A 115343-nucleotide genomic window follows, 5' to 3' on the forward strand; every position below is an offset into this window, starting at 1 on the left:
ATTGATTGATTCACCTTTTATCCACCTCGATTTTATCAGTTGCCGAAATGTTCTGATGTACTTTGAGCCAGAAGTACAAAAACGAGTATTATCCCGATTCCAATATGCTTTAAAAGATCAAGGGGGGTTAATCTTAGGGCCAAATGAAACTGTTCCCAATATTCCTCTATCGTTTCAATTGTTCAATGAGAAGTGGAACATTTACACCTATTCAAATATTCCTGCATCCAGTGTCCCTTGGGTATATGACGCTCGTGATGCCGAGTTAAAAAAGCGAGCTGCACAATATATGGAAGAAGTGAGCGGAGAATATGACGCATGCATGGTGATCAATGATTGTGACAAAATTCTGGCGATGTCAAATGGGGCCTATTCCTTCTTAGACCGTACAGAAGTGTCAGATCAATCATGTGAATATGTGACACCTGATTATTTGAAAGAGATGTTGAGTCAAACCTTTCAAAAGGTGTGGACGGACGAGACAGAGGTTGTGTTTCAGCATGTCCTCATTTCAGAAAAAGGAAAAAAGCAGTATGCAGATTTTATTGTAAAGAGTTTTGATCACCGTTTTAAAGGGGTATACGTCATTCTCATTCGAATGAATGAGAGAGGGAAAAATCAAAAGAACAGCAGGGAAAAAGAGATGCCAGATCAGAATTCAGTTTATCAACAGCGTATTGTCGATTTAGAAAACGAACTCAATGAAGTTAAACAAAAAGAGCAGGAGGCAAGGGCTCAATTAAAAGCGAAAAACACGCAAATAGCGGAGCTTGAGAAAAAACACGAGCATTTTATTAATATCATAAACAACTTAAGGGTAACAAGGGAAGAACTGTATAGACCTTCTGTTAAGCCCCAGCTTGCGACGTTGTTTGTGGACCGGGACATGAATATTCGCTATTACACTCCTACTGCCGCCTCTTTATTTACTTCAGCTCAAATAAGGCAACAGCAATCCTTTCAGGCGATGGCTAAGAAGCTTACGCAGGAAACGCTCTATCATGACATACAATCGGTTATCTCGGACAGGCGCGTCATCGAACGAGAAATTGAAACGAATGAAGGAGAACAATTCACTGTCCACATCACACCTATCTTTGATCAAGATCATGAGGGAGCGGTGATGACATGGATCAAAATGACGGAAATGACAAAAATCAAACAGTCACTCCATCTAGCGATAACAGCACTGGATAACAGCCATATTCATATTGTTGTTGCAACAGAGGAAGGGGTCATTCAATGCGTGAATCAGCGCTTTTGCCAGTTTGTACAGCAGCATGAATATGACCTGATCGGCAAAGATATTTTTTCTGTCTATCATTCGCTGTGTCAATGTGATGATTTAGAAAAGCAATGGGACGTTTGTTTAAAAGAAGGCAGCTGGACTGGTGAGCTGTACTTTCAGGATTTATCAGGCCGTGAACGATGGGAGAGGGTCTCTTTACACCGAATTGATGATCCTGACAAAATGCAGTCAACCGTGATGCGGATTTCAGAGGACATCACCAACCAAAAGCAGTCAGAGAAAATGCTGATGAAGTCAGAAATGCTGTCCGCAGTTGGTCAGCTTGCAGCCGGCATCGCCCATGAGATACGGAACCCGCTGACATCGTTAAAGGGATTTTTACAGCTGATGATTCAAAGTAAGAAATATCAGAAGGATTATGCAGATGTGATGATGTCTGAATTTAATCGGCTTGAAGCCATTATTAATGAATTCCTTGTGCTCTCTAGAAGCAAATCGGTGAAATTTGAGCCGGTACATGTCAATCTTCTGCTCGAAGAAGTGATCATGGTCGTTGAATCACAGGCGGTTTTAAAAGGCGTGTCTATTCAGAAGAATTTGTCTCCGTCGCTGCCAAACATTCAAGGTATACCGAATGAGCTGAAACAAGTTTTCTTAAACATTCTTAAAAACGGTATTGAAGCGATGGATGGTGTGACAGGTGTCATTCAAGTCACATCCGTATTGGAACATAGTCAGATGATGCTGATTTTTGAAGACCAGGGAAAGGGCATACCAGAAGATGAAATAGGGAAACTGGGTGAACCTTTTTATACAACGAAAGAAAAAGGGACTGGCCTTGGTTTAATGATGACGATTAAAATCATTGAAAGCCATGGCGGCAGCATTCGTTTTGAAAGCAAAAGCTTTGAGGGGACACGAGTGATTATTACGTTTCCAATAAGTTGACAGACATAAGATTTACAAGAAATCCATCTACCATCAATATTTACTTCGTACACTATGAGAGATGAAGCTCTGAAGGGGAGATGTCTAATGAAACGTGTTCGATCCATTCGAATGATCTGCTGTTTGGTTTTGGTGATCTTTAGTCTGCAATCCTTGCTGCCTGGCATAATCACAGCAGAACAAGCCATTGCGTCTGAAAAGCATGAAACGATTTGGAACCAAAAGAAGCCAATGAAAATCAAGAAAGCCCGTCAGCTGATCGGAGAGACGGTGACGGTGAGCGGAATTGTGACTGCTGACCAAGCTGCTATAGGCAATGGGAAACTGTCAACGTACATTCAAGACAAAACAGCTGGAATCAATATTTATTCAGCACAGCAAAGCAATTTCCCAGAACTAAAAGCAGGCATGAAGGTGACAGTAACGGGGAAGATCACGTCTTATAAAGGACTGATTGAAATTGTGCCGGATCGAGATCGTCTGAAAATCGATGGTGTGAATCAAACTTTGCCAAAGCCGAAGCGAGTCTCCATGAAACAACTAGAAACGGATCAGGCACGTAAACATGAAGGAAAACTTGTGAAGGTCAAAGGCTATGTTGAATCAAAACCAGAGCAGCCGGCTGGCGGTGGATACAATGTAGTGATCATTGATAAAACATATCACAGCACCATCCTTAGAGTGATGGTGGATACAAGTGCCATTGATGAAGTAAAGACAGGGAAATGGTATGAGTTTACAGGAGTGTTAAGCAGATATGATATGCTGCAGGTGCTTCCAAGACACAAAGGTGATGTCAGTCTGCTGAAACGCCAGCCGAAGCCGCCAAAAATCAAGAAAGAATACGAGGCAACGGTTGACCGGGTAGTGGATGGTGATACGATTCATTTAAAAAAGCCTGTGCTTGGTACAACAAAGGTGCGCTTTGTGAATATGGACACGCCGGAAACGTACCATAAGCCAAAAAATGAATTAGATCAAAACCAGCTGCGTTTTGGACAAAAGGCGGCGGACTATTTAAACACACTTCTTTCAAGCGGAGATAAAGTCACATTAAAGATTGGTCCTGAAGCGAAGGACGCCTATGGACGTCTTTTAGCTCAAGTGAAAACTAAAAAAGGGGTCAATACGAATTTAGAGCTTGTGAAAAAAGGATATGCCCCTACGTATTTCATCTGGCCGGTTGGAGATGAAAAGGACTATCAGATGTTCCAAAAAGCTGTCAAAGAGGCAAAAGAAAAAGGGCTGGGCATTTGGAATGAAGCGGATCCGCTGCTGGAACAGCCGTTTGAATTTAGAGCACGTGAACAGAAAAAAGGACTGACACGCTACGTCGGTGATTCATCAGCGAAAACGTACGTATCGCCTGACAGCTGGAAAGAAATCGCTGTAGATAAACGCATCTTTTTTGCTTCAAAAGAAGAAGCAGAACAGGCTGGCTATCAGCCGGCAGAGGATGCTGGGGAAGTACCGTTAACCATTTTAAGCATGAATGATTTACACGGAAAAATTGATCAACAATACGAGCTGGATCTAAAAGGTGATGGCAATAAAGGAACGTACGGACGGATGGATTATGTGTCGGCTTATATGAAACAGAAACAAGCAGCAAACAAAAATACGATCACAGTCCATGCTGGAGATATGATAGGCGGCAGCTCTCCAATATCGTCTCTTCTGCAAGATGAACCAACAGTTGAACTCATGGAGAACATTGGCTTTGATGTTGGCACGGTCGGCAACCATGAATTTGATGAAGGGGTGGACGAGCTATTACGTATCATAAATGGCGGAGATCATCCTAAAGGCACAAAGGGATATGACGGGCAGAATTTTCCGCTCGTTTGTGCAAACTGTGAATACAAGGATACAGGCAAACCACTTTTACCTGCTTATGAAATCATGGATGTCGAAGGAATCCCTGTAGCATTTATCGGTGTTGTAACAAAGTCAGCCGCAGGAATGGTGATGCCAGAAGGGATTAAAGACATTCAGTTTACAGATGAAGTCAAAGCTGTAAATGAAGCCGCGAAGGAATTAAAACAAAAAGGGATCAAAGCCATTGCGGTCTTAGCTCATATGACGGCCTCTCAAAATGGAGATACCATCACTGGAGAAAGTGCGAAACTTGCCAAAGAAGGCGATGATGAAATTGATGTCATCTTTGCGGGGCATAATCACGAAGTGGTAAACGGAGAGGTCAATGGGAAATTAATTGTGCAAGCCTTTGAATATGGGAAGGCCATTGGCGAGGTCAATGTAACACTTGACCGCAAAACGAAGGATATTGTCAAAAAGAGTGCAAATATCCAGTATGTAGACCAGTCTGGTATTGAAAAGGACAAGGAAGCAGCCGGCATCCTAGCTCATTACGGGAAAGAAGTTGAGCCGATTATTAGTGAGGTAGTTGGAGAAGCTGGTGTTAAAATGGAAGGCGGCTATTCAAATAATGGAGACACGCCGCTCGGTAATTTGATTGCTGATGGCATGAGGTATTCTATGAAAAGTGATTTTGCCATGATGAATGGCGGCGGCATCAGGCAAAACCTTGAAAAAGGGCCGATTACGTGGGGAGATCTGTTTAATATTCAGCCCTTCGGCAACGTGTTAATTAAACTGGAGATTAAAGGGAAAGACTTAGCTGAGATCATTGAAGCGCAAATTTCTCCTCAATTTGGACCAGATTATAGCATTTCGGGCTTTTCATATTCCTATGATCCGGTAACATATAAAGTAGTCGACTTAAAGCTGCCAGATGGATCAGCCGTTGTGCTTGATCAAACATATACACTCACGGTGAATAACTTTATGGCAACTGCAACTGGCAGTAAGTATGCACCGATAGGAAGACTGGGGAAAAATCCTGAAACAGGTCCAGAGGATTTAGAAGCCACTGTCGCTTTTGTGAAGAGCTTTGAAGGAGCTTCCATTGTGTATCAAAAAGAAGGACGCATCCAAAAAGCAAAACAAGAAGAAAAAGCAGCAAGCTAAAGAGCGTATCATCTAAGAGAAATGTAACAGGTAAAGGAGTTTAGGCATGAAAAAGTGGCTTGCACTTACTGTGATGACAGCAGGAATTGTCTTGCTCGTCTGGGGAATTTGGCAAATCGCCTCTACGCACCTTCAAACAGCACAATCATTAGAAGACGCGAAGAAAGCGGTAGCGGACGATCAAAGAATGTCAAAGAAGCAGTTTTCTGCTGAAGTGGGGAAAGCCTCTGGCATCCTGACGATTCCGAAATTAAAAGCAGACCTTCCCATTGTCGAAGGGACAGATGCGGATGATCTTGCCAAAGGAGTCGGGCATTACAAAGGCAGTTATTACCCTGATCAAAAGGGACAAATCGTCCTATCTGGCCATCGCGACACGGTATTTCGCCGAACAGGGGAATTGAATATTGGCGATCAGCTGAAAATCACTGTGCCGTATGGTGAGTTTGTTTATGAAATCACACATACGAAAATCGTGGATCAGCATGATACTTCCATTATTACTTTGCAGAATAAAAAGGAAGAGCTCGTGTTAACGACATGCTATCCATTTCATTTCGTCGGCAATGCACCAGAGCGGTACATTATTTATGCAAAAAGAGCATCTGTCTAAAGAAAAAGAGCCTGCATCAAACAGCAGGCTCTTTTTTAATGAATGATCTCGTCCATGAGCTGAGCCATATCTGGTGGAAGCGGTGCTTCTATGCTCAATTGCTCACCTGTAAAAGGATGTGTCATGTCTACTTGTTTGGCATGGAGCGCGCATCTGTTGATATGATGACGAGCTCCGCCATAAAGTGTATCTCCGGCTAAAGGGTGCCCAAGACTGCTAAGATGGACTCGAATTTGATGTGTTCTTCCCGTCTCAAGCTGCAGCTTGACGGCTGTCATTTGCAGGCGTTTATTGATGTCCATGACCTGAAAGTGAGTCACAGCATTTTGACCAGTAGGAGAGATTCTTCGTCTGACGGCATGATGCTTGTCACGGCCGATCGCTGCCTCGATAGTGCCTTTCTTTTTCTTGAAAAGTCCTTCTGCGATAGCGATGTAGGTTCGGCTGATCGTTTTTTTAGAAAGCATTTGATCAAGCACAGCTTGAGCTAATCTGTGTTTGGCAAAAATGACCGTGCCGCTTGTGTCTTGATCTAGTCTGTGAATATGTCTCACTCGCTTTTCCTCGCCATTTGCTTGAAAATGAAAGGCCACAAGGTTTGCCAGTGTGCCCGTTTGTCCCTTTTCATTCGGGTGCGTTGGTCGTCCAGCGGGCTTTTGCACAATCAATAAGTGCTCGTCCTCAAAGAGCACCTCTAATTCACCATATTCTGGCGTCACATCACTTTCTTCCGTTTCAAATAAATCGATCAGGATGTGATCGCCTGTACTGACTTTTGCCACGTGATGGGCAGGCTTTTGATTTAAACGTATTTTTTGATGCTCCATCCAAAAATGGATAATCGGTTTTGAGGCCGACACGGCTGTTTTTAAAAACTGACTCAGTGAAGTGTCATGATCCTGCTCACCTGCTTTTAGCGAGAGCGTGTGTCCGTTAATGTTCATGATATTCGTTCCTCTCTTTGGGTATATATAGGAAACACTTACCTTGGCGAACGCCTTTTTTTCTGTGCTATTCTGAATGGAGAAATAACGACAGAGAGGTAGATGCCACGTGAGAATAATGAAAGCTGCTACAGACCTGCAAGAGCAGGCAATTGAAGAAATATCAAAGGATGTTGAAGATCTTCTATCCCATGCTGTCGGTGAAAACCCAGCTGCGCGTCAACAAGAACGCCCGCTGACCTTTGTTGAAGGGGTTTATAACGGAACGATGGACGATGCTTTTCGTATTTTATCGGGACTTCAGCTATTACATACCATTATTGTAAAACCTAAACGCCATATTACAAAGCGTGATCGTGAGCTATTCGAGCGAAACCGTAAGCAGGTCAATGCATGCGGCTTTTCTTTTCCATTTGATTTAGACGATTTTGCCAGCCGCCGTCTTCAAAATGCGTAAAAGTTGGTGTGAACTTCCTTGTTAACTTATAAGGCTGCCGCACATACTATTTTTAAGGGAACGGAGAAACCTTTAGATCTGTAATACCAAACCCGCTCTTTTTCAACTTTGCCTATTTCTCCACGAATCGGAGCGCTTGGATCTCTTGCAGAATAAACCGAACACGGGTAGGAGCCTGACAAAATTGGTACAGGCTCCTTTTATACATAATTATTTTAGCAGACATTCATCTTTGAAAGTCAATTTTATTCACGATATGATAGCATTGAGTATCATATTAAAGACTTTCGTAAAAAAAAGGAGTGGCCTCGTTGGTAAAGGCGATTATATTTGATTTTGACGGATTAATTTTAGATACAGAAACACATGAATATGAAGTTTTACAAGAAATGTTTGCAGAGCATGAGTCGGAGCTGCCTCTTTCTGTATGGGGCAACGTCATTGGGACGCAGGCAGGCTTTAAGCCTTTTGAATACTTAGAAAAGCAGCTAGGAAAGACGCTCGATCATGAGGCACTCACAGCGGACCGGCGTTCTCGTTTTCAAAAGAGAATGAAGGATGAATCAGCACGACCTGGCGTAGAAGCTTATTTACAGGCAGCGAAGGAGCTTGGGATCAAGATTGGCCTTGCTTCCAGCTCAGACTATAAATGGGTGTCTGATCACCTGAAGCAAATTGGTCTTTTCGATTACTTTGAATGTATTCGCACGTCAGATGATGTGGAAGAAGTCAAACCAAATCCAGAGCTTTATTTGCAGACCGCAAGCTGCTTAGGTGTAGAGCCAAAGGATTGTGTGGCATTTGAGGATTCAGTGAATGGATCAATTGCTGCCAAACGCGCAGGCATGAAATGCGTCATCGTCCCAAACAAAGTGACGAGCACGCTGCAGTTTGAAGAATATGATGTCAGATTAGAATCCATGGCTGAAATCGAATTGCTCCAGCTATTCCATCAGCTTGAAAAAGAGGATCAGTAAGGGGGCAAAAACATCATGGCAGAAAAACTCGATTTAACGCGGTTTGAAAAAAGAATGGTGATCCGTAATATCCGGGAAGAAGATATTGACCGAATCATCGCCTTGCAGGAGGTATGCTTTCCGGGCATGGACCCTTGGAAACGAGAGCACCTTGAAAGTCATCTTGAGCATTTCCCAGAAGGTCAGTTTTGTGCTGAATTTGAGGGAGAAATCATTGGCTCTTGTTCAAGTTTATTAATTAACTTTGATGAATACGATGACCGTCATACTTGGCAGGACATCACAGATGATGGGTACATCACTAACCATAATCCAGATGGGATGAATATGTATGGAATTGAAGTGATGGTTAGTCCTGAATACCGCCGCATGAAAATTGGCCATCGTTTATATGAAGCAAGAAAAGACTTAGCGAGAAGATTAAATTTAAAAAGCATCATCATTGGCGGACGCATCCCGAATTATCATAAATACCAAGAGGAAATGACGCCTCGTCAATATGTGGAGCAGGTCATGCTTCACCAAATTTATGATCCTGTTTTATCTTTTCAGCTGTTAAATGAATTCAGCCTCATGCGGATCAATCCGAATTATTTGCCGGATGATAAGGCATCGAGCACATATGCGACGTTAATGGAATGGAACAACGTCGATTATCGTCCGCAATCGAAGAGATATTATAAATCGGCATTCCCAGTTCGTATTTGCGTCATTCAATATGCGATGAAACAAATTCATTCCTTCGAGGAATTCATGAATCAGGTGGAGTATTATGTTGATGTCGCATCAGATGCGTCAGCTGACTTTGCCGTATTCCCAGAAATTTTTACAACGCAGCTCATGTCTTACTTAGAGGAGCGCTCCCCAAGTCTTGCAGTACAAAGGATCACAGAATATACCGAGGACTACATTAATTTGTTCACAGACCTTTCTGTGAAGTACAACATTAACATCATTGGCGGATCCCATTTCGTTGAAGAGGAAGGGAAAATCTACAATATCGCTTATTTATTTAGACGTGATGGAACGATTGAAAAGCAATATAAGCTCCATATCACACCGAATGAAAGAAAATGGTGGGGGATTTCAGCAGGTGATCAGGTTCGGGTATTTGATACAGACTGTGGTAAAATTGCGATCCAAATTTGCTACGATATTGAATTTCCTGAGCTTGCTCGGATTGCAGCTGATAAAGGAGCGAAAATTATTTTTACTCCGTTCTGTACAGAAGACCGTCAAGGCTATTTAAGAGTGCGTTACTGTGCACAGGCTAGAGCGGTTGAAAATCAGATTTATACCGTTATCTCAGGAACTGTCGGAAACCTTCCGCAAACCGAAAATATGGATGTCCAATATGCACAGTCAGCGATTTTTGCCCCATCTGACTTTGAATTTGCAAGAGATGGGATTGTAGGAGAGTGTAATCCGAATATAGAAATGGTTGTCGTTGGCGATGTCGATTTGGAAATTTTAAGAAGACAGCGGCAAGATGGAACGGTACGTCAGCTCAAAGACCGAAGAAGAGACGTGTATCATATTGAATATAAGAAATAATGAAAGGAAGCGCCTGTCACAAGGCGCTTCTTTTTGATTAAGAGACATAGTGGCAGCACGAGCGCTGCTACCTGTTCAAGATCAACTATTGCCTAAATAAGACGGATCGCTTATTTTTTCATGTGATAAAGGGATGCCGGAGCAAAATCCGAATATACTGAAAGGAGATCATGTGTTCAAAAAGGAGAGGAACATGGGACGACAAGCTAAACATTTGTATATCAATTTGCCGGTAAAGCATGTCAAGGAATCAAAGGCTTTTTTTGAGCAGCTGGGTTTTGACTTTCAAGAGCAGCTGACGAATAATCAGGCAGCTTGTTTGATCATTGGTGACACCATTACGGTCATGCTGTTATCCCATAAGCATTTTCAAACCATCTCAGAGAAACAATTGGTGGATGCAAGGCAGGGATCAGAGGTCATTGTCTCTATGCGGGTTGATTCACGAAAAGAGGTCGATGAGCTGGTGGAACAGGCGATAGCAGCAGGCGGTTCGCCGTTTAAGGAAAAGCAGGATCATGGGTTCATGTATGGCTGGAGCTTTCAGGATCTTGATGGTCATTTGTGGGAAGTGTTCTATATGGATGAGGAGAGAAGCGGCCTTTCATAAGGGTGCTTCTTTTTTATTGTTTAACAGTGGTATGATAATGAGGAAGAATAGGAATTCATCTAGAGAAAAGTAGGTGCAGCATGGAGTTTTTACTTGTCTTACTGCCAGTGTTCGGTATCTTTCTTATCGGGTATATTGGACAGAAGGCCATTGGTTTTGACATACATACGCTCTCATCAATGTCTTTATATTTAATGTCACCATTTCTTGCGTTTGAAACCTTTTATCAAAACAAAGTATCGATGGACTATGTGTATCTATCTATTTTTGTTGTCGGACTCTGTCTTTCGCTTGTTTTATGTGTTTTTATTTTATCTCGTATTTATGGTTATTCGAATGAAATGTATTGTGCCATGATTCTGTCGTCAGCATTTATGAACAATGGGAATTACGGTACGCCCGTTGTCCTGCTTGTCTTCGGAGCAGCTGGTTTAGATATAGCCATCGTTTTAATGGTGCTGCAGCAGCTTGTCATGAGTACAATCGGTATGTATTATGCAGCAAAGGGCGGGGAGGATGCAGGAGATGGAAAGGTTGTGCTGAAAAAAGTGCTGCGTATGCCGGTTGCATATGGGGCACTCCTCGGTCTATTATTTCAGCTGATTGATCTTTCATTACCTAAAGAGGTGATGACGGGTGTCCAGCTTGTGGGGGATGCCGCCATACCAACGATTATGCTTATTTTAGGCATGCAGCTCGCCGTCATTTCTTTTAAGCAAGTGGATTATCGTCATATTTCTTATGCTGTATTGCTGAAGCTGTTTATCTCACCACTCATCGCATTTGGTTTTACACTCATTTTACCGGTAGATGATCTAGTGAAACAAATTATGATCTTAGTTGCAGCCATGCCGACAGCAGCAAATACCACGCTGATGGCTGTACAATTTCGAACGAAGCCTGAGTTTGTCTCAAGCACGACATTTCTCAGTACCGTTTTAAGTATCGTGACATTACCAGTTATATTATGGATTTTATCTATGCACCCTCTGGGATAGGGGATGGACGGCAAACAAAGGGGGACATTTCAGTGAATGCAGATGTTCATTTTCAAGTGAGTGATGTGTTGAAAACAAAGTATTTTGCCCATGCAAAAGTGTTAGCAGGAGAAAAGGGATTGTTTCGGCAGGTCAAATGGGTCCATGTGTTAGAAGTGCCTGCTGTAGAAGATTTGTTAAATGGGGGAGAGCTTATACTAACAACTGCCGCAGGCTTTCATGATCAATTGGATGTGTTTCAAGCATTTTTAAAACAGCTGATCGATTCTGGTGCGGCAGGCTTGTGTATTGAATTTGTTCCGCTCAGATTCGATGTGCCGGAAGAACTGATAGCGTATGCAGAAGAAAGAGATTTTCCGCTGATTTTGTTTACAAAAGAAGTGAAATTCGTCAACATCACACAGCATCTCCATACGATGATGATTGAACGCCAGTATCAAATGATGGCTGATTTAGAAGCACTGTCATCAAAGCTGAATGAGCTTTTGCTGACTCCGCATCCGCAGATGGATATTTTGGATCAAGTGTATCAGCACGTAAGGGGCATTCTTTTACTCATTCCTGTTCAGGGGGAGCCGATTATTTTATGTGATTCCTCCAAACAAACCGAAGAGCTGGTCATGAATTATTTACAGTTTGCTTCCTTGCCAAAAGGATACGAAGTGACCAAAAAAGAAGTGCTTGCACTCAAGCAGACATTTGCAGACCTTGTGCTCATTCATCAAACAAACACACTCTCAGAATTCGAACTGCTCGTAATGGATAAAGGGGCAAATGCTCTTGCCCAGCAAACGCTAAGAGAGCTTTATACAGAAGAGCTGAAGAAGACAAAAGAGAACGAATGGCTGCAAAAATGGTTCCAAGAAGAGCATACAGAAAGAGATATTTTAGAGCATCTTGAAGAAACAGAAGGATTGAAAAAGCCAACCGGCTGTGTGGTGATGCTCTTTCAAAAGCATCATCAAATCGAAGAAATCGCAGGAAATCTTTATTTTCTCGTATCTTGCCGCTCTATCTTTCAGCGTGCGGGTTTCCACTTGATTCCGTATGAGCATCAAGGACAAACCTTGTTTATTTTATTGAACACGAGAAAGAAGGAGGACTGGAAAGAGCGTGCAGAAAAGGCTGCGAGTGACATCAAACAATTGTATGATCGGGAGCAGCCCCGCGGAACTGTGATCAATTTTGGCATAGGTCCATATTGTGAACAGTTTCAGCATATGAGAAAAAGCTTTCAAGCAGCCAAAGAAGTGCTGCATTTAAAGAAAGTGATGCCCCAGCGTGTGGAAAGCCCATTTTATCAAGATTTGCATATGCTCCGTCTCATGCCTGTCATGAAGGAAAGCGGACTGCTTGAATGTATGGTGAAAGAGTATTTGGAGCCTGTCATTTTATATGATAAGCAAAATAGCGGAAGACTTTATCAAACGCTGAATATCTTTTTACAGACAAACGGTTCTAAAAAGGAAACTGCAAGCCAGCTCTATATTGTCAGGCAGACGCTTTATCATAGACTAGATAAACTGCATGCATTGCTTGGCGAGGATATGATGCAGGCACCGAAAAGACAGGCGCTTGAATTTGCGATTCTTGCATATGAATTCCTGCAAGGAAATGACCGTTAACGAGGTGTGTTAGATTTGCTAAGCATCCGAGTAGTGTGTCTTATGGTTCTTTTCAATCAGTTGACGATCTGTCTAATGTAATGGGCCCGGCCCCTTTTTTATAATGAAAGTAATGGCTGGTTCTCTCTTACGGGCGGCCTAGTTTCAGTTTCATATGCCTCCCTTTTCAGCCATATAATGAATAGAAGGGCAATGTGCTGCTGAACCGGTTTAAGCTTCTTTAATGATGAAAACGGATACATGGGGGTCGGGAAGATGAAAATACATGAGCAGGCTCAAAATCTTCAGGCGAAAGATGATCAGTTGATCTGGCATCATATGAAAGGGACAAACAAGGAAAATGAAAGCATGGTCATTCACAAGGCAGAAGGCGCATGGGTGACTGATATTCATGGGAATCGCTATTTAGACGGGATGTCAGGTCTTTGGTGTGTAAATGCCGGTTATGGCAGAAAAGAGCTTGCAGAAGCGGCATATGAGCAGCTAAATACAATGCCTTACTATCCGCTGACGCAAAGCCATGTGCCAGCGATTCAGCTGGCTGAAAAGCTAAATGAATGGCTTGGCGGGGACTATGTCATCTTCTTTTCTAACAGCGGTTCTGAAGCCAATGAAGCCGCTTTTAAGATCGCCAAACAATATCATGCGCAAAAAGGAGAGAGCACAAGAACAAAGTTCATCTCCAGGTATCGGTCGTATCACGGTAATACCGCAGCAGCTCTTGCTGCAACGGGGCAGGCGCAGCGTAAATATAAATATGAGCCATTAGGTCAAGGCTTTATCCATGTCGCACCGCCTGATATGTATCGTCATCCTGAGGATCAAGAGACTTTGGCAAGTGCAGCGGCAATCGATCAAGCCATGACGTGGGAACTAAGTGAGACCATTGCTGGGGTCATTATGGAACCGATTATTACAGGCGGCGGTATCTTAATGCCGCCAAAAGGGTATTTGAAGAAGGTCAAAGACATCTGTGAGGCTCATGGAGCGCTTCTCATTGTGGATGAGGTTATCTGCGGCTTTGGCCGGACAGGGAAGCGGTTTGGTTTTATGCATGAAGATGTAAAGCCGGATATCATCACAATGGCAAAAGGGATCACAAGCGGCTATTTACCTCTTTCTGCAACGTGCGTGAAACGAGAAATCTATGAAGCCTATGCAGGGGAAGATACGTATGACAGGCTGCGCCATGTAAATACATTTGGCGGTCACCCTGCTTCCTGTGCGGTTGCCCTAGCGAACCTAGAGCTCATGGAAAACGAGAAATTAGTAGAACGGTCTGACACGCTTGGGCAAGACATGCTTGAACGTTTACAAGAGTTAAAAGAGCATCCATATGTCGGTGATGTCAGAGGAAAAGGTCTGCTGTTTGGCATTGAGCTTGTCCAGGATCAACAGTCCAAAAAACCAGCTGATCCACAGGTTGTCGGTCAATTGATTGCAGAATGTAAAAAACGCGGACTGATCATCGGGAAAAATGGTGATACGGTTGCCGGTTATAATAACGTTGCCCAGCTTGCACCCCCGCTAAATATAACAGACGAAGACGCTTCATTTATTATCAACACGCTAAAAGAAAGCATGGCACAGTTATAGCAGAGAGATTTCTCTGCTTTTTTCTATGGGAAGAGCACATACATTAAGTGAAATCGTCATTGGATACACTAGGTGTATTGAAAAATAGAAGAGATTCTATTACTGTTAGGAGAAGACTGAACCAATACACTTTAGAAGGAGACGGCATATGAGTTTTCATGATCAACCCATTCTACCTGCTGTTCGCAATATTAAGCAATTTGAGGAATTTTTAAAAAGTCCATTTACATATGGGGTCTTACTTGATGTGCATTTAGGCCGGCTAAAGGGCATTATGAATGAGGCAAATGCCCATCATAAAAAAATGTTTGTCCATGTCGATCTCATTCATGGGATCAAACATGATGAGTATGGAACGGAATTTATTTGTCAGGAAATGAAGCCGGCAGGAATTATTTCTACTAGGTCTTCTGTCATAGTAAAAGCCAAGCAAAAAAAGGTATATGCCATTCAGCGAATGTTTTTACTTGATACAAGTGCGATGGAAAAAAGCATGGAGTTCGTAGGAAAACACCGCCCAGATTTTATTGAAGTATTGCCAGGGGTTGTGCCGGATTTAATTACAGAAGTGCGCGAGCGAGCTGGGATTCCAATATTTGCAGGGGGGTTTATCCGTACAAAAGAAGATGTAGAAAGAGCGCTTGAAGCGGGAGCTACAGCTGTGACAACATCGAATACAGCCCTTTGGAAAGCGTTCCAAAAGTGAAAAAGATAAAATGTGAAAATTGATTGACAACGTTTTCATCCTCTGATACTATAGCACTAAGTTAATATCATGTGATGGAGAAACGGAGATCCACAACAGCGCTTTACTAGGTGACAAATGACCCTGATGTAAAGTATGTTTGTTGTGGATCTTTTTTCTTTATCTTTTTTTACACATTCATAGGGGATGGCAACTGAACCAGAGGAGGAATTTTCATGACACCATTTTGGGGTGAAGTCGTAGGTACAATGCTTCTCATTATTTTTGGAGGCGGTGTATGTGCGGCAGTCAATTTAAAGAAATCGCTCGCATATCAGTCCGGCTGGATTGTAATCGCTTTCGGATGGGGATTTGCAGTAGCCATAGCAGCTTATGCAACAGGTGGAATCAGCGGTGCACATTTGAATCCAGCACTAACAATTGGGCTTGCGCTAGAAGGAAGTTTTCCTTGGGCTGATGTACCAATGTATATTGCCGGTCAAATGCTTGGCGCATTAATAGGAGCTATTATTGTCTTTTTACATTACTTACCGCACTGGAAAGCAACAGACGATCCAGGTGCAAAGCTGGGTGTATTCTCAACTGGTCCTGCGATTCCGCATACTTTTGCAAACGTACTTAGTGAAGTCATCGGTACATTTGTATTGGTTCTAGGAATCTTAGCGATTGGTGCAAATAAATTCGCAGACGGAATCAATCCGCTGATTGTTGGATTCTTAATTGTCGCAATTGGTCTTTCTTTAGGCGGAACAACTGGTTATGCAATCAATCCTGCACGTGATTTAGGTCCGAGAATTGCACATGCGATTCTGCCGATTCCAGGTAAAGGTCCATCGAATTGGAAGTATGCTTGGGTGCCAGTCGTTGGTCCAATTTTAGGCGGCGCATTTGGCGGTGTTTTCTACAATGCAGCCTTTAAAGCGAACATCACACCAGCCTTTTGGATTGTAAGCGTTATTTTAGTTGTGGTATTGTTAGGACTCTATGTCTCTACGAAAAATCAAACAAATGCTGTAAATGAAAGTATGTAAGGGGAGGAAAACACCATGGCAAAAGAAAAATATATTCTTGCTTTAGATCAAGGGACAACAAGCTCAAGAGCGATCTTATTTGATCAAGAAGGCAAAATTGCACATACAGCTCAGAAGGAATTTAATCAATATTTTCCGAACCCAGGCTGGGTAGAACATAATGCAAATGAAATTTGGAGCTCTGTTCTATCTGTTATTTCAACTGCTTTAATTGAATCAGGCATTGAAGCAGATCAGATCGCCGGTATCGGAATTACGAACCAGCGTGAGACAGCTGTTGTTTGGGATAAACATACAGGCGCACCCGTTTATAATGCAATTGTTTGGCAGTCTAGACAAACGTCGGGCATTTGTGAAGAGTTAAAAGCGCAAGGACACAATGAAACGTTTAGAAATAAAACAGGTCTTCTCATTGATGCTTATTTCTCAGGGACAAAAGTAAAATGGATTTTAGACAATGTAGAAGGTGCTCGTGAGAAAGCAGAAAATGGCGACTTGCTGTTTGGCACAATTGATACATGGCTCATTTGGAAGATGACAGGCGGTCAATCACACGTCACAGATTACTCCAACGCGTCAAGAACGTTAATGTTCAACATTTACGATCTGAAATGGGATGAAGAATTACTTGAGATCCTTGGCGTACCTGCTTCTATGCTTCCAGAGGTGAAACCATCTTCACACATCTATGGTGAAACAACAGACTATCACTTCTTCGGCAGAAATATCCCGATTGCAGGAGCGGCGGGAGACCAGCAGTCTGCACTATTCGGTCAGGCTTGCTTTGAAGAAGGAATGGCGAAGAACACGTATGGCACAGGATGTTTTATGTTGATGAATACAGGGGAAAAAGCAATTAAGTCGGATCATGGTTTATTAACGACAATTGCATGGGGCATTGACGGTAAAGTTGAATATGCTTTAGAAGGAAGTATTTTCGTAGCTGGTTCAGCGATTCAGTGGCTGCGCGACGGACTGAGAATGTTTAAAGACTCAAAAGACAGCGAAGCCTATGCGGAGCGCGTTGAGTCAACAGAGGGCGTATATGTCGTGCCGGCATTCGTTGGTCTAGGCACACCATACTGGGACAGTGATGTCAGAGGCGCTGTATTCGGATTAACACGCGGTACTTCTAAAGAGCACTTTGTCCGTGCAACGTTAGAATCACTTGCTTATCAAACAAAGGATGTTTTAGATGCGATGGAAAAGGATTCAAACATCTCATTAAAAACTTTGCGTGTGGATGGCGGGGCTGTAAAGAATGATTTCTTAATGGGCTTCCAAAGTGATTTGCTGGATGTACCAGTAGAGCGTCCAGAAATTAATGAAACGACGGCACTCGGTGCGGCCTATCTTGCGGGAATAGCAGTTGGCTTCTGGAACGACCGTTCAGACATTGCAAAACAATGGAACCTTGACAAGCGCTTTGACCCTAAAATGGAAGAGGACAGCCGTGACTCGTTATACAGCGGGTGGAAAAAGGCTGTAAAAGCAGCTCAAGCTTTCAAATAAACCAAAAGTATGGTATACTTCAAGTAAGTTAATAGAACGGTTGGAGAACTGGAGAGACCGCAGGCACCGAAGTGTAGAAATACGCTTTGGGTGTTTGCGGTCTCTTTTTCTTTACCGTACAACATGGGAGGAACAAGAGATGACTTTTTCTAGCTTAGAAAGAGAACAAATGCTGCAGGGAATGACAAAAAAACCATATGATGTGTTTATCATTGGTGGGGGTATAACAGGCGCTGGTACAGCACTTGACGCGGCTTCACGCGGAATGCGTGTCGGTCTTGCAGAAATGCAGGATTTCGCAGCAGGTACGTCTAGCCGCTCAACGAAACTAGTGCACGGCGGGCTTCGTTATTTAAAACAATTTGAAGTGAAAATGGTCGCAGAGGTCGGTAAAGAGCGTGCCATTGTATACGAAAATGGTCCTCATGTGACAACGCCAGAATGGATGCTTCTTCCGATGCATAAAGGCGGGACATTTGGTAAGTTTTCAACCTCTATTGGACTGAGAGTGTATGACTTTTTAGCTGGCGTAAAGCATAGCGAACGCAGAAGCATGCTAAGTGTCAAAGAAACACTTGAAAAAGAACCGCTTGTCAAAAAGGACGGCTTAAAAGGCGGCGGCTACTATGTTGAATACCGTACAGATGATGCACGCCTCACAATCGAAGTCATGAAAGAGGCTGTGAAATTCGGAGCGGAAGCGGTCAACTATGCGAAAGTAAAAGAATTTATTTATGATAAAGGCAAAGTGGTTGGTGTTGTCATTGAAGATGTCATGACGCAGAAAACATACGATGTGTATGCGAAGAAGATCGTCAATGCGACAGGTCCATGGGTAGATCAGCTGAGAGACAAGGACCACTCAAAAGAAGGAAAACACTTACAGCATACAAAAGGAATTCACTTAGTATTTGACCAATCGGTCTTCCCATTAAAACAAGCGATTTACTTTGACACGCCGGATAAACGGATGGTCTTTGCCATTCCAAGAGAAGGCAAAACGTACGTTGGAACAACAGATACAGTGTACAAAAAACAGCTGGAGCATCCACGTATGACAAAAGCCGATCGTGACTATGTCATCCAAGCGATTCAGTACATGTTCCCTGATCTCAATATTACAGAAAAAGATGTAGAATCCAACTGGGCCGGTCTTCGTCCGCTCATTCATGAAGAGGGTAAAGATCCTTCAGAAATTTCTCGTAAGGATGAAGTGTGGACATCATCTTCAGGCTTAATCACCATTGCTGGCGGTAAATTAACAGGCTACCGTAAAATGGCTGAGCATATTGTCGATCTAGTACGTGATGGATTGAAACAAGAAACGGGCAAAGATTACGGACCATGTAAAACAAAACATATGCCAATCTCAGGCGGCCATGTAGGCGGATCTAAAAACATGGCAGCCTTTGTTCAAGCGAAAACAGCAGAAGGCGCATCTGTTGGTTTAACAGAACCGATTGCACAAAAACTAGCTGAAAAATATGGTTCAAACGTCAGCAGTGTGTACAAACGAGTAGAGCAGCTTCAAGGGGAAGCAGACAAACGAAACATTCCAGCATATGTGCTGGCAGAGCTTGTCTATGCGATCGAAGAAGAACTAGCTGTAACACCTGTCGATTTCTTCTTAAGAAGAACAGGAAGCCTATTATTTAATATCAATTGGGCAAAAAAATACGCACAGCCTGTTGTTGATTACATGGCAGAGCGTTTTGGCTGGGATGAAGCAGCAAAACAGAAACATCAAACAGAATTAGATCAACTATTCCATGAAGCAGTCGTACCGCTTGATGCAGAATAAAAAGAAGACAAAGGGTTAAAGCAAGATCATTTTAGCCCTTTGTCAACAATCTGAAAGCCGATCATGTATCGGCTTTTTTTATTTGTGCAACATTTTTTCCAACTGCTAATGATATAGCATGACATAAAGGGTGATTCCATATAAAATAACAGTAGATGTTATTTTATTGATGATAAGAGCTGGGGAGGACGACCATGAGTTGGAAGACGAATTATGAGCGATGGATCAATGAGAAGCACCTGGATACTGAACTAAAGGAATGGCTGGAGACGCATCAAGATGACCACCAGACACTTGAAGACTGTTTCTACAAAAACCTTGAGTTCGGCACTGGAGGAATGCGCGGTGAGATTGGTGCAGGCACGAACCGAATGAATGTGTACACTGTTCGTAAAGCATCAGCAGGTCTTGCTGCGTATATTGCGAAACATGGAGAGGATGCAAAAAATAGAGGCGTCGCCATTGCATATGATTCACGCCATAAATCGCCTGAATTTGCGATGGAAGCAGCCAAAACACTTGCTTCACAAGGCATTCAAACGTATGTATTTGATGAATTGCGTCCGACACCAGAGCTCTCTTTTGCGGTTCGTGAGCTGCGTGCATTTGCTGGAATCGTCGTGACAGCAAGTCATAATCCACCAGAATATAATGGCTATAAAGTGTATGGTGAAGATGGCGGGCAGCTGCCTCCATTTGAAGCAGATCAAGTCATTCAAGAAGTAGATGCAATTGAAAATGAACTGGCGATTTCCGTTGATTCTGAAGAAACGTTGAAACAGCAAGGGCTGATCAAAATAATCGGAGAAGAAATCGACCATGCTTATATTGAAAAACTAAAAACCATCAGTGTGCACCCTGAGCTGGCACATGAGGTCGATGTCAAAGTCGTGTTTACTCCGCTTCATGGGACAGCCAATCACCCTGTCAGAAACGGGCTGCAGGCTCTTGGATATCAGCATGTCACTGTTGTGCCTGAGCAGGAAAAACCAGATCCACAATTCTCAACAGTGACCTCGCCGAATCCAGAGGAGCATGCCGCATTTGAGTACGCCATCAAGCTTGGTGAAAAACAAAATGCAGATATCCTTATTGCCACAGACCCAGATGCTGACAGGTTAGGCATTGCGGTCAGAGATCACGAAGGAGAATTTACCGTCTTAACAGGCAACCAGACAGGCGCCCTGCTGCTCCATTATTTATTATCTGAAAAACAAAAGCTGGGTCAGCTGCCGCCTCGTCCCGTTGTGATGAAAACCATTGTCACAAGTGAGCTTGGGCGTGCTGTAGCATCAGCTTTTGGTGCCGACACGATAGACACACTCACAGGCTTTAAATTTATTGGAGAAAAAATTAAACAGTTTGAAAAGAGCGGAGAATACACGTTTCAATTTGGTTATGAAGAGAGCTATGGCTATTTGATCGGTGACTTTGCCCGAGATAAAGATGCGGTGCAAGCGGCACTTTTAGCCGTTGAAGTCGCTGCTTTCTATAAAAAGCAGGGCAAGTCCTTGTACGATGCGCTTGTCGATATTTTCAAGCAGTTTGGATTTTACCGGGAAGGATTAAAGTCGTTAACCTTAAAAGGAAAAGAAGGAGCAGAGCAGATTTCAGCGATCCTTCATACCTTTAGAACAAATCCGCCAGCTGCCATCGCAGGGCAGCGCATCACAGTGATTGAGGATTACCAATCAAGTCAAAGACAACTTGTGGCTGAAAAGAAAGAGGAAACCATTCACCTGCCAGCATCAAATGTGCTGAAATATTTCCTTGAGGATGGTTCGTGGTTCTGCTTAAGACCTTCCGGCACTGAGCCTAAAGTGAAATTTTATATTGCAGTCAAAGGCACGTCTTTAACAGATAGTGAAGAAAAGTTAAAGCATTTGTCAGAAGAAGTGATGAAAGTCGTTTATGAGATTGTGGAAGAAACAGCGAAATAACGAAAGACAAGGCCATCGTGTGTGAATGCATGATGGCTTTTTTCTCAGCCAAAAGGATGAGAAGAAATCATTCTTTTGGAGAAAGAGCGACGAGGGGGCTCATGGTATAATGAGCGTAATGAGAAGTGATGGCTGCAAATGCCGGGGGTAAACAGTATGGGAGAATACCAAGAGAAGGTTGAAACATTAAAAACGTTAAAAGAAATTGCTGAAAAGCTTAATGAAGGCATGGAAATGAAAGAAACGCTCCATGAAGTGCTCCATATGCTGATGGATGTGACAGGCTTTCATTCAGCATGGATTTATTTTATAGAAAAAGACGGGTCATATGAACTGATGGCAGAGGTTTCCTTACCTGAAGCCCTCGCAAAGCATCAAAAACAGCTCATGTGTCAAAATGATTGTTATTGCATCAACCGATACACAAAAGGCTCGCTGCAATCAGCCACAAATATTATTAACTGCAAACGGATTGAAACGGCAATTGAAGAAAAGCTCGGGGATACAGAAGGAATTACTCATCATGCGACCGTACCGCTAAAAGCGTGTAAGCGGACATTCGGCTTATTAAATGTGGCGGCAAAAGGAAAAGTTACGTTTACGCAAGAAGAGCTGAATTTGCTTGAAAGCATTGCACTTCAAATTGGCACCGCCATTCAGCGGATGAAGCTTGTACAAAATGAACAGCAGCACGCACTTCTGGAAGAAAGAAACCGGCTCGCACAGGACTTGCATGATTCTGTCAACCAAATGCTGTTCTCTGTCAGTCTGACTGCTAAGGCTGCAAGGCAAATGACAAGCGATCACAATCTAGGGGAAATGATTGATTTTATACAGCATTTGTCACAAGATGCTCTGATTGAAATGCGGTCACTCATTTGGCAGCTGAGACCAAGAGGCCTTGAAAAAGGGTTTACGACAGCAATTGAAGAGTATGCACAGCTTTTAGGATTACGCTGCACTTTATCTTTATCAGGCTGTATAGAAATGGATCATTCTCACAATGAAACTTTGTTTCGTGTATGTCAAGAAGCGCTGAATAACTGTCTAAAACATGCGGAAGTAGAAGAAGTCGAGGTCAAACTTGAGCAGTCAAAAGACACGTTGGAGATGAAAATCATTGACCACGGAAAAGGTTTTCAATATGACGAGCAGATGAGCCTTCCTTCACTTGGGCTGAAAGGGATGTCTGACCGCATCCGAAGAGCGGGTGGTACATTTTGTATCCATTCAGAGTTAGGTAAAGGAACTACGATTCATGTAAAAGTGCCATTTTCACAAGAAAGGAAGGGATCGTCATGAGAGTTGTCATTGCAGATGATCATCATATTGTGAGAAAAGGGCTTGTGTTTTTCTTACAGACACAGCCTGATGTGGACATCGTTGGTGAGGCGTCCAATGGGAAAGAGGCATTAGAGGTTGTCAGAGAAACTCAGCCTGACATTGTCTTAATGGATTTGTCTATGCCTGTCATGAATGGCATTGAGGCAACGAAACAAATGACGCTGGAAATGCCGGACACCCGCATTGTGATCCTGACAAGCTATGCGGATAAAGATTATGTCATTCCCGCCATTCAAGCAGGGGCGAAAGCCTATCAATTAAAGGATGTAGCACCAGAAAAGCTGCTTTCGACCATGATTGAAGTTCAAAATGGCACCTATCAGTTAGATGGTCATATCACAACCTTTCTCGTGCAGCATCTGACAGAACCAAAAGAGCAGAAATGGGCATTGATGAAAGAGCTCACCAATAGAGAGCGAGATGTCTTATTTGAGATTGCAAAAGGCAAAAGCAACAAAGAAATTGCCTCATCGCTGTTTATTTCTGAAAAGACTGTCAAAACGCACGTATCTCATGTATTATCAAAATTAGATCTGGCAGATCGAACCCAAGCGGCTCTGTATGCAGTGGATTATCAAAAAAATCAGCCGAAAGAGCTGCTATGACAGAAGGGGATCTAGTCGTTATGCTAAAACTTTTAAGCGCATATTCAATTCAATGAATTGAATAAAAAAGATGTTGGTTATTTGACGTGCCTTTTGCGTAAAAAGAGAAGCATGAACAGTCTAATTTCTAATAGAAAAACCATAAAAGACTTGATAAGTGTATGCTCATCAAGTCTTTTTTTATTTTAAAGGGAGTGATGAATTGAAATTCCTTATTCCTTTGTACAATAACGGGAAGGTAATCTCTAACGCTGTCTATCTCATGTGAGCCACTTTATGTTTCCCATCACAGCGCACTGCTAATTGTATGTAAAAGGGAAGGGCTAAAAAATTCATTTTAGCCCTTTTCTTTATGTGTACATCGGTTGTGAATAAACTTCAGAAGCAGCAGCCTCTGAAGCATGGTCAATGTACTGCAGGAGCCCATATAAACATTTTTCAACATCTGCATCGTTCCGGTTAAATTGATACGCATGTAAGAAATGCTCAATACGTTTCGAGAGCAAATCATCTTGCGTACGTACCATAAGAATAAGTAAATTATCCCATTGCGAGCGATGCGTATAATAAAGTGCTTTATCATAATCCGCCACATTCATTAAACCTTCTCCTTTCCCTTGAGAAGTCCTCATTAGTTTGCTCGAATCATATCGACTTTTTCAGGGGAAAAGTTGGTGTCCGCATCAATCGTGTACCGGGAATTATAGGCTGAATAATTGCTTCATGTATGAAAAAGGACCGGCCAGTTAAACCTAAACAAAACATATATGAAAGTGAGTTCAATGATATCATGCAGCCGAAATTGTGGATGCTTATTGCAGCAGGAATCGTTTTGCTTGGCAGTTTGATGATTCATCCTGCATCAAAAGCAGCGGTGCAGCCGTTTGAAAATTGGGAAAGACTTGCGTACACAGCATTGCAAGATGAATATAAAGGTGCCGCTTTAAATGATTATCATTACATTGGCCGGACAGAAGTGAATGATGAGCAGACAAAAGATGTGTTTCGCGTCACTGTAAAGGAAGGATCAACTCGCTTTGCCGCACATGCCGAAATTTATTTTCATCCGGTGACCGGTCATTTGATTAGTATTAACGTGTTTCGACTATAAAGAAGTACCTTATTTTGTAAAGGGTTCAGTAAAAAAAAGACAAAGGGCTAAAATAAAGATCATTTTAGCCCTTTGTCCAAACAATTTATTTCGAGATGGGATTATTTCATGCTTCCTTGAAGATAAGCGCGAATATCCACACCTAGTGAATCCGCTAATCGCTGGCCGTAATCTTCATCGGCACGATAGAAGTTGCAGATTGCAAGTAATTTTGTTTGGTCATTAACATCTTTCAGATCAGCTGTTAAGTTTTTAATCAATGCTTGTTTCTCTTCTTCAGAGTAGCTTCGATATTTTTCTCCAGCTTGTTTGAAATCGTTCGGTTTTTCAATTTTTTGTCTCACCATACGGTCACCGTGAAGAACTGGCTCACTTTCTTTGTAGTGAGGGTTTTCTTTTGGCTGATCGGCATAACGGTTTGGTTCATAGTTAATATGACCGCTTGGACGAGTCGTTGTCATAAAGCCATCCTGCTGGTTATTGTGTACAGGTGCATAAGGGCAGTTCACCGGAATGCGCATGTAGTTCGCACCAAGACGGTGGCGCTGAGTATCAGGATATGAGAACAGACGGCCTTGAAGCAGTTTATCTTCAGATGCCTCAATTCCTGGAACAAATGCACTTGGCGTGAAAGCAGACTGTTCTGTTTCAGCAAAGAAGTTCTCAGGATTGCGGTTGAGTGTCATGCGTCCTACTTTTTGAAGCGGGTAATCTTCCTCGCTCCACGTTTTTGTTGGGTCACATGGATCATAATCAAGGTCATCATAATCGCTAAGCGGCATAAGCTGAACATATAAGTCCCATGCTGGGAAGTTGCCTTTTTCAATGCGGTCATATAAATCTCTTGTCGCATGCTGGAAATCGTTTGCTTGAATTTCCGCTGCTTCTTCCATAGATAAGTTGCGAATACCTTCAGAAGGTCTCCAGTGATATTTCACATATTTTGCTTCGCCGTATTTGTTCACCCATCTAAATGTATGCACACCAGAACCGCGCATTTCAGCGTAGCTTGCAGGGATTCCTTCGTCAGAGAAAAGCCATGTGAGCATATGAGTGGATTCAGGCGTTAAGGTCATAAAATCCCAATAACGGTCAGGATCTTGAATATTGGTTACAGGATCTGGCTTGAGAGAGTGAACCATATCAGGGAATTTCAATGCATCACGAATAAAGAAGATCGGCAAGTTGTTACCAACGAGATCATAGTTGCCTTCTTCTGTATAAAATTTGACAGCAAAGCCGCGCGGGTCACGCAATGTTTCAGGTGAACCTTTCGGATGAATAACGGTAGAGAAGCGAACAAAAACGTCTGTTTGTTTTCCTTCTTCACTTAGGAAGGCTGCTTTTGTATGTTTCTCCATGCTGTTTTCTACTTCAAACACACCGTAAGCGCCGGCGCCTCTTGCATGAACGACGCGCTCTGGAATACGTTCACGGTCAAAGTGTGCAAGTTTTTCAATCAAATGATAGTCATCAAGAAAGGTAGGTCCGCGGTGACCAGCTGTTCTTGAGTTTTGGTTATCGCCAACTGGCACGCCTTGGTTCGTTGTCAAATTTTTATGATTTGAATTTGTCATTCTTTTCTCCTCCTGTAAACAAAAAAGTGTTTTCTAGCAATCTATATACCCTAATTATATTGAATCAAACATGATAGTCAATATTTATTTATAATAATTTTAAATAAATTATTATTACAAGAAGGTAAAGAAAAAGACGAAAGAATAAAATTCTTTCGTCTTAAAGCAAGAGCTCTCTGAGAGCATCTTTGTTTTGTGTTAAATCGTTTAGTGTGTATCGGTCAAGAACGCTTAAATAAGCAGTGAGTGCTTCATGAAGTACATGCTTTAATGAACAAATTGGGGAGATAATGCAGCTGTTTTTCTTTGGATCAAAGCATTCAACCATGACTAAATCATCCTCTGTATAACGGACAACCTCTCCAATATTAATGCTTTCTGGGCTTTTTCCAAGCCTGATCCCGCCATTTCTTCCGCGAATCGTTTCCACATACCCGCGTTTTCCAAGATGATAAATCACCTTCGTCAGATGATTTTTAGAAATGCCATAAACATCGGCGATCTGCTGAATATTTGACAGTTCATTATTTTCTCTCGAAGCTAAATAAATGAGTACCCTTAATGAGAAATCTGTGTAATTCGTAAGTTTCATTTTGACGACCTCTAAACCTAATAGAGTTTTGTATCATCGTAACACATTTTAGACAAAAACTGTTCGAGAAAGTGTAAAATGTGACAACATTTAAAACATGTATTATAAATATTGCTTTTAGAGACTGTCATCTATTACGATAAAGATGTATTTAAAATACTTCTTTTGAAAGAAGGAATGACGATGTTATCTAAAGATCAAATGAATGCAATAAAGCAATCAGCACCTCTACTAAAAGCCGAGGGAACCAAACTTGTCACTGTTTTTTATCAAAATATGATTCGCCAGCACCCGGAGCTGCTCAATCAATTTAATAAAACAAATCTGATGAACGGAAGTCAGCCAGAGGCACTTGCTGCGACACTATATCAAGCTGCACTGCACATTGATCGGTTAGAGGAATTACTTCCTGCGGTCAAACAAATTGCCCATAAGCATGTCAGTGTCATGGTCAAAAAAGAACAATACCCAATTGTCGGATATCACCTGATGGAAGCGATGAAAGAGGTGTTTGGCTTAAGAGAAGAAAATGCCACTTTATTAGCTTGGAAAGCTGCATATGACATCATTGCGAATATTTTCATGACCATAGAAGCAGAAATGATGGATGAAAATGTGAAACAGACAGGCGGATGGGCAGATGTGAAGCCGTTTGTGATTAAGAAAAAGAAGCAAGAATCTCCATCGCTTATCTCTTTTTATTTAGTACCAGAAGATGAAGCAGAGCTGCCAATGTATAAAGCAGGCCAATACATTACGGTTCAGGCAGATATGCCAGGAGAAGCCTATATGTGCAGCAGACAATACAGCTTATCAGACGAGCATCATCCATCTTATTACCGTATTACAGTGAAGCGTGACGGTCATGTGTCTACATTTTTGCATGATGAAATGGAAGAAGGTGATGTTCTTCAAGTGAGTATGCCGCAGGGAATGTTCTGCTTGCAAGATGACATAAAAGTGCCTGTTTATTTCATCAGTGCTGGGTCTGGTGTCACACCAATGATTGGTTTAGTGAAAACTGCCGCACAAAACAGCCAGACATTCACGATGATTCATGCAGATCGATTAGAGGATGTAAACGCTTTTGAAAATGAGTTTGAACGCGTTCTAGCTTCAGCTTCCTATGGACGCATCATCCTATGTAACGAACAATTTGCGCAGTCTGGAAAGGGTGAACTTGTTGAGAAAGCGGCTTCCCGCATTGACCGTCCATTTCTTCAATCGGTGATCGGAGAAGGGAAAGGCCAATTTTATCTATGCGGTTCACCGGTGTTTACACAGGAGATCATTCATCATCTAAAAGAGCTGGGAATTCCAGCACAACATATTCATTTCGAATCATTCGGCGGGCAATCCACGAAAGAAATAGAAGTCGTCTAAACGATTGGCGGAACATCATGTTTTTTTACATACGCTCATATAGTAGGGATAAGTCCGATGAGGAGGGATGGTTTCCTTGAGCGTATCTGAAAAACGTCTTTTACAAAGAGCGATTGATGAAATTACAGAAATTGCAGAAGGATTTGGTCTAGATTTTTATCCGATGAGGTATGAAATCTGTCCCGCGGAAATTATTTATACGTTCGGTGCATATGGAATGCCAACACGATTCAGCCACTGGAGCTTTGGGAAGCAATTTCATAAAATGAAGCTTCATTATGATTTAGGGTTAAGCAAAATTTATGAACTTGTCATCAATTCAAATCCTTGCTACGCCTTTCTACTTGATAACAATACGCTCGTTCAGAATAAATTAATTGTGGCTCATGTATTGGCACACTGTGATTTCTTCAAAAATAATTGCCGTTTCCAAAACACAAAACGAGATATGGTTGAAAGCATGTCAGCAGCGGCAGAGCGGATCAAAGAATATGAGCATATCCACGGGACAAAAGAAGTCGAATCCTTTTTAGATGCCGTATTGGCTATCCAAGAGCATATTGATCCGTCTCTTGTTCGATCAAAACTAAGCTGGAATATGGACGATGAAGAAAGTGAAGATGATAAACCAAAACGTCAAACGCCATATGATGATTTGTGGGGAATGGATGAGCCGAAAACGCGTGAGAAAAAGAAAACCGTTAAGCAGTTTCCGCCAAAGCCGGAAAAGGATCTTTTACTCTTTATTGAGGCGCATTCCCGCGAGCTGGAGCCGTGGCAGCGGGATGTCCTTACCATGCTGAGAGAAGAAATGCTCTATTTTTGGCCGCAGCTGGAAACAAAGATTATGAATGAAGGCTGGGCATCGTATTGGCACCAGCGGATTATGCGGGAGCTTGATTTGGATTCAAGTGAATCGATAGAGTTTGCGAAATTAAATGCAGGTGTTGTGCAGCCATCTAAAACAGGCATCAACCCTTACTATTTAGGGCTGAAGATTTTTGAAGATATCGAAGAACGCTATAACAACCCGTGTGAAGAATTAAAAAAAGCAGGGGTCACAGAAGGATCTGGCCGCAGTAAAATGTTTGAAGTCAGGGAAATTGAATCAGATATTTCCTTTATTCGAAACTACTTAACGAAAGACCTTGTGATGAGAGAAGACTTGTACTTGTTTCAAAAGCAGGGGAGAGACTATAAAGTCATTGATAAAGAATGGAAGGCGGTTCGTGATCAGTTAGTCAGCATGAGAGTGAATGGCGGCTTTCCGTATTTGACCGTAATCGATGGCGACTATTTAAAAAATAACGAACTTTATATCAAGCATTGGTATGAAGGCATTGAACTTGATCTGAAATACTTAGAAAAAGTCCTTCCGTATTTATATCAGCTGTGGGGAAGAAGTGTGCATATCGAGTCAGTTCTTGAAGGAAAAGAAGTGATGTTTTCTTATGATGGAAAAGGGGTTCATAGGAAATATCTTGCTTAATGATCAAAGAAAAGATGTCCTAAAACGGACATCTTCAGCGTGTAGACAAACCCTCGCATTCGGTGTCAGGCCTGCGTGCCGGTGCTCACGAATGTCAAATTCGCTCCGCGCCGGTACTCGTCCTTCCTAGACTGCAAAGGTTTTCTATCACGCTGAAATGAAGACAAAGGGCTAAAATCAACATCATTTTAGCCCTTTGTCAACAATCTGAAGATGTCCTAAAACGGACATCTTCTTTTATGTGACCGGGGCTGGGTTAAATAGGCACAGATCGTTATGAATCCCCCAATGATCGGCCCAAGTTTCTTTCCGGCCGCTGGCGACATCTATTATATAGTGAAACAGATCTGTACCGACTTCCTCGATTGTTGCTTCTCCGGTTGCAATACGGCCGGCATCAAAATCAATAAGATCAGGCCATTGTGTCTGTAAACTGGTTCTCGTAGAAACTTTTACTACGGGTGCTGCTGCTAGGCTGTATGGAGTTCCTCGGCCTGTTGTGAAAATTTGTAGATTCATACCAGAGGCGAGCTGCAGTGTTCCGCACACAAAATCGCTTGCCGGCGTAGCAGCAAATATCAATCCTTTGGTGGCTGCTTTCTCACCAGGCCCAATTACGCTAGATATTGGACTTGTTCCAGATTTGACGACAGAACCAAGCGCCTTTTCTACGACATTGGATAAACCGCCTTTTTTATTTCCTGGGGAAGGATTTGCACTTCTATCTGCTTGACCTCTGTTTAAATAGTCGTCGTACCATTTCATTTCCCGTATAAGTGCCTGCCGCGTTTTTTCATTCAAAGTCCTTGGAGTTAATAGGTGAATGGCATCACGCACTTCTGTCACTTCTGAAAAAAGAACCGTTGCACCTGCTTTGACAGGAGATCTGCTGCATATCCAACGGCGGGGTTTGCTGTTACACCTGAGAATGCATCGCTTCCTCCGCATTGTAAGCCCACCACTAAATCCGATACAGGACATGGGACGCGTGTCCGTCCATTGAGCTTTATTAATTTGTGCTCTGCAGCCTTCAGAATGGAGGTAATCATTGAAGAAAATCCTGATTCCTCCTGTAATGTTAAAATATCGTGTTGCCGATTTTCTGAAACAATGCGTGAAGGTATGAGCTTTTCACAGCCTAATCCAATGACAAGCACTTCTCCGCCAAAGTTTGGATGTGTGGCTAAGTTTTGAATGGTTCTGATGGGAATGACCGCATCTGGTGCATGAATGGCCACACCGCAGCCGTACTGGTGGTGGAGGGGAATCACGTCATCCACATTTGGATATTTCGGCAGCAGCTCTTCCTTGATTTTTTTAACTGCATAGTCAAGAACCCCAACGACACATTGCACGCTTGTTGTAATCCCGAGTATATTTTTAGTACCAACAGATTGATCTGAATTTCGGTATCCTTGAAATTCATAACCATCAAGCTTTGTAAGAGGAGAACCGCTGTATGTTATGCATGATAATTCTTCTAAAGGAGGAGGAGCTGGCATTTGAACGAGCTGCTCTTTCACCCAGCTTCCTTGTATGATGGTTTCGTTAGCGTATCCAATGATTTCACCATATCGCACAATTGGGGCATGCTGTTCAATTGTCTTAAGTGCAACTTTATGCCCTTGAGGGATGCGTTCAGTTAACGTCAATCCACTTGAAAAGCTGGTGCCAGCTGGTAGTCCGCCATCATTCACGATGATCGCTACATTATCCTTTGAACTTACCTGAATATATAGGGGTGCTTCCTGTGCTTTTTGATTCAAGAGATCACTCCTTTGAAAACGCTGTCTTTTTAAGAAGAGAGGAAGCATATCCGCTTCCATATCATGGTGTTTGATTTAATCCTTTTAAAATTTTATCCCGTACAAATTTCAAATGTTCATGCATATGGAAGTGTGCTTGATATGGATCTCTAAGCTGAAGCGCTTCATAAATTTTCTGATGATAATTGACGGTCACATTTTTTTCTCGATAAGGAATTTGGCTGTCAATCTTGGCGTGTGATACTAAAAGTGCCTGAATCATACCTTCCACAACTGGATTATTTGCACTTAAGGCAATAATTCGGTGGAATTCTTTATCTGCTTCACCATAGTTGTTATCTGTACTTTCCTTAATCATTTCAATGGTTTTTTCTAATTTTTTTAATTCTTCTTCACTGATTTTCTCAGCAGCAATGGTGACAAGGCCTAGTTCTAGTACCATCCGAGCCTCTAGAATGGCTGGTAAATTATCTTGAGCCAGTGCGAGCATAACTGAAAAAGGCTGGTTGCTAATTTTATCATTAAAATATGTACCGCCTCGTGTTTTTCTTGTGATGACGCCTAATGTTTCAAGAGAACTTAAAGCTTCGCGCAACACAGGGCGGCTTACTGATAAAATATCCATGAGTTCCATTTCTGTCGGCAGTTTGTCACCAGCTTTTAATTGTCCGCTAGACAATAAATGAACGATACGTTCTATGACTTGTTTTGCTAATGTTTTTCGATTCACTGTTTCAAATTTAAGTTCATCCATACTTTCATTCACGAATCATTCTCTCCCTTCAGTTGTTCAATTGTAAGACAAAATGAAGGGGAATACAATCATTTACAGTCAAACTACCGAATCAAACACGGTTTTTTCGGGTCGAATGTCCAGCCATTCATGAGATATTGCATCTGAATGGCATCATTTCTTGCACCAAGCTTCATTTGTTTATATAAACGGTTTGCTTCCTCTATCTTTTCTAGATCAATTTGAATACCCAGCCCGGGTTCTTGTGGTACTTTTACACGACCTTCTTTGATTGAAAGAGGGTTCTTGGTTAAATGCTGACCATCTTGCCATATCCAGTGGGTATCAATCGCTGTTATATGACCTGGTGCAGCAGCGGCAACGTGTGTAAACATGGCCAGGGAAATATCAAAATGGTTGTTTGAGTGCGATCCCCAAGTCAAGCCGTTATCATGACACGTTTGAGCGACTCTAACTGAACCTTCCATTGTCCAAAAGTGCGGGTCCGCCAGTGGAATATCAACTGCATGTAATTGGATGGCGTGTGACAATTGACGGAAATCAGTTGCGATCATATTTGTAGCCACTTGAATGCCGGTAGCTCGTTTGAATTCAGCCATAATTTCTCTTGATGAGAATCCGTCTTCTGCTCCACATGGATCCTCTGCATATGCAAGCACATGTTGTTTTCCTTTGCAAAGCTGAATGGCTTCATCAAGAGACCACGCTCCATTAGGATCAAGTGTGATGCGCGCATTTGGAAAACGTTTTGAAAGAGATTCTACAGCTTCCATCTCTGTTTCCCCGGAAAAAACACCGCCTTTTAACTTGAAATCCTGAAATCCATACCGTTCATAAGCTGCTTCAGCCAAACGGACAATGTCCATCGGTGTTAGTGCTTTTTGTCGCCTTAGCCGGAACCAGCTGCAAGATGAATGATCTTCTTTCAAATAGGGGAGAGGGGTTTTCATTTGATCCCCTATATAAAATAAATAGCCAAGCATGTCAACGTCCTGTCTCTGTTGACCTGTTCCTAATAAAGAGGCAACCGGTTCTTCTAAAAATTGACCTAATAAATCCAAGAGAGCCGCTTCTATCGCTGTAACAGCATGTATTGTTGTCCGTAAGTCAAAGGTTTGATTGCCTCTCCCGCTTCTATCGAGGTCTTGATATGTTTGCTGCACCGATTGCAGGATGGCATGATATTGTCCAATTGGTTTTTGGAGGACAAGTCTGGCGGCTTTTTCAAGTGTTTGACGAATGTTTTCACCGCCGGGAACTTCTCCGATTCCTTGACGACCACTGCTGTCAGTTAGTATGACAACATTTCTTGTGAAAAAAGGTCCATGCGCTCCGCTTAGATTCAAAAGCATACTGTCATAGCCGGCAACAGGAATCACCTTCATGTCAGTAATGTAAGGGAGATTGTTTGCTCGTTCCTTTTTGACTTCTTTTAAGTTTTGATTCATATATATCCTCCTTTATATAAAGCGCTTTCAAATAGAGCTGGATGGAACTGGGGCCGGAGGTGTTGAAGGGGGTTCTTTTAACTTCACACGTTTAATGGGACCCACAAGGATTAAATAACTTAAGATTGCAATAACGGCATTACTGCCGACAAAGACGAGCGCACCACTGAAAGAGCCTGATGCATTGACAATATATCCAATGATAATGGGGGTTGTAATGGACGCAATGTTGCCAAAGGTATTAAATAAACCGCCGCTTAACCCGGCACATTCCTTTGGGGAGGTATCTGATACAACGGCCCAGCCAAGTGCACCGAATCCTTTTCCAAAGAAAGCGAGCGACATAATCGCAACAACAATCCATGAAGATTCTGTATAGTTGCAGATGATCATACTGCATGAAAGAAGCATGCCGATAATAATGGGTGTCTTTCGTGCGAAAGTAAGCGATCTCCCGCTTTTTAATAAAAAATCGGATAACAAGCCGCCAAGGATTCCGCCTAAAAAACCGCAGAGAGCTGGCAGGGAAGCAACAAAACCTGCTTCGAGAATGGACATTCCTTTTGCTTGAACAAGATATACGGGAAACCACGTCAAGAAAAAATAAGTGAGGGTGGTAATGCAATATTGAGCAATATAAACCCCGATTAACATTCGATTTGAAAGTAATTGTTTCACGTATGGCCATTTGGATTCTTTGTTTTGCTGGCTCTTTTCATCGTCCATTGAGATCAAAGCCCCGCCTTTTGATATGTAATCGAGCTCTGCTGCGTTAATTTTTGGGTGTTGTTTAGGATTATAGACGGTTTTTATCCAAAGAAAAGACAGCAAAATACCGAGGATTCCCATGACAACAAAAACAGAATGCCATCCTAAAGAATGTGTAAGCCAGCCCATAATTGGAGAGAAAATGACAAGGGCAAAATACTGAGCTGAATTAAAAAAAGCAGAAGCTGTTCCACGTTCAGCACTAGGAAACCATGCAGCCACTACTCGACTATTGCCTGGGAAGGAAGGAGCTTCTGCCAGCCCTACTAAAAATCGCAGAGCGAAAAGGAGAATAATCGCAGTACCCGCTGTAAAAAAACCTATGGCACCTTGAAATAATGTAAACAAAGACCAAAAGAAAATACTGCAGGCAATCACCATTTTAGAACCGAATTTATCCAATAAATAACCGCCAGGCAGTTGGCCAATGACATATGCCCATCCAAAAGCAGAAAAGACATAACCCATTGATACAGAACTAAGACCAAGATCATGTTGAACAGAATCTCCAGCAATCGATAGGGTAGCACGATCTGCATAATTGACAGAAGTGACAAGAAACAGCATGAAGACGATAAACCAGCGGACAGACGTTTTTTTATCAGTTTGTGAAGCATGGAAGAGTTTATTTATCATCATTTCTTCTCCTTTTCTAAAATAGAGGATTGAGGAGGGCAGATGCCCTCTCAAATGCTTCAATTACGATTTAATGAAAATGGTTTGAATGGCTGTAAAGAATTCCTTTGCCGCTTCCCCTTGTTCACGAGAATGAGAGCTTGATTGTTTCATTCCGCCAAATGGAGCCTGTAATTCTACACCAGCACTTTCTGCATTAATTCTAATGAGCCCTGCTTGGATATTCTGAATAAAGGACAGCATACGGCCGATGTTTTGTGTGAAAATAGAAGCGCTTAAGCCAAAAACCACATCATTGGCAATGTGAAATGCTTCATTGATATCTTGCACTTTGATTAAAGCAATGACAGGACCAAATATTTCTTCTTGAGCGATGGTCATATCTGAGGTGACATGTTCGAAAATAGCAGGCTCAATAAAATAACCATTCTGATAATCACCATCTGTTAATGGTTTCCCGCCAAAGAGGAGGGTGGCACCTTCTTTTTTTCCAGTTTCAATATAGGAAAGGCATTGATCAAGCTGCTGTTTGCTTGCGATCGGACCCATCCATACGTCTTTTTTTAAACTGTCCCCAATAGTGATCTCTTGCGTTTTTTGAACGAGCTTTTCTTTAAAGGCATCATAGATGTCTTCTTGGACAATGACTCGGCTCGTTGCTGTACATTTTTGTCCAGTTGACCGGAAGGCTCCTGTAATGGCTGCTTCTACCGCAAGATCAAGATCCGCATCATTGGCTACGATAACGGGGTTTTTTCCTCCCATTTCAAGCTGATACTTAATCCCGCGATCAAAGGCTTTTTGACCGATGGATTTACCCGTTGCATTTGATCCAGTAAATGTAATTCCTTGGATATTTGGATGTTCAATCATTCCTTGACCTACGACAGCTCCCGACCCTGTGACCATATTGACTACTCCTTTTGGAAGGCGGGCATCTGCAAAGCAGGCCATGATTTTTGCGCAAGTAACGGCAGTTTCTGTCGCAGGTTTAATGACGACCGTGTTCCCATAAATGAGTGCAGGAGCCATTTTCCAAATAGGGATGGCAATAGGGAAATTCCAAGGAGAGATGACGCCTACAACACCTAATGGAACTCTTTTAGTGAACATGAGTGCCTCTCGGTCAGTAGAAGGAATGACATCGCCTTCTTTGCGCATTCCTTCGCCGGCATAGTAGCGGAGAATGGCTACACCGCGTGCCGCTTCTCCCTTTGCCTCAGGCAGAGTTTTACCCATTTCTTTTACAGCAGTCATGGCAATGTCATCGAGACGTTCCTCTAGCAAATCAGCTGCTTTATAAAGATATTGTCCTCGTTCTGCACCTGATAAATCTCGCCACACCGCCTTTGCTTCATGAGCTGCAGTGATGGCTGTGTTCACATCTTCAAGACTTGAGCGCTGCACATATCCAGCAACCTCGTCTTTGTCGGCTGGATTTTGAATGGGGATCACTTCTCCTGTCGAAGCCTTCACCCATTCACCATTGATATAATTGAAGTACGTTTTTTGTTTCACTGAATTGGTCATCATATGAGCTCCTTTCTTTCGTTAATTCACAGCCGCTTTTTTCGGGAAGCGTTCCATTGCGTGCTGTAAAATGTTCTCTAGTTCTTGATAGTGTTCTTTTTCTACAGGAACAACAGGCGGTCTTGCTGAATTGCGGACAGAATGTCCCATGATGTTCATGCCGGCTTTAATGAGTGAGACGGCATAGCCCTTTCTCTGTTGGCGAATCCGGTTAATCGGTAGAATAACAGTTGTGTAAATGTCCTTGACCATTTCTTGATCACCCGTTTTTAGTGCGTGATAAAACATTCTTGAGATGTGCGGGATATAATTTGAAATTGCGGAGGAATAGGAATGAAAACCAATCGGTAAGTAAGCCGGCATTGTGACCTCTGCCATAGGCAATCCATTTATATAGCTGAGCCTGCTGCCTAATGTATAGGAAAGATTCACGTTTAAATCCATATCACCGACCCCATCTTTTACACCAACAAGCTGTTCAAAAGAAGTGAGCCGTTTGATTTGCTGCACAGAAAGTACGGCATTATCTCGTTGATATAAGATGGCATTTAGGTTTGTACTTTCTATAATGGTTTTGGCGTATTCATATAGTCCTTCTTGTTCACCATGAATTAAATACGGAGGGAGTAATAAATAACCATCAACGCCTTTTTCCTCGGAAATTTTCGCCCATTCCAGTGCGGTATTTAAATTTCCGCCAACTCCTGAATAAACAGGGACTTGACCACCAGCAGCTGCAAGTGCCACATCAATCATTTGCTCGTATTCTTTTTGACTAATAGACTGAAATTCTCCCGACCCACATGCAATAAAAATGGCATCGAGCCCTTCGTCTAGTAAGAATTGAATGTTTTGAAATAGTGCTTCCTCAGAAAGCTGCCCATTTACTTGAAAAGGAGCGATAGGAAAACCTAATATGCCTTCTGGTGCTTTTCTATCTTGAATCATTGCTAAAAACCTCCTGTGATTTGTTAAAAAGAAAGGTAAGCGCTACCAAAAACTCTTTTGTTTAATTGTAAGACAAATAAACAATTTGTCAATATCTTTATTTTCAGAAATTTCAACTGGAAGATTGAACGATAAAAAGAGCAGGCATTTTCTGCACCTGCTCTTACAATGTTCTTCGTTTTATGGATGAAGTAATTTAAAGATATGTTTTGCTTGATCGGTATTTTCCATCAGACCTTTTAGCTGCTGGCTTGTTGGGCCATACGCAAAGAATGGAACTTCATCACCGGTATGACCAGATGTTGTCCAGCCTGTATGTGATCTTGTATTGATCACTTCTTCAATCGCATCATCAATTTTAACAGTATCCTTTGTTTCAGCGGCCTTTTGAATAGAGGCTATTTCTTCTTTTGTGAAATCAAGATTGATATATTGTTTCAGTGCTGACTCGACAGGCATGCCTTTGACAATTTTGTTTGCGATAAAGTCAGGCGTTTTTTTCGCTGCTTTTACCGGTTTGTAATCCCAGCTGCCTGAACCGTCTGCTCCGAAGGAAAGTCCGCCAGTTGAATGATCCGCGGTCGTGATGACTAACGTGTTTTTATCCTTTTTCGCAAAACGAATCGCTTCTTCAAATGCTTTTTCAAAATCCTTCATTTCACTCATCGCACTGACAATATCATGATCATGTCCAGCCCAGTCAATTTGACTGCCTTCGACCATAAGGAAAAATCCTTTTTTGTTTTTAGACAGCTGTTTAATGGCTGAAGATGTCATATCTTGCAGGGAAGGGGTCGTTTGATCACGATCAATGGCTTTATCGAGACCTCCATCGGCAAAAATGCCTAACACTTTTTCATTTTTGTTTTTTTGTAAGGCGGCTTTATTGGTGACATAATCATAACCGGCTTGTCTGAATTCCTTCGTCAGATCACGATCCTTTCGGACAAAGTCGACAAGTCCTCCGCCAAGCATGACATCGACTGTATGCTGTTTTCCGATTTTCTCATCGAAGAAATCATCAGCGATGGCTGCAGTGTTTTTCCTAGACACATCATGAGCGGCATACGTAGCAGGCGTAGCATTTGTTAATTCAGATGTCACGACAAGACCCGTCGATTTTCCTTTTCGTTTGGCTTCTTCTAAAACGGTTTTTAATTTTTTGCCGTTTTTGTTTACACCAATGGCATTGTTGTATGTCTTTTTACCAGTAGCCATGGCTGTACCAGCTGCTGCTGAATCGGTAATGTTATTTTTAGAGTCGTCAGGGTATGTTTTGTGCATGCCAGTGAGGTAAGGGTCAAACGCTGTTTGCTTTGAAAGGTCACCGTTGTGTTTAAATGAGCGGTAAGTTGAAAGATAAGGTGTTCCCATGCCATCTCCAATGAGCACGATCACATTTTGCACGTCATTTTTCGGCTTCTTTTTAGCCTCAGCTTTGTCAGCTTGTCCAAATTCAATCCCTGAAAAAATGCCAATCGATAGCACAGATGCTGCTGTCACTGCAGCGATTTTCGTTTTCGAGCTTTTCAACACACTCATTCATTTTGCCTCCTCATTGTTTATGTATCGCTCTTACATTTACAATGGTAGAGCAGAAGTATGGATTCCTTTTTACAGCACCGTAAAGTTCACTTTAAAATTGTAAAGGTCCACTTTACATAGAATGAACCAAAAAGAGAAATGAATGTATCATTTATCCATGACAAGATGCGATTACTTTGTCATGATTGTGTAATAAAAATGAAATAAAAAGAACCCTAAAAAAAAATAAATTTTGCCGAATTAATAAGCATAATGTCGTAGGAAGTCAAGACTATTTCTTCTGGTATTTGATCCTTATAATAGGGAGTAGATAAAAATTCGGATCAGATAGATACATACAGGAGGAACAAATGAAAAAACAATTGATCACAGCTGCAAGTGCAGTTCTACTTGGGACGACATTATTTGCCGGAGCTGCCTCAGCACAATCAGTAAAAGTTCAAAAAGGTGACTCTCTTTCTGTTCTAGCGAAAAGATATAAAACAAGCGTGAGCAAAATTAAATCGGACAATAAGCTGAAATCTAACGTGATTTATGTTGGACAAACCTTAAAAGTGAATGGCACTTCTTCGAAAAAAGCAGTGAAGACATCAAAAACAACAACAAAAGTAAAAACGGCTTCAGCAACTGCCACTCATAAAGTTGTCAAAGGTGATACATTATCGAAGGTTGGCAAAAAATATGGGATGACTGTGAAAGAGTTGAAATCGTTAAATAAACTTAAAACAGACCTCATTAAAATCGGGCAAAAGCTAAAGGTGAAAAAGACGTCTAAAGTAAAGACAAAACCTGTGAAAGAAAAAACAGTTTCTACTTCTTCCTTAAACACGTCTAAGCTCATAGCAGATGCTAAAGCGCAAAACGGTACTCCATATAGATGGGGTGGAACGACACCGAAGGGCTTTGATTGCAGCGGATTTATGTGGTATATCATTAACAAACAAAAAAAGATTTCAAGACAAACAACTGAAGGTTTCTGGGGATCGATGAAAAGTGTATCCAAACCAAAGGTTGGAGATTTTGTCTTCTTTACAACGTATAAATCAGGTCCATCTCACATGGGTGTCTACCTTGGGAACAATAAGTTTATCCATGCTGGTTCTGACGGTGTTACGATCAGTGATATGACATCAAGCTATTGGAAGCCTATTTATCTTGGAGCGAAAACATTTGTAAACTAATTCATTTTAAGAGACTGCTATGAGGCAGTCTCTTCAGCGTGTAGACAAACCCTCGCATTCGGTGTCAGGTCTGCGCTCCGGTGCTCACGAATGTCAAATTCGCTCCGCTCCGGTACTCTCCCTTCCTAGACTGCAAAGGTTTTCTATCACGCTGAAAGGAAGACAAAGGGCTAAAATAAAGATCATTTTAGCCCTTTGTCAACAATCTGAAGAGACTGCTATGAGGCAGTCTCTTTTTTCATATATCATTTGTGCCGCAGAACTGGTCTTTTTCTCATGGATCACTATCGGTCTATAGGCTTTAAAATAACATAATTGTGGTCCCGCTTTTAAAAAAGGGTCTTATTTTTGTTGAATAATAAGTATATGAAAAAAATATATTCTTCTGTGTTATATAATAAATAGAGGAAGACAAGCTATCAAATGAATAAGAAATGGAGAAAATCTAACCCGCTTATTGACAAATATTTTGTTGATATATAAGAATTTTCACTCTATTTTTAAAAAAAGTGTTTTCATTTTTTAATTTTCATATATAATAATTTTACGCCACCAATTTATTGCGCTAAATTTAATCTAAATATTCAGAAAATATTGTGAATTATATGAATGTGGCGTCTTTAGACTGATACTAAGTTTTGGGAGTGATGGTATGAGCAATTCGTTGTTTAGAAAAAAGAGCATTTCCGATCTCATTGCGGCAACACAAGGGGAAAAAGCATTAAAAAAGGAATTGGGTTCATTTGATTTAACCATGCTGGGCATTGGAGCCATTATCGGGACAGGGATATTTGTTCTAACAGGTACAGGAGCCGTCACTGCGGGGCCAGGACTTGTGCTATCATTTGTTATCGCAGGTCTTGCTTGTTTGTTTGCAGCACTGTCATATGCGGAATTTGCTTCCACAGTGCCTGTATCAGGGTCTGTGTATACATTTACGTACGCATCAATGGGGGAATTTCTAGCATTCATCATTGGATGGGATTTAATATTAGAATATATGCTGGCCGCTAGTGCCGTTTCAGCGGGCTGGTCAGGCTATTTTGTGTCTTTTTTAAATGGGATAGGGATTCATATACCAGTTGAGTTAACAGCAGCACCAGGTGGTTTAAAAGGGCAAGTGACATATTTTAATCTTCCTGCATTTATTATTTTAATGGTCATCACCTTCCTGCTGTACTTTGGTATTAAAGAATCAAAACGAGTAAATAACATCATGGTTATTATGAAAATTGCTGTGATTCTGCTCTTTATTTTAGTTGCTGTGAAATATGTAAAACCTGAAAACTGGACACCATTTGTTCCATTTGGTACATCAGGGGTCTTAAGTGCAGCAGCCCTAGTATTCTTTGCATTTATTGGGTTTGATGCAGTAGCTTCTGCGGCAGAGGAGACAAAAAATCCATCACGCAACCTGCCTAGAGGGATTATTACTTCCTTATTGATTTGTACACTGCTTTATGTCGTTGTCAGTGCGATTATGACAGGCATTGTTCCTTTCATGAATTTTGAAGGAGTATCCCATCCAGTGTCTCTCGTTTTACAAGCAGCCGGACAAAACTGGGTGGCTGGTATTGTGGATGTCGGAGCGATTCTAGGGATGACAACCGTAATGCTTGTCATGCTGTACGGCCAGACACGCGTGATGTTTGCTATGTCTCGTGATGGTTTGGTGCCAAAGGTATTATCAAAAGTTCACCCAAAGCATAAAACACCTTACATCAATACACTGTTCTTCGGTACATTGTCAGCATTAATGGGTGGATTTATTCCACTTGATGAGCTGGCAAGCTTAGTGAACATCGGGACACTTTCAGCATTCATTTTGATTTCAGTGGCGGTCATTGTGATGAGAAAAACGCAGCCGGACTTACCAAGAGCTTTCAGATGCCCAGCAGTTCCGCTTATTCCGATCTTAGCTATTTTATCTTGCGGATTGCTCATTTATAAGCTTGGTGCAATCACCTTTGTTCGTTTCTTAATCTGGCTTGCCATTGGGCTGGTTGTGTATTTCTTATATTCAAGAAAGCACTCAGAATTGAATAAAAAGTAAATGAAAAAAGCCCGTGTCGCTTGGCATTAGTCAAGTAACGCGGGCTTTGCTTTTGAGTGCTGATTAAAAACCTAATTGAAGATCGACATCGATTGATACGATGGCATAGACACAAACAATGACAAAGATATTCAGTACGACACCGAGGAAACCTGGACCCGTACGGCCTTTTTTAATGAACAGTTCAATAATGCCAAATGGAACTGCGGCCATTGCAAAAGGAAGCATTTGAAAAGAATAAAATGTCACGTTGCTGATAATGGCGAGGTTTAGCATGAGCAGGGATAATATCGCTGTGCCGACAGAAATCCAGCCAAATACATTATGCTCTTTAAAAATTCTTACCAATTCCATAATTCCACCTCGCTCACTTTTGCCGTTTTAATGCGTTTTGTCTTTACAAATTTCTCAATTTCTTTAGAAGGTCCAGTGACCACAGAGCCATAAACTGTGACGCCATTTTGATCGATATAGCGTATACGATTAGACAGATCAAGATCAGGTCTGCCAGAGATCGTTGTTGCCCATGTCGGGTGCTGATTAACATAAGCAAGGGCATCTTTGAATTGATCTACCTCAGTTTTTGATGTATGCTGAAGCTCTTTTAAAAATTCAGAGTCCTTCCCAGGAAAGCCGATTGGCCGCTGATTTCCACTTAATGAATCCTCTGTTTTAATCGCATTCCACAGCACTTTCATATCGTATTTTTTAGCAAAGGAATAAATATCCTTTGGTGTGTAAGCTCTGTCATAGGATACATACACTTCACTTACTGTTCCTTCAGGAAGCTTGTCTAACGTAGTGAGTGTTTGTTTTTTTGAGGCATCTGCCTGCGCCGAAGGATGGGTAAAGAAACCCTCCGTTTCGCGTGCGCTGTCACCATAATAAGAGATGGTAGGCTGCTTTAATTTATCGAAAAACATCTCGATTTGTTCACTGCCAATGGCTTCTGTTTTATTTCCAATTTGCTTTTGCAGCTTCAATTCGGTGTTCATCCCAAAAAGTTTGACCTGACCTTTTAAATCCTTCATATCAATGGCCACGTTTGGTTTGGTCAAAGCGACGGTGACAGCGGCTGTTTCCATGAAGTGATTGCCTTTGCTCTCGGCTCCGCCAACGCCGTAGTATAGATAACTTCCTAATGTACAAAGCGGTAAAATAATGAGTGTCGATATGACAGCAAGTACGGAAATACGTAAATATGACTTTCTTTTTCCGTATTGTAAAATGGCTTTTTGCTTCTCAGGACTGATGGAAAAATCTGTCCAATCCGAGTCGTTCAGTTCCTGGCTTAAGCGTTTTTCGTTTTCTTCAAGTTCTTCTTCAAACGCTATCATTTCTTCCTCATTCATCTCACCATTATTATATTGTTCCCATCGCTTGTTAAACTCTTCATTCATCATTAACACCTCTGTTGTAAAGTGCTTTTAGGCGCTGCCTTGCACGAAATAAAACACTTTTAAAATTTGCTTCAGTAATATTCATGACCTTGGAAGCTTCCTTGTAATTTAGCTCTTTTAAATAATACAATGTCAACGCTTCCTTGTAGTTATCTGGAAGCTGCTCTAAATACATGGTGAGGACTTCCTTTATTTCAACCTGTTCAGCAGGGCTTTGGACAGACGTTTGTAAAAGACCGCCAATGAGGTCATCCGATATGGTCACTTCTTTTTTATGTTTCCTGACATAATCAATAAAAGCATTTCGTGCCACCTGAAATAACCAAGGTTTCACTTTGCTATGGTCGTAGGAATGAATATGTATATACGCACGCATAAAGGTTTCCTGCAATAAGTCTTCTGCCAAATGTTTGTCTTTTGTCATGGAGAGCAGAAACCTGTAAACATCGTTCATATACATTTGATAAATTTCATCGATCGTCACTGATTTTTCTCCCCTCTATGTTATACACGCATAAGAAAGGCATAAAGTTGCACGAAACTTCTCATTACCGTACATTACTCATTTCTTTCGCCGAATCAAATCATTTCTCCTTATCATAGCGAAATTTGCATCATTTATAAAGTATTTTCAATAGAACAAATCAGGAAAAAACATCGAAAAACGACAAAATTAGACACAATTCCTATTCTCCCCTAAAACCTTGTGCTTGAATACAGTCAGAACGTTCATTTTAAACGAAAATAAATAGGGAGGATTGGGCTGCGTATAAATTTTTAGTACCAGGTAATAAAAAATTTGTTATAATAGAGACAAATCCTTCATTCTTCAAACAAAGGAAGTGCACTATGTATAAATTTTCAGGCTATACCGTCAAACTATTATTTGGTCTCCGAGGTGGAATCAAAGTATATCAAAAAGAGAATCTGCCAACTGATCGGGGTTTTGTCATTGCTTGTACACATGAGGGTTTTGTGGATGTACTTGCATTAGGCGCAGGAATTCTTCCGTTTGAGATCCACTACATGGCGAAAAAAGAATTGTTTGCAAATAAATGGATTGGTGGATTTTTGAAAAAGATTCATGCCTTTCCAGTTGATCGAGAGAATCCTGGGCCAAGCAGTATTAAAACGCCCATTAAATTATTAAAAGAGGGAAAAATCGTTGGGATTTTTCCAAGCGGAACACGTACAACAGAGGATGTTCCTTTAAAAAGAGGGGCGGTTACCATTGCGCAGCTCGGTAAAGCACCAATTGTTCCAGCCGCATACAAAGGACCTTCAAATGCGAAAAGTCTTTTCAAAAAAGGGAAAATGCGCTTAATCATCGGTGAACCGATTGAGCTGTCTGAATTTGACCATCTGCCGTCAAAAGAAAGATTAGGTGCCATGACGGAAGTATTAAACACAAGAATCAAAGAGCTAGAAGCTCAATTAATGGAAAAGGCATAAGAAAAACGACCGCTTGCTTAGGCAAGGGTCGTTTCAGCGTGTAGACAAACCCTCGCATTCGGTGTCAGTCCTGTGTGCCGGTGCTCACGAATGCTCAATTCGCTCCGCTCCGGTACTCGTCCTTCCTAGACTTCAAAGGTTTTCTATCACGCTGAAAAAGAAGACAAAGGGCTAAAATAAAAATCATTTTAGCCCTTTGTCCACAATGTGAAACGCCCACTTGCTTAAGCAAGTGGGCGTTTTTTGTTACGAAGCACCTTCTTCAGCTGCTTCTAATAACTGTTCATTTAACTTTTTTACTTCGATGTATGCGACATGGTGTCCGTCGACTTCATTAATAATAAATTCATAGCCTTGTTCGCGAATGGCGTCATTTTTCTCTACTTCATATTTCTGAGTAAGGAACCAGCCGCCGATTGTGTCGACCTCTTCATTATCAAGCTGTGTACCTAATAGCAGGTTGACTTGATCAACAAGAACCTTGCCATCAAAGATGTAATGGTCTTCTCCAAGTTTACGAACTTCGTTGATTTCATCAATGTCGAACTCATCACGAATTTCACCAACGATTTCTTCAAGGATGTCTTCAACGGTCACAAGACCTGCTGTACCGCCATATTCATCTGATAAAATGGCCATGTGTACACGTTCACGCTGCATTTTGAGCAGTAAATCATGAACAGGAACCGTTTCAATCACATGAATAATCGGATTTACAAACTTTTCGATCGTATCGTTTGTAGAACACTCACCGCTAATGCAGGCAGTGAGAACCTCTTTAATGTTGAGAACACCGATAATGTTGTCTTTGTCGCCATCTTCAATTGGATAACGTGTATATTTCTCTACCTTTGTCACCTTCAGCATTTCCTCAATGGTAATATCATACGGGAAGCTGACAACTTCGGTACGAGGAATCATAATTTCTTTCGCCAGACGGTCATCAAATTCGAAAATTTTATTTACGTATTTGAATTCAGACTGGTTAATCTCGCCGCTCTTATAGCTCTCTGATAAAATAATCCGCAATTCTTCCTCAGAGTGCGCCATGTCATGCTCAGATACTTGCTGAAGACCGAACGCTTTCGTTAACAAACGAGCAGATCCATTTAATACCCAAATGAACGGGAACATCACTTTATAAAAGATCATCAGTGGTCTAGCAAAAAGAAGGGATACTTGCTCAGCCTTTTGAATGGCGAGTGTTTTCGGTGCAAGTTCTCCAACAACAACGTGTAAAAACGTCATGATACTAAACGCGATAATAAAAGTGACAATAGAACTAGCTGATTGAGGAATGGACAGCTCTGCAAAGAGCGGCGCAAGCATATGCGCAATTGTTTCTTCCCCTAACCAACCAATACCAAGGGCGGTAATGGTAATACCAAGCTGACAGGCTGATAGATACTCATCAAGGTGAGTCGTTACATGCTTGACAGCAACTGCTGTTTTATTACCTTCTGCGATTAACTGATCAATTCTTGAGCTTCTTAAACGAATGATCGCAAACTCTGATGCAACGAAAAACGCGGTTAAAGCTATAAGTAAAGCAACTATGAGTAAATTAACTATGTCCAATTAAGGCCTTCGTTCTGACTTTGAGAACGAAGGTAACACCTCCTGTTTAGTAAAAATTTTAACTTAACAGCAGTAAAAATGATTGGACAGCCGTCATTTTTTCAGGAGTAAGCTGCTCTTTTAGTTTTTCACGTTGTTCTGGCTGAAGCTGCTTACAACGTGCCAAAATGCGGTCCATATGCTCATTCATCCGATCGATATCAGAGGTTAAATGGACAAGTTCATCATGGTCTTCCTTTTGAGAAGGGAATTGTTCATCTAATCTGGATTTGATGTCAGAAAGAGCCAATCTCTGCTGTTTGCAAAGAACGATTAATTGTAATCGTTTTAAAGCATATTCATCGTAATAACGATAATTTGAGCAAGATCTAACAGGCGCAAGCAAACCTAGATTTGTATAATAATCTACAGTTCGTTTCGTCACCTGTGCAATCTGTGCTAGTTCACCAATACGATACTTTTTCTCAGCCCCATCTGAACATCTCCTCCTAACCGTCACGTTATAGTTTATGAAAATAGTTTAATATAATTCTAGTCTGAAACACAAGTTAATTGTTCATATTTCCTGCCAATAAGAAGAAACAGAGGAGGATTCCCCTCAATTTCATCAGTCATATCAAAAACAGCATGATGATACAGGAATTTTCAGATTATTTATGGTAAGATAAAATGAATACCGTTTCATATATATGTAGAGAGGCGGAATTTTACGTGAACCGGAGGTGGTTAAGTGGGGCCCTCAATGTAGTCTTATTTAATCAGTTAACCGTTTTGCAAAACATAACATCATCAATCAGGAGGTGACTCCTTGTTCTTCTAAGAAAGAGCAAGGTTAAATGGACGATATTGTTAATCTGAGTATAGTCGGTGTTTTGATTGCTTTAACAGCTTTCTTTGTTGCATCTGAATTTGCCATAGTAAAGGTGAGAAGTTCAAGAATTAATCAGCTTGTTGCCGAAGGCTCTAAAAAGGCCATCATGGCGAAAAAGGTGACATCAAGGCTAGATGAATATTTGTCAGCCTGTCAGCTCGGTATTACAGTGACATCCCTTGGTTTAGGGTGGATTGGTAAGCCGGCTGTGAAAGAACTTTTGGTTCGAGGTTTTGGTTTGACAAACATTCCTGATTCAGCAATCAGCCTGATCTCAGCAACACTTGCGTTCTCTATTATTACCTTTTTGCATGTAGTTGTAGGTGAGCTTGCACCAAAAACGCTTGCCATTCAAAAGGCGGAAAAAATGACGCTATGGCTGTCAGGCCCTCTGCATGCATTTTATATCCTTATGTTCCCTTTCATTTATGTGTTAAACGGGTCTGCCCGTGTGCTTACTAAAATGATGGGCATCGATATGGGGTCTGAAAAAGAACATTCCCATTCTGAAGAGGAATTGAAGATTTTATTATCCGAGAGCTTAAAAAATGGGGAAATCAACCCATCAGAATATAATTATATGAACAAGATTTTCGATTTCGATAATCGAATTGCCAGAGAGATCATGGTACCGCGGAGAGAAATTTGTGCGATTCCAGAAGATATGCCGTTAGATGATATCCTCGCCATTATGACGCAGGAAAAGTATACACGTTTCCCTGTGTTTTCAGGAGATAAAGACCATGTCATCGGTATGCTGAACAAGAAGCAGCTCTTTGCAGATCTTGTGTATCAAGGAGAAAAAGATCAACTGAAAATTCAAGATTATATATATCCAGTGATTGAGGTCATCGACACGATTCCTATTCAAGAGCTTCTCGTCAAAATGCAGCGTGATAGAATGCATATGGCGATCTTAACTGACGAATATGGCGGAACGTCTGGACTTGTCACAACGGAAGATATTTTAGAAGAGATTGTCGGAGATATTCGAGATGAATTCGATGAAGATGAACAGCCAGTTATTCAAAAAAGAGCCGATCATCATTATGTTTTAGATGGTAAAGTGAGATTAGATGAAGTTCAAGATTTGATCGAGATCTCTTATCATGATGAGGAAATTGATACAATCGGCGGACTCATCTTAAAAGAGAATATTGATATCAGAGAAGGACAATCCGTCTATCTTGATGATATTCGAATGAAAGTGCTGGAAATGGATGGACGCTACGTTAAAAAGATCGATTTGAAAAAAGGCGTCACCTCGTCAGAAAAAGGGAGTACACGCACTGGGCTTGATATAAAGGAGCCGCTGCTAGTAAACGAAATGACCTTGAGCGAAAAATAAGCTCAAGGTTTTTTAGGTATTTAGTCTCTTTTATGCGAATGTACGTTCGATATATAATAAGAACAAACGTTCGATAGAGGGGGATGGACATGCTCTGGTATGAAACAGCAAGTATCACGGAGAAAAAAACCTCAATGAAACGAATTGAGTTTCATTTAAAGAATTTCAAAAATTATCAAGCAGCAATCTTAAATATCGAAAGGCAGCTTGAAAAAAGAAGCCCGCATCATCTCGACCACATGACACGGAAAAAGTTAGAAGAGCAAAAAAGTCAGTATGAACTCATCGTTGCTTGTATTGAAACGGCATTAAAAGAGTTGGACGAAATAGAAAAGCAGCTCATCGATTACAAATATTTTCGAGATTGGCGGATGGCAAAGTGTGCAATGGAAATCGGCTATAGTGAAAAAACACTCTTTTTGATGAAGCGCCGGCTCATGGATCAGCTGCTCATCAGCTTAGCCGCTATTACCAATATTTAAAGATGCTGGCCTATTTGATAAAACGCAGCAAAGAGACATAAAGATCCGATGATTGTGACCAATAAGTAGACAGCAAGAAGTCCAATTTGCCGCTCATGCAGCATGGTCGCAGCCTCTACACTAAATGTAGAGAATGTTGTAAAACCACCGAAAAACCCAGTGCCAATGATCATAAGCAGCGGATCACTGGCAGTCACTGCACCTGTCAGTAAACCTAAACCGGCAGTGCCGAGTAAGTTGATGAGAATAATACTATACGGAAAACGAGTATGAAACTTTGTTTTCTGAATCGATTGACTGAGGAAAAAACGAAGGGCACTGCCCATCCCGCCGGCAACAGCTGTATAAAATACAATCATTTATCTGCTTCCTTTCGGCTGCTCATTTTGTTGAAAGAGACGCTGAGCGGTGATCAATCCACATAAGGCAGCGCCCACTCCAGCAATCACTGAGAGTACAATGTACATGATACTTGATGTGAACAGTCCACCCTGTAATAACAGAACTGTTTCTTTAGAAAAAGTGGACATTGTCGTAAAACCACCGCAAAATCCTGTTCCGATCAAAGCAGCAAGATATTTTTTTCCTTGCCGAAACATAAAATACCCTGTTGAAAAGCCAAGAAGCAGACTGCCTGTCATGTTTTCAATCAGTGTTGCATAGGGGAATATCTGGCTGACAACGGATTGGCTAAGTACATATCTGCAAAGGGTACCAACCAATCCACCGATAAATACGGCAAGATATGCTTTCATTTACATCATTTCTCCTTTAGAAAAAATGGCGGGTGATCCGTCACCACTCCATCAATGAGGTATGTTTTCATCCTGTCGGCTGTTTTTTGATCTTTCACTGTCCATATAAAGACATCCATTCCAAATGAGTGGATGCGCTCAATCCACCATCTGTTGATCATCGTTTTCTTCATATTAAGGCAATCCGCAAAGGAGCTGTACTCCGCTAATTTCCTTTTCGTCAGTTTAAAGGCAGAGGGTTTTATAATAAAAGCTGTTCGAAGAGAAGGGGCGTAAGCTTTGACTCTTTGAAGTGCATCGGCATCAAAAGATTGAACCATGATATGACGGGAATAGGCAAACCGGTTGATGATGTCGACAACTGCCTTTTCAATCCCAATCTGCTGTTTTGGATGCTTGATCTCAATCAGTATCCCGACATGCTGACTGTATCTTTCTAGAATTTTTTGTAATGTGGGAATTCGTTCGTTGGCGTACTGAGAATCAAACCAGCTTCCTGCATCCAGTTTCTTCAGTCGATCAAGTGTATAACTTTTCACTAAGCCGCTTCCGTTACTTGTTCGATCAACAGTATCGTCATGGATGACGGCTACATGCTGATCCATTGTCAGCTGGACGTCTAACTCAATATAATCCGCACCCTGCTGAACAGCTAAATCAAATGCGGCGATTGTATTTTCTGGGGCAGCGCTTGAAGACCCTCTATGCGCGATAATATACACATGCTCCAGCTCCTGACATAAGTTCTCATCTTATCATATCAAATTTTTGCTGTTTTTCCTTCTTTACTATATGGAACGAGGGAGAGCTGTATGTATTGGAACATGGCATGTGGTGAGGTGAAAAGTTGCAGGAATATCCCAAGCTCTTATTGAGTAAATCTGAACTACATCATTTTTCTTCGATCAATTTTGTCCAAATCGTCAGCGTTCGTCAAAATATTAGTGCTTTCGTCATGTTGACTGAAAATTCTGATGTTTTATAATGATGAAAAGGAGGCGAGATGATTGGGTAAAGGGAGAATTAGAGTGGAAGAACGTATTAAGGCCGAAACGGATGCTGAAATGTTTAAAGCGACTCTCCTTGATCAGGCTCAGAAGAAAAAGTAGTTTGCTGCCCGTCGATATGTCTCTAGCCAAAATTTTATATTTGAACATCATGCCTCGGGGTCAGTCCCGAGGCTTTTTATGTAGAGGTCAGACATTTAAGAGAGGACATGAACGAAGGTTATATTATAAACTAGAGAGGATTGTATTAAAGGAGAGAGACAGACATGTTTACACAAAAATGGATGGATACATATTTTACAGTAGATATTGCGATCCAAATTGGTATTAGCCTTTGTATTTTATTGCTTTTTTTATTGCTTCGGAAAGTATTTACGAAGTATTTATTTCAGCTTCTGTTTAGGCTGACGAATCGGACTAAAACAGAGGTCATTAACCAAATTGTTGTGGCTTTTGAAAAACCAGCCAGGCTGTTTTTCGTGGCACTTGGTTTATATTTTGCGTTAAGACAGGCGCCATACTTTGAGCATCATATGGATGTCATCATTAAATTGTATAGATCTTCTATTATATTGATGCTGACGTGGGGGCTTTGTAATTTAACCGCTGCATCTTCTTTCTTGTTTCAAAAGGTCAATTCAAAATTTGAATTAGATATGGATGATATTTTAGCACCATTTTTATCAAAGGTACTTCGTTTCATTATTATTGCACTGAGTATTAGTGTCATTGCACAAGAATTTAATTATGATGTAAATGGACTTGTAGCAGGTCTTGGTCTAGGTGGTCTAGCCTTTGCGCTTGCTGCTCAGGATACAGTGGCTAACTTTTTTGGAGGGATTGTTATCATTACAGAGAAGCCTTTTTCGATGGGCGACTTTGTGGAGACCCCAAGTGTTCTTGGGACTGTGGAGGACATTACATTTCGAAGTACAAGGTTTCGAACACCTGCTGAAGCCGTTGTGACCGTTCCGAATTCTACGCTTTCTAAGGAGCCAATCACAAACTGGACAAGAATGAATAAACGTCAGATTACGTTCTCTGTTCGCGTTTCCTACAATACACCAAAGGAAAATATTGATCAGTGTATTAAGCGTCTCAAACAGATGCTTCACGAGCATGATGGTGTGCATAAGGAGACGATTATGGTGAATCTCGATGTACTGGCAGACAGCTATTTGAACTTGTTTTTCAACTTTTATACAAAGACGACAGCTTGGTCTGAAAACCTTGATATTAAGCAGGATATTAACTATCGCATCATAGATATTTTCCACGAGGAAGGCGTAGAATTTGCTTTCCCTGGACAGGCCATTTATATGAAACAAAAAGGTGAGAAGCAGCTGGGTGAATAAAGGAGGAATGGTGCGTGGAACAGACAAAGGTGGATGTGTTAAGAGAGAAATTATCGCAGGCTTCACATATCACAGTACTCTCAGGTGCAGGTATGAGCACAGAATCGGGTATTCCTGATTTTAGATCAACGGGTGGTCTGTGGACAGAAGATACTTCCCGCATGGAGGCAATGAGCCGGTCTTACTTTTTATCAAACCCTCATCAATTCTGGCCGAAATTTAAGGAATTGTTTCAAATGAAAATGAGTGGAGAATACGAACCAAATAGCGGGCACATCTTTTTAGCCAGCCTTGAGCAGCAAGGAAAGCATGTGGATATTTTCACCCAAAATATTGACGGTCTTCATAAAAAGGCAGGAAGCCAGCATGTATATGAACTCCATGGCTCCATTCAAACGGCTGCTTGTCCATCGTGCCAGACGGTATATGATCTGCCATATTTATTAAAAGAAGAGGTGCCGGTCTGTCAAAGAATTTCTTCAGACGGCAGCACGTGTGGACGTGTGCTAAAAACAGATGTTGTCCTATTTGGCGATATGGTCAAACATTTAGACCAAGTGGAGGCATCACTTCAGAAAACGGACATGCTCCTCGTCATGGGGACTTCCCTGGAGGTAGCGCCAGCAAGGTATATTCCAGAAGATGCAGCTCATGATCCTTCCATCTTCATGGTGATGATGAATTTGAGTGAAACAGAATTCGATCCGCTTTTTGATCTTGTCTTTCATGAGCGAATTGGCGATCTCGTGAAAGCTTTATAAAACCTTAAAAAACCCGCATCCTAGACTGACATAGCAGATTGAGACACAAATAAAACACCCTTATTAGGTTGCCATGCTACCAAATGTTTTTGGTGCGTGGTAGCCTAATTTTTTTTGGATACGCTCTTCATTATAATACTTGATGTAACGGTCGATTCGTTGCCTGACATCTTTTTCTGATATAGAGTTGAACTTTGTAAACATAAATTCCTCTGATTTTAAGCTGGAATGGAATGATTCAATCACTGCGTTATCCCAACAGTTACCTCGTCTAGACATACTGCTTGTGAGGTTCCTTACCCCCAGCTCCTTTTGATATGCATACGAACTGTATACACTTCCTTGATCTGAATGCACAAGTACACCTTTAGGCGAATTCCTTTTCTCTAAAGCTGCTCTCAATGTGTCCAATATGAGTGATGTCTGTTGGTGATCATCTAGGGTGTAGGCAACAACTTCGTTGTTGTACAAATCCATAATGGTCGAAAGGTAGAGCGTTCTTGGTCCATACTGAATATAAGTAATATCTGTTACCCATTTTAAATTCGGGTGTATTGCGGTGAAGTTTCGATTTAATATATTTGGGGCAATGATGACAGATTCCCCTTTTGATTTCCATTTCCTTTTACGCTTCACACGACATTGAAGATGGTATTTTTGCATGATGCGCTGTATAGTATTTCGGTTTCGTTTGATATCATATTGACGCTGAAGTAGCTTTCGGATCTTACGATGGCCGTACCGGAACGACGTTTCGGTACATAAGGAAATAACAGCCTTCTCCACTTGTGATTTTTTACGTATTCCTTCGGATACCCAACGATAATAGGTCGATCTGGCGACCTGCAAAATACTTAAGACAGACTTTACTGTATATTTCTTCCGTAATCTCTCGATCAAATACAAGGTTACTCCCTTTTCAACTCCTCTACGATCTCCAAATACTTTTTTAGAATTTCATTCTCCATCTTAAGGTGTTCAACCTGCCTATTCACTTTTTCCTCTTTGGATACATTGTCAGGTCCATGCCCGAAGCTATATTGTTTTCCAATTGGCTGATCGAATCGATGTAACTGATTTCCTCGATACCACTTCATCCATGTTTTAATCTGAGATACATTCTTTATATGATATTTATCCATAATTTGTTGATTGGTAAACTGCCCGCTTAATTTATCTTTCACAACCGCCCATTTTATTTCAGCTGAATATTTGTTTTTTTTCATAAAAAATACCCTCCAAATTAGCACTTAGTTTAAGTGTATCACTTGAAGGGTGTTTTTTTATGTCCCATTTGACTAGGTTAGTCTATCCTAAATGCGGGTTTTTCTTTATTGCTGCAGCGGCTTCATTGTTTCATCAAGGACTTCAAATGTATAGCCCTTTGCCTTTAGCTGCGTAATTAAGCTGCTTAAGTATTTTGCCGTCGCCGGCTGATCATGCATTAAGACGATTTTTGGCTCTTTTGGATATTTTGTTTCCAGCACTTGCAGCTGATTTAATACCTCTGGTACATATTTTGAGCTTTTATATTTCCAGTCAAGACTGTCAATGGTCCAGTCCCAGTAGAGAAAGCCTTTTTGTTTTAAACGTGCTTTTTGCTGATCGGTTAAATTTGGTGTGCTGCCATAAGGTGTTCTTACAAGATGGGTATACTCACCTGTGACAGAAGCTAAAATGTGCTGATCTTCCTTCATCTCATTAACAGGAGAATCACTTTTTTGATAAAAGCGTTTCACATCATGGGTAATACCATGAAGCCCTAATTGATGACCTTCTTGATGGAGTCTTTTCACAGCTGCCGGGTGTTCTTTAATCTGCGGTCCGAGCATAAAGAATGTGGCTTTCACTTGATGCGCTTTTAGCACATCTAACAGCTGATTTGAAGTCGCTGATGGACCATCATCAAAGGTTAAAAAGATCGTTTGATCCGTTACATGTTTATTTGAATTGATCTTAAAATGTGCATCTAATGTTTTCCTAGAGTCATCTTTTGCTTTCATACTAGTGCTTGTGTCCCTAAATTGACTGCTCGCAGACAATTTAGCCGGCTGATCTGCTGCCTGCATATTGGTTTTGGACATATCCCAAATAAAAAAGAGGATCAGTGTCAGGATGACAAAACCAATCGCCTTTGAGAGCAGCATCGTGTTTGAAGGTGTCTGTTTTTTCCGTTGCATTACAATCGCTCCAATAAATCAAAAATTTGTGTCGAATCATGTAGTGGATTCTGTCTTTTTTCGCTGTTTTTTGTCGTGTTTATATGGAGTAAGTATACAGGAAAAAAGAGCCTATGAATATAGAAGATGCTAAAAAATTGGAATCTTTTTGGTTATCAATCTATATTTGTTACAATGAAAGGTTATCCATTTCATATGATGTGAAATAATTCTGAATAATCATTGAAACGAACCCATTTATCCGCTAAGATAGCATCAGATTCAACCATTAATGCAAAGCGAAGGGGAGATTCCATATGAAAATATTGTACAATGGAGATTTCATTGAAAAAAAGGATGCACATGTTGATATTGAGGACAGAGGCTATCAATTTGGTGACGGAGTCTATGAGGTCATCCGTGTATACAATGGTACTTTGTTTACGGTAAAGGAACATACAGAGCGTCTGTTTAAGAGTGCAAAGGAAATTGGCATTCATCTGCAAGGTACAGTATCAGATATGGAAGAAAAGTTACAACAGCTCGTCGCTTACAATCAATTAACAGATGGCGGTGTGTACATTCAAGTCACGCGGGGTGTCGCCCCTCGTAAACATCAATATAGTAATTCTCTTACTCCTCAAATCACGGCATATACGTTCCAGGTGAAAAAGCCTGTTCAAGAGCAGAAAGCTGGGGCAAAGGCCATTTTATCTGAGGATCTTCGCTGGTTAAGGTGTGATATCAAAAGCTTAAACCTTTTATATAACATCATGGAAAAGCAGAAAGCATCTGAAGCTGGTGCGTTTGAAGCAATCCTTGTGAGAGACGGTTTTGTGACCGAGGGAACCGCCTCGAATGTATATGCCGTGATTGATGGCGTGATTCGTACTCACCCTGCAAACAATCTCATTTTAAACGGCATTACTCGTAGAAAGCTGCTGGAGGTATGTGAGGAAGAAGGATGTACTGTTGAAGAAACTCGTATCAGCAAAGAAGAACTGCTGCGCGCTCAGGAAATCTTCATCAGCTCGACGACAGCTGAAGTCATTCCGATTGTTGAAATAGATGGCGAGCCAGTAGGGGAAGGCGTTCCAGGCAAGCTGACAAAGCGCGTACAGGAAGGCTTCCAGCAAAAAATAAAACATGAAAGTGAAACATCGATCTCTTCATAAATAAAAAAGGCTGTAAACCAATGTTTACAGCCTCAGCTTGTAGACAAAGTCTACAAGCTTTTTTGTATAATAAGGGTATTAACATTTCTGTGGGGGATGAACATGTTATCGAAACGTGAAGAAGAAAGAAGAAATCAATTAGAAGTAGTGGCATTAGATGAATTAGTGCCTGAAGATCATCTTGTACGGAAAATAGATCAAGCAATCGATTTTGACTTCGTTTATGATCTTGTCAAAGATCATTATAGTTCCGACAATGGCAGACCAAGTGTGGATCCCGTTGTTCTCATTAAAATGGTTTTGATCCAATATCTATTTGGCATTCGCTCCATGCGTCAAACGATTAAAGAAATTGAAACCAATGTGGCTTATCGTTGGTTTATTGGGTATGGATTTTCGGAGAAAATTCCGCACTTTTCTACCTTCGGTAAAAACTACGTGAGACGTTTTCACGATACAGATTTATTCGAACAAATTTTTTATCGAATCTTAAGAGAAGCGATGAAAAAAGGCCTCGTTGACCCTTCTGTCGCCTTCATTGATTCAACACATGTCAAAGCGAATGCCAATAAGAAAAAACTTGAAAAGAAAATCGTTCGAGTTGAGACGAGAAGTTATCAAAATCAGCTTCATGAGGAAATTAATATTGATCGTGAAGAACATGGAAAAAAGCCTTTACCCCTTCAGAATAAAGAAGAAATAAAAGAAATCAAGGTCAGTACAACTGACCCAGAGAGTGGCTACTATGTAAAGGATGAACGTGAAAAGTCATTTGCTTATTCATTTCATACAGCTTGTGATTCAAAAGGATTTATTCTAGGATCACTGGTCACAGGTGGCAATGTTCATGATAGTCGTATGTTAGATTCACTCGTATCAAAGGTGACAGAGAAAATCGGAAAACCAAATGTAGTCGCAGTAGATGCTGGATATAAAACACCTTACATCGCTAAGTTTTTAATGGATCAAGAGATAAGACCAGTCATGCCTTACACTCGTCCAAAAACAAGAGCTGGTTATTTGAAAAAGAATGAATACGTGTATGATGCATATTTTGATTGTTACATTTGCCCCAACGGGCAAATTCTCTCCTATCGTACAACGACTAGAGAAGGCTATAAGCAATATGCATCCGACTCAGAAGTATGTAAGTCCTGCTCGTTTTTAGATAACTGTACACAAAGTCAAAATCATACCAAACAAATTCATCGGCATATTTGGCAGGATTACCTAGATGAAGCAGACAACCTAAGACTCACTGAAATAAATAAGAGCATCTATGCAAAACGGAAAGAAACAATTGAACGCGTTTTTGCGGATGCCAAAGAAAAGCATGGTATGCGTTGGACGAAACTTCGTGGACTAAAAAAAGTTTCAATGCAAGCGATGCTTACTTTCGCTGCCATGAACCTTAAAAAGCTAGCAAACTGGACATGGAAAGGACCATGTCCAGCGTAAAACACATGATGTTTTTATCAAAAAATGTGAAAACCCCACTTTTACTTTAAGTAAAGGAGGGGTTTGTCTACGGTCTGAAAAGGCTGTAAACCAATGTTTACAGCCTTTTGTGATGCATTTATTTCACAATAAGCACAGGTATATCTGATTTTGCTGATAACTTTTCACTCACACTGCCAAATAGCATTTTTTTCAATCTGCTTTGGTCACGTGCTCCCATGACGATGAGGTCTGCTGATATTTCCTCCGCATATTCGATAATCGCTTCCGCTGGTTCTCCTTCTACAATTTCAATGGCAGCTTCAAACTGTTCCTCATTTAAAAGCATTCTTGCTTCCGCAATGACCTCTTCTGTATGGTCTTCAAAAATCAAGGGACTTTGCTGTTCATCATGAGGTACATATACAGGGGGTGTTTGGAGATCTGCCGTACCGCCGCCGATATAAGCTCCGCCAGTCATTGGGCGCGGCACATCAAACACCTGTCTGTCTGTTTTGCCATCATGTGCATAGGTAACGGTCAGCTTGGCATGCAAGGTTTTAGCTAAAGCGATTGCCTTTTTTAATGCTTTCTTACTGTCTTCATGTCCATCAAACGCAACGACCATCCGATCAGCTTGAAACAATGTCCTCATTCCTTTCAAAAGGAGTCTTTACACTCATGGTATACCCGTTAATAGAAAAAGATACACATCAGGGAGATTGATTTTTGTTAGAAAATTTCATTTATTGAAAAATATTTATTGACAAAATGGTGACAGCCGCTATAAGATAAAAAAAGATTCAAGAGCCAAAAGGAGGAAATGTCATGTGCAACATTGGAAGAATGAAACCAAACTGCATGAATGGGTTGATTCACGTGACAATTACACCTTCATTGGTCATTGAAAAGGAACTCGTCTGTTCCAATTGATCGGATGAATCAAGGCGTATGTTGCGTATTTGTCAACATGCGCCTTTTTACATGACGAAAAGAGGCGTACCAGCCAGCTGGTGGCCTCTTTTTTTGTTGAATTCATTTCGCATTTCGAAATAAAGGGATGAAAAACAACAAGTAAATGAAGAGGAGTGAAAGCATGTGAACATGCCAAAATCAAGACAAATGACAAAAGCTCAAAAAACGAAACAAGGTGACTTGCAGGAAAATTTAGAAAGCGGCTAGCTTGAAAAGGAGAGACAAACATGTTTTCAGTATTTGCGAAATTAGGCTGGTTCTTTAAACAAGAGTGGAGGCGTTATACGATTGCTATTACGCTCCTGCTCATTGTGAATGTGCTTGAAATGCTGCCGCCAAGATACCTTGGCCAGGCAGTTGATGACATTCGTTCTGGTCAATTTACAACATCCAGTATTGTGTTTTATGTGACCATCTTTTGCTTACTAGGTGTCGTCGTCTATACACTTACATATTTTTGGATGTATCAGTTATTTGGCGGGGCAAATGTCATGGAGCGTGTGATGCGCGGGAAACTGATGCGCCACTTGCTTAAGATGACGCCTACCTTTTATGAAAAGAAAAAAACCGGCAACTTAATGGCATTAGGTACAAACGATTTGAATGCTGTGGCCTTAACGACAGGTTTTGGCGTTCTGACCTTGGTTGATTCCACTGCTTATATGCTGATGATCTTCTTTACGATGGGTCTGACGATTAGCTGGAAATTAACCTTGATGGCGATTATCCCTATGCCGCTGATGGCACTCTTGATTGCGTTTTATGGCAGCAAAATCCATGAGCGCTTTACAGTCGCTCAAGATGCATTTGGTGATATGAACGATCGCGTTCTTGAATCAGTGGCAGGCGTCCGGGTCATTCGGTCTTTTGTGCAGGAGAAACAAGATGTCGAACGCTTTCGCGAAATGACAGATGATGTATTTCAAAAAAACATGCGAGTGGCGATCATTGATTCTTTGTTTGAACCGACAGTGAAATTACTTGTGGGGATCAGCTACTTAATCGGAATCGGTTACGGAGCTTATCTCGTGTTCCAAAGTGATTTAACCATTGGGGAGCTTGTTGCATTTAACGTCTATCTTGGCATGATGATCTGGCCAATGTTTGCGATCGGCGAATTGATTAATATTATGCAAAGAGGAAATGCGTCGTTAGACCGGTTAAATCATACACTCAGCTACAAGCCGGACGTAACAGATGCTGCTCAGCCGAAAACGTTACAAGAGCCTGGAGATATTGAGTTTGATCATGTGACATTCAGATATCCAACCTCATCTAAAGATAATCTCATTGATGTGTCCTTTACTGTTCGAAAAGGGCAGACGATTGGGATTACAGGCAAAACGGGAAGCGGCAAAACGACCATTGTCAAACAGCTTCTGCGCCAGTACCCGGCAGGTGATGGGCAAATCTTGCTATCAGGTGTTCCAATCCAAGACATTGAATTAGATCAGTTATTTCAATGGATCGGATACGTACCGCAGGATCATATTCTTTTCTCAAAAAGCGTGGAACAGAATATGCGCTTTGGTCATCGGGACGCGAAACAAGATGAGTTAGCACAAGCAATCAAAGATGCTTACTTTGAAAAGGATCTACGCCTTCTGCCAGAAGGTCTAGAGACCATGGTTGGGGAAAAAGGTGTGGCGCTGTCAGGCGGACAAAAACAGCGAATATCCATTGCACGTGCTTTATTAATTGATCCAGACATTTTAATTCTGGATGACTCATTGTCTGCGGTAGATGCAAAAACAGAAACTGCTATTTTAGAAAATCTAAGACAAAACCGTCATGGCAAAACGACGTTTATTACGACTCATCGCCTATCAGCTGTTGAACATGCGGATCTCATTCTTGTCATGGAAGAAGGACGCATTGTCCAAAAGGGCACCCACAAAGTGCTCATCCAGCAGGATGGGTGGTACAAAGAGCAATTTCTGCGTCAGCAGCTGACAAATCAGCTGGAAGGAGGGGATGAGGCATGACAACAGGAAGAAGACTCCTTGCCTACGCACTCCTATATAAGAAAGTATTGTCTGTTGCCTTAATCTTTCTAATGATTGCAGTTGGTGCTGAGCTGACAGGGCCGTTTATTGGGAAGAAAATGATTGATGATCATATTTTAGGTGTAGAAAAACCGTATGTCGAGGTCAATGAAAAGACAGACAAAACCGTTTATTACCAGGGAAATAACTATATACGAAGCGATCGATTAAACAATGGAATGGATTCTGGAAAGCAAATCAATGTAGTGCAAGTTGGATTCGGTTACTATTTTGTGAATGAGCCGATTCGTTTTGATGGAAACAGAAACATATCGGGAGACCAGCTCACCATTGAAAATGGGAACGAGCGTGAGACCTATGAGGTACAGCGTTTATCAAAAGAGGAGATTTTTGCTTTTTATCAGCCAGAAATCAGTGGTTTGGTGCAGCTTGTTCTATTTTATCTAGGACTGCTCATCGTTGCGATTTTCTTTCAGTATGGGCAGCATTATTTGCTTCAGAGGGTTGCAAATCGAATTATTCAAAAAATGAGGGTAGACGTATTTGAGCACATCCAAACACTGCCGATCCGATATTTTGATAATCTACCGGCAGGAAAAATTGTCGCGAGAATCACAAATGACACGGAAACCATTCGTGATTTGTATGTAACAGTCCTTGCTAATTTCGTGACAAGTGCCATTTACATGATTGGGATTTACATTGCCATGTTTTTATTAAATGTGAAACTGGCACTTATTTGTTTGGTTGCAGTACCGATTATTTTCCTATGGTCGATGACTTACAGAAAGTTTGCATCAGTGTACAATCACCGCATTCGTTCGATCATCAGTGAAATTAATGCCAAGCTAAATGAAGCCATTCAAGGGATGACAATCATTCAAGCGTTTCGTCATGAAAAAGCGACACAAGAGGAATTTGATGAGCTGAATAACAATCACTTTCGATATCAGCGAAAGATGCTGCATTTAAATTCACTTCTTTCACATAACTTGGTTAACCTGCTGCGAAATTTAGCCTATGTGGCGCTCATTTGGTATTTTGGCGGTGCGTCGTTAAGTGCGACAGGCATTGTGTCCATTGGTGTGCTCTATGCGTTTGTCGATTATTTAAATCGATTGTTCCAGCCGATTACAGGCATTGTGAATCAATTCTCTAGGTTGGAATTAGCAAGGGTTTCATCAGAAAGGGTTTTCCGGTTATTAGATGAACCAGGAACAGAAGTGGAAGAACCTGTTCAGAAGAAGCTGGAGGGACACGTTCAGTTCAAAGACGTCACCTTTGCTTATACTGAAGGGAAAAATGTCTTAAAGAACATTACGTTTGAAGCAAAGAAAGGTCAAACGGTTGCACTTGTGGGGCATACTGGTTCTGGGAAAAGCTCGATCATGAACTTGCTGCTGCGTTTTTATGACATTCAGCAAGGAGACATTCTCATAGATGGCGAAAGCATTTATGATCAGTCGCGCCAAACGCTGCGTAAACAAATGGGCATTGTGCTGCAAGACCCGTATTTATTTTCTGGAACGATTGCTTCCAATGTGAGCTTAGGAAATGAAGACATCAAAAGAGAAACCATTGAATCTTCATTAAAGCATGTAGGCGCAGCAGAGTTATTGAAGCACTTGCCAGAAGGCTTTGATGAACCAGTCGTTGAAAAGGGAAGCACCCTTTCCTCAGGGGAGCGTCAGTTGATTTCATTTGCGCGCGCATTGGCGTACGATCCAGCGATTTTAATTTTAGATGAAGCCACCGCCAACATTGATACAGAAACAGAAGCGATCATTCAGCGGGCGCTTGATGTAGTCAAAGAAGGACGAACGACTTTTGTGATTGCTCACCGATTATCCACTATTAAAAAAGCCGATATGATCTTGGTGTTAGAAAAAGGTGAAATCGTCGAGCGTGGCAGTCATGAACAACTCATGCAGCAAGAAGGGCTTTATGCACAAATGTATGAACTGCAAAAAGGCGCTGTTGCAAACAGCTGATGAATAGTAGAAAAAAAGAGCCTCATTCAATTGGAAGAGGCTCTTTTCCTTTGCATGAAAAAGACGAGGATTCTGTCCTCGACTTTTACTGGTTATATTGTTTGGACAGGCTGCATCATCAATAAGCGATGCCGACGCGTTGATGTACAAACTCCTTCGAATTTAACTGCTGATATAAAAAGTGTGCGGTATCTTCAACTGAAATTTTCTTTCCATCTATAGGGAGAAAATCTTTCTCATAGCGATATGACCGTGTCACTTCTCCATCTGGTAAATAGGTTGGACAAATAATGGTCCAATCTAGATCAGTCGATTGAAGGATTTCAAACGCTTTCGCATGCTCTTTAGCTGCTCGGGAAGTGGTCCGTCTTGATTCATTTGTTTCAAAACGGTAGAGCTCCGGCTGCTGCCTTGCTTTTAAAATACCTGCTGTACCAATTGTAATAATTCTTGATGTATTCGTTTGCTTCATGGCTTGTACGATATGCTCCATTGAAACAGATAATGTATCATCACCATCTGTTGAAAGACAGCTAACTACAATATCTGCTCCTTTGATTGTCTCAAGCACATCTTCCCGATTTCTTGAATTGCCGGTGACTTGAAACATACCCGCAAGCATTTCTTCTCGGTTTGTCCGAATCAATGAACGAACCATGTAACGATCATCTACTTGAACGAAACGAAGAAATGCTTGTCCTACACGTCCATGAGCACCGAAAAGAGCTATTTTCATCTGTTCGATCCCTCCACTACATACTATAAGTGAAAAGGACCCAAAATGGTACAACTTTTATGTGATGCTTTTTTTATAAAGATGAAAGGACCGAATACTATGAGCATATTCACATAATAGAGAGATCCCTACAAATTGTAAAAGTTCAAAGTTCATACCGGAAATAATGTCCATGAAGATCCGCTCCTTTCTACTACATGATATGAGCAGAAAGGAGTTTGGTGAGGGATAAAAACAAAAAAAGAAGACACCATAAGAGGTGCCTTCTATGATCCAGATATGAAATTAAGCTTTTGTTCCGCCAAGGTTTTGTTGAGCGAAAGACACAAGACGTTTTGTAATTTCTCCACCAACTGAACCGTTAGCACGAGATGTTGTTTCTGCTCCAAGGTTTACACCAAATTCAGAAGCGATTTCGTATTTCATTTGATCGATCGCTTGCTCTGCTCCAGGAACTAGTAATTGGTTTGAACTATTAGAATTTGCCATGATGTGATTCTCCTTTTGTATATGATTTGTTTTTTTTTTTTTTGGTTGGGTTTGCTGGAATCGCACCAGCGAAATGATCAAGTCATTTGCCACTTGGCGAAACCCAATGCAGTAACTGCTTTGTACTAAGTATTATGGTTATTTTCGAAAAAAACATACGAAAAAAGAACATGGTAAATGTTGTGTTAGCATACAAAAAACCATCACCCAATAATGAGTGATGGCGCTGCTTATATATCTTTTTATTCTGCTGAGCGAATGCGCAGCTCCGTATCCGCATCAAAGAAATGGGCTTTGTTCATATTAATCGCAAGCGGGATAGACTGTCCGGCCTGTACATCGGTACGAGAATCAACACGTGCAATAAACGATTGACCATCGATAGAAGAATAAAGCATCGTTTCTGCTCCCATTAATTCAGCTACTTCTACATCAGCATTAATTTTTGTACCTTCAGACGCCTCTATAAATACTGGTTCATCGTGAAAATCTTCTGGTCTGATGCCTAATATGACATCCTTTCCAATATAGCCTTGGCTGCGTAATATTTTCATTTTTCCTTCTGGTACACGAATATGTGTTTTTCCCACCGCAATGGCACCGTCAGAGAGCTTTCCTGTAAAAAAGTTCATCGCAGGTGAGCCGATAAATCCACCTACAAACACATTCTCTGGGTTTTCATATACATCTTTCGGTGCTCCTACCTGCTGAATAAAACCATCTTTCATAACAACAAGGCGGGTTGCCATTGTCATGGCTTCAGTCTGATCATGTGTCACATAGATAAATGTCGTTTGCAGACGCTGATGAAGCTTGGAAATTTCAGCACGCATCTGAACACGGAGTTTTGCATCTAAATTAGAAAGCGGCTCATCCAAAAGAAAAACCTTTGCATCACGTACAATGGCTCTGCCAAGAGCAACACGCTGTCTTTGACCGCCAGACAGTGCTTTTGGTTTCCTGTCTAAATATTGCTCAAGCCCTAATATTTTAGCGGCATTTCGAACCCGCTCATCAATTTCTGCTTTCGGAAACTTCCGAAGCTTTAATCCAAAAGCCATATTATCGTACACATTCATATGAGGATATAAAGCATAGTTTTGGAAAACCATTGCGATATCCCGGTCTTTCGGCGCTACGTCATTCATCCGTTTTCCATCTAACAGAAAGTCTCCTTGTGAAATTTCTTCTAGACCTGCAATCATGCGGAGGGTTGTTGATTTTCCGCAGCCTGATGGACCAACAAACACAATAAATTCTTTATCTTCTATATGTAGATTAAAGTTGTCTACTGCTGTTACCTTGTTATCGTACACTTTATAAATTTGATTCAGTATCATTTCAGCCATTAGATGTCAGCCTCCCCAGTCCTCTTTTTTTGAAAGCGCTTTACCGTTGAATAAAGTGTATAAAATGAGGGGGAGTCTGTAAATGGACAACGTGCACAACATCCTATTTTCATTTTTGGGCAAGGTGCTCATGCCTTCGTTCTTTATGAAAGATCGAGTAGAGTCATCATCATATAAGCAGCTGATGCTTCTGGAAAATGTCGTATATCTAACCCAGTGCGCTCAATAAATTTATCAATTCGATATTGAAGACTGTTTCTGTGAACATATAACGCTTTTGCTGCTTTGGATGCGTTTAAATTACATTGCATATAGGTCATGAGGGTTCGGTAAACATCCCGGTCAAAGACCGCTTCTTTAAAAGCATCTGAAATAGCATGAGAGAGTGCGGATGCATCATAACAAATGAACGAAGGCAGGCATTGATAAAATGTGGCTGCCCCTGATCTAAGCTTTTCTCGCTGCATATGGTATAAAAAGAGCTGTTGTTCATTTAATAACCTCACCTGTAAATGGTCATTTGGCAAATGAAGCTGTCCTTGTATAAAGACTGAGTCTGTTAAAAAATCACTTGTAATAGCCAGAGACAAATCATTTAACTGATCTAATTGACTGTTTTCTGATGTGGCATTTGGTTGAATCAGCATAGCTGTTTCAGGGCCTGTCCATATGAAATGAGTATGTTCGAGGCTGTTATTCACAGCCTCTTTTATTTGCTGTCTTTGTTCTTCTTGATGGATCATTTGAAAATAATAAACACGGACGGGATGTTGGACAGTTAGTGGTTTATTTTCAAAAAGATAACTGAACCATTTTTGTTCATCCTCGGTTTGCGCTTTTTGAAATAGATCAATTGGTGTAAGAAAAGAGTTGAGAAGAAGTGTTTCCCTTTCTGAAAGCTCCGATTTGTTTACTCCAAATATTTCACCTTCGTCTGTTTGATACCAAAGAATTTGTTTGTCATGAGTAGGTGTGCTGATGATATGGTCTCCGTAAACAAGTTTTAATTTTTCTAACATGGCGGGGCTCCTTAAACAGTTTAATCATAGACATGGAACAGCATTAATTCGTGGATTTCTTCTTTTAAAGTTGGTTCTACTTCATGGGGCGGAAGCTGAGAGCCCCATTCAATGTCACCTGTTTTGTGGTAGATGCCTTCATAGTGTGCACCATTGTGGAAAAAGGATATTTTCCAGCCTGGCAATTGTGCTTTCTTAAAAAGGGGTTTCCATTGAAAATGAGAAATCATATCATCATTGCCTCCTTGCTTTTATTGATGAAACAATCAACAAACACGACAACACGGAAACAACCTTGAACTTGATTTTATTGTATCTCATCTCATGAAAAGAGCATAGAAAAAGCATAGATTTAAGAGCACTGACATGTGACAAAAAAGCGTCAGTAGACGTTCGCGTGATCTGAAGTAGTGAGTGCCGTTTTTGAAAGGTAAGATGCGTAATCCATGATTCTTTTCCCAATCAGCCATTCTGATTTTTTCAAAGAGACATGCTGGAAAATCTCTCGGCCAGGGCGAGAATTGGCTTCGAACATCCAAATTGCACCTGTTTGATCAATGCCTAAGTCAAAACCGATTTCACCAATATGCCCGGACATTTTTTTATCTATCACCTGGCTAAGTATGATGGCAGTATGAGAAAGCTGCTGTAAAATCTGCAAACGTTTCTTTTCTTCTGGAAAGACAGCATAAAGTGTTTTCACCGTTCCCCCGTGTAACTGGTGAGTCGTGATGGTATGATCTCCAGAAACCTTTACTGCTGCTGCTGTGACTGTCCAATCACCTTCTTTATTTTTATTCGTATGAACTCTGAAATCCACCGGTTGATTGTCTATTTGAAGAAGTTCAATGCCTTGTTGTGCAATAAAATCATGAATTGCATGATCTTTTCGCAGCTTTTGAACAAACTGATCTATTGAATCATATGGAATAGCCCTTCCCAAATTTGAGAATACAGTGAATCCATTATTTTCCTTCTTTAACTGATAAATACCGTCTCCATGACTTCCGTTTGTCGGTTTTAAGTATATAACTTGATGCAGGTGGAGAAGTGTTTCAATTTTACTTAGAGCGTCCACGGGATCTAATTGTACAGAATGTGGGAGAAAGGACCATGTTTTTTCATCTGTTAATAGCTGTTCATAAATCTCCCATTTATTAAAAAAGTAAGGATTGAACCAAGGGATATCATAGTCTTGGGTTAGTTTTCGCTTCGTTTCTTGAATGAGTGCCGACTGAGCAGCTTTTCTGTTTGGAAGCCGGTCATAAATGACTGATGGAAGGGGAAGTTGTTTTTTAACCCATGAATCTTGGTGGTACAACAGTCCTTCTACAATTCCTTTTTCCCAATCAATAGAATGTGACCCAAAAAGATAGGCAAAACCAGTATGCTGCCTGAAAGAGTGCAGCAGTTTGATAAAAAATTCTGATCGCGTTCCTAATGGCTGTTTACTTTGCTCAAAACCTGCAGTGAAAATGCCCATCAACGGCCCTATAAAAAGTGTATGGTCAATGATGATCACATCAGCTTTTGATTGGTAAGGAATCAGTAAACCTTTGTATAGATCTTCAGATAATAAAATTTTATTTGGATGATGATGATAGGAAATGTTGAAGCCATCTTCTAAACGAGACCCTAGAGCAAGAGAATAGATGGCATCTTTCTCTTTATAATGGACGGGAAGATGAATTGTTTTTTCACTTGTGAGGTGTGTGGCGATGATGCAGCGATTTCTGTTCATAAGAAACCTCCTTCGGTTGAGACTTTATCGATTGTGCATGTTCAAGAATGATACGAATCAATTCGTGTTCCTTCTCTGGGTAAGCTTTTAAAAAAGCGGACCGCCCTGGCTTTGATCTGATATTTGATATGAAAAGTCTGCCTTCACTTGAATGAAGTAAGTCTACTGCGAATTCAAAGCAAGGAGAGTAAGTTTTATCTATATAAGCTGGGATTGATGACTGAATGGATGCCATATCATCTAAAAGGAGTTCCTTGATGTGCGGCTGCAATGTATTTAGATAGTGTTCAAAGCCTATCACAGGAGCTGATTTTTGTGTATGACTTAAAAGACTATTTTCTGCAGGTGATTTTGTGTCAATTCCCATGCGTTTCCACTGATTTTGTGAATCTTTCATAAGAAAAATCTTGATTTCATTGTATAAAAGTTCTTTTTGATCATTCGTGTTGAAAAATTGAAGGAAATACCGGCCTGCATATTTTTTGCACCAGCGCTCCAGCTCTGACGTACGAGAAAATGTAATGGTTTGATTGGAACTTAGCTGAACAGTAAATGTTGATTTGCCATCAAAGGAAATGAAGTAAGTAGATGCTGCATGCTGATGGGTGAGAGGCTGCATTCTACAATAACCGCCAGCCCCGCACTCCCTTACCATATTGATCAAGTCTGAGGGCTCTTTTAATAAAAAGCAGCCAGGTAAATATGGCTGTAAAGCAGAGAGGAGACGGAGCTGCTCAAATAGCACCATTTTATTTGGAATGCCGGTATTCAAAAAATCTGTTTTTGGATATTTTTTTAGCCATTCCATGATGGGTTTTGCTTTTTTAGATTGTGCGTCATGCCGGTAAAGACATCGGTCATAAATCAAGTCGGGAATCGGAAAGTGTGCGTCTGAAAACCCTTGGCCATACGTATATGCTTGGCCTTGTATCAAATTTGAAGCCGGCTTTAAATCAAATGGTGTAAAACGAACAACCTCTAAACGATACGAAGAGGCAGCTTTGGCTAGCTGCCGTGTGAATGCCTCTTCATACTGAGGAGAAAGAGACACGATACCTAATGTTGTCATTAAAAAACACCTTCTTTTCAACTTCTTTTTTTACCATCAAAAAACATTTTTTTATGATTTTACATAAAGCTTACGCTCCTTTATCATTACGACAGATCGCTTGATCATATGTCTCGCTGCATGCTTCATTTGCTTGGGAACTTGACAACAACTATAATACGTATAGATCAAAACAATAAACACCGGGTGTTGAAAGGTAGATGACGGCTTTGAATATATTCACAACGTTTATCTTTATGATTGTTATCGGCGCAGTCATAGGAGCAGCGACAAACCACCTTGCGATTAAAATGCTTTTTCGGCCTTATAAGCCATATTACTTATTCGGAAAACAGCTTCCATTTACACCAGGGCTTATCCCTAAAAGAAGAGACGAAGTAGCCAAGCAGGTTGGTGTCATGGTTATGGAGCATTTGCTCACGCCAGAAGGTATTCAAAAACGATTTGAATCATCGGAGGCAAAGCAGGAGATCCTGCGTACAGTCCATCGATATATTGACAAAGGCGCAAATATGGAGATCACCGTATTCTCCCTGTTAGAAAAATTCGGCCTTACAAAGGCTGATGTCAAAGCAGATGAATGGCTCCATCAATGGTCTGACCAGAAGCTCGCTTCACTGCTTGAAACATATAACGAGCAAACTTTATCTGAATTGCTCCCGGTAGAAGTGGAAAACAAAATATCATCAAAAGTTCCAGATGCAGCAGATTATATTTTAAAGAGAGGCATTCATTATTTTGAAAGTGATGAAGGCAAAGCCAGGCTTGGCAATATGATTGATGATTTCTTAAAAGAACGGGGAATGCTTGGCAGTATGGTTCAAATGTTTCTAGGGAATTCAAGCTTAATTGATCGTGTACATCCTGAAATCATCAAGTTTTTAAGAAACGCAGAAACAAAAAGATTTTTGTCAGATTTGCTTGTTCAAGAATGGGACAAGGTGAAGCAATTTTCTCTACACGCGCTTGATGAAAAATGGAATGTGAAGGAACTTATTTTTAGTATGAAAAATCAATTGCTTTCTCATTTCTCTACAAAGCTGATATTAGACAAACCAGTTGGAACATATGTCGGTGCTGTCGCGGATGATCTTAAAACACACTTTGCGCCAGTGTTGATAAATAAGGGGATCGAAGCGGCTTCAAATGCTTTAGAGAGTCTGCTTGCAAAGCTGCAATTTGAAGATATCATTCGTGAACAAATTGAACTTTTCCCGCTTGAAAAAATGGAAGAGCTTGTAGTCAGCATCTCTAATAAGGAGCTGAAGATGATAACATTTCTAGGCGGTCTTTTAGGCGGGATAATTGGTGCTATCCAAGCTGTTTTTGTAGCGCTATTCTAAGACAAGCTAGAGAAATTTTAATGAATTCATTGTATATATGTGAAACGAAAGCCATAGTTTGTTATAGTGGAGTGGTGTCCGCCGATCATATCGGTGATAACGGATAGAAAGGAGACATAACATGTCTGTAAATCTTTATGATGTTGCATATGACCTTGAAAAAGCATTACGTCATAGCGAAGAATATTCAACTTTAAGAAATCTTTATGATGAGGTAAACGCGGATGAGTCCTCTAAAAGAATGTTTGAGAACTTCCGTGACATTCAAGTAAACCTTCAACAAAAACAAATGACTGGTCAAGAGATCACACAAGAAGAAGTGGAGCAAGCTCAAAAAACAGTTGCTCTTGTTCAGCAGCACGATAAAATCTCTCAGTTGATGGAAGCAGAACAACGTGTGAGTGTTCTTATCGGTGAATTAAATAAAATTATCATGAAGCCACTTGAAGAGCTTTATGGGAATCCAGAAGAAAACTAATGGAAAGGGCGATGTCATTCGCCCTTTTTTGTTTTATCTTTTCTCCTCAACATCTTTTAAAAAAAGGTTGTCGAAGCACATAAATTCTGCGATAATACTTATATTGAAAGTGCTTTCAAAAAGGCGCTCTCAAGGGACAATTGGGTGCGTTTCACTTGGGATTTATGGCAGTGAGCCAAACGAGAGAGAAGCGCTTCTGGGAGAAACGCAAAGCATCATAAGGGGATCTGATATAAGCAATGCTTTGGTGTGTGAAAGATAAGGGGATCATGGGGAGCTTCATCACTCCATTGTAACGCATCCAAACCATACATAAAAAAAAGCCTAGGGGTAGGCTTTTTTTATTTATCCATCTATTCATAACATGGGGCTCTTTCAACTCATGTTCTAAAGCACCAAGCTAGGGCATATCCTCATCGTAAGTACAGTCATCAAGAAGGGGGATGCCTCAGTGTCAAAAAAACTACTTGCACTCAATATAGATGGGACGTTACTTCGTTCCAATGGTAAAATCCATTCTGCTACAAAAGAAGCTGTGGAATATGTAAAGAAAAAAGGGGTTTACGTGACGATTGTCACCAACCGGCATTTTCGTTCCGCTCAAAAAATTGCCAAGGCGTTGAAGATTCCAACATCAACCCTTGTGACGCATAGTGGTGCATTTATCGCCGATAAACTCGATGAGCCGCTTCATGTGAAAAAATTAACGGAAGAAAAGACATTTAATCTTGTGCAAATTCTTGAAAGCTTCGATTGTAATGTCCGCTTGCTGCATGAAAAATTCTCGATCGGCAACCGGAAAAAAACGCAGTCTCAGCTGATGGGAAAGACACTCATTCATCCGTCTGATCCCATTTTCTATCCCGTTCAATTTGTTGAATCGTTAAGTGATATGCTGATGGATGAACCGGTCAGTACTCCAGTGATTGAAGTATATTCGACCGCGGAGCTTCAGCCTGAGATTCACAGGACCATTCAACAAGCATTCCCATCTGTTGATCTTATTAGGATCAGTGATGAGAAAATGAATATTGTATGCAAAGGGGTTTCGAAGGAAGCGGGACTTTCTCTTTTAACCTCTGCACTCGGTTTTACTTTAGAAGATACGGTCGTCATTGGCCATGGAACAGATGACATTCCAATGCTTGAATTGGCTGGTTTAGGTGTTGCTATGGGAAATGCCCCCAATGATGTCAAGCGTAAAGCCGATTGGGTGACGCGCTCGCATGATGAACAGGGTGTGGCTTATATGATCAAGGAATACTTTAGAATGCAGCAAAGAGAAGGATTTTTACATCAATTCGATATTAAGAGATAATACAGTGAAGGCCCTGTCAATCAAGAAATGACAGGGCCTTCGTCTGTTCCCTTCATTGCTTTTCCTACATGAATTTTGTAAAATGAAACAAGTTTGAAGATAAAGGTGATATGATGCGAATTTTAATTAAAGGGCTGTCAGATGAACGATTTCATCGCCCGCTTGTCAATATAGCCAATTTATTTGAAGAAGATAGTGAAGTGATGTTTGAACCAAGTGAACTGGATGATGGTTTGATCATGGAATTTAGCTGGAAGGAAGAAAATGGCATGGTGGAAGCATCTGGTCATATCGATGGATCAGACATCACCAGTCGTTTTTCGCGGAATGTCCCAGAGAGCTTGAACGATAAGGAGCGCTGGAAACAAATCAAAAACACAGTGCTGTCTGTTTATTTACACTTGCTTCAGGAGCACACAGGAATGACACAAAAGTGGGGGATTCTCACAGGAATACGTCCGACGAAATTGCTCCATAAGATGCTGAAAGAAGGCATGTCAAAGGAAGATGCACATGAGGCATTAAAGCGTGATTACTTGATTCATGATGAAAAAATCAATTTGATGCAGGAGATTGTCGATCGTCAGCTTAAAGCCATTCCAGATCTGTATGACCTTCAGCAGGAAGTGAGTATTTATATTGGCATTCCTTTCTGCCCCACAAAATGTGCTTATTGCACGTTCCCTGCTTACGCCATTAAAGGACAAGCTGGCAGAGTGGGAACGTTTTTGTTTGGTCTGCATTATGAAATGCAAAAAATGGGCGCATGGCTTAAAGAACATGGAATCAAAGTGACGACTGTTTACTTTGGCGGAGGCACACCGACGAGTATCACAGCGGAAGAAATGGATTTGCTTTATGAAGAAATGTATCGCTCGTTCCCTGATGTGAAGCATATACGGGAAGTGACTGTCGAAGCAGGTCGTCCAGATACGATTTCGCCTGATAAGCTAGAGGTGCTAAACCGCTACAATATTGATCGGATTAGCATTAACCCGCAATCGTATGAGAATGAAACACTAAAGGCTATTGGCCGGCATCATAGTGTGGAAGAAACGATTGAAAAGTATCACTTATCAAGGCAGTACGGCATGAATAATATCAATATGGACTTAATCATTGGATTGCCGGGAGAAGGGCTCAAAGAATTTCAGCACTCCTTGCAGCAGACTGAAGAGCTCAAGCCTGAATCTTTAACCGTGCATACACTCTCCTTTAAAAGAGCATCTGAAATGACGCGCAATAAGGAGAAATACCAAGTAGCAGACCGAGAAGAAATCACACGTATGATGGATGAAGCGGTCACTTGGACGAAAGCACATCATTATCACCCCTATTATTTATATAGACAAAAAAATATTTTGGGAAATCTCGAAAATGTCGGGTATTCATTAGATGGACAGGAAAGTTTGTATAATATCATTATCATGGAAGAAGTACAGACAATCATTGGCATTGGGTGCGGTGCAGCGAGTAAATTCATTGATCCACGGACAGGAAAAATTACGCAGTATGCCAATCCAAAAGATCCAAAATCGTATAATGACCGGTATGAACACTATACAGAAGAGAAAATTCAATTCCTTGAATCATTATTTGTTTCTCACGTTTAAACACTGCGATGACGCAGTGTTTTTTTCATTTGTAAAAGGGTATATAACTGATAAAAAGTTAAAGCAGGTGTACATATGATAGATGTGATCGGAATTGGGATTGGGCCCGCCAATTTAGGATTGGCCGCTTTGTTAGAGGAGTATGAGGATGTCTCATGCTGTTTCTTTGAACAAGAGTCTGAGTTTGCTTGGCATCCTGGTATGCTGATCAAAGGAACGGATTTGCAAGTTTCTTTTTTAGCAGATCTTGTCACAATGGCGAATCCAAGGAGCAGGTATACATTTTTAAATTATTTACATGAATCTAATAGACTTCACCGGTTCTATACATTTGAACAGTTTGATATCCCGCGGAGAGAATTCAATGAGTATTTATCATGGGTGGCAGGAGAATTAAACAGCTGTCGGTTCGGGATGAAGGTAGAAGAAGTGACGGACTGCCAAGAAGGCTACCTTGTGAAAGTCAGACGATTAAAAGATGGATCGCTTTCTGAGTATCGTGCAAAGCATGTCGTGTTAGGCACAGGAAGCAAACCAATGATTCCAGTCGATGTGCCTGAAGCAGCATACCCATATGTGACCCATAGCAGCCGTTATTTAGATCAGCAGAAAGCACTTCGCGAAGCTGAGTCGGTGGCTGTGATCGGCTCAGGGCAGAGTGCAGCCGAAATTTTCTTAGACCTGCTTCAGCATCAAAAGAAAGGGCAGCAGCTTTCGTGGTTTACGCGTTCTAGTGAATTTAGAGAGCTGGAGACGGCAGAGCTTGGCCAAGAGCTTTTTACACCAAAGTATGTCGAGTATTTTCATTCGCTTCCTTATGAAGAACGTATGAACACATTGCCTAGACTGACAGGATTAAGAAATGGCATCGATGCATCAACGCTTTCTCGCATTTATCAGGAATTGTATCATCGCTCTGTTTCAGGTGAAGAGCCATCTGTGCTCATTCAGCCAATGACAGAGCTTGAAGCGATTCAAATAGGAGAGCATCAGCCTTTGGAACTGCACCTCAAACAGTGGCAGCTGAAGAAAGAAAAAAGCATAATTGTAGATCATGCTGTATTGGCTACAGGGTACACACCGAATATTCCTAATTGGTTCGGGGCTTATGAACCTTTGATTGAATGGGAAAGTGATGAGCATTTTAAAGTGACAGACGACTTCAGGCTTGTGTTCAAAGACAAGCGTTCAAATCATTTCTTTACATTCACGAATCTTGATCATTCTCATGGAACAGCGGCAACCAATTTGAAACTATCGATTTACCGCAACCAGAAAGTCATTCGAACCATTCGCGGGGTCGAGGAAGCGCCAGTCAAGCAAGAAACTGCATTTCAGCAATTTGAATAAGACATAAAAAAGGGCCTAAGCATAGGGCCCTTTTTCATTAGATCGTCGTTTCTTTTTTTACTTTTGTTTTTTCAGGTTTCCATTTGAAGATTTTGTTTAGGATTTGATAGATTTTCTTAGATTCTTTCGTTACGAGCGGCCCTAAAATCGCAAGGATTAAGACATACAATGCAGCAAAGGGCTTCAAAGTAGCGGCAAGTCCGCCGGCAATGCCAAGCTCGGCAACAATGATTGAAAACTCTCCTCTCGATACGATGGTTAATCCAATATTAGAAGAGGCTTTATGAGAAAATCCAGCTCTCCGTCCAGCGAACATTCCGGCAGTGAAGTTCCCGATTAAGGTAAGAATCACAGCGCCGATCGCAAGCCAGAAGGCATCACCCAATGTAAACGGATCGATACTGAGACCAAAGCTGAAAAAGAACATCGCTCCAAAGAAATCTCTAAACGGAACCACGAGATGCTCGATGCGGTCTGAGTGCTCTGTTTCCGAGAAAACAAGACCAAGTAAGAGAGCTCCAATAGCTTCTGCTACATGAATTGTTTCTGAAAAACCAGCGACAAAGAACAAAGCGGCAAAAATTACAATGATGAACACTTCGTTCGAACGGATATCAAACAACTTATTTAATAGTTTTGGCAGCTTCCGCGCAATGATAAAGAAAAGCATCATATAACCAAAAGCGATTAAAATTGATAATAAGGCACCGCCAACAGTAGTGGCATCTCCAAGGACAAGACCTGATACGACGGATAAATAAACGGCAAGGAAAATATCCTCAAACATAATAATCCCTAGAATTAACTCTGTTTCAGGATTCGCCGTCCGTTTCAAATCGACAAGGACTTTGGCCACAATGGCGCTGGATGAAATGGTGATCACCCCTGCCATAATGAGAACCTCAAGGAATCCAAACCCTGTGATAAAACCGTAGAGCAGTCCTAAGCTGAAGTTGATCAAAATATAAATGGATCCGCCGACTGCAATGGATTTACCCGATTTAATGAGTTTTCCGACAGAGAACTCAAGTCCAAGATAGAAAAGAAGGAACAGGACGCCCATTCTGCCAAAAAACGAAATAATCCCCGTGCTTTCGATAAATTTCAAATCAATGATCCCGATAGTTGGAGCATGCGGCCCAACTATCATTCCGAGGACAATGAGAAAAGGGATGATAGAAAATTTAATTTTATTGGCGATTAAGCTGGCGATGGCGATAAGAACTAGCGCCGTCCCAACTTCAAAGACTAAATGATCCATTCATCACTCTCCCCCTCTAGAAAGAAAATCACGTACCAATCGCTTCAAGTGTTTTCTTTCGCCCGAAATGACCATCGTATCATTTTCTTGAATAATCGAATCGGCACCAGGGTTGAGTAATTTTTCATTTGTATGTTTAATGATCGCAATCACGGTGACTTCATAATTTTGTCTCACATCTAAATCACCGAGTGTATGTCCAACCGCTTTTGCACCTTTTTCCACTTTAAACCATTCAATGATCAAGTCGTTGAAGGCCATTTCAATGGTTTCTAGTGCCTGCGGTTTATACACCATACCGCCGATAATAGCAGCGATTTGCCGGGATTCAGCATCATCGAGTGAAATGGTAGACAGCACTTCATCTGGATCATCATCGTCAAAACGATAAATTTCCCGTCTGCCATCATCATGAATCACAATCGTCATCTTTTCTCTATTTCTCGTTTCAATTTCAAATTTCTTTCCGATCCCAGGAAGATCATTTTCTTTAATGTTCATTTTATCCCTCCGAATTTGATAGGCTGTGTTTTTCGTATAGAATACGGATGAAATAAAATGAATCAGTAGAGGTAATTAGATTGATACATAACGGGGATCGCACACTTCATTTCTAAAAAACATAGATCAATGGATAATGCAGCTGATGGGGCAGGCTTTGGCAGAAAAGTCTTGGCATCCATCATTGATAATCTGTCCTTCAACAGAATGGATGAAGCATGTTTTTTTGAAAACGAAGGTGTCTTCACAGCATTGATTTCTTCATCATAAATGGATGGAGAAATCAGGCTAGGTATACTCGCTTCTGCCTGTGAAGCAAAAACGACATTTGAAAAAGGAGAAAACATGACGATGAAGCTAACCAATATCATGATGGAACATCTAATCAATCATCCTCCTCCTTTCAAATTTATTTTCTTTCTTTTTTTACTATATAAAAATATATTTCTTGTTTCAATCATTATGCTTATTTTAGTATCAATTGATCTTGAAATTTTTTGTTTAGAGAAAAAGGTTTTACATGATGGAAATGGAAGTAAGTTATGAGCTTTTAAAAGAAGAGGGGGATGGATGATGACATATATCAATTGTCAGTTAGACGGGGATGTTTTTGAAATCGTTTTCAATAGGCCTGAAGCTTATAATTCTTTTCATGTGGACATGTTTGCTGAATTCAAAGAAGCATGTGATGCAGCGGAGGAAAGCAGTGCAAAAGTCGTTGTCATCAAGGGAGCGGGAAAAGGATTTTCAGCAGGCGGAGATATTGAGATGATGCTCAAGCAGGAAAGTGAAGAAGATTTCCATCGTGTGATGGATTTGATCGAGGGAATTACACTTTCTCTAGCTAGTATGAAAAAAGTGACGATTGCGCTTGTCCACGGGTCAGCAGCAGGCCTCGCTTTTAGCTTTGCTCTAAGCTGTGACTACTTGTTTATGCATCAGGATGCAAAACTTGCCATGAATTTTAATGGAGTAGGATTAATTCCAGATGGCGGGGGGCATTTTTTCCTCACAAAAAGAGTGAGTGAGCAAACCGCTAAACAATTGATTTGGAGCGGACAAAAGCTGCCAGCTGAAGAAGCGTTAAAGCTGCGCCTTACAGACGGGGTGTTTCAGGATGAGGTCGATACGTACCAAAAAGTGTGTGTGAAGCCATTTATGAACATGCCGCTTCAAGCCTTTATCGAAACAAAGATGATCTATTTCCAGCAGTCAGAATCAAAGCTCTTAGCCGTTCTTCAAAAAGAGAGAGCCGCACAGGCAAGACTGAGAAAAAGTCATGATCACAAGGAAGGTATACAAGCCTTTTTAGAAAAAAGACGTCCTGTCTTTCAAAAAGCATAAATGAACATGAGGCCGGCGAAAGCCGGCTTTTTTAACGTTCAAATAAAAGCAGCTTGCCTGCTTGATCAACGAGTCGATGAGAATGCTTTGTGTATTGCTGTTCCATTAAGCGATGATGTCCTAATTCCTTTGCTTTCTTGTCACTATCCGCTGTGATTTTTTCATTTAATAAAGTCTCACCCGACCGGTCAAATACGGTTAAAAAGTATGTCTTCTCCATTCCTCATCTTCCTTTCCTCTGTTTTTTAATGTAATTAAACATGGAATAAGACAAAACCTCTTTTTTAGCCCTTAAAAATGTGTTTTTTAGATTGAGAGTGATAGAACGTGCATTCGTAAAAATGGCATGATAAAATATGGACAATGACAGTATCGGACAAGGAGATAGACGTTTGACTAAGCTCACCTTTATTCATGCCGCAGATTTACATTTAGACAGTCCATTTGCAGGAATGTCGACTATACCTAATTCTATATTTAAGCGGCTCAAAGAAAGTACCTTTCAAAGTGCTAAGAACATCTTTGATCTCGCCGTTGCGCGGGCGGTAGACTTTGTGCTGCTGAGCGGAGATTTATTTGATGAATCCAATCGCAGCTTAAAAGCACAGCTGTTTTTAAGAAATCAGTTTGTAAGACTGCAAACGCACGGGATTGAAGTCTTTATTATTTATGGGAATCATGATCATTTAGGCGGGGAATGGACACCGATTGAGTGGCCCGAGAATGTACATGTCTTTTCGAGCAGTACACCAAGTGAGCACTCCTATTATCGAGGGAAGCAGCTTGTCGCGAGTATTTATGGGTTTAGCTACAAAGAGCGGGCTGTCTATGAAAATATGACATCTCATTATGTCAAAACAACAAATGCTGCCTATCACATTGCAATGCTTCACGGCACTTTAGCCGGACAAGAAGGACATGATGCATATGCCCCATTTCAGCTTCAGCAGCTCATAGCACGGGATTTTGATTATTGGGCGCTCGGACATATACATAAAAGAGCCCTTCTGCATGAAGACCCATTTATTATTTACCCTGGTAATGTTCAGGGCAGACATATACAAGAAACGGGAGAAAAAGGCTGTTACTTGATTCACCTCTCCGAAGATTCTCACACAGCGGATTTTATCAGCTGTGCAGATATCATCTTTGAGAAACTGGCCATAGACATCACAGAAACGGTTCATATGACGGATCTTGTCACACTAGTGGAAGGCAAAATCAATGAGCTGAAAGAGGAAGGCGTACCTCATTTTGTGAGAATTGAATTGACAGGTGATGCACCTTCTTACTTTGAGCATACGCAGCTTGAGGTCCTCGAAGAGCTGTTGACTGTTTTTCATGAGCAGGAGGAAGATGAAGATGTGTTCGTTTGGGTGATGTCAATTGACTGCCGAACAAATGAGGATGTGATCTATCCAGAGGATTCTTTTTTGAAGGAACTAACGGCAGAAATTGCACAGTTTGAGTCATATGAAGAGCTGCTTTTACCGATCAAGCGTCACCCAATCTACAGGAAGTCAGGAAAAGCGCTCACAAAAGAGGATGAATTGGATATAAAAGAAGAAGCACAAAGGCTGCTGACGGAACAGCTGAAGCAATTATGAGAAAAGGAGAGGTATGATGAAAATACGTTCACTCCATATAGCGAATTTCGGGAAATTTTCAAATCGAACCTTTCACTTTTCTGATGACGGTTTTCAGCTAGTTTACGGCCTGAATGAATCGGGGAAAACGACATTGAAGGCGTTTATTGAGTCGATGTTATTTGGTTTTTCAAAAAACAAGATATACAAGCCGAAACAAGGATCTTTCTATGGCGGCTCCCTCACTTGCTTAGATGAGGAGTTAGGTGTCATTCACATTGAGAGATCGTCCGATCGAGGCGGTCAAGCACAGGTGTTTTTACCGAATGGTGAAGTGAAAGATGAAGCATTTCTACGAACTCTTTTAAAGGGAACAGATCGCAGATTATTCCAATCAATCTATTCATTTGATGTGTTTGGACTGCAAAATGTCCAAGCCTTAAACGAAGATCAAATCGGTGAATTTCTCCTTTTCTCAAGTTTATTTGGCTCAGATGCTGCCTCTAAGATGGATAGCAGGCTGCTTAAGCAGCAGGAGCAGCTGTTTAAACCGAATGGACGCAAGCCGGAATTAAACCAGCAGCTTGATCGTTTAAAAGAGCTGGCTGCCCAGCTGAAACAAGCTAGATTGGCAGAAGGCCGTTATACAGAGAAAAAACGGGAGCATTCTGAATTAATAGAGAATATCGCAGCGCTTCAAAAGGAAATGAAGCACACAGAAGAACAAATTCAGCAGTTAAACGAACACATTCGACTTTATCCCATGATTGAGAAGAAGATGGAGTTAAAAAAAGAATTAGCCCGTTATCCAGAACGAGTCAAACGCTTTAGAGCAGAAACAGAGCATGAATTGGATAAATTAGAATCACACCTTCACCCGAAAAAGGCTCAAATGACTGCACTAAAGCAAAAATTAGATCATTTGCAAACCTCGCTGGCACAAGTTCAACCGCTTTATGAAAAGGATACATTACTGGAGATGAAGCGTGTCGTTGATGAATCTTCTCATGCTGAACGTGTCAAAAACCGCTTAGCTGAATGTAAAGCAGAACGTGATTCATTGAAACAAAAAATGGACGAAGCCGCAGCGAAGCTAAAGTGGCAGCGTTCAGTCAAGCTTGATCAGATTGACGACTCCCTTGAATTTGAGTGGGAATTAAAGGAGGCTGTCAGCCAATACGTTCGTTTAATGGACAGAAAGGCACAGCTGGATGACCGGTTTGATCATGCAAGACATGAGCTGGAAGAAGCGGAAACCGCTTTAAAAGGATTAAAGGAACAGCAGGCCAAATCGCACAGTTCAGTGGAAACTGGGGAAACAAGAACAAAAGAGAAACAGGTTCATTCCCGGGCGTGGTTATTTCCTGTGATGGTGATATTTGATGCTGCACTTCTGCTTGTCCTTTTCTTTTTAACAGAGTGGTGGGTTACTTTCTTATTTGCAGGGTTTTCTGTTTTTGTCTTCTTTGCTATTTACCCATTTTTGAAATCAGCACAGGTGAAACAGGGAAGCGGCGGGGGAACATTCGATTCCTTCCAAGTACAGACAGCTTCAGCTGAAACGCTTGTGAGGCAGAAAGAGCTTTTGTACGAAAGGATCATCCGGCAATATGAAGATTGGGAACAGGAGCTGGAACCTGTCCAGCAGCAAGTAGAGGAAAAGAAAAGACAGCTGGGCTTGTCCTCAGAGCTTTCTTTCCTAGTAGAAGCCTTCCTTATTCTGAAGCAATTAAAAACGGATACAGCGGAATATGAGGAGCTTAGCCGGGAAATAGACGACCTTGCCGGCCGGCAATCCAATTATGAGCAAAGGGTGGAAGCGTTAAGCAGTCTTCTGCAACGAAAGGAAGGCACCATTCAAGAGAACATCTCGGCCTTTCAAGAGATATTGAAAGATGAGGCGAAAAGAGAAAAAGAACGTCAGACATTGGATGTATCGATTCAACATGTGAAACAGCAGATCACGACGCTGGAAGGGGAAATTGATTATTACGAAAAACAAATGGACGCCCTTTTTCGTCAAGTAGAGGCAGAGTCCAAAAAAGATTACCAAATTCTTTCTCATCTATCGAAAGAATATCGGGAACGGCTTTCCCATTTGCAGCAGCTAAATCAAGAGCTGCATAGAAGCGGCTGCTTTGATGAGGAAGAATCGATTGTTCGTAAAGGGTTGCGTCTTCTTGAAGAAGAATGTGCGGAAGCAAAGCAGCACCTGAATAACATACAATCGAATGCGGCGAATATGGAAAAACGTTTAGCAGAACGAGCGGTGGAAATCCGGCAAATAGAAGCTTCAGGTACGGTGTCTGATTTGACTCATCAGCTTTCAGCTGAGCAGGAGCATGCGAAGCACCTTGCGAAAAAATGGGCGGCAATTCAGCTTGTCCGCTCCGTCATTCGAGAAAAATTGAATGAACATAAAGAAAAAAGGCTGCCAGCACTGCTGCAAACAGCTTCCCGTTTTATTCAGCCGTTAACAAATGATCGATATGAAGCCATTTTATTTTCACCCGAGGATGACCGGCTGATCGTGAAAAGGATGGATGGACGAATATTCCGCCCAGAAGAGCTCTCGCAAGCAACCTGTGAACAAGTCTATCTGGCCATTCGTTTTGCCCTCGCCTTGTCTCATCAGCAAGAATGTCAGCTTCCGTTTATGATGGATGACAGCTTCGTTCATTTTGATCATGTACGTCTAGGAAGAGTGCTGAAGTTGATGAATGAACTCACGCGTTTTGAAACACAGCTGTTTTATTTTACTTGTCATCAGCATATGACGCAGGCAGCAGAAGATGGACAGATTACGAGTTTAGCAGTTGAATGATTGACAAATAATGACTTATGTTATACTTATATGAGCAGAAACATGGAAGGAGCTTTTATTGAATGGCTAAAGGGATCATGACCTATGATGTCGGCGAACAAGTTGACCTGCATTTATTAATTAAATCATCTACTAAAGGGATTGCAAGTAATGGCAAACCATTTTTAACGCTCATTCTTCAAGATCAAAGTGGAGATATTGAGGCGAAACTATGGGATGCAAAGCAGAATGATGAAATCACCTATGGCCCGCAAACCATCGTGAAGGTAGTAGGCGACATTCATCATTATCGCGGGAGGAATCAGCTGAAGCTTAGGAATATACGCCCTGTTGCTGAAAACGAGCAAATTCGAATTGATGACTTTCTCGAAACAGCTCCTATTCCAAAACACGATATGATGGATACGATTATGCAATATATTTTTGATATGAAAAACCCTAATATTCAGCGTGTTACAAGGCATTTGCTGAAGAAATATGGACAGGAATTTGCTGATTATCCAGCAGCGACAAAAAATCATCACGAATTTGTCTCTGGACTCGCCTACCACGTTGTGTCTATGCTGCATTTAGCAAAATCAATTGTTGACCTATATCCATCACTAGATCGAGATCTTTTATATTCAGGCATCATTCTTCATGATTTAGGGAAAGTCAAAGAGCTTTCGGGTCCAGTCTCCACGACATATACTGTGGAAGGGAATTTAATTGGCCACATTTCCATTATGGTGACAGAAATTGCGAAAGCTGCGGAAGAGCTTAGCATTGATTCAGAGGAAATTCTCATTTTACAGCACTTAGTCCTGAGTCATCACGGAAAAGGAGAATGGGGCAGCCCGAAACCACCAATGGTGAAAGAAGCTGAAATTCTCCACTATATTGATAATTTAGATGCGAAAATGAACATGATGGATCGTGCGCTTGAGCATGTGAAACCAGGAGAATATACAGAACGTATTTTTGCACTTGAGAATCGTTCGTTTTATAAACCAACCTTCCATCACGAATAATCATGTCAAAACGTCCGTATATGCGGGCGTTTTTTTCATAACTTGTCTTCTTTTCGCATAAGCATGTAACACAAAGGAAGAGAGGAATTGTCCTTAAGAAAAGGAGGCGATGAAAAAATGTTGTTTTTTCCGTGGTGGGTGTATGCATGTATTATCGGCATTATTTTCTGTGCGTATAAATTAATGACAACAGCCAAAGAGGAGCAAGAAATTGATCAATCCTTTATTGAAAAGGAAGGAGAAATTTTTATCGAGCGAATGGAACAGGAAAGAGAGCGCAGACGCCAGGATCAGCAGATGAAAAGATCACAGGATACTGCGGCACATGAAGATCATTCGATTGCTTAATCTCGTCATACAAAAACCCCTCTGCATCAATACGGCAGAGGGGGTTTTTGTGATTACTGGTTTTGTTGAGGCTGTTGATTTTGTGCAGGCTGTTCAGATTTTTCTTTGAACGTTTTTTGAAGCTCTTTATCTTTTACTTTCACATCAGCATCTTTTACTAATTTATTTAAGATGTTTTGGATTTCATTTGTGTCTGCTTGTTTTTGGTCAAGCAGTTCTTTTTTCAAGTCTGCTTTCATGTCATCATATTTACCGCGTTCTTCAGTCTTTTTAATGATATGGTAGCCGAATTGGGATTTTACTGGCTTGCTGATTTCATTTACTTTTAGTTTGAAAGCAGCTTTGCTGAAGTTCTCGTCCATTTGGCCTTCTTTTGCGAACCAGCCTACATCTCCGCCTTGTGCTGCTGAAGCAGTATCAGTTGAATATTCAGAGACAAGGGAATCCCATTTTTCACCTTTATCTAATTTCTTTTCCACTTCGTCCGCTGTTTTCTTATCAGCTACTAAAATGTGGCTTGCACGGATTTTTCCTTTAAGGTCATCGTAATACGATTTTACTTCTTTATCAGTGATTTTGATGTTAGCTTTGGCAGCCTTTTGAGTCAGCAGCTCATATTTCACTTGATCTTTGATGTAATCTTTACCGAATTCATCTTGAAGCTGTTTTAAACGATCTTCACCAAGTGTCTTTTTATATTCTTCCAATTTCTTATCAATTTCTTTATCAGATACTTTGTATTTGTCAGCAAGAACCTTTTGTTGAACAAGTAGGTTTAGAGCATCTCCACCTGCTTGTTTCTTAAGAGTTGTATAAAGTTCCCCTTTTGTGACATCTCCTGATTTCGTTGTGGCGATCACATCTTTATCACCGCTACTGCATGCGCCAAGAGTTAAAACACTTACTGCTGTTACAGCTGCTAAAGCCATTTTTTTCATTCAAAAAACACTCCTAATCTTTCCAATTTATTTATCATTGCTTGTATCATAACATATTGTGACACGCTGTAAAAAGAAATGCAAATGGAAGGGCATTCGTCTAGTCAAAAAATTGCGCGCGACATACACATATAGTGATCACAAAAAGGAGGCTGAATTATATGGGAGCAGGATATTCTAATGGGTTTGCTTTATTGGTCGTGCTATTCATTTTGCTGATCATCGTTGGTGCAGCATATCTTTACTAATTAAATCGCTGTGTTAGAAGGGAGCCGTCCTGCCGTGCGTGAGGGCGGTTCTTTTTTCAAACGATGACAGGTGCCTAAACGTTTTTTATTTTTCTGCATACACTGAGCTTAGAACAGAGGAAGAACTGGCAGGAGGTGTTTTCACATGGGAGGAGAAGTCTTTGCTGGCGGTTTTGCACTAGTCGTCGTATTATTCATTTTATTGATCATCATCGGTGCATCTTGGATTTGCTAATTAAAATATACACAAAAAGCTGCCCTCAAACTGGCAGCTTTTGCTTTGATCTTAAATGGAAATGGTAATTTCAACAAATGATGAGATAAGTAAGATCAGTATCGATACATTGATAAAGCGAAACACCTTATCTTGCCGTTCTTCAGGAATCTCTCTGACAAGGCATAATGTATTAGTAAGCCTGTTTATTGAATACACAATAAACGCGGCAAAGACGATGAAGTAAAATAAAACTATCGGAGATCCCCCCTCTCTATGCTATTCCCATACTACATTACCAAATTTTTTATGAAAAAGATAGAAGTTGGCTTTAAAAACCTCATGATGAGGAAGTTTGGTCAACTAAAATATCAAACTCGTCTTGAGCTTGATCGATGATGCAGGATTTAGGTGCTTTGAGCAGCTTCCATGCAAATAAAAAGTCAGGCAAACAATAGCCTGCATGTATACTTGCGATAATGATAAAATAGTGTGCGTACATAGGAAATGCCACGCCTAACACAAAGTAAACCGGTGAGATGACACAAAACGGACTGAGAAGAGAAAAAAGCATCACTTTCTTAGGCACGCGCTGCCAGCAATTTCGTTTCATAAACAGCGTCATTTTTTTCTTGTTTTTCATCACTGGGATCAAGTGAACCACACGGTGGACAAGCAATGTCACAAGTAAGAGCACGGCAAAAAGCGGTGCGTTATGGCTGCTTAGCCTCGTTTCAGGATGAGTCAGTTGAAAACATAAAAATGCCATAATGAAAAAAAGGATAGCAAGACTTATGGCAGAAATCATCATTCTCGTATAACCATAATCCTTTTCAAGATTAATGGTCTTCCAACAATTCATTTTTCATCCTTCCAATCTAAAAATCGAATTGAATATCTCAAGATAATTTACTCTTCCTGAGGATAAAAATCAATGGTTTTGGTGAAAAAAAATAAAATGGTGCCTTCATATGGAATAAAGAGAGGAAACTTTGGATTTTTCAAGAAAAAAAACAGAAGGGGGAGGTTCGTCTCTTTCGTCAATGAGTAATTTCGGCTAAAATAGAAGGACTAAGAGAAAGAGGGAACGTACATGAGTATTGAGGAACGAATGAGCCAGCTTGAATATTATATGGAACTTTTATTGACGGCAGCCGATATGAGCCGTTATCCATATTATGCGTTATTGATCAGGCAGCGTGTAACGAAAGAAGAGGCAGAGGAAATTGAGCGTATTTGTGCTGAGCTTTCAGAGGAAATGGATAAACAAAAAGCACAAGGCTACGTCATGTTTGACGATCTCCTTGCGCTCTTTGCGGGACAGTTAATTGAAAAGCTGGATGTTCATGAGACGATATTTGCTTTGCATGATCAGGGGCTCTTTCAGCCGCTAATGAATGAATTTATAAAGATCATTAAACAATTTGATTTGTTTTAGCCGCTTTTTCTGCTGCCTCAGCTGAGTTTTCTAGTTCCTCAGTCTTTTTTTTGACTCTTCCTCGCTCATTCAAAAAGTCCTTCTCAATGTTTGAAAACGATTTCTCAAAAATCTCCATGAAATCCTCACCATAAATGTTTCGGATGATACACATCATTTCTAAAATCTCAGGGAACTTTCCGTAAATGTCATGAAGCGGCTGTGCGCCTTTGACAATACCAGTTCGGGCCGGGTCATAATCTTCGAGTAGTTTATGGAATGTCTCTTCGCCTTTTGGCGTTAGCTCAATATACGTATTGCGCTTATCGTTTAACTTTTTAGAAAATTTTAAAAATCCTCGTTCCTCCAGTTTCTTGGAGAAGTTAAACGCCGTTGATACATGCATGACGCCAAACTTTGCAATTTCTGATATTGAAGCTCCTTTTAATTGATACGCAATCCACAAAATATGATGTTCATTGATATTTAGGTTATACGGTTTGATCCACTGCTGCCAGTCCTTTTCAATGGATTTCCAAAGAGCTTTGCTCAATTGGGCCATTCTTTGACTGAATAAAAGTGCTTCTTTTACATCGAAAGGCTGTTCCGAATGATTCATCCATTTCACCTACTTCTCTTTTTCTTGTAATTCTATTATGCCAATAAAATAAAGATTAATAAAGCTGAAAATTCAAGAATTTTTAAAAGTCATGAAAAACATTGTCAAAATAACCTTTTTTCAACAAAAAAAGTGCGGGATACGCACCCCGCACACTTTTGTAAACGAATATTTTTTTGTGAGTATATTAGTTTTGTAAGGTTTTTTCCAGTTGTTTGAGCTTTTCCTCAATTTCCTGAATTTCCCTTTGTAAGTCCTGCTGATGAGGTTTGATTTCTTCGCGCCATTGCTGAATCGATGTTTGCAATTCAGACCCGACTTCTTTAATGACCTCTGCGCTTTCTTTTGCTGTTTCCACAATTTGCTCTTTTAAAGCTTGTCCATCTCTTTTTAATTTTGTCAGCGTATCTTCGAATTTGTCATAGCCGTCTTTCACTTTTCCGCGCACATCTCTGCCAGAAGAGGGAGTCGTCAGGAGCACTGCCGCACCTCCGAGGAGACCGCCTACAAATAATCCTGTTAATAAAGAACGTCCACTAGCCATTCAAATCACCTCTAGTCAAATTTTACACATTCGCATGTTCTCTCTGAGCTGATGATCAGCTTCATTGAACTTCCATACATAGCTTGCTTTATTTTAGCATACTTTTGAAGAAAAGGGAGGGGAGAAGGTTGTCTGTCTTTCTGTTCGTTTTTATGTGTATCGTCATCGTTTTTACAGGTGGTTCTATTCATTATGCAAGACAGCTTGGGTATGCAGGGTCTTATCCGCCAAAACATGTTTTAAAGCAAAAAGCACTTGTGTGTGCGGCTGGTGCAGGAATTTCGCTCCTCATTTTGCTGCTGACCCTTTTTCTTTTATAAAAGCATGAAAAAAACCTCTTCATCTATCATGAAGAGGTTCCAGCGTGTAGACAAACCCTCGCATTCTTTGTCAGTCCTGCGTGCTGGTGCTCACGAATATCAAATTCGCTCCGCGCCAGTACTCGTCCTTCCTAGACTTCAAAGGTTTTCTATCACGCTGAAAAGAAGACAAAGGGCTAAAATCAAGATCATTTTAGCCCTTTGTCAACAATCTGAAACCTCTTCATCTATCATGAAGAGGTTCGGTTATTCGTTAAGCAACTTCTATCATTCTTGCACGTCTCAGAATGGACTGAGCAATTGGGAAGACAAATACCATAGCGATGGTATTAATCACGGCTGCTGGCAGGACAACACCCACAAGAAGTGCCGGTAATGCAGCTGGCAGTCCAGTGATCAGTAAAGCGGCAGATAAGAAAATCACGCCGGATACGATGGTTCCAATCGCAGTTAATACAGCGGTCAGCACGACTTTGTTCTTTATCTTCAAGCAAGATAAGAAAAGGGCTAAGAAGATAAAGGCTGTCACTGGCTTATCAATCATATTCGGAATTTGTCCGCCTGGGAATCCCGTTGTTAATGCAGAAATGACACCAGTCACTAGCGCAATCACGACAACATGCTGTACCTTTGGGAAAAGGATGATGCTTAAAAACATCATGACCAGCATCATATCAGGTTTCATTCCGAAAAAGATGGGCGGGAAAATCGTATGCAAAACAGCTCCCATTGCTGCAAGCAATGACATAATCACTAATTCTTTTGTTTTCATTTCTATGCTCTCCTCTGCTAAGCTCTTATAGGACTCTCCAATAATATGGCTCATCATTTATTGCAAGAGTCATGACTTTATATTTCTCGTTATTATAACAAATTTATTTCCCTATAGAAAAGCCTTTTTACTCATTTTCTTGCTGGAACTTTTTCATAAAGTCCGCAAGCTTTTGGCAGTCTTCAATTGAGACCGCATTGTAAATAGATGCTCTGCATCCACCAACAGAACGGTGGCCGGCAAGTCCAACCATTTGCTCTTGCTTTGCTTTTTCCACAAAGGAAGAAGTAAGTGCCTCATCGCGAAGAGTAAAGGTGACATTCATATGCGAACGGCTGTCAGCGCGCGCATGTCCTTGATAAAAACCGCCGCTTTGATCAATGGTATCATAGAGAATGCCTGCTTTTTTTTCATTGCGTTTTTCCGCTGCTTCTACACCGCCAGCTTGTTTGACATGCTCTAGGACAAGTGACAGCATATAAATCGCAAAAGTCGGTGGTGTGTGATAAAGAGAGTTGGCTTTTGCGTGTGTTGAATATTTTAATATTTTCGGTGTGCTGCTTTTCTCTTTCTCTAATAAACGTTTGCGCGCAATCACGATCGTGATACCAGATGGCCCTAGGTTTTTTTGTGCTCCGGCATAGATGAGATCAAATGAAGAAACGTCTATTTTTTTGCTGAGAATATCACTGGACATATCCGCAATGAGCGGCAGTGACGTGTGCGGGAACGTTTTCCATTGAGTGCCGAAGATCGTATTGTTCGATGTGATGTGTAAGTAAGCACCATTTGTTAAGCCGGAAGCATCTACTTCTGGAATATACGAGTAGTTGTCATCTTCACTTGAAGCAAGTACAGATGTCTGACCAAACCCTTTTGCTTCTGACAATGCTTTTTCTGACCAAGCGCCTGTTTGAATGAAGTGAGCTGTTTCGCCTTCATGTAAGAAGTTCATAGGAATCATCGCAAATTGAAGACTAGCTCCGCCTTGTAAAAAGAGGACTTCATAATCTTCTGGAATGTCCATCAGTTCCACCAAAAGCGCTTTTGCTTTATTGTGGACTTCTTCATATTCACCGCTGCGATGAGAAAGCTCCATCACAGACATCCCAGTTTGTTTAAAATCAACAAGTTCTACCTGTGCTTTTTGAAGCACTTCTAGCGGCAGTGCCGCCGGACCAGCATTAAAATTCGTCGTTCGCTTCATCACAATCTCTCCCTATTTCTCGCGTTAATGGATCAAAAGATAAAACCATCCTATCACAAATTTGAAGCATTTGGACAAAAAATTTGAATCGTTCAAAATATCTTACTATTAAGAGATGGTAGCGGTGATAAGGGGTGAAAATAAGAAAAACCTCATCTGTTAAGATGAGGTAAGCCGCGTGTGGATGGCAGAAGAAATGTCTTTTAAATCCTCTGACGTGTATTGATCTTGATGTGATTTCCATACGGCACCAAAGCCATCGCCTTTTCCGTAGCGGGGAATGATGTGCATATGGTAATGGAACACCGATTGACCGGCTTTTTCACCGTTGTTGTTCAGGAGGTTTAGCCCGATTGGTTCAAATTCCTGTTTGATCGCCCTTGCAATTTTCGGAATCGCTTGGAAGTAGTGGTTAGACACTTCTGTTGTCATCTCATAGATGTTTTCTTTATGTATTTTCGGGATTACAAGGGTATGTCCTTTTGTTACTTGGCTGATATCAAGAAAAGCCAATACATGCTCGTCTTCATATACTTTTGCACATGGAATGTCTCCATCAATGATCTTGCAAAAAATGCAGTCGCTCACGCCATGTCACTCCTCATTATTTTTCCTTTATCGTATCACAAAAAGAAGCAAAAAAGAAAACAGGACAAGCGAACTCCTTTGGTCGCTCATCCTGCTCCTGCAGAAGAAATGCTGATGCTTTCATTCGAATGCCTTTTGAATTCTCTATTTACTGAAATAAAGAATTCATGTGCCTGCTATTTCTGCCGTAAACACCTCATTTGACGTTTTGGTTTGTCGTATACATATTGTATAGGACACAAAAATCAAGAATCAGTGAAGCAAAACAGAAGCTAAGGTTTTTAGATGAAAAACCAACTTGTCATGCGGTTCTTTGCCTTTAACAAACACCTCATTTACTTATTGGTCATCAAGTTCATTTCTTCTACATACATTATGATGACCAAAGCGTCTATTTTTTATTCATGACTCGTCTATAGGTAAACATTTCAAATTGTCATTCGTTTTTGTTACTATAAAGGAAAAAAGAAAGAAAGGAACGAATTCATGTCCCTTCTCACTGTAAAAGATGTAACGGGCGGATATACGAAGAATCCCGTTCTAAAAAATATTTCATTTGAATTAGAAAGAAATCAAATCGTCGGTCTCATTGGCTTAAACGGGGCGGGGAAAAGTACAACCATCCGCCATATTATCGGGCTCATGAAACCGCATAAAGGTGTCATTGAATTAAATGGACGAACCCTTCAAGACGATCAAGAGGCGTATCGTTCACAATTTACATTTATTCCTGAAACACCTGTTTTATATGAAGAATTAACGTTAAAAGAGCATTTAGAGCTGACAGCGATGGCTTACGGTCTATCAAAGGAACAATTAGACGAACGTCTGCCATCATTGCTGAAAGAATTTCGAATGGAGAAACGGCTGAAATGGTTCCCTGCTCATTTTTCAAAAGGAATGAAGCAGAAGGTCATGATTATGTGTGCATTCCTTGTGGAACCAGAGCTGTATATCATCGATGAACCGTTTTTAGGTCTTGATCCTCTTGCAATCAATGCACTGCTTGAACGGATGAATGCTGCGAAGAAAAGCGGTGCTAGTGTCCTGATGTCAACGCATATTTTGGCGACAGCTGAGCGCTATTGTGATTCCTTCATTATTTTGCACGAAGGGGAAATCAGAGCGAAAGGAACACTAGCAGAGCTGAGAGAACAGTTCAATATGAGAGATGCGACACTCGATGATCTTTATTTGGAATTAACAAAGGAAGAAAGCTATGAGTAAAACAACGCAGACCATTTGGAAATCAAGATTAGAGGAACACATACAAGAAACAAGAAAATACTTAAAATACATGTTCAACGATCATCTTGTCATTGTGCTCATTTTTTTCCTTGCAGGCGGAGCAAGCTGGTACAGCAGCTGGCTCAAACATATTCCAGCTCACTTCCCATCCTACTGGGTGATGGCAGTTGTTTTCTCATTGGTACTCACAAGCTCATACGTACGTACATTGATTAAAGAAGCCGATCTCGTGTTTTTGCTTCCTTTGGAAGGGAAGATGGAGCCTTACTTAAAACAAGCGTTTAACTTTAGCTTCATTTCTCAGCTGTTTCCTCTCATTGCTGTATCCATTGTCGCACTTCCGCTTTATTCGGCGGTGTCTTCAGGAGGCATCACGGGATATGTGCTGATATTGGCACAAATGATCTTGATAAAGGGCTTGAATACAGCCATTCAATGGAGAATGACTTATTTTCAAGGAAAACACGTGAGATGGCTCGATGCAGCCCTTCGTTTTTTATTAAATATGATGTTGATCTACACCGTCTTACAGGCAGCTTATGCGATTGCAATCGTTTTTTATCTTATCTATGGTGTCTATCTCGTCTACTTAACAAATGCAGTGAAAAAACAGCCTTTTCAATGGGAAATGCATATTTCTGATGAATTAAAACGGAAGCAGCGCTTTTATCGTTTGGCAAACTTATTTACAGATGTGCCTCACTTAAAGAAACAGGTGAAAAGAAGAGCATACATGGACTGGATGTTGAAGTTTGTTCCTTATGATCAGCGTAAAACTTTTTCTTATATGTATGTGAGGGCGTTTGTACGCTCAAATGACTATTTTGGTCTCGTGTTTAGATTAACGGCCGTGTTTGTCCTGATTATTTTGTATACAGGTGCAGCAGGCTGGGTGGGTGCGTTACTCGTCTTGTTCACAGTATTTATCACAGGTGTACAGCTTGTGCCGTTAACGAAGCACTTTGCTCATCTTTCATTACAGGCACTTTATCCAGTTTCTCAAAAAGAAAAGGATCGAAGCTTTTTTGTTCTCGTCCGTAATGTGCTCATCATCCAATCGATATTGCTGAGCTGTGCGGTACTTCCAGCAGGAGGCTGGCAGGGAAGCGGACTTGCCTTTCTCATTTCTGTAGCGTTTGTGCTTGTCCTCTTTAAGCCTTACGTACAAAGCAGGTTAAAAAAGATGAGATAAGTGGAATTACAGCGAGCGTATGATGACATCAAGGAGGGGACCGGATGAATGCAGCTGAATGGGAGTTGTATGAAGAAGCCATTCTTTTTCAAACACGTTTTTTAAGAAAACCTTCAAAGATCGAACGGTTTTCAAAAGGAGTTCAGCAGCAGGTGAACCGCCGAATTCCTGCCAGGTTTCATCAAGTCATCACAAGTGCAGTCAAAACAATGGTTGAATCCACCGTATCAGGATCACACTTTACTTCATTTTCAGTGATTGATGAACAATTATCGATTGTAGAACGAAATGAACTGGCAAAGGATAAAGTGAAGTATTACCAAAAGGCGGCTGCTATCGAAGGGGTTGGAACAGGTGCAGGCGGTTTATTCCTCGGAATGGCAGACTTTCCGCTGCTGCTGAGCATAAAGATGAAATGTCTTTATGAGCTGGCGAGTATTTATGGCTTTGATTTATCTCAAAAGGAGGAAAGACTCTTTTTGCTCTGTATATTTCAGCTCGCCTTTTCCAGCAGTGCCCATCGTCAAAAAATGATGAAGATCATAGATGATTGGGAAACGAGCCGCGAGGAAATGGATTGGTACAGCTTTCAGCAGGAGTATCGAGATTATATTGATCTTGTAAAGCTGTTTCAATTAATGCCGGTCGTCGGAGCCGCTGTTGGCGGGGTGGCAAATCATCAGCTGACAGGACAGATCGGAGAGGTTGCACGCCATGTGTTTCACTTGCGAATATTGAAAGAAATGAAATAGAAAAGCCGCTGATGACAGCGGCTTTTTTTATTCATTGTAGGAAAGAACGGCGTTAGCGAGTACCTTTGCTGCGATAGGCATTGCTTTTTCATTGATATCGAACTTTGGATGATGATGTGGATACACGTCCTGGCTGTTTTCCGGCATGGCGCCTGTGTAGAAGAAGGTACCAGGAACATGCTGAAGGTAGTAAGCAAAGTCCTCTCCGCCCATTTGGGTTTCCGCTTCTTTTACTTCTGTGACACCTTCTGTCTGGTTTGCGATGCCAGCAATATATTCAGTCGGCTTTGGATGGTTTTTGACAGCAGGGTATCCTCTTACGTATTCATATGTGTAGGCAGCATCATGCATCTGGCATACCCCTTTTACCACCTGTTCAATTTCTCGTTCGATAATATGCCGTGCACTTTCTTCAAAGGATCGTGCAGTACCCGTTAAAACAGCTGAATCTGCAATAACGTTAAAGGCATTCTCCGCTACAAAACCTCCAACAGAAACAACAGCAGAATCAATTGGATTGACTTTACGTGCAACGACTTGCTGCAGGTTTGCGACGATTTGTGAACCGATGAGTACGGCATCTTTTGTTAAATGAGGCATGGCGCCATGTCCGCCTTTCCCTTGGACTTGAATGGAGAAACGATCGGCCGCTGCCATAAAGTTCCCGCTTTTATAAAGAATCGTGCCACAAGGCTCTGAAGACCAAAGATGCGTACCGAATATCACATCGACACCGTCTAAACAGCCGTCTTCAATCATTGGTTTTGCACCGCCGGGAGCATATTCCTCGGCATGCTGATGAATGAGGACGATCTTTCCTTTTAATTGATCACGATGCGTATGCAAGACTTTTGCTAATACAAGCAGTGTTGCAGTATGCCCATCGTGACCGCACGCATGCATCACACCAGGCTTTGTTGATTTGTAAGGTACATCTTTTTCATCGTGGATGGGAAGTGCATCAAAATCAGCTCTGAGGGCAATGGTTGGTCCCGGAGAAGCTCCTTCAATAAAAGCGAGTACGCCATGACCGCCCACCTTGGTGCGCGTAGGTATTTGTAAGGTATCATAGTAGCTGGCGATGAAAGCGGCTGTTTCTTCTTCCTGAAAAGAAAGTTCAGGATTCATATGGAGATGGCGTCTAATTTCAACCATTTCCTCATAATGTTCATCAAGACGTTCATTGATGCTTTTTTGTAAAGTGGATATTGTCATTGAATCGAAAACCTCCTTCATGCTCTTTTACTGATTGTATGGTAATTGTTAGAATCTTTCAACAGAAGAGGATTTCGTGGTCAGTATCAAAAGGTCATTTTACATAAAAGTCGAAGTTGATATGAAGCAGGGAAAGGGAGGAGTAGTGTTGGGAAGCTGTCCAAATTGTTCAAAAACATTTTCTTTCGTCGAAAAGTTTCATTTATCACATACGAAAATGATGATGTGTCCAAGCTGCCGGCATCAAATCAAAGAAACATTTGTCTCAAAAATGAGTTTTTTTATGATCTGCTTGATTCCGCTATTGGTGCTGCTGATTCAATTGAAAGGTGCTTCACCTATGCTGAAGTGGCCGGTCTTATTAGGTTGGATATTGCTGAATTTCTATGTGCTTCAGCCGATCATTCATCGGTACGAGCTGAAATCAAGTTCATAAAATGAAGAGCCCAGGCGACTGGGCTTTTTTGATGAAAAAAAGAAGTGCTGAGAGCAGCACTTTCTTAATTGTCTGTGACGGCATGGTAGGATGTGAGGTAAGCTGGACGAGAGAAAATGGAGCCTGTATCCTCGTGTGTCTGAAAGAATGCTTCTGATTCTTGAAAGTCTTGAAATAAGTCCTCTGATTCCCAAAGTGTCAAAATCAAATAAACTTCTTCATCTTTTTGAGGTCTTAACACACGAATAGCCTGGAAGCCGCGCTGATGTTCTGAGATGTTCGTCTTTTTCTGAAAGGTGGATTCAAACAGTGCTCTGCTTTCAAGCTTCACAGGGATATGATTCAAGGTGATGAAACCGGATTGGACAAGCTCGCCTTTCGCATAAATCACATCATAGGCATGAGGGGCTTTAAATACAGTCTCACCCTCCGTTTCATGAAAAAGGGCTGCTTGTTCTTTTCCGACCATATAAAGCAGATTTTCCAGATGGTGTTTCTTTGCGATTTTATGCAAAAAATCTGGTGTTCCATATGTAATATAGAAATTCATCTAAACCGCCTCCTGCTTGATAGTATAACAAAAGAATGATATATAATTCTTTGGCAGTCAATCCATAAAACATATTATGAAGCAATACATCCCATACTATCCGTATAAAGGAATGAGGTGACCTAATTTGAAGAAAAAGAAGATAATCATTCCATTAGTCATTGCAGGAAGTACAATCGTACTCTCATTTATTGGCTATCTGACGATTTTATTTTTAGGACATTATGTCATAGATGAAAAGAAGCTTGTTTTTCACGCTTCTTCCAAAATCATTGATCAGAATGGAAAAGAACTCACAAGCATGTATTCAGAAAATCGGGACCCTGTGTCATTAAAAGAGGTGCCTGATAAAGTAGCAAAAGCTTTTGTGGCTGTCGAGGACAAGCGTTTTTATGAGCATCACGGGATTGATGCACAGTCTATTTCAAGGGCGGTTTATCGAGATATATTAGCAGGAGGGAAAGTAGAGGGCGGCAGTACAATTACCCAGCAGCTCGCAAAAAATATTTTTCTCACAAATGACAAAACCTTTCTTCGAAAAACGAAAGAAGTCATTATTGCCATTAATTTAGAGAGAGATTATTCAAAGGATAAGCTGCTAGAAATGTATTTGAATCAGCTTTACTTCGGCCATGGTGTTTATGGTATTCAGGCAGCAGCCAATTATTATTTTAGTAAGGATGTCAAAGATTTAACGGTCAGCGAAGGTGCCACACTCGCTGCGATGCCAAAGGCACCATCTTCTTACTCGCCTGTTTTACACCCTGATAAAAATAAACAGAGGCGGGACACCATCCTGAATTTAATGAACGAACAAGGATATTTGTCTTCAACAGAAACAGTAGAAGCAAAAGGAAGAACACTAGGCATTCATTTAAAAAAGAAATCAGAAACGCCTTGGGTGGACAGCTATGTTGACCTCATTATTAAAGAAGCAGAATCAGAGTATGCCATTTCGCATGAACAATTGCTTCAAGGCGGCTATACCATTACAGTTCCGATTGATATGAATCTGCAAAAAACCGCTTATGAAGCGATGAAGAACAACCGTTATTTCCCGGGAAAAAGCGGTTCTTCGGAAGGCAGCGCCGTATTCATTGATAACGATTCTGGTGGAGTGAAAGCAGCCATCGGGGGACGAGAATATCAGGCGAGAGGCTACAACAGGGTGACAGCTGTTAGGCAGCCGGGATCTGTTTTTAAGCCGATCGCGGTCTACGGTCCGGCAATGCAGGAGAAAAAATTCAGACCTTATTCACTGCTTGAAGACAAAGAAAAAAGTTATGACGGCTATTCACCAAAGAATTACGATGGGCAGTATGAAGGCAGGGTCACAATGGTGGAAGCCCTCATGAAAAGTAAAAATACCGCTGCGGTGTGGACATTAAGCCAGCTGGGCATTGATACGTCGAAATCATATCTCGAGAAAATGGGGATAGATATCTCGGATAAAGGTTTAGCTATTGCGCTGGGCGGATTAGAAAAAGGAGTTTCTCCATTACAGATTGCTGGAGCCTTTCATACATTTGCAAATGAAGGCGTATATAAAAAGCCTTTCTTTATTCAAAAAATCACCAATGATGAAGGAGAAACTGTAGAAAAGAATCGTAGTCAGCAAGAACGAGTATTGAGTGTGCAGAATGCTTGGAATATGACAAGAATGCTCCAGCAAGTCGTCAAAGGCGGAACAGCCCAGAGCGGTTCATACGCTGGAGATTTAGCAGGTAAGACAGGTACGACCACATATTCGGGTGTGAAAGGTGCAACAAAGGATGCTTGGTTTGCCGGCTATACGCCTAGTACAACGGGTGCAATTTGGATGGGGTATGACAAAACGGATAACAGCCACTATTTAACTGGAGGCAGTCAATACCCGGTGCAGCTGTTTAAAGATATTTTAACAGCAGCTCAAATCACCAATGAAACGTTTGAAAAACCAGAGGGGATTAAAGAGCTCGAGTCGCCCATCCATTTAGAGGGACTATCAGGATTTGAAGCCCGCTATGCGTTTAAAATTAAAGGATTGTTTACATTAGAGCTGTCTTGGGACGATCAGGAGGATAAACGCGTTGAATACCGCATCTATGAAAAGAGAAATGGAAGCGAGACGCTGATCGACACAGTGACAGGCGAGGGCAGCTATACGATGCCGTATGCCAATGTGTTTTCAAATGCAGAGTATAAGGTTGTTCCATATAATACCCAAACGCAAGAAGAAGGCGAAGGCAGTCCATATGTTAAGCCAGAGGCTTTTGGACGTTAATATTCGGCGATTTTTTGAACAATGAGCCGCTTTAGTATACCGTGCCTTGAAAAAGCGGTATAGTAAAAGCAGGTTTGAGCCTTGTACAAAAAGAGAGTATAAGGCGAAAGGTGGAATGAAAGGTAATGGGAAAAACGAAGGTTTTTAATGACACGTTCTTAAAGGCGTGTAAAGGGGAAAAAACAGACCATGTACCAGTTTGGTATATGAGACAGGCAGGACGCTCACAGCCTGAATATCGTGCCCTTAAAGAAAAATACGGGCTATTTGAAATTACGCATCAGCCAGAATTATGTGCTTATGTAACAAGACTTCCTGTAGAACAATATGGTGTAGATGCCGCTATTTTATATAAAGATATTATGACCCCGCTTCCGGCTATTGGAGTGGACGTTGAAATTAAAAATGGAATTGGACCTGTGATTGATGCACCGATTCGATCTAAAGCAGATATTGAACGTCTTGGGGAACTTCATCCTGAAGAAGACCTGCCATATGTGCTTGATACTATTCAGCTTTTAACAAAGGAGCAGCTGAATGTTCCACTTATCGGTTTTGCTGGCGCACCATTTACGATGGCAAGCTATATGATTGAAGGCGGTCCATCTAAAAATTATCATAAAACAAAGGCGCTGATGTACAGTGATCCTGAGGCGTGGATGCTGCTCATGAACAAGTTAGCTGATATGACGATCACGTATATACGCGCGCAGGTAAAAGCCGGGGTCAGTGCATTTCAAATTTTCGACTCATGGGTTGGCGCTTTAAATGCAGCAGATTACCGGACATTCATTAAGCCCGTCATGCAGCGAATTTTCACAGAGCTGAAGTCTGAAAATGTCCCAATGATCATGTATGGAGTTGGTGCAAGCCATTTAGCGAAAGACTGGCATGACCTGCCGCTTGATGTGGTTGGACTGGACTGGCGTATGAGTGTAGACGAAGCAAGAAAAGAAGGACTCACAAAAACGTTGCAGGGGAACCTTGATCCAACCATCTTACTGGCTCCTTGGGAAGTCATTGAAGAGAGAGCAAAAGATATTTTAGATCAAGGAATGAAATCAGATTACTTTATTTTTAACTTAGGTCATGGGGTATTTCCTGATGTTTCACCAGATACGTTAAAGAAGCTGACAAGTTTTATTCATGATTATTCAGCGAAACATAAAAAATCATCCATCTAAACTATTTCAAATGATCTGAAGGAGTGTTGGTTGTGGAGAAAAAGAAAATGGGACTTCTTGTCATGGCATATGGCACCCCATATAAAGAAGAAGATATTGAACGTTATTATACACATATCCGCAGAGGCAGAAAGCCGGAGCCAGAGATGCTGCAAGATTTGAAAGATCGCTACAAGGCAATTGGCGGTATTTCTCCTTTATCAAAAATTACCGAACAGCAGGCAAACGGTTTGTGTGATCATTTGAACGACATCCAAGACGACATTGAATTTCATGTCTACATTGGATTAAAGCATATTGAGCCGTTCATTGAGGATGCAGTTGCAGAGATGCACAAGGACGGCATCACAGAAGCAGTGAGTATTGTTCTTGCACCGCATTTTTCAACCTTTAGCGTGAAATCGTATAACAAGCGTGCACAAGATGAGGCAGACAAGCTTGGCAATCTGAAGATTACGTCTGTGGAAAGCTGGTACGATGAGCCGAAGTTTGTGGACTATTGGGTGAAACAAGTGAAGGATACGTATGCATCGATGAGTGAAGAGGAAAGAGAATCAGCCGTACTCATTGTGTCTGCACACAGCCTTCCTGAGAAAATTATTGCAGCAGGAGATCCATATCCTGATCAGCTCGCACAATCTGCCAAAATGATTGCAGAAGGTGCGGGAATTGAACATTATGAAATTGGCTGGCAAAGTGAAGGCAACACGCCTGATCCATGGCTTGGACCAGACGTTCAAGACTTAACACGGGACCTATTCGAACAAAAAGGCTATAAAACGTTCGTATATGTGCCTGTTGGGTTTGTCGCTGACCATCTTGAAGTGTTATACGACAACGATTATGAATGTAAAGTCGTGACAGATGAAATCGGTGCTGCCTACTATCGTCCAGAAATGCCAAATGCGAAACCAGCATTTATTGATGCTCTCGCAACTGTCGTATTAAAGAAGCTTGACGAAAGCAAGTAATTATATAAAAGAAGGCGATCCTATGCATGACAATCAAAAACACCTTGTCATCATTGGCGGTGGCATCACTGGATTAGCCGCCGCCTTCTATTTGGAAAAGGAAGTCGAAGAAAAAGGTCTTCCCATTCAAATATCTCTTATTGAAGCGAGCCCTAGGCTAGGTGGAAAAATCCAAACATTATATAAAGACGGCTACATCATTGAACGTGGACCTGATTCATTTTTAGAAAGAAAGGCCAGTGGACCGCAGCTGGCGAAAGATGTGGGTCTTGCAGATCAGCTCGTCAATAATGAAACAGGGCAGGCATATGTACTAGTCAATGAAACCCTTCACCCAATGCCAAAAGGCGCTGTGATGGGTATTCCAACTCAAATCAGCCCATTCATCACAACCGGTCTTTTTTCAGTTGCAGGAAAAGCGAGAGCTGCAATGGATTTCGTCTTGCCAAAAAGCAAGCAGACAGAAGATCAGTCGCTCGGTGAATTCTTTAGAAGACGTGTCGGTGATGAGATAGTTGAGAATCTAATTGAACCTCTGCTATCAGGCATTTATGCAGGTGACATTGACCGCCTCAGCTTAATGTCCACCTTCCCGCAGTTTTATCAAACAGAACAAAAGCATCGCAGTTTGATTCTTGGGATGAAAAAATCACAGCAGCATGCGAAAGCGCAGCAAGTGACAGCGAAAAAACAAGGACAGTTCCAAACGATCAATCAAGGACTGCAAGCGCTTGTTGAAGCAGTAGAAAGCAAGCTCAAGCTGACAACGGTTTATAAAGGAACAAAAGTGAAGCAGATTGAAAAAACAGATGGGGGCTACGGTGTGCAGTTAGACAGCGGTCAAACGCTTTTGGCTGATTCAGCCATTGTGACAGCTCCGCATCAATCGATCTATTCCATGTTTCCAAAAGAAGCAGGGCTTGAGTACTTGCATGATATGACATCTACTTCTGTTGCAACGGTTGCACTCGGTTTTAAAGAAGAGGATGTTCATAATGAATATGACGGCACTGGTTTTGTCATCTCAAGAAACAGTGATTTCTCTATTACAGCCTGTACGTGGACGAACAAAAAATGGCCGCATACAGCTCCTAAAGGAAAAACGCTATTGCGTGCATATGTAGGGAAGGCTGGCGACGAATCAATTGTCGAACAGTCAGACCATCAAATCGTCAGCATTGTGCTGGAGGATTTGAAGAAAATCATGGATATTAAAGCAGATCCAGAACTGACGACAGTGACTCGCTGGAAGACGAGCATGCCGCAATATCACGTCGGTCATCAAAAAGCCATTTCGAACATGCGAGAAACGTTTAAGCAATCATATCCTGGCGTTTATATCACAGGTGCTGCTTTTGAAGGTGTCGGAATCCCTGATTGTATTGATCAAGGAAAAGCTGCCATTTCAGAGGCTGTATCTTATCTATTTTCATAAAACAAACTCCCTTTTCTATCGAGGAAAGGGAGTTTTTCATGCTCGAATAATTCAAAAAGAGTTGTGAATCATAAAAGTGAACAAAGTTGTTGCATCCGGAGAAAAGGATGTGGTATATTACTTTCTGTACTTAATGACCAAAACGTTCAAATAGTCATTTCGGGAGTGAGATCATGAGTGTTGATAGGAGACAAATGATTTTAGACGGGGCTACGAAGGCATTTACTCAATTCGGGTATAAAGCAACCACAATGGACCTTGTGGCGAAGCTTGCCAACGTCGGAAAAGGAACCATTTATACCTTTTTCAAAAACAAAGAAGAGCTGTTTGATGAAATTTTCACCTCCCTTTTAACGGAGATGAGGAAAATTGCGGATGAAGCAATGGATGAGGAGAAAAGTTTCTCTGAAAACCTTCACTTAGCACTCTTTGCAATATTGGATTTTCGAAAAAACCACCAGCTCACAATCAAAATCTTTCAGGAAAATGCGGAGCTTGGCACATCGGCGGTCAAGGAAATGATTGAGAAGATGGAGCAAATGATCATTCGCTATGTTAAAACGAAAGTAAAAGAAGCGATTGATAAAGGCGATATTAAGCCATGTGATCCTGAGTTGACTGCATTTGTGATGGTGAAACTATATATTGCACTTATTTTTGATTGGGAAAAGCGATACGAGCCTTTAACAAAAGAAGAGGTGGCCGAGTCGCTGGAGCTTTATGTACTCAAAGGACTTTTAGCAGCAACATAATTTTTTTTAAGTTCAAATGACCAAATTCTAAATTTAGTCATTCATCTATGGGAGGAAAACAGCAATGAATTTAATTCGGAATCAATGGAAAGACATTGTGACGAGTAAAAAACTACTGATCCCGATTTTAGCTGTCTTATTTATTCCGCTGATTTACAGCGGCATTTTTTTAAAAGCGTACTGGGATCCATATGGTACAGTCGATCAATTGCCTGTAGCGGTTGTCAACTTGGATGAAGGCAGTCATTATGAAGGGAAAACACTGCATGTCGGCGATGATTTAGTGAAGGAATTAAAGAAAAACGATAATTTCAAATGGAACTTTGTCGATAGTGAAGAAAAAGCCTTGAAGGGATTAAATAACGAGGATTATTATCTCGTCGTGGAAATACCAAAGGATTTCTCGAAAAATGCAAGTACAGTTCTTGATAAACATCCCAAAAAATCGAATTTGAAATATTATACGAATCCAGGCGCCAACTATGCGGCGTCACAAATTGCGAATAATGCCATTATCAAATTAAAAGATTCGGTTTCAAAGGAAGTCACAAAAAATTACGCAGAGGTCATTTTTGATAACTTCAAAACGATTGCAAAAGGCTTAGATCAAGCAAGCGATGGTGCGAAGAAAATTGATGAAGGAACAAAAAGTGCAAAAGATGGCAGTAACAAGTTAAAAGAAAATCTAGCAAAATTGGCTGAGGGAACGTTAACCTATAGCGAAGGTGTTCATCAGTTTGCTGGTAAAATGGGTGAACTGAATACAGGGGTACAAACTCTTGACAGCGGACTTGGCCAGCTATTAACAGGCTATCAGACCATTGATCAGAAATTTGGAGAGCTTGGTACAGGAATTGATACATTGACTGAAGGGTTAAACACAAGCCGTGAAGGTCATCAGCAGCTCGCTTCTAAAATGCCGCAATTTACAGCCGGCATTGAGCAGCTAAACAACAAAGCACAATCTTTTTCAGAAAAAATTGAAGCAGTAGAAAAAGTCTTGTCGTCACCAGAATTAGCCAATCTTGAAAAGATGGCGCCTAAACTCGATCAGGTGAAAAAAGACGCAAAAACGTTTAGTACAAAACTGGCTTCATTAAAAGAAGCGTTATCGAATCGAGATGCTAAAGTAAAAAGCATCATCCAAAACAGCTCAATGACAGATGAAGAGAAAAAGGCGGCAATGGATCAGCTTGACAGTCTGTCTAAAATCGAACTGCCTGATCTATCTGGACTTGAACAAAGCTTAGCGGCCTTGCAGGAACTGCCTGATGCAAGTGAGGTTCAATCTGCGGTTGCTTCTGCAAAAGCTCAGCTGCAGCAAGTCAAACAGCTTCCAAAGAAAACAGAACAGCTGTACACGTCTACAGTCGCGATACAAAATGCGATTGATCAAATGACAACTGGTACGAATCAATTGTATCAAGGTGCTCTGAAGCTTCAAACAGGTCAAGGCCAATTACAAGATGGTCTGCAAACAGCAAATGGAAAGCTTGAAACGGCGAAAAGCGGTGCGGATAAACTTGCCAATGGTTCAAGCCAGCTGAGCGCAGCGTTAAATAAGCTGGAAAGTGGTTCAACGAATATCCAAAGCAACACATCTAAGCTTGCTGAAGGCTCAAAATCACTCGATAAAGGATTGGGAGATTTAAAGAGCGGTACAGGTAAGCTGTCCGATAAATTAAAAAGTGCCGCTGATGAAACAGGAGAAATTGATGCGGGTCAAGACAATTACAATATGATTGCGAGTCCCGTGAAAACAGAAAATGATACAGCGAAAAAGATCGATAATTATGGTACAGGGCTCACACCTTATATTTTATCGATGGGACTCTTTGTAGGGGCTCTCATGCTCACTGTTGTATTCCCAATGAAAGACCCTGCTGGACGCCCTAGAAATGCGTTTGAATGGTTTTTCAGCAAATATAGTGTGCTCCTCTTTGTCGGTATCCTGCAAGCGGTCATTGTAAGCTCCATGCTCATCTTTGGGCTTGGTCTTGAGGTGGAAAGCCTCTGGCGCTTCTATCTCTTTGCGATCATCGTCAGTCTGACATTCTTGGCGATTATTCAGCTGCTGGCGACAACTATGGGGAACCCAGGACGCTTCATTGCCGTTATTATCTTGGTTCTTCAGCTCGCAGCAAGTGCTGGTACATTCCCGCTTGAGCTTGTGCCAAAATTCTTCCAAGTCATTCATAGTCTGCTTCCAATGACGTATACCATCAACGGATTTAGAACGATCATTGCAAGCGGTGATGACAGCTATTTATGGCACCAAGCAGCGATCCTTGGAACAGTTGCGATCATCATGATGGCGGCAACAACAGCATACTTTGCGTGGAACGTAAGAAAAATGAAACAAGACGAAGCTTAATCCATGAATCCTTTCTCTTTATAGAGGAAGGATTTTTCATTTGAAATTAGACATCTCGAACCTGAAGCGATATATTTTAAGAAGAGATGCTGAAAAAGGCATACATGGAAGGAATTGCTTTCAGATAAAGGAGGAAATGCCGAATGACCACTGAAGTAAACGAAACCGTTCAGCTGATTCAAAAGCTCGTATCAATCCCAAGTCCATCAGGAAATACAGAAAAAGTGATCGGCTTTGTTGAACGTTTTTTACAAGATTTGAATATTGAGATAAAACGAAATCGAAAAGGCGGATTAATTGCTACCATTAAAGGGACAGATGACAAAGAACACCGCATGCTGACAGCGCATGTTGATACGCTCGGTGCGATGGTTAAGGAAATTAAATCAAATGGACGGCTTCGTCTTGCACTCATTGGAGGCTTTCAATATAACTCAATTGAAGGCGAATATTGTGAAATTGAAACAGCATCAGGACATACATACACAGGGACTATTCTTATGCATCAAACATCCGTACACGTCTATGCGGATGCTGGAAAAGCGAAACGAAATCAAGAAAATATGGAGATTCGTCTCGATGAAAAGGTGAAAAATGCAGACGATGTCAAAGCACTTGGCATTCAAGTAGGGGACTTTATTTCATTTGATCCGAGAGTGGAAGTGACGTCTTCAGGGTTTATTAAATCAAGACATCTTGATGATAAGGCAAGTGTTGCGCTGCTTTTGCGGCTCATCCACCGGATTCAAAAGGAAAAGATCACATTGCCGCATACGACGCATTTCTTAATTTCCAATAATGAAGAGATTGGCTACGGCGGCAACTCGAATATTCCAGAAGAAACAGTGGAATATCTAGCTGTAGATATGGGTGCGATCGGTGACGGTCAATCAACAGATGAATACAGTGTATCGATTTGTGTAAAGGATTCGAGCGGCCCTTATCACTATGGATTACGCAAGCATTTAGCTGCATTAGCAGAAGAGAACAGCATTGATTACCGCCTTGATATTTACCCTTATTATGGCTCTGATGCATCAGCGGCCATTAGAGCAGGACATGATATCATTCATGGACTGATTGGTCCTGGTATAGATTCCTCGCATGCTTTTGAGAGAACACATGAAGATTCACTTGTCCATACAGCGGATCTCCTTTATCACTATGTTCAATCACCATTAATCACAGCATAAAAAAAGAACCCCCGATAGATGGGGTTCTTTTTGGTTAGCTTGAAAGCTGTGTTGGCTCAGGTGCCTCTTGTCCAGTCATCACACGATGTCCTTTTTCAGGGTCATACTGCCCTTCCCATTTAGACATGACAACAGCTGCAAGTGCATTTCCTGTTAAGTTTACAACTGTCCGCGCCATATCCATGATACGGTCCACACCTGCAATAAATGCAAGACCTTCAGCAGGTACACCGATCGTTCCTAATGTCGCGAGTAATACAACAAATGAAGTACCAGGAACGGCAGCCATTCCTTTAGATGTTACCATCAGTACAAGAACAAGTGTAAGCTGCTGGACGATCGTGAGGTCAATGCCATATACCTGTGCAAGGAAAAGCGCAGCAATGGCTTGATACAAGACGGAGCCGTCCAGATTAAACGTATAACCGATTGGGATAACGAACGAAACAATTCCTTTTGGACATCCGATGCGCTCCATTTTATCCATGACTCTTGGTAAAACTGTTTCAGAGCTGGATGTACTAAAGGCAAGAAGCATTTCGTCTTTCATGTAAGCAAGAAATCTGAAAATATTGACGCCAATCATCTTTCCGATAATTCCGAATACAACGATAAGGAAGAGTGCAAGCGCAAAATAAACAAGACCTACAAGTTTACCTAATGAAATAAGAGATTCAAGACCAAATTTTGATACGGTCACACCAATGAGTGCGAATACACCGAATGGTGCAGCTTTCATCACAACATTGACGACATGGAACATGGCATGTGATACACCTTCGAAGAAGGCGAGCACTGGTTTACCGCGTTCACCAATCGCTGAAATGCCAAGTGCAAATAGCACAGTGAAGAAAATAATCGCAAGCAAATCACCTTCCGCCAATGATTGGAAGAAGTTCGTTGGAACGATATGAAGGAACGTATCAGCAACTGATTTGCTGCTTTGCTCTTTTTCCGTTTCAACATACTGGCTAATATCTTGTTTTTCAGCATGTCCAAAGTCAACGCCTGCACCAGGCTGTACAAAGTTTGCAAGGACAAGACCAAGAATAATCGCAAATGTTGTGATAATTTCAAAATAAAGAATGGTTCTAAAACCTAGTTTCCCTACTTTTTTACCATCACCCGCACCTGCAACACCTAAAATTAAGCTGGATACGACAATTGGTATGACAATCATCTTGATGAGTCTTAAGAAGAAGTCTCCAATTGGTTTTAAGTATGTCTCGACACCTGGGTTACCGAAAAAGATTGCCCCAACAACGACACCGAGAATAAGACCGATTAGGATTTGAGTAGCCAATCCAAATTTTAATTTTTTCATAGATTTCCTCCCTAACATATTCATTAAAGGAATATTCCCATCATATTAAGTTTTAATATATGAATTAAAGTATAACTAAAATTAAAGAGGTTCGTCCACGATAAAATTATATTAAGAAAATACAAAATTGTTAGAAAAAATAGACATTTAGAACCCCCTTCATTGCTTCGAGTCAATAAAAAGTGTCTTCAGAACTAAAACTCATCATATGAAAATACTAAAAAACCCTTTTGTGACAGGGGTTTTACCTTTTTACCTATTTTTCAGAAAAAATAAAAAGCACTTTTGACTCCAACTGACGAAGGAGGAAAAAAGTGCTTTTTTATTCAATTTATTTCCTTATTTAAGATAACTTACTTGTGAGCATTCCTCACATTCATTACCATAACACTCGTGCTGTTCCATTAAATCATTTCCACATTTTGTGCATTTTTTTGAGGGCAAATTTCTAAAAAACTCTGTGATTTTTCCTAGCATTTGTCATCCTCCTATACGTTTTGTTGCTATTATTGTATTATAACAGATTAATAATTGTCAATCTGTTTTGTAACAATAGGCAGGAAGAATGCTTTTTTCATGAAAAATGGGTATATTGTAAGAAGGGGATTTTTAGAAAAGGAGGGAAAAATGACGATGAAATTAACCGTAATTGGATGCTATGGAGGGTTTCCGGCAGCTGGTGAAGCGACATCAGGCTACCTTTTTGAATCAAATGGCTTCAGGCTTCTTATAGACTGCGGAAGCGGTGTTCTTTCAAAGCTTCAGCAATACATTGATATAGAAGAACTAGATGCTGTTCTCCTTTCTCATTATCACCACGATCATATGGCAGATATCGGACCACTCCAATATGCGAAGCTAGTGGGATATCATTTAGGAAAAAGCAGCGGCCCGCTTCCGATCTATGGACATACTGGTGATCAAGAAGCATTTGGACGGCTTTCTGATGATGTACATACAAAGGCAAAGCCTTATCAGCCGGAAGAAGGGAGTCAACTCGGACCCTTTCAAATTGATTTTTTGAAAACGGTTCATCCAGCAGAATGCTATGCGATGAGAATTCAGGCAGAAGATGCTGTGGTCGTGTATACAGCAGACTCAAGCTATCAGGAGGCATTTATTCCATTTAGCAAGGGGGCAGATCTGCTCATTGCCGAAAGCAATTTTTACGCTGGACAAGATGGATCAGGTGCTGGACATATGAACAGTACGGAAGTAGGGAAGATTGCAAAGGAAGCAAATGTTGGAGAACTCATCATCACCCATCTGCCCCATTTTGGTCGTCATAAAGACCTAGTCAATGAAGCACAGGCGTTATATACTGGCAGTATACAGCTTGCCCATTCAGGGCTTAGATGGAACAAGGAAGGAAGATAGAGATGCTGTTTATCGATAACGAACAACATTATGATCCAATGATTAATTTGGCAATTGAAGAATATTGCTTAAAATATTTAGAGCCAGAAGAAACATATTTGCTGTTTTACATCAATCAGCCGTCGATCATTATCGGAAAGAACCAAAATACAATAGAAGAAATCAACACAAAGTATGTGGAAGACAACGGAATCAAAGTCGTGCGCCGCTTATCTGGCGGTGGTGCAGTTTACCATGACAAAGGGAACTTAAACTTCAGCTTTATCACAAAAGATGATGGAGACAGCTTCCATAACTTTAAAAAGTTCACAGAGCCAGTCATCAAAGCGCTTGAAAAGCTAGGCGTTAAAGCTGAATTGAGCGGCAGAAATGACATTATGGCAGATGGACGTAAAATTTCTGGAAATGCCCAGTTCGCAACAAGAGGACGTATTTTCAGCCATGGCACACTGCTATTTGATTCAGAAATTGAACATGTCGTTTCGGCTTTAAATGTGAAAAAAGAAAAAATTGAATCAAAAGGCATCAAATCGATTAGAAGCAGGGTTGCCAATATTAGTGAACTGATGGATCAAAAAATGACAACAGAAGAATTTAGAAAAATTCTTTTAAGCTACATTTTTGATACAAATGGGGACGTGCCTCAATATCGCCTGACTGAAAAGGATTGGGAAAAGATTCACGAAATTTCTCGAGATCGCTATCAAAAATGGGAATGGAACTACGGCCGTTCACCGAAATTTAATTTGCAGCATTCTAAGAGATTCCCTGCAGGCTCCATTGATTTGCGATTAGAAGTGAAAAAAGGGATGATCCAGGATTGCAAAATCTTTGGTGATTTCTTTGGCGTAGGGGATATTGCCGATATTGAGAAGCGGCTCATCGGACAGCAATATGATCGTAAAACGATCAGTGATGTCTTAGAAGATATGGATATGCGCCACTATTTCGGCAACGTATCAAAAGAGGATTTTCTTGATTTGATTTATTAATTGCGGGAAAGCACAGCTAGAGATAGCAGTGCTTTTTTGATTGAAGGAAATGAAAGCGATTTACATTTGATCTTGTGGATTTTTTCGATTGTCTATTATAATAGAAAGGAGGAATGTTCGGCCATAAAATGAATGGTCATTCATTCATTGATGACATGTAAGGGGTGGGAGAATGGATTTGATCAAAAATCTTCAGCAGACGGCGATGACGAAGGGAGAAAATATCGCACTGATCTTTGAAGGAAAGAAGTGGACCTATCGAGAGCTGATGACAAGTATCGAGCGTTTTGCAGATGGATTAGTCAACGAAGGGTTTCAAGCTGGGGATCATATCGCGCTTATTTTAGGAAATTCACCGCATTTTGTCATTTCTTTTTTTGGCGCATTAAAGGCAGGGCTTGTCGTTGTACCTATTAACCCAACGTATACACCTAGTGAAATTGGATATATGCTCATCACAGGCGATGTGAAAGGTATTGTGGCGCCTGAACAGCTTCTGCCAGTTTACGAGCAGGTGTATGAGCAGCTTCCGTCTATTGAAAGAGTCATTATTTGTGCAGAAAATGAATCGGCGTGCAGATCAAGCTTCAAGGAAGTATCTGATCGACTTGTTTTCTTTGGAAAGCTTGTGACAGGTGCTGCGAATGAAAACGTACATCCTTCCATTCAGCCAGATGATACCGCTGTCATTTTATTTACATCTGGCACGACAGGAAAACCAAAAGGTGCCATGCTGACGCATTTCAACCTTTATTCAAATGCCAGAGATGTCGCTGAGTATTTATCGATTGATAAAAAGGACAAGGTTATTGCCGCTTTGCCAATGTTCCATGTATTTTGTTTAACAGTTTGTATGAATGCACCGTTGATTCATGGTGCGACGATTTATGTCTTGCCGCATTTCAGCCCGTCAGAGCTTTTGCGCATGATGGAAAAAGAGAAGCCAACACTATTTGTTGGTGTACCCACCATGTATAACTATTTGTACCGCCAGGAGGGGCATGAGGAAGCGATGTCATCTGTGAGGATCTGTATATCAGGCGGTGCCTCAATGCCTGTTGCCTTACTCCATGGCTTTGAGAAAAAGTTCGGTGTTACGGTCCTTGAGGGCTATGGGCTGTCAGAGGCATCACCAGTGACTGCATTCAATCCTCTTGACGGAAAAAGAAAACCAGGTTCTGTCGGGACTGACATTATGAATGTGAAGAATAAAATTGTGAATGAACTAGGAGAAGAAGTCGGACCAAATGAAGTCGGAGAGCTGATAGCCAAAGGGCCAAACATCATGAAAGGCTATTATCAAATGCCAGAAGATACAGAAGCTGCGCTAAGAGACGGCTGGCTGTATACTGGCGATTTGGCGAGAAGAGATGAAGAAGGATATATTTATATTGTCGATCGGAAAAAGGATATGATTCTTGTTGGCGGTTATAATGTTTATCCAAGAGAAGTAGAAGAAGTACTTTATCAACATGAAGCTGTAGCAGAAGCCGTTGTCATCGGTGTGCCAGATCCACACACAGGAGAGGCAGTTGTCTGTTACATTTCCCCTAAGAAACATGCTCACATCAATCAAGAAGACATCATCACACATTGTTCACGCTATTTAGCAAAATATAAGCAGCCCCAAACGATCCATTTCATAGATGATATTCCTAAAAACACAACAGGTAAAATTTTAAGAAGAGCGCTAAGAGAAAAGTATCAAGCAGAAGAAAGTAAATAAAAAAAGGGAGTCTCTGATGAGGAGGCTCCCTTAGCATGTAGACAAATCCTCGCAATTCAAAGGTTTCTCTAAAGATCATTTTAGCTCTTTTGAATGGCTTCTTTTAACTGTCTCTGAAAAGAATTCGACTGTTTTTGATTCAGTTCATAAAACGTTCCATCAACTAAAAAAACGACCTGTGATCGGTTGGTCCAAAGCTGGAAGGTGGTGCCGTTTGTTCGTCCGAACATCACCTTGGCGATATAATCGGGCTTTTTTAAATTTTTCTTGAGATGATTGCTTGTTTGTTTGCCTTTATTTAATTCTTCAATTAAATCTTCTGCTGTGTCCTTATCATCTATTTCATAAGAGATGGATTCATTCGCAGGTGAGAGCAGCAATTTTTCTACGCGGTTCTCATCAAAGATCTCGCTCGTCCGGCTGAACACATAAAAGAAGGTGATTAATAAAAGTCCAAAAATCACAACTCCTGCAAGGATTTTCTTCATTTTGATCCTCCAACTAACTGTTTTACATGTAGCTTCTCCGATTTTTGAGTCGCATAATCATTTTTTTGGCGAAAGCTTTTTCAGTTGGGGCATGCTATGATGGAGCCACATGAGACAGGTTCTAAACGAAAAAATACGTGACTAGAATAAAGAGAGGGATGGAAAGGAGGCTGACTTGTGCGAGTACGTAAATGGGTAGCCCTTGCAACGGTAGCATACATATTGTATGGTCTTTTTATTTATTCGTATTTGTTTCTAATGGGGGATTCATCGGTACCTGAAAGTGTAAAAGGGACAAGTGCAGATCCGCATACTTTTATGACAAGTCATGAGCTTGTGATCAGCGAGAATTTCTCGAACATACGGAATCTGCTGTATTTCATAACCATCCCATTAGATTGGTATGTCTTTTTTCTTTTGCTCATTTTAGGGTTTTCACGGAAAATAGCAGACTGGAGCCTGGCAGCAGCTCGTTTCAAGTTTTTAAGCAAGCTTGTGTATGTGTTTGTGCTGTCACTTCTAACCATGATCATTTCATTCCCAATTAAGTGGATTGGCTATCAGCTGTCTTTGCACTACGGAGTTTCTGCACAAAATACGGCAAGCTGGTTGAAAGATCAAACACTGGATTTTTGGATTCAATATCCGCTCCTTGCCCTTTGTGCTATTGTGTTCTTTTGGCTGATTCAAAAGAGAAGAAAACGCTGGTGGCTGTATGCGTGGTGTTTGACAGTCCCAGTTACGCTGTTTCTCTTCTTTATACAGCCGGTCGTCATTGATCCGTTATATAACAATTTTTATCCACTAAAGGATCAAGCTCTAGAGAAGAAGATATTAACGCTTGCAGGCAAAGCGCATATTCCGGCAGATCATGTATATGAGGTCAATATGTCTGAGAAAACGAATACGATGAACGCTTATGTCACAGGAATTGGTGAAAATAAGCGTATTGTCTTATGGGACACAACACTGCAAAAGCTGAAAGACCGAGAAATTTTATTTATCATGGCGCATGAAATGGGACATTACGTCATGAAACATGTCTATATTGGGTTAGCAGGATATTTAGTGCTGTCATTGGCCGGATTATTTGCGATCGACCGTCTTTATTTTTATCTTTATCAAAAAGGCGCAGCTACATTTCGTCTCAAGGTGTCACATGACATTGCTGCTCTTCCGCTTCTTTTAATCATCGTATCGATGCTGTCATTTGCAGCTTCACCTTTTACAAATGCCGTGTCAAGGCATCAAGAACGGGCAGCAGACGAATATGCGGTGAACATGACAAAAGACGGGGAGGCAGGCGTAACGTCTTTTCAAAAGCTTGCAAAATCAGGGCTGTCCCAGGTGAATCCACCATTTCTAGTGAAGATTTTCCGCTATGGACACCCGACCATGATGGAAAGAATCATGGATATGGAAAAAGCGGCGGAAAAAGAGAAGACGCCGAAAAAGCAGTAAATAAATAAAATCCGGCTGAATCAGCCGGATTTAGATTGTTGACAAAGAGCTAAAATGATTTTTATTTTAGCTCTTTGTCTTCTTTTCAGCGTGATAGAAAACCTTTGAAGTCTAGGAAGGACGAGTACCGGAGCGGAGCGAATTGAGTATTCGTGAGAACCGGCACGCAGGACTGACACCGAATGCGAGGGTTTGTCTACGCGCTGAATCCGGCTGAATCAGCCGGATTTTTTATCACACTTGGTTAGTTAGAAGCCGCTTGAACGTTGATTAACCCTTTTCCGTAATAGAATGAGTCACCAAGCGGTGTCGCTGTATTTTCTAAGCGCTGGCGAACCTGTGAATTTGTTAGGTTCGGGTTTTTAGAAAGAATAAGCGCTGCTGCTCCTGCTACATGAGGAGACGCCATAGATGTTCCAGTATAAGATGTGTATCCGCTGCTTGGCACTGTACTTAAAATAGAAGTACCAGGTGCAGAAACATCTAATTCAGGACCTGCGCTAGAAGATGAGTTTCTAACATTGTTACTGTTTACATTGGCCACAGCAATTGTAGACTCGTATTTTGCCGGATAGCCAACTGTACTTCTAGAGCCACTAGAGCCTGAATTACCTGCGGCGGCAACAACAACGACTCCGCGGTTGTTTGCTGTATCAACGGCATTTTTAAGTGCTGTTGAACCGCTTGCTCCGCCTAAGCTCATATTGATGACATCCATGTTATTGGCAACAGCCCATTCAATACCGCTAATGATCCAGCTGTATTGTCCGTCACCATTACGGTCTAATACTTTCACAGCATATAGGGAAGCGCTTGGAGCGACCCCAAGAACACCAATTGTGTTATCAAGGGCAGCAATGGTTCCAGCTACGTGAGTTCCATGTGATTGAAAGTCTTGGGTGGCATTTGGCTCTGAAGGGACGAAGCTCGCACCGCCTGCAACATTTAAGTCAGGGTGTGCAGCGTGGATTCCAGTATCAAGGACAGCTACTTTGACATTAGCACCTTTATAACCTTGAGCGTGTACAGCTGGAGCTTTGATTTGAGGGATTCCATAAGGGACGGTTTGTGCATATGCTTCTGCTTTATGGTCTTCTTCTACGTAAGCAATGCTAGGGTCATGTTCAAGT

General features: G+C 41.1%; 107 protein-coding genes and 1 pseudogene (2 of these 108 cut by a window edge). 61 read left to right on the top strand and 47 right to left on the bottom strand.

The genetic code is table 11. The features are described 5' to 3' along the window. From M1D81_RS04630 to M1D81_RS04640, 3 genes are all read left to right on the top strand, one after another. A protein-coding gene (locus M1D81_RS04630) for a CheR family methyltransferase (protein WP_456265497.1) crosses the window boundary here: on the top strand, positions 1–2197 show its 3' portion. Its footprint begins 1184 nt before the window's first position; only the last 2197 of its 3381 coding nucleotides appear in the window; the start codon falls outside the window, past its left edge; its stop codon occupies positions 2195–2197. An 87-nt stretch (positions 2198–2284) separates the two neighbouring features. Beyond that, positions 2285–5188 (top strand): 5'-nucleotidase C-terminal domain-containing protein, encoded by a 2904-nt coding sequence (locus tag M1D81_RS04635; RefSeq protein WP_456265496.1) that lies wholly within the window; start codon positions 2285–2287, stop codon positions 5186–5188. A gap of 46 nt (positions 5189–5234) precedes the next feature. Then, a complete protein-coding gene (locus tag M1D81_RS04640) occupies positions 5235–5801 on the top strand; it encodes a class D sortase (protein ID WP_456265495.1) in 567 nt (188 codons plus the stop codon). 35 nt (positions 5802–5836) lie between these two features. On the opposite strand, the gene M1D81_RS04645 is transcribed toward M1D81_RS04640, so the two are convergent. Continuing rightward, on the bottom strand, positions 5837–6745 hold the full coding sequence (locus tag M1D81_RS04645) for an RluA family pseudouridine synthase (RefSeq protein WP_456265494.1): 909 nt from the start codon (positions 6743–6745) through the stop codon (positions 5837–5839). 109 nt (positions 6746–6854) lie between these two features. Between M1D81_RS04645 and M1D81_RS04650 the strand changes: the two genes are divergently transcribed. The 14 genes from M1D81_RS04650 (at position 6855) to M1D81_RS04715 (ending at position 23501) form a co-directional block, all read left to right on the top strand. After that, entirely contained in the window at positions 6855–7202 is a 348-nt protein-coding gene (locus M1D81_RS04650; RefSeq protein WP_025093310.1) for a DUF5365 family protein, read from the top strand. Positions 7203–7513: 311 nt separating this feature from the next. Continuing rightward, positions 7514–8179 (top strand): HAD family hydrolase, encoded by a 666-nt coding sequence (locus tag M1D81_RS04655; protein ID WP_024425309.1) that lies wholly within the window; start codon positions 7514–7516, stop codon positions 8177–8179. A 15-nt stretch (positions 8180–8194) separates the two neighbouring features. Next, positions 8195–9733, top strand: a complete 1539-nt coding sequence (locus M1D81_RS04660; protein ID WP_012009394.1) for a bifunctional GNAT family N-acetyltransferase/carbon-nitrogen hydrolase family protein — start codon at positions 8195–8197, stop codon at positions 9731–9733. A gap of 193 nt (positions 9734–9926) precedes the next feature. Continuing rightward, complete coding sequence (locus M1D81_RS04665) at positions 9927–10343, top strand: VOC family protein (protein ID WP_456265493.1); 417 nt, start codon at positions 9927–9929, stop codon at positions 10341–10343. An 80-nt stretch (positions 10344–10423) separates the two neighbouring features. Beyond that, a complete protein-coding gene (locus M1D81_RS04670; protein WP_456265492.1) occupies positions 10424–11341 on the top strand; it encodes an AEC family transporter in 918 nt (305 codons plus the stop codon). Between the two features lie 32 nt (positions 11342–11373). After that, on the top strand, positions 11374–12966 hold the full coding sequence (locus M1D81_RS04675; RefSeq protein WP_456265491.1) for a PucR family transcriptional regulator: 1593 nt from the start codon (positions 11374–11376) through the stop codon (positions 12964–12966). 255 nt (positions 12967–13221) lie between these two features. Then, positions 13222–14562, top strand: a complete 1341-nt coding sequence (locus tag M1D81_RS04680; RefSeq protein WP_456265490.1) for an aminotransferase — start codon at positions 13222–13224, stop codon at positions 14560–14562. 148 nt (positions 14563–14710) lie between these two features. Then, positions 14711–15268 carry a glycerol-3-phosphate responsive antiterminator gene (locus M1D81_RS04685; RefSeq protein ID WP_456265489.1) on the top strand — a complete coding sequence of 186 codons (558 nt, stop codon included), beginning with the start codon at positions 14711–14713 and terminating at the stop codon, positions 15266–15268. Between the two features lie 215 nt (positions 15269–15483). Beyond that, complete coding sequence (locus M1D81_RS04690) at positions 15484–16299, top strand: MIP/aquaporin family protein (protein ID WP_024425303.1); 816 nt, start codon at positions 15484–15486, stop codon at positions 16297–16299. A gap of 15 nt (positions 16300–16314) precedes the next feature. Next, the gene (gene glpK / locus M1D81_RS04695) at positions 16315–17811 is read left to right on the top strand and encodes a glycerol kinase GlpK (protein ID WP_286099007.1); all 1497 of its coding nucleotides are present in this window, start codon (positions 16315–16317) and stop codon (positions 17809–17811) included. 139 nt (positions 17812–17950) lie between these two features. Further along, positions 17951–19612 carry a glycerol-3-phosphate dehydrogenase gene (glpD, locus tag M1D81_RS04700; RefSeq protein ID WP_456265488.1) on the top strand — a complete coding sequence of 554 codons (1662 nt, stop codon included), beginning with the start codon at positions 17951–17953 and terminating at the stop codon, positions 19610–19612. 194 nt (positions 19613–19806) lie between these two features. Continuing rightward, positions 19807–21552 carry a phospho-sugar mutase gene (locus tag M1D81_RS04705; protein ID WP_456265487.1) on the top strand — a complete coding sequence of 582 codons (1746 nt, stop codon included), beginning with the start codon at positions 19807–19809 and terminating at the stop codon, positions 21550–21552. A 156-nt stretch (positions 21553–21708) separates the two neighbouring features. After that, positions 21709–22854, top strand: a complete 1146-nt coding sequence (locus M1D81_RS04710; protein ID WP_456265486.1) for a GAF domain-containing sensor histidine kinase — start codon at positions 21709–21711, stop codon at positions 22852–22854. After that, positions 22851–23501, top strand: a complete 651-nt coding sequence (locus M1D81_RS04715; protein ID WP_456265485.1) for a response regulator — start codon at positions 22851–22853, stop codon at positions 23499–23501. Before M1D81_RS04710 ends, M1D81_RS04715 begins: the two co-directional genes overlap by 4 nt. A 350-nt stretch (positions 23502–23851) precedes the next feature. Here the strand turns inward: M1D81_RS04715 and M1D81_RS04720 are convergent, their stop codons facing one another. Then, on the bottom strand, positions 23852–24100 hold the full coding sequence (locus M1D81_RS04720; RefSeq protein WP_024426598.1) for a YhdB family protein: 249 nt from the start codon (positions 24098–24100) through the stop codon (positions 23852–23854). A 191-nt stretch (positions 24101–24291) separates the two neighbouring features. Here M1D81_RS04720 and M1D81_RS04725 point away from each other — a divergent pair, with 191 nt between their 5' ends. Then, a complete protein-coding gene (locus tag M1D81_RS04725) occupies positions 24292–24612 on the top strand; it encodes a YqzG/YhdC family protein (RefSeq protein WP_456265484.1) in 321 nt (106 codons plus the stop codon). 101 nt (positions 24613–24713) lie between these two features. Here M1D81_RS04725 and M1D81_RS04730 read toward each other — a convergent pair whose 3' ends face one another. Both M1D81_RS04730 and M1D81_RS04735 read right to left on the bottom strand, forming a co-directional pair. Continuing rightward, positions 24714–26189 (bottom strand): catalase, encoded by a 1476-nt coding sequence (locus M1D81_RS04730; protein WP_024425295.1) that lies wholly within the window; start codon positions 26187–26189, stop codon positions 24714–24716. Positions 26190–26349: 160 nt separating this feature from the next. Further along, positions 26350–26781, bottom strand: a complete 432-nt coding sequence (locus M1D81_RS04735; protein WP_024425294.1) for an Rrf2 family transcriptional regulator — start codon at positions 26779–26781, stop codon at positions 26350–26352. A gap of 183 nt (positions 26782–26964) precedes the next feature. Here M1D81_RS04735 and M1D81_RS04740 point away from each other — a divergent pair, with 183 nt between their 5' ends. Both M1D81_RS04740 and M1D81_RS04745 read left to right on the top strand, forming a co-directional pair. After that, positions 26965–28164, top strand: coding sequence for a globin domain-containing protein (locus M1D81_RS04740; protein WP_456265483.1), 1200 nt, complete (start codon positions 26965–26967; stop codon positions 28162–28164). 67 nt (positions 28165–28231) lie between these two features. After that, positions 28232–29653 carry a SpoVR family protein gene (locus tag M1D81_RS04745; protein WP_370880851.1) on the top strand — a complete coding sequence of 474 codons (1422 nt, stop codon included), beginning with the start codon at positions 28232–28234 and terminating at the stop codon, positions 29651–29653. Between the two features lie 237 nt (positions 29654–29890). Here the strand turns inward: M1D81_RS04745 and garD are convergent. From garD to M1D81_RS04780, 7 genes and pseudogenes are all read right to left on the bottom strand, one after another. Next, positions 29891–31467 (bottom strand): annotated as a pseudogene (gene garD / locus M1D81_RS04750) (galactarate dehydratase). Between the two features lie 13 nt (positions 31468–31480). After that, positions 31481–32173, bottom strand: coding sequence for a FadR/GntR family transcriptional regulator (locus M1D81_RS04755; protein WP_374756263.1), 693 nt, complete (start codon positions 32171–32173; stop codon positions 31481–31483). A gap of 83 nt (positions 32174–32256) precedes the next feature. Continuing rightward, positions 32257–33621, bottom strand: coding sequence for an enolase C-terminal domain-like protein (locus tag M1D81_RS04760; RefSeq protein ID WP_456265482.1), 1365 nt, complete (start codon positions 33619–33621; stop codon positions 32257–32259). Between the two features lie 27 nt (positions 33622–33648). Then, entirely contained in the window at positions 33649–35025 is a 1377-nt protein-coding gene (locus M1D81_RS04765; RefSeq protein ID WP_456265481.1) for an MFS transporter, read from the bottom strand. A 63-nt stretch (positions 35026–35088) separates the two neighbouring features. Next, positions 35089–36555 (bottom strand): alpha-ketoglutaric semialdehyde dehydrogenase GucD, encoded by a 1467-nt coding sequence (gene gucD / locus M1D81_RS04770; RefSeq protein ID WP_456265480.1) that lies wholly within the window; start codon positions 36553–36555, stop codon positions 35089–35091. A gap of 21 nt (positions 36556–36576) precedes the next feature. Beyond that, the gene (gene kdgD, locus M1D81_RS04775) at positions 36577–37503 is read right to left on the bottom strand and encodes a 5-dehydro-4-deoxyglucarate dehydratase (RefSeq protein WP_103132134.1); all 927 of its coding nucleotides are present in this window, start codon (positions 37501–37503) and stop codon (positions 36577–36579) included. Between the two features lie 180 nt (positions 37504–37683). After that, the gene (locus M1D81_RS04780) at positions 37684–39045 is read right to left on the bottom strand and encodes an alkaline phosphatase (RefSeq protein ID WP_456265479.1); all 1362 of its coding nucleotides are present in this window, start codon (positions 39043–39045) and stop codon (positions 37684–37686) included. Between the two features lie 353 nt (positions 39046–39398). Here M1D81_RS04780 and M1D81_RS04785 point away from each other — a divergent pair, with 353 nt between their 5' ends. Then, positions 39399–40229, top strand: coding sequence for a LysM peptidoglycan-binding domain-containing protein (locus M1D81_RS04785; RefSeq protein WP_456265478.1), 831 nt, complete (start codon positions 39399–39401; stop codon positions 40227–40229). A gap of 652 nt (positions 40230–40881) precedes the next feature. Further along, positions 40882–42282: an amino acid permease gene (locus tag M1D81_RS04790; RefSeq protein WP_456265477.1), complete on the top strand. Its 1401-nt coding sequence runs from the start codon at positions 40882–40884 to the stop codon at positions 42280–42282. A gap of 63 nt (positions 42283–42345) precedes the next feature. Here M1D81_RS04790 and M1D81_RS04795 read toward each other — a convergent pair whose 3' ends face one another. From M1D81_RS04795 to M1D81_RS04805, 3 genes are read right to left on the bottom strand one after another with little or no spacing between them, the layout of a single operon-like run. Beyond that, a complete protein-coding gene (locus M1D81_RS04795; protein WP_024425288.1) occupies positions 42346–42636 on the bottom strand; it encodes a hypothetical protein in 291 nt (96 codons plus the stop codon). Then, positions 42624–43682, bottom strand: coding sequence for an anti-sigma factor (locus M1D81_RS04800; RefSeq protein WP_024426591.1), 1059 nt, complete (start codon positions 43680–43682; stop codon positions 42624–42626). Before M1D81_RS04800 ends, M1D81_RS04795 begins: the two co-directional genes overlap by 13 nt. Beyond that, positions 43675–44166 carry a sigma-70 family RNA polymerase sigma factor gene (locus M1D81_RS04805; protein ID WP_024425287.1) on the bottom strand — a complete coding sequence of 164 codons (492 nt, stop codon included), beginning with the start codon at positions 44164–44166 and terminating at the stop codon, positions 43675–43677. Before M1D81_RS04805 ends, M1D81_RS04800 begins: the two co-directional genes overlap by 8 nt. Before the next feature lie 365 nt (positions 44167–44531). Between M1D81_RS04805 and M1D81_RS04810 the strand changes: the two genes are divergently transcribed. Continuing rightward, positions 44532–45134 (top strand): lysophospholipid acyltransferase family protein, encoded by a 603-nt coding sequence (locus M1D81_RS04810; protein WP_087975658.1) that lies wholly within the window; start codon positions 44532–44534, stop codon positions 45132–45134. A gap of 246 nt (positions 45135–45380) precedes the next feature. Here M1D81_RS04810 and M1D81_RS04815 read toward each other — a convergent pair whose 3' ends face one another. Both M1D81_RS04815 and M1D81_RS04820 read right to left on the bottom strand, forming a co-directional pair. After that, entirely contained in the window at positions 45381–46712 is a 1332-nt protein-coding gene (locus M1D81_RS04815; protein ID WP_456265476.1) for a hemolysin family protein, read from the bottom strand. 58 nt (positions 46713–46770) lie between these two features. Further along, positions 46771–47211, bottom strand: a complete 441-nt coding sequence (locus tag M1D81_RS04820; protein WP_034667702.1) for a MerR family transcriptional regulator — start codon at positions 47209–47211, stop codon at positions 46771–46773. Between the two features lie 337 nt (positions 47212–47548). Here M1D81_RS04820 and M1D81_RS04825 point away from each other — a divergent pair, with 337 nt between their 5' ends. Further along, entirely contained in the window at positions 47549–48931 is a 1383-nt protein-coding gene (locus tag M1D81_RS04825) for a hemolysin family protein (RefSeq protein ID WP_456265475.1), read from the top strand. Between the two features lie 89 nt (positions 48932–49020). After that, positions 49021–49413, top strand: coding sequence for a transcriptional regulator (locus M1D81_RS04830; protein WP_456265474.1), 393 nt, complete (start codon positions 49021–49023; stop codon positions 49411–49413). Here the strand turns inward: M1D81_RS04830 and crcB are convergent. From crcB to M1D81_RS04845, 3 genes are read right to left on the bottom strand one after another with little or no spacing between them, the layout of a single operon-like run. Further along, entirely contained in the window at positions 49410–49772 is a 363-nt protein-coding gene (gene crcB, locus M1D81_RS04835) for a fluoride efflux transporter CrcB (protein WP_456265473.1), read from the bottom strand. The genes M1D81_RS04830 and crcB overlap by 4 nt on opposite strands. Beyond that, positions 49773–50168: a fluoride efflux transporter FluC gene (locus M1D81_RS04840; protein ID WP_456265472.1), complete on the bottom strand. Its 396-nt coding sequence runs from the start codon at positions 50166–50168 to the stop codon at positions 49773–49775. It lies immediately after the preceding gene. Positions 50169–50173: 5 nt separating this feature from the next. After that, a complete protein-coding gene (locus M1D81_RS04845) occupies positions 50174–50890 on the bottom strand; it encodes a glycerophosphodiester phosphodiesterase (RefSeq protein WP_456265471.1) in 717 nt (238 codons plus the stop codon). A 285-nt stretch (positions 50891–51175) separates the two neighbouring features. Here M1D81_RS04845 and M1D81_RS04850 point away from each other — a divergent pair, with 285 nt between their 5' ends. The 3 genes from M1D81_RS04850 (at position 51176) to M1D81_RS04860 (ending at position 53291) form a co-directional block, all read left to right on the top strand. After that, positions 51176–51277 carry a YhdX family protein gene (locus tag M1D81_RS04850; protein WP_017360338.1) on the top strand — a complete coding sequence of 34 codons (102 nt, stop codon included), beginning with the start codon at positions 51176–51178 and terminating at the stop codon, positions 51275–51277. Between the two features lie 164 nt (positions 51278–51441). Further along, complete coding sequence (locus M1D81_RS04855) at positions 51442–52530, top strand: mechanosensitive ion channel family protein (protein WP_456265470.1); 1089 nt, start codon at positions 51442–51444, stop codon at positions 52528–52530. Between the two features lie 29 nt (positions 52531–52559). Continuing rightward, the gene (locus tag M1D81_RS04860) at positions 52560–53291 is read left to right on the top strand and encodes an NAD-dependent protein deacylase (protein ID WP_456267159.1); all 732 of its coding nucleotides are present in this window, start codon (positions 52560–52562) and stop codon (positions 53289–53291) included. Positions 53292–53354: 63 nt separating this feature from the next. On the opposite strand, the gene M1D81_RS04865 is transcribed toward M1D81_RS04860, so the two are convergent. After that, positions 53355–54517 (bottom strand): IS3 family transposase gene (locus M1D81_RS04865; RefSeq protein WP_456265149.1). Its coding sequence is split into 2 segments (ribosomal slippage): positions 53355–54241 and positions 54241–54517, totalling 1164 coding nucleotides; the frame shifts between segments, so codons are not numbered across the junction. A gap of 105 nt (positions 54518–54622) precedes the next feature. Next, entirely contained in the window at positions 54623–55471 is an 849-nt protein-coding gene (locus M1D81_RS04870) for a polysaccharide deacetylase family protein (RefSeq protein ID WP_456265469.1), read from the bottom strand. A 296-nt stretch (positions 55472–55767) separates the two neighbouring features. Here M1D81_RS04870 and dat point away from each other — a divergent pair, with 296 nt between their 5' ends. Both dat and M1D81_RS04880 read left to right on the top strand, forming a co-directional pair. After that, entirely contained in the window at positions 55768–56625 is an 858-nt protein-coding gene (gene dat, locus M1D81_RS04875; RefSeq protein WP_456265468.1) for a D-amino-acid transaminase, read from the top strand. A gap of 102 nt (positions 56626–56727) precedes the next feature. Continuing rightward, positions 56728–58083: an IS1182 family transposase gene (locus M1D81_RS04880; protein ID WP_456265467.1), complete on the top strand. Its 1356-nt coding sequence runs from the start codon at positions 56728–56730 to the stop codon at positions 58081–58083. A gap of 118 nt (positions 58084–58201) precedes the next feature. Here M1D81_RS04880 and M1D81_RS04885 read toward each other — a convergent pair whose 3' ends face one another. Then, complete coding sequence (locus M1D81_RS04885) at positions 58202–58708, bottom strand: universal stress protein (RefSeq protein ID WP_456265466.1); 507 nt, start codon at positions 58706–58708, stop codon at positions 58202–58204. 556 nt (positions 58709–59264) lie between these two features. Here M1D81_RS04885 and M1D81_RS04890 point away from each other — a divergent pair. Both M1D81_RS04890 and M1D81_RS04895 read left to right on the top strand, forming a co-directional pair. Then, positions 59265–61022, top strand: a complete 1758-nt coding sequence (locus M1D81_RS04890; RefSeq protein ID WP_456265465.1) for an ABC transporter ATP-binding protein — start codon at positions 59265–59267, stop codon at positions 61020–61022. Then, entirely contained in the window at positions 61019–63034 is a 2016-nt protein-coding gene (locus M1D81_RS04895; protein WP_456265464.1) for an ABC transporter ATP-binding protein, read from the top strand. The genes M1D81_RS04890 and M1D81_RS04895 overlap by 4 nt, the downstream gene beginning before the upstream one ends. A 118-nt stretch (positions 63035–63152) precedes the next feature. On the opposite strand, the gene M1D81_RS04900 is transcribed toward M1D81_RS04895, so the two are convergent. The 7 genes from M1D81_RS04900 to M1D81_RS04930 form a co-directional block, all read right to left on the bottom strand. Continuing rightward, positions 63153–63770 (bottom strand): NAD(P)-dependent oxidoreductase, encoded by a 618-nt coding sequence (locus M1D81_RS04900; protein WP_142944403.1) that lies wholly within the window; start codon positions 63768–63770, stop codon positions 63153–63155. Positions 63771–64055: 285 nt separating this feature from the next. Beyond that, entirely contained in the window at positions 64056–64259 is a 204-nt protein-coding gene (locus M1D81_RS04905; protein WP_024425744.1) for an alpha/beta-type small acid-soluble spore protein, read from the bottom strand. A gap of 242 nt (positions 64260–64501) precedes the next feature. Continuing rightward, the gene (locus tag M1D81_RS04910) at positions 64502–65608 is read right to left on the bottom strand and encodes an ABC transporter ATP-binding protein (RefSeq protein WP_456265463.1); all 1107 of its coding nucleotides are present in this window, start codon (positions 65606–65608) and stop codon (positions 64502–64504) included. 143 nt (positions 65609–65751) lie between these two features. After that, on the bottom strand, positions 65752–66627 hold the full coding sequence (locus M1D81_RS04915; RefSeq protein WP_456265462.1) for a helix-turn-helix domain-containing protein: 876 nt from the start codon (positions 66625–66627) through the stop codon (positions 65752–65754). A 20-nt stretch (positions 66628–66647) separates the two neighbouring features. Beyond that, positions 66648–66857 (bottom strand): YheE family protein, encoded by a 210-nt coding sequence (locus M1D81_RS04920; protein WP_003211787.1) that lies wholly within the window; start codon positions 66855–66857, stop codon positions 66648–66650. A gap of 152 nt (positions 66858–67009) precedes the next feature. After that, positions 67010–68368, bottom strand: coding sequence for a YheC/YheD family endospore coat-associated protein (locus tag M1D81_RS04925; protein WP_456265461.1), 1359 nt, complete (start codon positions 68366–68368; stop codon positions 67010–67012). Further along, positions 68325–69437: a YheC/YheD family protein gene (locus M1D81_RS04930; protein ID WP_456265460.1), complete on the bottom strand. Its 1113-nt coding sequence runs from the start codon at positions 69435–69437 to the stop codon at positions 68325–68327. Before M1D81_RS04930 ends, M1D81_RS04925 begins: the two co-directional genes overlap by 44 nt. A gap of 209 nt (positions 69438–69646) precedes the next feature. Here M1D81_RS04930 and M1D81_RS04935 point away from each other — a divergent pair, with 209 nt between their 5' ends. The 5 genes from M1D81_RS04935 to M1D81_RS04955 all read left to right on the top strand — a co-directional run bounded on the left by M1D81_RS04935 (position 69647) and on the right by M1D81_RS04955 (position 75539). Beyond that, positions 69647–70780, top strand: a complete 1134-nt coding sequence (locus M1D81_RS04935) for a DUF445 domain-containing protein (RefSeq protein ID WP_456267158.1) — start codon at positions 69647–69649, stop codon at positions 70778–70780. A gap of 121 nt (positions 70781–70901) precedes the next feature. Continuing rightward, positions 70902–71258: a YlbF family regulator gene (locus M1D81_RS04940; RefSeq protein ID WP_024425750.1), complete on the top strand. Its 357-nt coding sequence runs from the start codon at positions 70902–70904 to the stop codon at positions 71256–71258. Positions 71259–71709: 451 nt separating this feature from the next. Continuing rightward, positions 71710–72576, top strand: coding sequence for a Cof-type HAD-IIB family hydrolase (locus tag M1D81_RS04945; RefSeq protein ID WP_039177545.1), 867 nt, complete (start codon positions 71710–71712; stop codon positions 72574–72576). Between the two features lie 113 nt (positions 72577–72689). Continuing rightward, positions 72690–74189, top strand: a complete 1500-nt coding sequence (locus M1D81_RS04950; RefSeq protein ID WP_456267157.1) for a coproporphyrinogen III oxidase — start codon at positions 72690–72692, stop codon at positions 74187–74189. A gap of 75 nt (positions 74190–74264) precedes the next feature. Continuing rightward, a complete protein-coding gene (locus M1D81_RS04955) occupies positions 74265–75539 on the top strand; it encodes a lysine N(6)-hydroxylase/L-ornithine N(5)-oxygenase family protein (RefSeq protein WP_456265459.1) in 1275 nt (424 codons plus the stop codon). Between the two features lie 37 nt (positions 75540–75576). On the opposite strand, the gene M1D81_RS04960 is transcribed toward M1D81_RS04955, so the two are convergent. The 3 genes from M1D81_RS04960 to M1D81_RS04970 all read right to left on the bottom strand — a co-directional run bounded on the left by M1D81_RS04960 (position 75577) and on the right by M1D81_RS04970 (position 77690). Next, on the bottom strand, positions 75577–76800 hold the full coding sequence (locus M1D81_RS04960; protein ID WP_456265458.1) for a cation:proton antiporter: 1224 nt from the start codon (positions 76798–76800) through the stop codon (positions 75577–75579). A gap of 3 nt (positions 76801–76803) precedes the next feature. After that, complete coding sequence (locus M1D81_RS04965; RefSeq protein WP_456265457.1) at positions 76804–77301, bottom strand: cation:proton antiporter regulatory subunit; 498 nt, start codon at positions 77299–77301, stop codon at positions 76804–76806. Between the two features lie 62 nt (positions 77302–77363). Next, positions 77364–77690, bottom strand: a complete 327-nt coding sequence (locus M1D81_RS04970; RefSeq protein ID WP_231506868.1) for a potassium:proton antiporter — start codon at positions 77688–77690, stop codon at positions 77364–77366. Positions 77691–77871: 181 nt separating this feature from the next. Here M1D81_RS04970 and M1D81_RS04975 point away from each other — a divergent pair, with 181 nt between their 5' ends. Beyond that, positions 77872–78645 carry an enoyl-CoA hydratase gene (locus M1D81_RS04975; protein ID WP_456265456.1) on the top strand — a complete coding sequence of 258 codons (774 nt, stop codon included), beginning with the start codon at positions 77872–77874 and terminating at the stop codon, positions 78643–78645. Positions 78646–78676: 31 nt separating this feature from the next. Here M1D81_RS04975 and M1D81_RS04980 read toward each other — a convergent pair whose 3' ends face one another. Then, positions 78677–78865: a YhzD family protein gene (locus tag M1D81_RS04980; protein ID WP_456265455.1), complete on the bottom strand. Its 189-nt coding sequence runs from the start codon at positions 78863–78865 to the stop codon at positions 78677–78679. Between the two features lie 172 nt (positions 78866–79037). Between M1D81_RS04980 and M1D81_RS04985 the strand changes: the two genes are divergently transcribed. From M1D81_RS04985 to M1D81_RS05000, 4 genes are all read left to right on the top strand, one after another. After that, complete coding sequence (locus M1D81_RS04985) at positions 79038–80252, top strand: metallophosphoesterase family protein (RefSeq protein ID WP_456265454.1); 1215 nt, start codon at positions 79038–79040, stop codon at positions 80250–80252. 16 nt (positions 80253–80268) lie between these two features. Continuing rightward, positions 80269–83055, top strand: coding sequence for an AAA family ATPase (locus tag M1D81_RS04990; RefSeq protein WP_456265453.1), 2787 nt, complete (start codon positions 80269–80271; stop codon positions 83053–83055). 62 nt (positions 83056–83117) lie between these two features. Then, entirely contained in the window at positions 83118–84065 is a 948-nt protein-coding gene (gene yhaM, locus M1D81_RS04995) for a 3'-5' exoribonuclease YhaM (protein ID WP_024425447.1), read from the top strand. A gap of 117 nt (positions 84066–84182) precedes the next feature. Then, on the top strand, positions 84183–84413 hold the full coding sequence (locus tag M1D81_RS05000) for a sporulation YhaL family protein (protein WP_456265452.1): 231 nt from the start codon (positions 84183–84185) through the stop codon (positions 84411–84413). Positions 84414–84466: 53 nt separating this feature from the next. Here M1D81_RS05000 and M1D81_RS05005 read toward each other — a convergent pair whose 3' ends face one another. Next, positions 84467–85351, bottom strand: a complete 885-nt coding sequence (locus tag M1D81_RS05005) for a peptidylprolyl isomerase (protein ID WP_456265451.1) — start codon at positions 85349–85351, stop codon at positions 84467–84469. Positions 85352–85512: 161 nt separating this feature from the next. Here M1D81_RS05005 and M1D81_RS05010 point away from each other — a divergent pair, with 161 nt between their 5' ends. Both M1D81_RS05010 and M1D81_RS05015 read left to right on the top strand, forming a co-directional pair. After that, positions 85513–85599 (top strand): YjcZ family sporulation protein, encoded by an 87-nt coding sequence (locus tag M1D81_RS05010; RefSeq protein WP_008361129.1) that lies wholly within the window; start codon positions 85513–85515, stop codon positions 85597–85599. 145 nt (positions 85600–85744) lie between these two features. Beyond that, the gene (locus M1D81_RS05015; RefSeq protein ID WP_017360317.1) at positions 85745–85834 is read left to right on the top strand and encodes a YjcZ family sporulation protein; all 90 of its coding nucleotides are present in this window, start codon (positions 85745–85747) and stop codon (positions 85832–85834) included. Between the two features lie 51 nt (positions 85835–85885). Here M1D81_RS05015 and M1D81_RS05020 read toward each other — a convergent pair whose 3' ends face one another. After that, positions 85886–86071 carry a hypothetical protein gene (locus M1D81_RS05020; RefSeq protein WP_072368131.1) on the bottom strand — a complete coding sequence of 62 codons (186 nt, stop codon included), beginning with the start codon at positions 86069–86071 and terminating at the stop codon, positions 85886–85888. An 82-nt stretch (positions 86072–86153) separates the two neighbouring features. Beyond that, positions 86154–86675, bottom strand: coding sequence for a DUF3267 domain-containing protein (locus tag M1D81_RS05025; protein ID WP_039177576.1), 522 nt, complete (start codon positions 86673–86675; stop codon positions 86154–86156). Positions 86676–86906: 231 nt separating this feature from the next. Between M1D81_RS05025 and M1D81_RS05030 the strand changes: the two genes are divergently transcribed. Further along, positions 86907–87251, top strand: a complete 345-nt coding sequence (locus M1D81_RS05030) for a YhaI family protein (protein WP_456265450.1) — start codon at positions 86907–86909, stop codon at positions 87249–87251. Here M1D81_RS05030 and M1D81_RS05035 read toward each other — a convergent pair. Beyond that, the gene (locus M1D81_RS05035; RefSeq protein WP_456265449.1) at positions 87229–87849 is read right to left on the bottom strand and encodes an HTH-type transcriptional regulator Hpr; all 621 of its coding nucleotides are present in this window, start codon (positions 87847–87849) and stop codon (positions 87229–87231) included. The two genes, M1D81_RS05030 and M1D81_RS05035, sit on opposite strands and share 23 nt — an antisense overlap. Positions 87850–88036: 187 nt before the next feature. Beyond that, positions 88037–88393, bottom strand: coding sequence for a YtxH domain-containing protein (locus M1D81_RS05040; RefSeq protein WP_456265448.1), 357 nt, complete (start codon positions 88391–88393; stop codon positions 88037–88039). 128 nt (positions 88394–88521) lie between these two features. Between M1D81_RS05040 and M1D81_RS05045 the strand changes: the two genes are divergently transcribed. Beyond that, a complete protein-coding gene (locus tag M1D81_RS05045; protein ID WP_024425454.1) occupies positions 88522–88713 on the top strand; it encodes a hypothetical protein in 192 nt (63 codons plus the stop codon). A gap of 253 nt (positions 88714–88966) precedes the next feature. On the opposite strand, the gene M1D81_RS05050 is transcribed toward M1D81_RS05045, so the two are convergent. The 3 genes from M1D81_RS05050 to M1D81_RS05060 all read right to left on the bottom strand — a co-directional run bounded on the left by M1D81_RS05050 (position 88967) and on the right by M1D81_RS05060 (position 91280). Continuing rightward, complete coding sequence (locus tag M1D81_RS05050; RefSeq protein ID WP_024425455.1) at positions 88967–89485, bottom strand: tryptophan transporter; 519 nt, start codon at positions 89483–89485, stop codon at positions 88967–88969. A 127-nt stretch (positions 89486–89612) separates the two neighbouring features. After that, positions 89613–90692, bottom strand: a complete 1080-nt coding sequence (gene serC, locus M1D81_RS05055; RefSeq protein ID WP_456265447.1) for a 3-phosphoserine/phosphohydroxythreonine transaminase — start codon at positions 90690–90692, stop codon at positions 89613–89615. A 159-nt stretch (positions 90693–90851) separates the two neighbouring features. Beyond that, on the bottom strand, positions 90852–91280 hold the full coding sequence (locus M1D81_RS05060; RefSeq protein WP_456265446.1) for an HIT family protein: 429 nt from the start codon (positions 91278–91280) through the stop codon (positions 90852–90854). Positions 91281–91766: 486 nt separating this feature from the next. Between M1D81_RS05060 and M1D81_RS05065 the strand changes: the two genes are divergently transcribed. Genes M1D81_RS05065 through M1D81_RS05075 form a run of 3 tightly spaced genes read left to right on the top strand, consistent with a single transcriptional unit; the run spans position 91767 to position 94472 of the window. Then, on the top strand, positions 91767–92507 hold the full coding sequence (locus tag M1D81_RS05065; protein ID WP_073979228.1) for an ABC transporter ATP-binding protein: 741 nt from the start codon (positions 91767–91769) through the stop codon (positions 92505–92507). Then, positions 92500–93720, top strand: a complete 1221-nt coding sequence (locus M1D81_RS05070; RefSeq protein ID WP_456265445.1) for an ABC transporter permease — start codon at positions 92500–92502, stop codon at positions 93718–93720. The genes M1D81_RS05065 and M1D81_RS05070 overlap by 8 nt, the downstream gene beginning before the upstream one ends. A gap of 44 nt (positions 93721–93764) precedes the next feature. Beyond that, a complete protein-coding gene (locus M1D81_RS05075; RefSeq protein ID WP_456265444.1) occupies positions 93765–94472 on the top strand; it encodes an EcsC family protein in 708 nt (235 codons plus the stop codon). A gap of 27 nt (positions 94473–94499) precedes the next feature. Here the strand turns inward: M1D81_RS05075 and M1D81_RS05080 are convergent, their stop codons facing one another. Beyond that, entirely contained in the window at positions 94500–95687 is a 1188-nt protein-coding gene (locus tag M1D81_RS05080) for a M20 family metallopeptidase (protein WP_456265443.1), read from the bottom strand. A 148-nt stretch (positions 95688–95835) separates the two neighbouring features. Here M1D81_RS05080 and M1D81_RS05085 point away from each other — a divergent pair, with 148 nt between their 5' ends. Further along, positions 95836–96123, top strand: coding sequence for a hypothetical protein (locus M1D81_RS05085; RefSeq protein ID WP_225315487.1), 288 nt, complete (start codon positions 95836–95838; stop codon positions 96121–96123). Positions 96124–96187: 64 nt separating this feature from the next. On the opposite strand, the gene M1D81_RS05090 is transcribed toward M1D81_RS05085, so the two are convergent. Further along, positions 96188–96673 (bottom strand): antibiotic biosynthesis monooxygenase family protein, encoded by a 486-nt coding sequence (locus tag M1D81_RS05090; protein ID WP_456265442.1) that lies wholly within the window; start codon positions 96671–96673, stop codon positions 96188–96190. Positions 96674–96800: 127 nt separating this feature from the next. On the opposite strand from M1D81_RS05090, the gene M1D81_RS05095 reads away from it, so the two are divergent. The 7 genes from M1D81_RS05095 (at position 96801) to M1D81_RS05125 (ending at position 106845) form a co-directional block, all read left to right on the top strand. Next, on the top strand, positions 96801–98936 hold the full coding sequence (locus M1D81_RS05095; RefSeq protein WP_456265441.1) for a transglycosylase domain-containing protein: 2136 nt from the start codon (positions 96801–96803) through the stop codon (positions 98934–98936). Between the two features lie 125 nt (positions 98937–99061). Then, the gene (gene hemE, locus M1D81_RS05100; protein WP_456265440.1) at positions 99062–100120 is read left to right on the top strand and encodes a uroporphyrinogen decarboxylase; all 1059 of its coding nucleotides are present in this window, start codon (positions 99062–99064) and stop codon (positions 100118–100120) included. A gap of 32 nt (positions 100121–100152) precedes the next feature. Next, complete coding sequence (gene hemH / locus M1D81_RS05105) at positions 100153–101091, top strand: ferrochelatase (RefSeq protein WP_024426557.1); 939 nt, start codon at positions 100153–100155, stop codon at positions 101089–101091. Positions 101092–101113: 22 nt separating this feature from the next. After that, positions 101114–102526: a protoporphyrinogen oxidase gene (gene hemY / locus M1D81_RS05110; protein ID WP_456265439.1), complete on the top strand. Its 1413-nt coding sequence runs from the start codon at positions 101114–101116 to the stop codon at positions 102524–102526. 173 nt (positions 102527–102699) lie between these two features. After that, positions 102700–103278, top strand: coding sequence for a TetR/AcrR family transcriptional regulator (locus tag M1D81_RS05115; protein ID WP_456265438.1), 579 nt, complete (start codon positions 102700–102702; stop codon positions 103276–103278). Positions 103279–103342: 64 nt separating this feature from the next. Then, positions 103343–105652, top strand: coding sequence for a YhgE/Pip family protein (locus M1D81_RS05120; RefSeq protein WP_456265437.1), 2310 nt, complete (start codon positions 103343–103345; stop codon positions 105650–105652). Positions 105653–105795: 143 nt separating this feature from the next. Then, positions 105796–106845 carry a M42 family metallopeptidase gene (locus M1D81_RS05125; protein WP_456265436.1) on the top strand — a complete coding sequence of 350 codons (1050 nt, stop codon included), beginning with the start codon at positions 105796–105798 and terminating at the stop codon, positions 106843–106845. A 34-nt stretch (positions 106846–106879) separates the two neighbouring features. On the opposite strand, the gene M1D81_RS05130 is transcribed toward M1D81_RS05125, so the two are convergent. Further along, a complete protein-coding gene (locus M1D81_RS05130) occupies positions 106880–108169 on the bottom strand; it encodes a cation:dicarboxylate symporter family transporter (RefSeq protein WP_456265435.1) in 1290 nt (429 codons plus the stop codon). A gap of 339 nt (positions 108170–108508) precedes the next feature. Continuing rightward, complete coding sequence (gene yhfH / locus M1D81_RS05135; protein ID WP_008359029.1) at positions 108509–108646, bottom strand: protein YhfH; 138 nt, start codon at positions 108644–108646, stop codon at positions 108509–108511. Between the two features lie 156 nt (positions 108647–108802). Here yhfH and M1D81_RS05140 point away from each other — a divergent pair, with 156 nt between their 5' ends. From M1D81_RS05140 to M1D81_RS05150, 3 genes are all read left to right on the top strand, one after another. Beyond that, entirely contained in the window at positions 108803–109546 is a 744-nt protein-coding gene (locus M1D81_RS05140; RefSeq protein WP_456265434.1) for an MBL fold metallo-hydrolase, read from the top strand. A gap of 2 nt (positions 109547–109548) precedes the next feature. Beyond that, positions 109549–110538 carry a lipoate--protein ligase gene (locus M1D81_RS05145; protein WP_456265433.1) on the top strand — a complete coding sequence of 330 codons (990 nt, stop codon included), beginning with the start codon at positions 109549–109551 and terminating at the stop codon, positions 110536–110538. A 172-nt stretch (positions 110539–110710) separates the two neighbouring features. Then, a complete protein-coding gene (locus tag M1D81_RS05150; protein ID WP_456265432.1) occupies positions 110711–112264 on the top strand; it encodes a fatty acid--CoA ligase family protein in 1554 nt (517 codons plus the stop codon). A gap of 80 nt (positions 112265–112344) precedes the next feature. On the opposite strand, the gene M1D81_RS05155 is transcribed toward M1D81_RS05150, so the two are convergent. After that, positions 112345–112752: a sporulation protein gene (locus M1D81_RS05155; protein ID WP_456265431.1), complete on the bottom strand. Its 408-nt coding sequence runs from the start codon at positions 112750–112752 to the stop codon at positions 112345–112347. Positions 112753–112929: 177 nt separating this feature from the next. Between M1D81_RS05155 and M1D81_RS05160 the strand changes: the two genes are divergently transcribed. After that, positions 112930–114213 (top strand): M48 family metallopeptidase, encoded by a 1284-nt coding sequence (locus tag M1D81_RS05160; RefSeq protein WP_456265430.1) that lies wholly within the window; start codon positions 112930–112932, stop codon positions 114211–114213. A 244-nt stretch (positions 114214–114457) separates the two neighbouring features. Here M1D81_RS05160 and M1D81_RS05165 read toward each other — a convergent pair whose 3' ends face one another. Next, positions 114458–115343: the 3' portion of a serine alkaline protease SapB gene (locus M1D81_RS05165; protein ID WP_044335827.1), read on the bottom strand. 260 nt of this gene lie beyond the right edge of the window; only the last 886 of its 1146 coding nucleotides appear in the window; its start codon lies off the right edge, out of view — the gene reads right to left on this strand; it ends in the stop codon at positions 114458–114460.

The sequence above is a fragment of the Bacillus sp. JZ105 genome (assembly GCF_053903125.1).

Coding starts and splice junctions, on each gene's coding strand:
- M1D81_RS04745 (WP_370880851.1), top strand. CDS start 28,232: ATGGTTTCCTTGAGCGTATCTGAAAAACGTCTTTTACAAAGAGCGATT.
- M1D81_RS04765 (WP_456265481.1), bottom strand. CDS start 35,025: ATGATAAATAAACTCTTCCATGCTTCACAAACTGATAAAAAAACGTCT.
- M1D81_RS04645 (WP_456265494.1), bottom strand. CDS start 6,745: ATGAACATTAACGGACACACGCTCTCGCTAAAAGCAGGTGAGCAGGAT.
- M1D81_RS04895 (WP_456265464.1), top strand. CDS start 61,019: ATGACAACAGGAAGAAGACTCCTTGCCTACGCACTCCTATATAAGAAA.
- M1D81_RS05010 (WP_008361129.1), top strand. CDS start 85,513: ATGGGAGCAGGATATTCTAATGGGTTTGCTTTATTGGTCGTGCTATTC.
- M1D81_RS04930 (WP_456265460.1), bottom strand. CDS start 69,437: ATGACAACATTAGGTATCGTGTCTCTTTCTCCTCAGTATGAAGAGGCA.
- M1D81_RS04740 (WP_456265483.1), top strand. CDS start 26,965: ATGTTATCTAAAGATCAAATGAATGCAATAAAGCAATCAGCACCTCTA.
- M1D81_RS05015 (WP_017360317.1), top strand. CDS start 85,745: ATGGGAGGAGAAGTCTTTGCTGGCGGTTTTGCACTAGTCGTCGTATTA.
- M1D81_RS04950 (WP_456267157.1), top strand. CDS start 72,690: ATGCGAATTTTAATTAAAGGGCTGTCAGATGAACGATTTCATCGCCCG.
- M1D81_RS05150 (WP_456265432.1), top strand. CDS start 110,711: ATGGATTTGATCAAAAATCTTCAGCAGACGGCGATGACGAAGGGAGAA.
- yhaM (WP_024425447.1), top strand. CDS start 83,118: ATGGCTAAAGGGATCATGACCTATGATGTCGGCGAACAAGTTGACCTG.
- M1D81_RS04705 (WP_456265487.1), top strand. CDS start 19,807: ATGAGTTGGAAGACGAATTATGAGCGATGGATCAATGAGAAGCACCTG.
- M1D81_RS04910 (WP_456265463.1), bottom strand. CDS start 65,608: ATGGCTGAAATGATACTGAATCAAATTTATAAAGTGTACGATAACAAG.
- crcB (WP_456265473.1), bottom strand. CDS start 49,772: ATGATTGTATTTTATACAGCTGTTGCCGGCGGGATGGGCAGTGCCCTT.
- M1D81_RS04955 (WP_456265459.1), top strand. CDS start 74,265: ATGATAGATGTGATCGGAATTGGGATTGGGCCCGCCAATTTAGGATTG.
- gucD (WP_456265480.1), bottom strand. CDS start 36,555: ATGACCAATTCAGTGAAACAAAAAACGTACTTCAATTATATCAATGGT.
- M1D81_RS04725 (WP_456265484.1), top strand. CDS start 24,292: ATGCAGCCGAAATTGTGGATGCTTATTGCAGCAGGAATCGTTTTGCTT.
- M1D81_RS05035 (WP_456265449.1), bottom strand. CDS start 87,849: ATGAATCATTCGGAACAGCCTTTCGATGTAAAAGAAGCACTTTTATTC.
- M1D81_RS04960 (WP_456265458.1), bottom strand. CDS start 76,800: ATGGATCATTTAGTCTTTGAAGTTGGGACGGCGCTAGTTCTTATCGCC.
- M1D81_RS05000 (WP_456265452.1), top strand. CDS start 84,183: ATGTTGTTTTTTCCGTGGTGGGTGTATGCATGTATTATCGGCATTATT.
- M1D81_RS04800 (WP_024426591.1), bottom strand. CDS start 43,682: ATGAATGAAGAGTTTAACAAGCGATGGGAACAATATAATAATGGTGAG.
- M1D81_RS04825 (WP_456265475.1), top strand. CDS start 47,549: ATGGACGATATTGTTAATCTGAGTATAGTCGGTGTTTTGATTGCTTTA.
- M1D81_RS04780 (WP_456265479.1), bottom strand. CDS start 39,045: ATGAGTGTGTTGAAAAGCTCGAAAACGAAAATCGCTGCAGTGACAGCA.
- M1D81_RS05125 (WP_456265436.1), top strand. CDS start 105,796: ATGACCACTGAAGTAAACGAAACCGTTCAGCTGATTCAAAAGCTCGTA.
- M1D81_RS04685 (WP_456265489.1), top strand. CDS start 14,711: ATGAGTTTTCATGATCAACCCATTCTACCTGCTGTTCGCAATATTAAG.
- M1D81_RS04665 (WP_456265493.1), top strand. CDS start 9,927: ATGGGACGACAAGCTAAACATTTGTATATCAATTTGCCGGTAAAGCAT.
- M1D81_RS04900 (WP_142944403.1), bottom strand. CDS start 63,770: ATGAAAATAGCTCTTTTCGGTGCTCATGGACGTGTAGGACAAGCATTT.
- glpD (WP_456265488.1), top strand. CDS start 17,951: ATGACTTTTTCTAGCTTAGAAAGAGAACAAATGCTGCAGGGAATGACA.
- M1D81_RS05080 (WP_456265443.1), bottom strand. CDS start 95,687: ATGACAATATCCACTTTACAAAAAAGCATCAATGAACGTCTTGATGAA.
- yhfH (WP_008359029.1), bottom strand. CDS start 108,646: ATGCTAGGAAAAATCACAGAGTTTTTTAGAAATTTGCCCTCAAAAAAA.
- M1D81_RS05030 (WP_456265450.1), top strand. CDS start 86,907: ATGAGTATTGAGGAACGAATGAGCCAGCTTGAATATTATATGGAACTT.
- M1D81_RS04790 (WP_456265477.1), top strand. CDS start 40,882: ATGAGCAATTCGTTGTTTAGAAAAAAGAGCATTTCCGATCTCATTGCG.
- M1D81_RS04830 (WP_456265474.1), top strand. CDS start 49,021: ATGCTCTGGTATGAAACAGCAAGTATCACGGAGAAAAAAACCTCAATG.
- M1D81_RS05145 (WP_456265433.1), top strand. CDS start 109,549: ATGCTGTTTATCGATAACGAACAACATTATGATCCAATGATTAATTTG.
- serC (WP_456265447.1), bottom strand. CDS start 90,692: ATGAAGCGAACGACGAATTTTAATGCTGGTCCGGCGGCACTGCCGCTA.
- M1D81_RS04880 (WP_456265467.1), top strand. CDS start 56,728: ATGTTATCGAAACGTGAAGAAGAAAGAAGAAATCAATTAGAAGTAGTG.
- M1D81_RS05070 (WP_456265445.1), top strand. CDS start 92,500: ATGAGTAAAACAACGCAGACCATTTGGAAATCAAGATTAGAGGAACAC.
- M1D81_RS04905 (WP_024425744.1), bottom strand. CDS start 64,259: ATGGCAAATTCTAATAGTTCAAACCAATTACTAGTTCCTGGAGCAGAG.
- M1D81_RS05075 (WP_456265444.1), top strand. CDS start 93,765: ATGAATGCAGCTGAATGGGAGTTGTATGAAGAAGCCATTCTTTTTCAA.
- M1D81_RS04660 (WP_012009394.1), top strand. CDS start 8,195: ATGGCAGAAAAACTCGATTTAACGCGGTTTGAAAAAAGAATGGTGATC.
- glpK (WP_286099007.1), top strand. CDS start 16,315: ATGGCAAAAGAAAAATATATTCTTGCTTTAGATCAAGGGACAACAAGC.
- M1D81_RS04730 (WP_024425295.1), bottom strand. CDS start 26,189: ATGACAAATTCAAATCATAAAAATTTGACAACGAACCAAGGCGTGCCA.
- M1D81_RS04635 (WP_456265496.1), top strand. CDS start 2,285: ATGAAACGTGTTCGATCCATTCGAATGATCTGCTGTTTGGTTTTGGTG.
- M1D81_RS04890 (WP_456265465.1), top strand. CDS start 59,265: ATGTTTTCAGTATTTGCGAAATTAGGCTGGTTCTTTAAACAAGAGTGG.
- M1D81_RS04975 (WP_456265456.1), top strand. CDS start 77,872: ATGATGACATATATCAATTGTCAGTTAGACGGGGATGTTTTTGAAATC.
- M1D81_RS05065 (WP_073979228.1), top strand. CDS start 91,767: ATGTCCCTTCTCACTGTAAAAGATGTAACGGGCGGATATACGAAGAAT.
- M1D81_RS04925 (WP_456265461.1), bottom strand. CDS start 68,368: ATGAACAGAAATCGCTGCATCATCGCCACACACCTCACAAGTGAAAAA.
- M1D81_RS04755 (WP_374756263.1), bottom strand. CDS start 32,173: ATGGATGAACTTAAATTTGAAACAGTGAATCGAAAAACATTAGCAAAA.
- M1D81_RS04915 (WP_456265462.1), bottom strand. CDS start 66,627: ATGTTAGAAAAATTAAAACTTGTTTACGGAGACCATATCATCAGCACA.
- M1D81_RS04840 (WP_456265472.1), bottom strand. CDS start 50,168: ATGAAAGCATATCTTGCCGTATTTATCGGTGGATTGGTTGGTACCCTT.
- M1D81_RS05090 (WP_456265442.1), bottom strand. CDS start 96,673: ATGAATTTCTATATTACATATGGAACACCAGATTTTTTGCATAAAATC.
- M1D81_RS04760 (WP_456265482.1), bottom strand. CDS start 33,621: ATGAATCAAAACTTAAAAGAAGTCAAAAAGGAACGAGCAAACAATCTC.
- M1D81_RS05025 (WP_039177576.1), bottom strand. CDS start 86,675: ATGAATTGTTGGAAGACCATTAATCTTGAAAAGGATTATGGTTATACG.
- M1D81_RS05120 (WP_456265437.1), top strand. CDS start 103,343: ATGAATTTAATTCGGAATCAATGGAAAGACATTGTGACGAGTAAAAAA.
- M1D81_RS05005 (WP_456265451.1), bottom strand. CDS start 85,351: ATGAAAAAAATGGCTTTAGCAGCTGTAACAGCAGTAAGTGTTTTAACT.
- dat (WP_456265468.1), top strand. CDS start 55,768: ATGAAAATATTGTACAATGGAGATTTCATTGAAAAAAAGGATGCACAT.
- M1D81_RS04855 (WP_456265470.1), top strand. CDS start 51,442: ATGTTTACACAAAAATGGATGGATACATATTTTACAGTAGATATTGCG.
- M1D81_RS05115 (WP_456265438.1), top strand. CDS start 102,700: ATGAGTGTTGATAGGAGACAAATGATTTTAGACGGGGCTACGAAGGCA.
- M1D81_RS04680 (WP_456265490.1), top strand. CDS start 13,222: ATGAAAATACATGAGCAGGCTCAAAATCTTCAGGCGAAAGATGATCAG.
- M1D81_RS04785 (WP_456265478.1), top strand. CDS start 39,399: ATGAAAAAACAATTGATCACAGCTGCAAGTGCAGTTCTACTTGGGACG.
- hemE (WP_456265440.1), top strand. CDS start 99,062: ATGGGAAAAACGAAGGTTTTTAATGACACGTTCTTAAAGGCGTGTAAA.
- M1D81_RS04720 (WP_024426598.1), bottom strand. CDS start 24,100: ATGAATGTGGCGGATTATGATAAAGCACTTTATTATACGCATCGCTCG.
- M1D81_RS04795 (WP_024425288.1), bottom strand. CDS start 42,636: ATGGAATTGGTAAGAATTTTTAAAGAGCATAATGTATTTGGCTGGATT.
- M1D81_RS05130 (WP_456265435.1), bottom strand. CDS start 108,169: ATGAAAAAATTAAAATTTGGATTGGCTACTCAAATCCTAATCGGTCTT.
- M1D81_RS04670 (WP_456265492.1), top strand. CDS start 10,424: ATGGAGTTTTTACTTGTCTTACTGCCAGTGTTCGGTATCTTTCTTATC.
- hemY (WP_456265439.1), top strand. CDS start 101,114: ATGCATGACAATCAAAAACACCTTGTCATCATTGGCGGTGGCATCACT.
- M1D81_RS05050 (WP_024425455.1), bottom strand. CDS start 89,485: ATGAAAACAAAAGAATTAGTGATTATGTCATTGCTTGCAGCAATGGGA.
- M1D81_RS04735 (WP_024425294.1), bottom strand. CDS start 26,781: ATGAAACTTACGAATTACACAGATTTCTCATTAAGGGTACTCATTTAT.
- M1D81_RS05155 (WP_456265431.1), bottom strand. CDS start 112,752: ATGAAGAAAATCCTTGCAGGAGTTGTGATTTTTGGACTTTTATTAATC.
- M1D81_RS04965 (WP_456265457.1), bottom strand. CDS start 77,301: ATGAACATTAAAGAAAATGATCTTCCTGGGATCGGAAAGAAATTTGAA.
- M1D81_RS04920 (WP_003211787.1), bottom strand. CDS start 66,857: ATGATTTCTCATTTTCAATGGAAACCCCTTTTTAAGAAAGCACAATTG.
- M1D81_RS04810 (WP_087975658.1), top strand. CDS start 44,532: ATGTATAAATTTTCAGGCTATACCGTCAAACTATTATTTGGTCTCCGA.
- M1D81_RS04640 (WP_456265495.1), top strand. CDS start 5,235: ATGAAAAAGTGGCTTGCACTTACTGTGATGACAGCAGGAATTGTCTTG.
- kdgD (WP_103132134.1), bottom strand. CDS start 37,503: ATGATTCAAGATAGAAAAGCACCAGAAGGCATATTAGGTTTTCCTATC.
- M1D81_RS05040 (WP_456265448.1), bottom strand. CDS start 88,393: ATGGCTAGTGGACGTTCTTTATTAACAGGATTATTTGTAGGCGGTCTC.
- M1D81_RS04710 (WP_456265486.1), top strand. CDS start 21,709: ATGGGAGAATACCAAGAGAAGGTTGAAACATTAAAAACGTTAAAAGAA.
- M1D81_RS04980 (WP_456265455.1), bottom strand. CDS start 78,865: ATGGAGAAGACATACTTTTTAACCGTATTTGACCGGTCGGGTGAGACT.
- M1D81_RS05140 (WP_456265434.1), top strand. CDS start 108,803: ATGAAATTAACCGTAATTGGATGCTATGGAGGGTTTCCGGCAGCTGGT.
- M1D81_RS04940 (WP_024425750.1), top strand. CDS start 70,902: ATGTCTGTAAATCTTTATGATGTTGCATATGACCTTGAAAAAGCATTA.
- M1D81_RS04690 (WP_024425303.1), top strand. CDS start 15,484: ATGACACCATTTTGGGGTGAAGTCGTAGGTACAATGCTTCTCATTATT.
- M1D81_RS04715 (WP_456265485.1), top strand. CDS start 22,851: ATGAGAGTTGTCATTGCAGATGATCATCATATTGTGAGAAAAGGGCTT.
- M1D81_RS04870 (WP_456265469.1), bottom strand. CDS start 55,471: ATGCAACGGAAAAAACAGACACCTTCAAACACGATGCTGCTCTCAAAG.
- M1D81_RS04990 (WP_456265453.1), top strand. CDS start 80,269: ATGAAAATACGTTCACTCCATATAGCGAATTTCGGGAAATTTTCAAAT.